The organism is Enterobacter cloacae complex sp. 2024EL-00227 (genome assembly GCF_043945315.1).
In the GTDB taxonomy this organism is placed as follows: Bacteria; Pseudomonadota; Gammaproteobacteria; order Enterobacterales; family Enterobacteriaceae; genus Enterobacter; species Enterobacter roggenkampii.
Map to the genome: position 1 here is coordinate 1 of NZ_JBIMQP010000001.1, position 115343 is coordinate 115343.

At 56.5% G+C, this 115343-nt stretch carries 99 protein-coding genes, 6 tRNA genes, 1 other RNA gene and 2 pseudogenes (1 of these 108 running past the window's edge); 63 read left to right on the top strand and 45 right to left on the bottom strand.

The annotated features are described in order from the left end of the window. Window positions 1–129 precede the first annotated feature (129 nt). A complete protein-coding gene (locus tag ACHH0Z_RS00005; protein WP_395149481.1) occupies window positions 130–1749 on the top strand; it encodes a VPA1262 family protein in 1620 nt (539 codons plus the stop codon). 168 nt (window positions 1750–1917) lie between these two features. On the opposite strand, the gene ACHH0Z_RS00010 is transcribed toward ACHH0Z_RS00005, so the two are convergent. Further along, a complete protein-coding gene (locus ACHH0Z_RS00010) occupies window positions 1918–2748 on the bottom strand; it encodes a MurR/RpiR family transcriptional regulator (RefSeq protein WP_008502123.1) in 831 nt (276 codons plus the stop codon). A 291-nt stretch (window positions 2749–3039) separates the two neighbouring features. Between ACHH0Z_RS00010 and ACHH0Z_RS00015 the strand changes: the two genes are divergently transcribed. From ACHH0Z_RS00015 to iolB, 10 genes are all read left to right on the top strand, one after another. Beyond that, window positions 3040–4545: a CoA-acylating methylmalonate-semialdehyde dehydrogenase gene (locus ACHH0Z_RS00015; protein ID WP_395149482.1), complete on the top strand. Its 1506-nt coding sequence runs from the start codon at window positions 3040–3042 to the stop codon at window positions 4543–4545. Window positions 4546–4556: 11 nt separating this feature from the next. Next, entirely contained in the window at window positions 4557–6482 is a 1926-nt protein-coding gene (gene iolD, locus ACHH0Z_RS00020) for a 3D-(3,5/4)-trihydroxycyclohexane-1,2-dione acylhydrolase (decyclizing) (RefSeq protein ID WP_045406074.1), read from the top strand. Window positions 6483–6786: 304 nt separating this feature from the next. Beyond that, on the top strand, window positions 6787–7773 hold the full coding sequence (gene iolG / locus ACHH0Z_RS00025; protein ID WP_023294280.1) for an inositol 2-dehydrogenase: 987 nt from the start codon (window positions 6787–6789) through the stop codon (window positions 7771–7773). A 31-nt stretch (window positions 7774–7804) separates the two neighbouring features. Continuing rightward, window positions 7805–8734, top strand: coding sequence for a sugar ABC transporter substrate-binding protein (locus tag ACHH0Z_RS00030; protein WP_008502118.1), 930 nt, complete (start codon window positions 7805–7807; stop codon window positions 8732–8734). Between the two features lie 54 nt (window positions 8735–8788). Then, the gene (locus tag ACHH0Z_RS00035; protein WP_021241823.1) at window positions 8789–10336 is read left to right on the top strand and encodes a sugar ABC transporter ATP-binding protein; all 1548 of its coding nucleotides are present in this window, start codon (window positions 8789–8791) and stop codon (window positions 10334–10336) included. Window positions 10337–10347: 11 nt separating this feature from the next. Continuing rightward, entirely contained in the window at window positions 10348–11376 is a 1029-nt protein-coding gene (locus ACHH0Z_RS00040; RefSeq protein ID WP_008502116.1) for an ABC transporter permease, read from the top strand. 8 nt (window positions 11377–11384) lie between these two features. Next, on the top strand, window positions 11385–12518 hold the full coding sequence (locus ACHH0Z_RS00045; protein WP_025912799.1) for a Gfo/Idh/MocA family protein: 1134 nt from the start codon (window positions 11385–11387) through the stop codon (window positions 12516–12518). Between the two features lie 12 nt (window positions 12519–12530). Continuing rightward, the gene (gene iolC, locus ACHH0Z_RS00050; protein ID WP_045406077.1) at window positions 12531–14435 is read left to right on the top strand and encodes a 5-dehydro-2-deoxygluconokinase; all 1905 of its coding nucleotides are present in this window, start codon (window positions 12531–12533) and stop codon (window positions 14433–14435) included. Window positions 14436–14446: 11 nt separating this feature from the next. After that, a complete protein-coding gene (gene iolE, locus ACHH0Z_RS00055; protein ID WP_023325854.1) occupies window positions 14447–15337 on the top strand; it encodes a myo-inosose-2 dehydratase in 891 nt (296 codons plus the stop codon). A 9-nt stretch (window positions 15338–15346) separates the two neighbouring features. Then, the gene (gene iolB / locus ACHH0Z_RS00060) at window positions 15347–16171 is read left to right on the top strand and encodes a 5-deoxy-glucuronate isomerase (RefSeq protein WP_044597829.1); all 825 of its coding nucleotides are present in this window, start codon (window positions 15347–15349) and stop codon (window positions 16169–16171) included. 55 nt (window positions 16172–16226) lie between these two features. Here iolB and ACHH0Z_RS00065 read toward each other — a convergent pair whose 3' ends face one another. The 3 genes from ACHH0Z_RS00065 to ACHH0Z_RS00075 are packed head-to-tail and all read right to left on the bottom strand — an operon-like array spanning window position 16227 to window position 18728. Further along, entirely contained in the window at window positions 16227–16970 is a 744-nt protein-coding gene (locus ACHH0Z_RS00065) for an alpha/beta fold hydrolase (RefSeq protein WP_045406079.1), read from the bottom strand. An 11-nt stretch (window positions 16971–16981) separates the two neighbouring features. Further along, window positions 16982–17449: a DUF6130 family protein gene (locus ACHH0Z_RS00070; RefSeq protein WP_045406081.1), complete on the bottom strand. Its 468-nt coding sequence runs from the start codon at window positions 17447–17449 to the stop codon at window positions 16982–16984. Window positions 17450–17498: 49 nt separating this feature from the next. Further along, complete coding sequence (locus ACHH0Z_RS00075) at window positions 17499–18728, bottom strand: MFS transporter (protein ID WP_045406083.1); 1230 nt, start codon at window positions 18726–18728, stop codon at window positions 17499–17501. A 97-nt stretch (window positions 18729–18825) separates the two neighbouring features. Between ACHH0Z_RS00075 and ACHH0Z_RS00080 the strand changes: the two genes are divergently transcribed. Further along, window positions 18826–19716 (top strand): LysR family transcriptional regulator, encoded by an 891-nt coding sequence (locus ACHH0Z_RS00080; protein ID WP_045406085.1) that lies wholly within the window; start codon window positions 18826–18828, stop codon window positions 19714–19716. On the opposite strand, the gene ACHH0Z_RS00085 is transcribed toward ACHH0Z_RS00080, so the two are convergent. After that, window positions 19713–19901 (bottom strand): YfgG family protein, encoded by a 189-nt coding sequence (locus tag ACHH0Z_RS00085; RefSeq protein ID WP_021241815.1) that lies wholly within the window; start codon window positions 19899–19901, stop codon window positions 19713–19715. The two genes, ACHH0Z_RS00080 and ACHH0Z_RS00085, sit on opposite strands and share 4 nt — an antisense overlap. A gap of 352 nt (window positions 19902–20253) precedes the next feature. Here ACHH0Z_RS00085 and ACHH0Z_RS00090 point away from each other — a divergent pair, with 352 nt between their 5' ends. Next, a complete protein-coding gene (locus tag ACHH0Z_RS00090) occupies window positions 20254–22494 on the top strand; it encodes an EAL domain-containing protein (RefSeq protein ID WP_031275105.1) in 2241 nt (746 codons plus the stop codon). 4 nt (window positions 22495–22498) lie between these two features. Here the strand turns inward: ACHH0Z_RS00090 and ppx are convergent, their stop codons facing one another. The 4 genes from ppx to purM all read right to left on the bottom strand — a co-directional run bounded on the left by ppx (window position 22499) and on the right by purM (window position 27981). Next, a complete protein-coding gene (gene ppx, locus ACHH0Z_RS00095; protein WP_008501646.1) occupies window positions 22499–24037 on the bottom strand; it encodes an exopolyphosphatase in 1539 nt (512 codons plus the stop codon). Between the two features lie 3 nt (window positions 24038–24040). After that, window positions 24041–26101: a polyphosphate kinase 1 gene (gene ppk1 / locus ACHH0Z_RS00100; RefSeq protein ID WP_008501645.1), complete on the bottom strand. Its 2061-nt coding sequence runs from the start codon at window positions 26099–26101 to the stop codon at window positions 24041–24043. A gap of 204 nt (window positions 26102–26305) precedes the next feature. After that, complete coding sequence (purN, locus tag ACHH0Z_RS00105) at window positions 26306–26947, bottom strand: phosphoribosylglycinamide formyltransferase (protein ID WP_045351567.1); 642 nt, start codon at window positions 26945–26947, stop codon at window positions 26306–26308. Next, on the bottom strand, window positions 26944–27981 hold the full coding sequence (purM, locus tag ACHH0Z_RS00110) for a phosphoribosylformylglycinamidine cyclo-ligase (protein WP_045406087.1): 1038 nt from the start codon (window positions 27979–27981) through the stop codon (window positions 26944–26946). The genes purN and purM overlap by 4 nt, the downstream gene beginning before the upstream one ends. A 266-nt stretch (window positions 27982–28247) precedes the next feature. On the opposite strand from purM, the gene ACHH0Z_RS00115 reads away from it, so the two are divergent. From ACHH0Z_RS00115 to ACHH0Z_RS00130, 4 genes are all read left to right on the top strand, one after another. Beyond that, window positions 28248–29678: a 6-phospho-beta-glucosidase gene (locus tag ACHH0Z_RS00115; protein WP_008501642.1), complete on the top strand. Its 1431-nt coding sequence runs from the start codon at window positions 28248–28250 to the stop codon at window positions 29676–29678. Between the two features lie 224 nt (window positions 29679–29902). After that, the gene (gene upp / locus ACHH0Z_RS00120) at window positions 29903–30529 is read left to right on the top strand and encodes a uracil phosphoribosyltransferase (protein WP_008501641.1); all 627 of its coding nucleotides are present in this window, start codon (window positions 29903–29905) and stop codon (window positions 30527–30529) included. Between the two features lie 86 nt (window positions 30530–30615). Then, window positions 30616–31905 carry a uracil permease gene (gene uraA / locus ACHH0Z_RS00125; protein ID WP_023294266.1) on the top strand — a complete coding sequence of 430 codons (1290 nt, stop codon included), beginning with the start codon at window positions 30616–30618 and terminating at the stop codon, window positions 31903–31905. Between the two features lie 95 nt (window positions 31906–32000). Continuing rightward, entirely contained in the window at window positions 32001–32702 is a 702-nt protein-coding gene (locus ACHH0Z_RS00130; protein WP_213014348.1) for a DnaA inactivator Hda, read from the top strand. Window positions 32703–32786: 84 nt separating this feature from the next. On the opposite strand, the gene arsC is transcribed toward ACHH0Z_RS00130, so the two are convergent. Together arsC and bepA are read right to left on the bottom strand one after the other, a co-directional pair. Further along, the gene (gene arsC, locus ACHH0Z_RS00135) at window positions 32787–33143 is read right to left on the bottom strand and encodes an arsenate reductase (glutaredoxin) (protein WP_008501638.1); all 357 of its coding nucleotides are present in this window, start codon (window positions 33141–33143) and stop codon (window positions 32787–32789) included. Between the two features lie 18 nt (window positions 33144–33161). Next, entirely contained in the window at window positions 33162–34625 is a 1464-nt protein-coding gene (bepA, locus tag ACHH0Z_RS00140) for a beta-barrel assembly-enhancing protease (protein WP_021241809.1), read from the bottom strand. 221 nt (window positions 34626–34846) lie between these two features. Here bepA and ACHH0Z_RS00145 point away from each other — a divergent pair, with 221 nt between their 5' ends. Further along, entirely contained in the window at window positions 34847–35911 is a 1065-nt protein-coding gene (locus ACHH0Z_RS00145) for an AI-2E family transporter (protein WP_008501636.1), read from the top strand. Window positions 35912–35994: 83 nt separating this feature from the next. On the opposite strand, the gene bcp is transcribed toward ACHH0Z_RS00145, so the two are convergent. After that, the gene (gene bcp / locus ACHH0Z_RS00150) at window positions 35995–36465 is read right to left on the bottom strand and encodes a thioredoxin-dependent thiol peroxidase (RefSeq protein ID WP_008501635.1); all 471 of its coding nucleotides are present in this window, start codon (window positions 36463–36465) and stop codon (window positions 35995–35997) included. Beyond that, window positions 36465–37034: a glycine cleavage system transcriptional repressor gene (locus ACHH0Z_RS00155; protein WP_023325845.1), complete on the bottom strand. Its 570-nt coding sequence runs from the start codon at window positions 37032–37034 to the stop codon at window positions 36465–36467. The genes bcp and ACHH0Z_RS00155 overlap by 1 nt, the downstream gene beginning before the upstream one ends. A 145-nt stretch (window positions 37035–37179) precedes the next feature. Here ACHH0Z_RS00155 and dapA point away from each other — a divergent pair, with 145 nt between their 5' ends. The 6 genes from dapA to ypfH all read left to right on the top strand — a co-directional run bounded on the left by dapA (window position 37180) and on the right by ypfH (window position 43637). Next, complete coding sequence (gene dapA / locus ACHH0Z_RS00160; RefSeq protein ID WP_008501633.1) at window positions 37180–38058, top strand: 4-hydroxy-tetrahydrodipicolinate synthase; 879 nt, start codon at window positions 37180–37182, stop codon at window positions 38056–38058. Window positions 38059–38074: 16 nt separating this feature from the next. Continuing rightward, window positions 38075–39109, top strand: coding sequence for an outer membrane protein assembly factor BamC (gene bamC / locus ACHH0Z_RS00165; protein WP_008501632.1), 1035 nt, complete (start codon window positions 38075–38077; stop codon window positions 39107–39109). Window positions 39110–39218: 109 nt separating this feature from the next. Then, window positions 39219–39932: a phosphoribosylaminoimidazolesuccinocarboxamide synthase gene (gene purC / locus ACHH0Z_RS00170; protein WP_008501631.1), complete on the top strand. Its 714-nt coding sequence runs from the start codon at window positions 39219–39221 to the stop codon at window positions 39930–39932. A gap of 120 nt (window positions 39933–40052) precedes the next feature. Next, complete coding sequence (locus ACHH0Z_RS00175) at window positions 40053–40922, top strand: neutral zinc metallopeptidase (RefSeq protein ID WP_008501630.1); 870 nt, start codon at window positions 40053–40055, stop codon at window positions 40920–40922. Continuing rightward, window positions 40922–42868, top strand: a complete 1947-nt coding sequence (locus ACHH0Z_RS00180) for a tRNA(Met) cytidine acetyltransferase TmcA (RefSeq protein ID WP_045406090.1) — start codon at window positions 40922–40924, stop codon at window positions 42866–42868. The genes ACHH0Z_RS00175 and ACHH0Z_RS00180 overlap by 1 nt, the downstream gene beginning before the upstream one ends. Before the next feature lie 73 nt (window positions 42869–42941). Next, window positions 42942–43637, top strand: a complete 696-nt coding sequence (ypfH, locus tag ACHH0Z_RS00185; protein WP_045406092.1) for an esterase — start codon at window positions 42942–42944, stop codon at window positions 43635–43637. Between the two features lie 39 nt (window positions 43638–43676). On the opposite strand, the gene ACHH0Z_RS00190 is transcribed toward ypfH, so the two are convergent. The 3 genes from ACHH0Z_RS00190 to ACHH0Z_RS00200 are packed head-to-tail and all read right to left on the bottom strand — an operon-like array spanning window position 43677 to window position 45387. Next, window positions 43677–43874, bottom strand: a complete 198-nt coding sequence (locus ACHH0Z_RS00190; RefSeq protein ID WP_008501627.1) for a YpfN family protein — start codon at window positions 43872–43874, stop codon at window positions 43677–43679. A 24-nt stretch (window positions 43875–43898) separates the two neighbouring features. Then, on the bottom strand, window positions 43899–45026 hold the full coding sequence (gene dapE, locus ACHH0Z_RS00195; protein WP_008501626.1) for a succinyl-diaminopimelate desuccinylase: 1128 nt from the start codon (window positions 45024–45026) through the stop codon (window positions 43899–43901). A gap of 10 nt (window positions 45027–45036) precedes the next feature. Further along, complete coding sequence (locus ACHH0Z_RS00200; RefSeq protein WP_032663096.1) at window positions 45037–45387, bottom strand: ArsC family reductase; 351 nt, start codon at window positions 45385–45387, stop codon at window positions 45037–45039. 387 nt (window positions 45388–45774) lie between these two features. Here ACHH0Z_RS00200 and ypfM point away from each other — a divergent pair, with 387 nt between their 5' ends. Beyond that, the gene (ypfM, locus tag ACHH0Z_RS00205; protein ID WP_015572204.1) at window positions 45775–45834 is read left to right on the top strand and encodes a protein YpfM; all 60 of its coding nucleotides are present in this window, start codon (window positions 45775–45777) and stop codon (window positions 45832–45834) included. 109 nt (window positions 45835–45943) lie between these two features. On the opposite strand, the gene acrD is transcribed toward ypfM, so the two are convergent. Together acrD and narQ are read right to left on the bottom strand one after the other, a co-directional pair. Further along, a complete protein-coding gene (acrD, locus tag ACHH0Z_RS00210) occupies window positions 45944–49057 on the bottom strand; it encodes a multidrug efflux RND transporter permease AcrD (protein WP_045406095.1) in 3114 nt (1037 codons plus the stop codon). 142 nt (window positions 49058–49199) lie between these two features. Continuing rightward, window positions 49200–50894, bottom strand: coding sequence for a nitrate/nitrite two-component system sensor histidine kinase NarQ (gene narQ, locus ACHH0Z_RS00215; RefSeq protein ID WP_045406136.1), 1695 nt, complete (start codon window positions 50892–50894; stop codon window positions 49200–49202). A gap of 152 nt (window positions 50895–51046) precedes the next feature. On the opposite strand from narQ, the gene aegA reads away from it, so the two are divergent. The 3 genes from aegA (at window position 51047) to ACHH0Z_RS00230 (ending at window position 54831) form a co-directional block, all read left to right on the top strand. Further along, window positions 51047–53026: a formate-dependent uric acid utilization protein AegA gene (aegA, locus tag ACHH0Z_RS00220; RefSeq protein ID WP_045406097.1), complete on the top strand. Its 1980-nt coding sequence runs from the start codon at window positions 51047–51049 to the stop codon at window positions 53024–53026. A 66-nt stretch (window positions 53027–53092) separates the two neighbouring features. Beyond that, a complete protein-coding gene (nudK, locus tag ACHH0Z_RS00225; protein WP_045406100.1) occupies window positions 53093–53686 on the top strand; it encodes a GDP-mannose pyrophosphatase NudK in 594 nt (197 codons plus the stop codon). Between the two features lie 101 nt (window positions 53687–53787). Beyond that, window positions 53788–54831: a DUF1176 domain-containing protein gene (locus ACHH0Z_RS00230; RefSeq protein ID WP_045335351.1), complete on the top strand. Its 1044-nt coding sequence runs from the start codon at window positions 53788–53790 to the stop codon at window positions 54829–54831. A 96-nt stretch (window positions 54832–54927) separates the two neighbouring features. Here the strand turns inward: ACHH0Z_RS00230 and tkt are convergent, their stop codons facing one another. Together tkt and tal are read right to left on the bottom strand one after the other, a co-directional pair. Continuing rightward, the gene (gene tkt / locus ACHH0Z_RS00235; protein ID WP_008501619.1) at window positions 54928–56916 is read right to left on the bottom strand and encodes a transketolase; all 1989 of its coding nucleotides are present in this window, start codon (window positions 56914–56916) and stop codon (window positions 54928–54930) included. Between the two features lie 19 nt (window positions 56917–56935). After that, entirely contained in the window at window positions 56936–57886 is a 951-nt protein-coding gene (gene tal, locus ACHH0Z_RS00240; protein WP_008501618.1) for a transaldolase, read from the bottom strand. A 289-nt stretch (window positions 57887–58175) separates the two neighbouring features. On the opposite strand from tal, the gene maeB reads away from it, so the two are divergent. Next, entirely contained in the window at window positions 58176–60455 is a 2280-nt protein-coding gene (maeB, locus tag ACHH0Z_RS00245) for an NADP-dependent oxaloacetate-decarboxylating malate dehydrogenase (RefSeq protein WP_045406103.1), read from the top strand. 79 nt (window positions 60456–60534) lie between these two features. Here the strand turns inward: maeB and hemF are convergent, their stop codons facing one another. Then, window positions 60535–61434 carry an oxygen-dependent coproporphyrinogen oxidase gene (gene hemF, locus ACHH0Z_RS00250; protein WP_023344644.1) on the bottom strand — a complete coding sequence of 300 codons (900 nt, stop codon included), beginning with the start codon at window positions 61432–61434 and terminating at the stop codon, window positions 60535–60537. Further along, window positions 61434–62309, bottom strand: a complete 876-nt coding sequence (gene amiA, locus ACHH0Z_RS00255) for an N-acetylmuramoyl-L-alanine amidase AmiA (protein WP_008501615.1) — start codon at window positions 62307–62309, stop codon at window positions 61434–61436. Before amiA ends, hemF begins: the two co-directional genes overlap by 1 nt. A 212-nt stretch (window positions 62310–62521) precedes the next feature. On the opposite strand from amiA, the gene ACHH0Z_RS00260 reads away from it, so the two are divergent. The 10 genes from ACHH0Z_RS00260 to pdxK all read left to right on the top strand — a co-directional run bounded on the left by ACHH0Z_RS00260 (window position 62522) and on the right by pdxK (window position 70866). After that, window positions 62522–62947: a GNAT family acetyltransferase gene (locus tag ACHH0Z_RS00260; protein WP_008501614.1), complete on the top strand. Its 426-nt coding sequence runs from the start codon at window positions 62522–62524 to the stop codon at window positions 62945–62947. Continuing rightward, window positions 62934–63383, top strand: coding sequence for a DUF2919 domain-containing protein (locus tag ACHH0Z_RS00265; RefSeq protein ID WP_025912779.1), 450 nt, complete (start codon window positions 62934–62936; stop codon window positions 63381–63383). Before ACHH0Z_RS00260 ends, ACHH0Z_RS00265 begins: the two co-directional genes overlap by 14 nt. Before the next feature lie 63 nt (window positions 63384–63446). Next, window positions 63447–64022: an RpoE-regulated lipoprotein gene (locus ACHH0Z_RS00270; protein WP_045406106.1), complete on the top strand. Its 576-nt coding sequence runs from the start codon at window positions 63447–63449 to the stop codon at window positions 64020–64022. Window positions 64023–64114: 92 nt separating this feature from the next. Beyond that, the gene (locus ACHH0Z_RS00275; RefSeq protein WP_008501611.1) at window positions 64115–65014 is read left to right on the top strand and encodes a Dyp-type peroxidase; all 900 of its coding nucleotides are present in this window, start codon (window positions 64115–64117) and stop codon (window positions 65012–65014) included. A gap of 174 nt (window positions 65015–65188) precedes the next feature. Beyond that, window positions 65189–66202 carry a sulfate ABC transporter substrate-binding protein gene (locus tag ACHH0Z_RS00280; protein ID WP_045406108.1) on the top strand — a complete coding sequence of 338 codons (1014 nt, stop codon included), beginning with the start codon at window positions 65189–65191 and terminating at the stop codon, window positions 66200–66202. Next, entirely contained in the window at window positions 66202–67035 is an 834-nt protein-coding gene (cysT, locus tag ACHH0Z_RS00285; RefSeq protein ID WP_045351592.1) for a sulfate/thiosulfate ABC transporter permease CysT, read from the top strand. Before ACHH0Z_RS00280 ends, cysT begins: the two co-directional genes overlap by 1 nt. Beyond that, window positions 67035–67910: a sulfate/thiosulfate ABC transporter permease CysW gene (gene cysW, locus ACHH0Z_RS00290; protein WP_008501608.1), complete on the top strand. Its 876-nt coding sequence runs from the start codon at window positions 67035–67037 to the stop codon at window positions 67908–67910. The genes cysT and cysW overlap by 1 nt, the downstream gene beginning before the upstream one ends. Next, complete coding sequence (cysA, locus tag ACHH0Z_RS00295; RefSeq protein WP_008501607.1) at window positions 67900–68994, top strand: sulfate/thiosulfate ABC transporter ATP-binding protein CysA; 1095 nt, start codon at window positions 67900–67902, stop codon at window positions 68992–68994. The genes cysW and cysA overlap by 11 nt, the downstream gene beginning before the upstream one ends. A 118-nt stretch (window positions 68995–69112) precedes the next feature. Beyond that, window positions 69113–70024, top strand: coding sequence for a cysteine synthase CysM (gene cysM, locus ACHH0Z_RS00300; protein ID WP_032675291.1), 912 nt, complete (start codon window positions 69113–69115; stop codon window positions 70022–70024). A gap of 5 nt (window positions 70025–70029) precedes the next feature. After that, window positions 70030–70866 (top strand): pyridoxine/pyridoxal/pyridoxamine kinase, encoded by an 837-nt coding sequence (pdxK, locus tag ACHH0Z_RS00305; protein WP_008501605.1) that lies wholly within the window; start codon window positions 70030–70032, stop codon window positions 70864–70866. A gap of 44 nt (window positions 70867–70910) precedes the next feature. On the opposite strand, the gene crr is transcribed toward pdxK, so the two are convergent. The 5 genes from crr to cysZ form a co-directional block, all read right to left on the bottom strand. Continuing rightward, entirely contained in the window at window positions 70911–71420 is a 510-nt protein-coding gene (crr, locus tag ACHH0Z_RS00310; protein WP_003861316.1) for a PTS glucose transporter subunit IIA, read from the bottom strand. A 40-nt stretch (window positions 71421–71460) separates the two neighbouring features. After that, complete coding sequence (gene ptsI, locus ACHH0Z_RS00315) at window positions 71461–73188, bottom strand: phosphoenolpyruvate-protein phosphotransferase PtsI (RefSeq protein ID WP_008501604.1); 1728 nt, start codon at window positions 73186–73188, stop codon at window positions 71461–71463. 44 nt (window positions 73189–73232) lie between these two features. Beyond that, window positions 73233–73490 carry a phosphocarrier protein Hpr gene (gene ptsH, locus ACHH0Z_RS00320; RefSeq protein ID WP_000487600.1) on the bottom strand — a complete coding sequence of 86 codons (258 nt, stop codon included), beginning with the start codon at window positions 73488–73490 and terminating at the stop codon, window positions 73233–73235. A gap of 317 nt (window positions 73491–73807) precedes the next feature. Beyond that, a complete protein-coding gene (gene cysK / locus ACHH0Z_RS00325) occupies window positions 73808–74779 on the bottom strand; it encodes a cysteine synthase A (RefSeq protein ID WP_008501603.1) in 972 nt (323 codons plus the stop codon). Window positions 74780–74942: 163 nt separating this feature from the next. After that, window positions 74943–75704 (bottom strand): sulfate transporter CysZ, encoded by a 762-nt coding sequence (cysZ, locus tag ACHH0Z_RS00330; protein ID WP_008501602.1) that lies wholly within the window; start codon window positions 75702–75704, stop codon window positions 74943–74945. Window positions 75705–75934: 230 nt separating this feature from the next. Here cysZ and zipA point away from each other — a divergent pair, with 230 nt between their 5' ends. The 3 genes from zipA to ACHH0Z_RS00345 all read left to right on the top strand — a co-directional run bounded on the left by zipA (window position 75935) and on the right by ACHH0Z_RS00345 (window position 79220). Next, on the top strand, window positions 75935–76918 hold the full coding sequence (gene zipA, locus ACHH0Z_RS00335; RefSeq protein ID WP_395149483.1) for a cell division protein ZipA: 984 nt from the start codon (window positions 75935–75937) through the stop codon (window positions 76916–76918). A 69-nt stretch (window positions 76919–76987) separates the two neighbouring features. After that, entirely contained in the window at window positions 76988–79003 is a 2016-nt protein-coding gene (ligA, locus tag ACHH0Z_RS00340) for an NAD-dependent DNA ligase LigA (RefSeq protein ID WP_045406110.1), read from the top strand. 1 nt (window position 79004) lies between these two features. Further along, entirely contained in the window at window positions 79005–79220 is a 216-nt protein-coding gene (locus ACHH0Z_RS00345) for a DUF3820 family protein (RefSeq protein ID WP_003861328.1), read from the top strand. Here the strand turns inward: ACHH0Z_RS00345 and ACHH0Z_RS00350 are convergent. Continuing rightward, a complete protein-coding gene (locus tag ACHH0Z_RS00350) occupies window positions 79217–80212 on the bottom strand; it encodes a bile acid:sodium symporter family protein (RefSeq protein WP_045406113.1) in 996 nt (331 codons plus the stop codon). The two genes, ACHH0Z_RS00345 and ACHH0Z_RS00350, sit on opposite strands and share 4 nt — an antisense overlap. 89 nt (window positions 80213–80301) lie before the next feature. Here ACHH0Z_RS00350 and ACHH0Z_RS00355 point away from each other — a divergent pair, with 89 nt between their 5' ends. Next, the gene (locus ACHH0Z_RS00355; protein ID WP_045406116.1) at window positions 80302–81237 is read left to right on the top strand and encodes a LysR family transcriptional regulator; all 936 of its coding nucleotides are present in this window, start codon (window positions 80302–80304) and stop codon (window positions 81235–81237) included. Here the strand turns inward: ACHH0Z_RS00355 and ACHH0Z_RS00360 are convergent. Continuing rightward, window positions 81234–81572 carry a FlxA-like family protein gene (locus tag ACHH0Z_RS00360; RefSeq protein WP_045406118.1) on the bottom strand — a complete coding sequence of 113 codons (339 nt, stop codon included), beginning with the start codon at window positions 81570–81572 and terminating at the stop codon, window positions 81234–81236. The two genes, ACHH0Z_RS00355 and ACHH0Z_RS00360, sit on opposite strands and share 4 nt — an antisense overlap. A gap of 87 nt (window positions 81573–81659) precedes the next feature. Between ACHH0Z_RS00360 and ACHH0Z_RS00365 the strand changes: the two are divergent. From ACHH0Z_RS00365 to ACHH0Z_RS00385, 5 genes and pseudogenes are all read left to right on the top strand, one after another. After that, window positions 81660–81875, top strand: a pseudogene (locus tag ACHH0Z_RS00365) (hypothetical protein); the annotation flags it as partial. Between the two features lie 37 nt (window positions 81876–81912). Next, a pseudogene (locus ACHH0Z_RS00370) lies at window positions 81913–82669 on the top strand (LysR family transcriptional regulator). A gap of 194 nt (window positions 82670–82863) precedes the next feature. After that, window positions 82864–84291 (top strand): pyruvate kinase, encoded by a 1428-nt coding sequence (gene pyk / locus ACHH0Z_RS00375; protein ID WP_045406122.1) that lies wholly within the window; start codon window positions 82864–82866, stop codon window positions 84289–84291. Continuing rightward, window positions 84292–85026, top strand: coding sequence for a TSUP family transporter (locus ACHH0Z_RS00380; RefSeq protein ID WP_045406124.1), 735 nt, complete (start codon window positions 84292–84294; stop codon window positions 85024–85026). 5 nt (window positions 85027–85031) lie between these two features. Then, window positions 85032–85958 (top strand): AEC family transporter, encoded by a 927-nt coding sequence (locus ACHH0Z_RS00385; protein ID WP_045406126.1) that lies wholly within the window; start codon window positions 85032–85034, stop codon window positions 85956–85958. Here ACHH0Z_RS00385 and ACHH0Z_RS00390 read toward each other — a convergent pair. The 6 genes from ACHH0Z_RS00390 to ACHH0Z_RS00415 form a co-directional block, all read right to left on the bottom strand. Then, window positions 85882–86544 (bottom strand): HD domain-containing protein, encoded by a 663-nt coding sequence (locus tag ACHH0Z_RS00390; RefSeq protein ID WP_047959174.1) that lies wholly within the window; start codon window positions 86542–86544, stop codon window positions 85882–85884. The two genes, ACHH0Z_RS00385 and ACHH0Z_RS00390, sit on opposite strands and share 77 nt — an antisense overlap. Before the next feature lie 267 nt (window positions 86545–86811). Continuing rightward, a non-coding RNA gene (locus ACHH0Z_RS00395) (RtT sRNA) lies at window positions 86812–86939 on the bottom strand. Between the two features lie 29 nt (window positions 86940–86968). Continuing rightward, a tRNA-Lys gene (locus tag ACHH0Z_RS00400) sits at window positions 86969–87044 on the bottom strand. A gap of 4 nt (window positions 87045–87048) precedes the next feature. After that, a tRNA-Val gene (locus ACHH0Z_RS00405) sits at window positions 87049–87124 on the bottom strand. A gap of 29 nt (window positions 87125–87153) precedes the next feature. Next, a tRNA-Val gene (locus ACHH0Z_RS00410) sits at window positions 87154–87229 on the bottom strand. Between the two features lie 41 nt (window positions 87230–87270). Then, window positions 87271–87346: transfer RNA gene (locus ACHH0Z_RS00415), tRNA-Val, on the bottom strand. Window positions 87347–87604: 258 nt separating this feature from the next. Here ACHH0Z_RS00415 and gltX point away from each other — a divergent pair. Next, window positions 87605–89020 carry a glutamate--tRNA ligase gene (gltX, locus tag ACHH0Z_RS00420; protein WP_023294239.1) on the top strand — a complete coding sequence of 472 codons (1416 nt, stop codon included), beginning with the start codon at window positions 87605–87607 and terminating at the stop codon, window positions 89018–89020. A gap of 44 nt (window positions 89021–89064) precedes the next feature. On the opposite strand, the gene ACHH0Z_RS00425 is transcribed toward gltX, so the two are convergent. Beyond that, window positions 89065–89457, bottom strand: coding sequence for a YfeC-like transcriptional regulator (locus tag ACHH0Z_RS00425; protein WP_032663116.1), 393 nt, complete (start codon window positions 89455–89457; stop codon window positions 89065–89067). 1 nt (window position 89458) lies between these two features. Beyond that, window positions 89459–89821, bottom strand: a complete 363-nt coding sequence (locus tag ACHH0Z_RS00430; RefSeq protein ID WP_008501593.1) for a YfeC-like transcriptional regulator — start codon at window positions 89819–89821, stop codon at window positions 89459–89461. A 217-nt stretch (window positions 89822–90038) separates the two neighbouring features. Between ACHH0Z_RS00430 and ACHH0Z_RS00435 the strand changes: the two genes are divergently transcribed. From ACHH0Z_RS00435 to ACHH0Z_RS00445, 3 genes are all read left to right on the top strand, one after another. Beyond that, window positions 90039–90114, top strand: a tRNA-Ala gene (locus ACHH0Z_RS00435). A 41-nt stretch (window positions 90115–90155) separates the two neighbouring features. After that, window positions 90156–90231: transfer RNA gene (locus ACHH0Z_RS00440), tRNA-Ala, on the top strand. Between the two features lie 215 nt (window positions 90232–90446). Continuing rightward, complete coding sequence (locus ACHH0Z_RS00445) at window positions 90447–92636, top strand: EAL domain-containing protein (protein WP_045409294.1); 2190 nt, start codon at window positions 90447–90449, stop codon at window positions 92634–92636. A gap of 44 nt (window positions 92637–92680) precedes the next feature. Here ACHH0Z_RS00445 and ACHH0Z_RS00450 read toward each other — a convergent pair whose 3' ends face one another. Beyond that, a complete protein-coding gene (locus tag ACHH0Z_RS00450; RefSeq protein WP_008501591.1) occupies window positions 92681–93868 on the bottom strand; it encodes a NupC/NupG family nucleoside CNT transporter in 1188 nt (395 codons plus the stop codon). A 348-nt stretch (window positions 93869–94216) separates the two neighbouring features. Here ACHH0Z_RS00450 and ACHH0Z_RS00455 point away from each other — a divergent pair, with 348 nt between their 5' ends. Next, window positions 94217–95455: an Nramp family divalent metal transporter gene (locus ACHH0Z_RS00455; RefSeq protein ID WP_045409291.1), complete on the top strand. Its 1239-nt coding sequence runs from the start codon at window positions 94217–94219 to the stop codon at window positions 95453–95455. Between the two features lie 39 nt (window positions 95456–95494). Here ACHH0Z_RS00455 and ACHH0Z_RS00460 read toward each other — a convergent pair whose 3' ends face one another. Further along, window positions 95495–95836: a DUF2502 domain-containing protein gene (locus ACHH0Z_RS00460; protein ID WP_008501589.1), complete on the bottom strand. Its 342-nt coding sequence runs from the start codon at window positions 95834–95836 to the stop codon at window positions 95495–95497. Window positions 95837–95963: 127 nt separating this feature from the next. Beyond that, complete coding sequence (mgrA, locus tag ACHH0Z_RS00465; protein ID WP_045409289.1) at window positions 95964–96962, bottom strand: L-glyceraldehyde 3-phosphate reductase; 999 nt, start codon at window positions 96960–96962, stop codon at window positions 95964–95966. A 185-nt stretch (window positions 96963–97147) separates the two neighbouring features. Here mgrA and ipdC point away from each other — a divergent pair, with 185 nt between their 5' ends. Beyond that, window positions 97148–98806: an indolepyruvate decarboxylase gene (ipdC, locus tag ACHH0Z_RS00470; protein WP_045409285.1), complete on the top strand. Its 1659-nt coding sequence runs from the start codon at window positions 97148–97150 to the stop codon at window positions 98804–98806. Here ipdC and ACHH0Z_RS00475 read toward each other — a convergent pair whose 3' ends face one another. Continuing rightward, window positions 98807–100042 (bottom strand): ion channel protein, encoded by a 1236-nt coding sequence (locus ACHH0Z_RS00475; protein ID WP_045409282.1) that lies wholly within the window; start codon window positions 100040–100042, stop codon window positions 98807–98809. Between the two features lie 205 nt (window positions 100043–100247). Between ACHH0Z_RS00475 and glk the strand changes: the two genes are divergently transcribed. After that, window positions 100248–101213, top strand: coding sequence for a glucokinase (glk, locus tag ACHH0Z_RS00480; protein WP_008501585.1), 966 nt, complete (start codon window positions 100248–100250; stop codon window positions 101211–101213). 35 nt (window positions 101214–101248) lie between these two features. Here the strand turns inward: glk and ACHH0Z_RS00485 are convergent, their stop codons facing one another. Next, window positions 101249–101980 (bottom strand): LytTR family DNA-binding domain-containing protein, encoded by a 732-nt coding sequence (locus ACHH0Z_RS00485; RefSeq protein ID WP_021241782.1) that lies wholly within the window; start codon window positions 101978–101980, stop codon window positions 101249–101251. Window positions 101981–101983: 3 nt separating this feature from the next. Further along, window positions 101984–103690 carry a sensor histidine kinase gene (locus tag ACHH0Z_RS00490; RefSeq protein ID WP_021241781.1) on the bottom strand — a complete coding sequence of 569 codons (1707 nt, stop codon included), beginning with the start codon at window positions 103688–103690 and terminating at the stop codon, window positions 101984–101986. 386 nt (window positions 103691–104076) lie between these two features. Between ACHH0Z_RS00490 and alaC the strand changes: the two genes are divergently transcribed. Beyond that, window positions 104077–105315 (top strand): alanine transaminase, encoded by a 1239-nt coding sequence (alaC, locus tag ACHH0Z_RS00495; protein ID WP_008501582.1) that lies wholly within the window; start codon window positions 104077–104079, stop codon window positions 105313–105315. A 52-nt stretch (window positions 105316–105367) separates the two neighbouring features. Here alaC and ypdK read toward each other — a convergent pair whose 3' ends face one another. Together ypdK and lpxP are read right to left on the bottom strand one after the other, a co-directional pair. Then, window positions 105368–105439, bottom strand: a complete 72-nt coding sequence (gene ypdK, locus ACHH0Z_RS00500; RefSeq protein ID WP_099458937.1) for a membrane protein YpdK — start codon at window positions 105437–105439, stop codon at window positions 105368–105370. 357 nt (window positions 105440–105796) lie between these two features. After that, complete coding sequence (gene lpxP, locus ACHH0Z_RS00505) at window positions 105797–106717, bottom strand: kdo(2)-lipid IV(A) palmitoleoyltransferase (protein WP_031275099.1); 921 nt, start codon at window positions 106715–106717, stop codon at window positions 105797–105799. Between the two features lie 789 nt (window positions 106718–107506). On the opposite strand from lpxP, the gene tssB reads away from it, so the two are divergent. The 7 genes from tssB to tssH form a co-directional block, all read left to right on the top strand. After that, complete coding sequence (gene tssB, locus ACHH0Z_RS00510) at window positions 107507–108004, top strand: type VI secretion system contractile sheath small subunit (protein ID WP_008501580.1); 498 nt, start codon at window positions 107507–107509, stop codon at window positions 108002–108004. Window positions 108005–108036: 32 nt separating this feature from the next. Continuing rightward, complete coding sequence (tssC, locus tag ACHH0Z_RS00515) at window positions 108037–109581, top strand: type VI secretion system contractile sheath large subunit (RefSeq protein ID WP_032635313.1); 1545 nt, start codon at window positions 108037–108039, stop codon at window positions 109579–109581. Between the two features lie 17 nt (window positions 109582–109598). Continuing rightward, window positions 109599–110939 carry a type VI secretion system baseplate subunit TssK gene (tssK, locus tag ACHH0Z_RS00520; protein ID WP_025912766.1) on the top strand — a complete coding sequence of 447 codons (1341 nt, stop codon included), beginning with the start codon at window positions 109599–109601 and terminating at the stop codon, window positions 110937–110939. Then, a complete protein-coding gene (gene tssL / locus ACHH0Z_RS00525) occupies window positions 110936–111625 on the top strand; it encodes a type VI secretion system protein TssL, short form (protein ID WP_039024784.1) in 690 nt (229 codons plus the stop codon). The genes tssK and tssL overlap by 4 nt, the downstream gene beginning before the upstream one ends. Continuing rightward, window positions 111622–113328, top strand: coding sequence for an OmpA family protein (locus tag ACHH0Z_RS00530; RefSeq protein WP_045409279.1), 1707 nt, complete (start codon window positions 111622–111624; stop codon window positions 113326–113328). Before tssL ends, ACHH0Z_RS00530 begins: the two co-directional genes overlap by 4 nt. Before the next feature lie 5 nt (window positions 113329–113333). Then, a complete protein-coding gene (gene hcp / locus ACHH0Z_RS00535; protein WP_023325816.1) occupies window positions 113334–113825 on the top strand; it encodes a type VI secretion system effector Hcp in 492 nt (163 codons plus the stop codon). 158 nt (window positions 113826–113983) lie between these two features. Beyond that, window positions 113984–115343: the 5' portion of a type VI secretion system ATPase TssH gene (gene tssH / locus ACHH0Z_RS00540; RefSeq protein WP_045409277.1), read on the top strand. Its footprint extends 1295 nt past the window's final position; the window shows 1360 of its 2655 coding nt (coding positions 1–1360); it begins with the start codon at window positions 113984–113986; the stop codon falls past the right edge of the window.

Consider the following 115343-nt stretch of genomic DNA (forward strand, 5'->3'; position numbering starts at 1 on the left):
GCCCGCACTCCACGCTGAATTATCAGACACCGTCTGAATTTGCAGCGGGCTGGAGAAAGGGTCATTCTGAGAATGAAGATTCCGACGTTACTAACTGAGTGTTGTATCTAATCGTGGGGGCAGGTCAGTATGGTTACTAAGTTTGGAAATGAAGTTGAGAATCCCATGATGCAACTGATTTTCGATTCTAGCAAGACGTCAGTTGTACCACGACGTTATGAGTCTCTAAACTTTCTCGAAAGGTCTGGAGTGGGCAGAGTACTCAGTGTATGGTTCGGCGAAATGTCATTGCAGGGCTTAAGTGGTAATCAGTTAAGAGCGCAGATGATGGCGTTAGGCTTATTAAATGATAACTCGCTTATTTTGCACGATGGGTTACATAATTTCATCAATAACAAACAAGTTATTAACTCTAAGGACTTTAATGTGACTTGGGGTGTGCTGGGAGAAGTGCTAGCACATTCTCCCGCTGGGGACTTAGAATGTGACGTTATTGAATCAAAAAGCGATTTTCTTAAGTTATTGAGTCAATTTGTTGTGGAATCGTTCGATCGCCTACATGAAAATACAGATAAGGAGCTGGCTGTAGTTGACGTATGGTTCTTTCGAAAAACTGTAGAAGCCTTACTGCACAGCCCTTATCGCACGGAACAGCTATTCCATTCGACAAAATACGCAGCCCTCACTTGGCCAGAGTACTTTGCCATCAAAATCTTATGGTGTCATGCTCCGGATTGCTTGTTGACGATCGCCGAAGCGCAGATCTCTAGATTGCAAATTGAGCACGAAGAGTCGGAGATCATGCGGTTGTCTCTGTTGAGCCAGATAGTTAGCGAAGTTTCCCTATCGATACAGTTCAAAATCAGCAACATTCAACGAGATAGCCTTATCCATCGCAACCAAGGATTACTAAAATGGCTGGGGTTTAATGCAATAGAAAGACAGTTAGATATACCCGCAGGACTCACGTCAGTATTGTCGTGTCTGGAAACCCTTACTCATCAGGAACGAGTGCTCGCCTTAGGTTGGATGATTAACCATGCAGCCAAGGATTCCAATAAAGAGAAAATTTATAAAGATTTGGTAGAAGCGCTGCATGAGGAACTACCAGAGAAAATATCTATGGAGGAATTGCGGTACTTGGTCGATTCCATGCGAGGACATATGAAGCAATTAGCATGGGCTGAGCCTTGGTTGTCTCAAGATGTAATTTTACCGTTATTGCAGAATGCCCGTGCCTCCACTGAGGATGCATGTGATATATGGATACAGGAGTTGGTGAGCATGCTTGGGCCGCGACTGAACAATCAGTCTCGCTTGTTTGAACGAACCCGTGAAGGGCAGATGACTAACATTGCTTCGTTTCTTTTCGCCAACAGTAACACCTCTCAGCGAGAGTTAAGCCTGACGATGATGAATAAAATCTTAAACCGACAGCGACAAATCATACAACAACCACTCGCCAGCACGTCTAACTGGAGCCAATGGGACGATGCGCTGAGAGTGTCATTATGGATACTTGCTTTTGCTAAATGGAGTGAGTTTTATCTAAGTGCGCTAGGTACGTTCGATCAAAACTTAGAACGGTTATCAGGTGATGCACAAAGGCTTGCCATGGTTAGAATGAAAGAAGAATGGCAATCCGAAGATGTTGGTATACAGAGCGAACTCATTGAGTTCCTAGAGCAGGGCGAGAGACTATTAAGTGAAGGCGGTAGGCTGAAAAACGATTTTCATAAGCTAGATTAAAGTGCGAAAGATTATTTAAATGGTATTTTTTATGGTATTCAACCTATACATATCAGTATCTATTTGTTAATAATTGCTTTTTTTTCTGATGTTTATAATTGAGTGGGAATAACTCCCCTCTGAATTAACACCAAAACCCTCTGCCTGTGCAGGGGGTTTTTTATTTTCCTATTTCCCTTCACCCAACCGATACGCCAGCGCCACCACCAGCGACTGCACCAGGCACAGCGTTGCCGACTGAGACCGAAACGCATCCACCTGCGCCTCTTTCACCACAAAGCAGAGGTCGCTGAACGTCGCCAGGGGGCTGATCTGGCTGTCCGTAATCACAATCTGCCGCGCGCCGACGCTGGCGGCGGTTTCGCTGACCATCACCGTCTCTTCCGCGTACGGCGAGAAGCTGATCGACACCACGATGTCGCGCGCCTTAATGCGGCTGATCTGCTCGCGCAGCATCCCGCCCATGCCGTCGAGCAGGATAGGACGGCACTCCAGATGGCTCAGAGCATAGGTGAGGTACGCGGCGACGCTAAAGGAGCGGCGCAGTCCGGCGATGTAGATGGTGTCGGCGTCGGCCAGCAGCTGTACCGCGCGCTCCAGCATCTCCGGCTCGGCGCGGGCGGCCAGCTGCTGTAGCGCCTGGGCGTTTGAACGGGCGAACTCCTGCAGGATATCGAGGGGCGTTTCCGGCACGGCCTCGCTCTCCATCTCGCGAAATAGCCGCGCGCGGTCGCTGTAGCTGGCGGTCTCCTCCACCAGGTTCATGCGAAACAGCTGTTTCATTTCGTTGAAGCCGGTGAAGTCAAAGGCGTTGGCAAAGCGGATCAGCGTCGAGGGCGGCACGTCGGCGCGCTCGGCAATAACGGCAACCGTATCAAAGGCCACGCTGTTGGTGTTATCCAGCACGTAGCGGGAGACCTGCTGTAGCCTCTTGCTCAGGCTATCGTAGCGATCGCGGATTTGCTGCTGCAGTTCGTTCAGGCTGGTTGCTGTCGTCATCTTTTCCCCCAAATACAGTCATATGATTCTAAACGCAAAACCGCGTCTTTTAAATGTCGGCCATCCATCTGGCAGCAAAAATGAAACAGAAGATTCAGTCATTTCCTCGCCCGAGAACCCTTAATAGCGCACGCGGCGTCAGTGGTGCTGGCTGTTAACATAAAAATCCATCCTTGATCACAATAATCATCATTTATTTTATTTCAACTTAAAATGGAATATTTGTTTCATATATAGTGTTCAGTACACAGTGTTCAGGTCAAGTCACGTATCAACAGCGAGAGGTTAAGGATGGAGACGGTAGCGAATTTTATTCACGGCGAATGTGTCACCGGTTCAGGCCAGCGCGTTCAGGCGATCTTCAACCCGGCCACCGGCGAGCAGATCCGCCAGGTGGTGATGAGTACGGCACAGGAAACGGAGCAGGCGATCGCCGCCGCGCAGCAGGCGTTTCCGGCGTGGGCGCGTCATGCTCCGCTTAAGCGCGCGCGCGTGATGTTCCGCTTCAAAGCGCTGCTGGAAGAGAACATGGATCGCCTGGCCCGCCTCATCAGCGAAGAGCACGGCAAGGTCTTCTCCGACGCGGTGGGCGAGCTGACCCGCGGCCTGGAAGTGGTGGAGTTTGCCTGTGGTATTCCGCATCTGCAAAAGGGCGAACACTCGGCGAACGTCGGGACCGGCGTCGACAGCCACTCGCTGATGCAGCCACTCGGCGTCTGCGCCGGGATCACGCCGTTTAACTTCCCGGCGATGGTGCCGATGTGGATGTTCCCGATTGCGCTGGCGACCGGGAATACCTTCGTGCTGAAACCGTCGGAAAAAGACCCTTCTCTGGCGCTCGCGCTGGCGCAGCTGCTGAAAGAGGCCGGCCTGCCGGACGGCGTCTTCAACGTGGTGCAGGGTGATAAAGAGTCCGTTGACGTGCTCCTGACCGACCCGCGCGTGCAGGCGGTGAGCTTTGTCGGCTCCACGCCGATTGCGGAATACATTTACCAGACCGCGTCCGCCCACGGTAAGCGCTGCCAGGCGCTGGGCGGTGCGAAAAACCACTGCATTTTAATGCCGGATGCCGACATGGAGATGGCGACCAACGCCACCGGGGCGGCGCCCGCGGGGGGGGCGGGCGGGCGCGGCTGGGCGCTCTGGGTGGTGGTGGGGGTGGGCGAAAACCCCGCCGATGGCCTCTGCACCCGGCTGGAAAAACAGATTGCCGCGCTGCGCGTCGGGCCGGGGCTGGACCAGACGCCGGAAAACGAAATGGGGCCGCTCATCTCCTCCGCGCACCGCAGCAAGGTGCTGGGCTACATCGACAGCGGAGAAGCGCAGGGGGCGACGCTTCGCGTGGACGGTCGCGGCTTCAGCGTGAAGGGCCACGAGCAGGGCTACTTCGTCGGGCCGACGCTGTTCGATAACGTCACCCCGGAGATGACCATCTATAAAGAAGAAATTTTCGGCCCGGTGCTTTCTGTGGTGCGCGTAGCAGATTACGCCAGCGCGGTGGACCTGATTAACCGCCATGAATATGGTAATGGCTCGGCAATCTTCACCCGCGACGGCGGCTGCGCGCGCCGCTTCTGCGAAGAGGTGCAGGCAGGTATGGTGGGCGTCAACGTGCCGATCCCGGTGCCGATGGCGTTCCACAGCTTCGGCGGCTGGAAGCGTTCCATCTTCGGCGCGCTCAACGTCCACGGCAACGACGGCGTGCGCTTCTACACCCGAATGAAAACCATCACCGCGCGCTGGCCGGAAATGCAGCAGGAGACAGGCGCTGCGTTCTCCATGCCGACGCTGGGCTGACAGGAGATTTTATGCAAACCGAACGTATGACCATGGCCCAGGCGCTGGTCCGGTTCCTGAATCAACAGTACGTCAGCGTGGATGGCGATGAAACGCCCTTCGTGGAGGGCGTCGCCACCATCTTTGGACACGGCAACGTGCTGGGTATCGGCCAGGCGCTGGAGCAGGATCCGGGCCATCTGCAGGTGATGCAGGGCTGCAACGAGCAGGGCATTGCCCATATGGCGACGGGATTTGCCAAACAGCACCGCCGTCAGCGCATCTTTGCCGTCACCTCCTCCGTCGGGCCGGGTGCCGCCAATATGGTTACGGCGGCGGCAACCGCCACGGCGAACCGCATCCCGCTGCTGCTGCTTCCGGGCGATATCTACGCCAGCCGCCAGCCGGACCCGGTGCTGCAGCAGATCGAGCAGTATCACGATCTGAGCATCAGCACCAACGACTGCTTCCGTCCGGTCTCCCGCTACTGGGACCGCATTAACCGCCCGGAGCAACTCATGAGCGCGATGCTCAGCGCGATGCGAACGCTTACTGACCCGGCAGATACCGGTGCGGTGACGATTTGCCTCCCGCAGGACGTGCAGGGGGAAGCTTGGGATTACCCGCTGAGCTTCTTCGCGCGTCGCGTGCACCACATCGAGCGTCGTCCGCCCGATCCGCAGCGTCTGGCGCAGGCGCGGGCGCTGATCGCCCGCAAGCGTCGCCCGCTGGTGGTGTGCGGCGGCGGCGTGCGCTATTCCGGCGCGCATGAGGCGTTTCGCGACTTTGTCGAGACGCTGCAGCTGCCGTTTGCCGAAACCCAGGCCGGAAAGGGGGCGCTGGTAAGTGACCACCCACTTAACCTCGGTGGCGTAGGGGTGACGGGCGGGATGGCGGCCAACCAGCTCGCGCCGCAGGCCGACCTGGTGATCGGCATCGGCACGCGCCTGACCGACTTTACCACTGGCTCCAAGGCGCTCTTTTCCCATCCGGACGTGGAATTCCTGCTGCTGAACGTGGCCGAGTTTGACGCCCTGAAGCTGGACGCCACGGCGCTGATTGCCGACGCTCAAACCGGGCTCGAGGCATTGACCCACGCGCTTGGTGATTACCGCAGCGGCTGGGGAGAGGCGATCGCTGAGGCGAAATCTGCCTGGCGCGACGAGTGCCGTCGCCTGTGGGATCGCCAGTGGCGTCCTGACGACGCGCCCGAAGTGGCGGGGCACCTGGACGCGCGGCTGGCGGAATACGGCGAGGCGCTCAACACCCGCCTGACCCAGACGCGGGTGCTGGGGCTGATCAACCAGCATGTGGAAGATAACGCCATCGTGGTGGGCGCGGCCGGTTCGCTGCCGGGCGATTTACAGCGCCTCTGGCAGGTCAAAACGCCGGACAGCTATCACCTGGAGTACGGCTACTCCTGCATGGGCTACGAGATTGCGGCAGCCATCGGCGCGAAGCTTGCCCGACCCGAGCAGCCGGTGTACGCCATGGTGGGGGATGGCTCCTACATGATGCTCCACTCCGAGCTGCAAACCGCCGTTCAGGAGGGCATTAAGGTCACCGTTCTGTTGTTTGATAACGCCAGCTTCGGCTGCATTAACAACCTGCAGATGGGGCACGGCATGGGCAGCTTTGGCACGGAAAACCGCCATCGCAACCCGGAAAGCGGGCGGCTTGACGGGCCGCTGGTGAAGGTCGATTTTGCGCAAAATGCGGAAAGCTACGGCTGCCGCGCGTGGCGGGTAAACGATGAGCAAAGCCTGCTGGCGGCGCTGGAGGCGGCCCGCGTCCATCCTGGCCCGACGCTGCTGGACATCAAGGTGCTGCCGAAGACCATGACCCACGACTACGCCTCCTGGTGGCGAACCGGCGATGCGCAGGTGGCGAAGTCGTCTGCCGTGCGTGAGGCCGCGGAGCAAACGCAGTCGCAGGTGAAAAAAGCCCGTCAGTATTGAGTTTTCCCGAAGTAACGAAATTTTCATTTCATTTTTGTTTTCCCCTCATCCTAACCCTCTCCCTCAGGGAGAGGGGACGGCTCGGTGTGGTTTTTTACTCCCTCTCCCTGAGGGAGAGGGCCGGGGTGAGGGGAGTTGCCGCACGTTCACCTGTGTTGTGAGATTGATAACAAAATTTATCTCATTCATCTCAAAAGTGTTAACCCGCACTCAAAAACATAATTTTCACTAATTATAAAAATGAAATAAATGTTTTATTTATAGAGTCGTTAGTTCACAGCATTCACCAACACCGGGAGCCGTTATGTTTAACATTGCTTTACTGGGCGCTGGCCGAATTGGCCAGGTACATGCAGCTAACATCGCCAGCCACGGCGCGACCACGCTCTGGTCCGTGGTTGATCCGAATCAGGAATTTGCCACCCGCCTCGCCACGCAGTATCAGGCCCGCCAGCAGAGCCTGGATGAAGCGATGACCGACCCTAACGTTCACGCCGTGCTGATTGCCTCCGCCACCGATACCCACGCGGACCTGATTGAAATGGCCGCCCGCCACGGCAAGGCCATCTTCTGTGAAAAGCCGGTACACCTCGACCTCGCCCGCGTGCGCGACTGTCTGAAGGTGGTCAAAGAGTACGACGTGCCGCTGTTTATCGGCTTTAACCGCCGCTTTGACCCGCAGTTCCGCCGCGTGAAAACCGACGCGCAGGCCGGGCGCATCGGCAAGCCGGAATCGCTGCTCATCATCTCCCGCGATCCGTCTCCGCCGCCCGCGGAGTACGTGCGCGTCTCCGGCGGCATGTTCCGCGATATGACCATTCATGACTTTGACATGGCGCGCTTCATCATGGGCGAAGAGCCGGTGTCGGTGTATGCCCAGGGCAGCAACCTGGTCGATCCGGCGATTGGCGAGGCGGGGGACATCGATACCGCGTTTATCGTCCTGAAATACGCTTCCGGCGCGATGGCGACCATCGTTAACAGCCGCCGTTCATCTTACGGCTACGACCAGCGCCTGGAACTGCACGGCTCCGAAGGGCTGCTTTGCGCGGGCAACATTCTGGAAAACCAGGTGCAGCACTACGGCAAACAGGGCTGCACCAGCGCGCTGCCGGAACACTTCTTCCTGCAGCGCTACAAATCCGCTTACGCCGCGGAATGGGAACACTTTGTTGCGGTCCTGCGCGGCGAAGCGGTGCCTGACTGCAGCGGCGATGATGGTGAACGTGCGCTGTACCTCGCGGATAAAGCGCTGGAGTCGCTGCGCAGCCAGCGCGAGATCGTCCTCTAAACACCACAACCCTACACAGAGAGACATAATAATGAAAAAACTGATCGTAGCCGCCCTCATCGCCATGACGTCCGGGGCCGCCCTCGCCGAAAACGAGCAAATTGTTTTCAGTACGCCAAACCTGGCCATGCCGTTTGAAGTTCACATGCAGCGCACGGCGGTAAAAGCCGCAAAAGAGATGGGCGTGAAGCTTCAGGTGCTGGACGGGCAGGGCAGTTCACCGAAGCAGGTGGCTGACCTGGAAAACGCCATCACCCGCGGGGCGCAGGGCTTTATCGTCTCCCCGAACGACGTGAACGCGGTCTCCAGCGCGGTGGATGAAATTCAGGATGCGAAGCTGCCGGTGGTCACCCTTGACCGCTCCGTCGACAGCCAGAAAAAAGTGCCGCACTTTGGCGCCAACAACTACAAGGGCGGCCAAGCGATTGGCGATTTTGTGAAAACCAAATTCCCCGACGGGGCGGAAATCATTCTGCTGACCGGCCAGCCGGGCTCCTCCTCCAACATCGAACGCACCAAAGGGATCCGCGACAGCCTGAAGGCGGGTGGCGATAAGTACAAGATCGTCGCCGATCAGACCGGCAACTGGATGCGTTCTGAAGGGATGCGCATCGTGGAAAGCGTGCTGCCCTCGCTGCCGAAACGCCCGCAGGTGATCCTCTCCGCCAACGACGACATGGCGCTGGGGGCGATCGAAGCCCTGCAGAGCCAGGGCGTGAAGCCGGGCGAAATTCTGGTCACCGGCTTTGATGCGGTACCGGAAGCGCTGGCCCGCGTGCGCGACGGCTGGCTGGCGGTGACGGCGGATCAGCGTCCGGGCTTTGCGGTGCAGACGGCGATGAGCCAGCTGGTGGCCAACGTGCGCGAGAAAAAAGCCATCACCGGGGCCGACTACCCGCCGACGCTGATCACCAAAGAGAACCTGCAGCAGGCTGAGCGTATCGGTGAGGCCGGTAACTGATTTATCCGCAGCCGTCGCTGGCGCGGCGGCTCACTCTAAAGGAGGAGCAGACCGATGTCGCAACCCTTACTGAAAGTGACCGACCTGGCAAAAAGCTTTTCCGGCGTCTGGGCGCTAAGCAGCGCCCAACTGACCGTCGGCGCGGGCGAGATCCACGCTCTGCTGGGGGAAAACGGGGCGGGTAAATCCACGCTGCTGAAGGCGCTCGCGGGGGCGCAACCGCAAACCCGCGGGGAGATCTGGTTCAACGGCGAAACGCTGCCGGTGGACGACTCCCCGGTGGAACGGCAGAACAAGGGCATTATCACCATCTATCAGGAATTCAACCTGCTGCCCAACATGACCGTCGCGGAAAACATGTTTCTCGGGCGCGAGCCGCGTAAACGTAACCTGATCGTCGACGAAAAGGCGGTCAATCAGGAGGCGCAGGTCATTCTCGACTATCTGCAGCTGAACGTTGCACCGACCACCCCGGTCGCCCGCCTGAGCGTTGCCCAGCAGCAGATGGTGGAGATCGCCCGGGCGCTGACCCTCAACGCCCGGCTAATCATTATGGACGAACCGTCCGCCGCGCTGAGCGACAGCGAGGTGGAAAGCCTGCACCGCGTGGTGCGCGAGCTTAAAAACCGCGGCGTGAGCATTATCTATGTCACCCACCGCCTGCACGAGGTTTTCCAGCTCTGCGACCGCTTCACCGTTTTCCAGGACGGCCGCTTCACCGGCACCGGCGCGGTGGCGGAGACCAACGTCGAACAGCTGATCCGCCTGATGGTCGGGCGCGACGTGGCCTTTAATCGCCGTCCCGCCAGCGAAACGCATCATGAGGACAAACCCGTCCGCCTGGCGGTGAAGGGGCTGAGCCGCGAAAAGCCGCCGCTGGATCCGCACGGCATCGCCCTGCACGACATCAGCTTCCACGTCCACGCCGGGGAGGTCTTAGGCATTGCCGGACTGGTGGGCGCCGGGCGCACCGAGGTGGCCCGCTGCCTCTTTGGCGCGGACGCGTTTACCTCGGGCAGCTTTGAGCTGGACGGCGTGCCCTACCAGCCGCGCGACCCGCTCTATGCCCTTGACCAGGGCGTGGCGCTGGTGCCGGAAGACCGCAAAAAAGAGGGGGCGGTGCTGGGGTTGTCGATTCGCGACAACCTGTCGCTCTCGTGCCTCTCCTCGCTGCTGCAGTGGCGCTGGTTCGTGAACACCCGCAAAGAGGACGACCTGATCGAGTCCTACCGCAAGGCGCTGCAGATCAAAATGGTCAACAGCGCGCAGGAGGTGCGCAAGCTCTCCGGCGGTAACCAGCAAAAAGTGATCCTCGCGCGCTGCATGGCGCTCAACCCGCGGGTGCTGATCGTCGACGAGCCGACGCGCGGCATCGACGTGGGGACCAAATCAGAAGTGCACCAGGTGCTGTTTGACATGGCGAAAAAGGGCGTGGCGGTGATCGTGATCTCCTCCGATCTGCCTGAAGTGATGGCGGTGTCAGACCGGATCATTACCCTGAGCGAAGGGCGAGTGACCGGCGAGATCCACGGTGACGACGCTAACGAAGAACGGCTGATGACGATGATGGCCATCAACCACAACGCCCTGAACGCGGCATAACGGAGTTTCTCATGACGCAGATGATTTCTAAAACGCAGGCCCCGGTTAAACGCGCCGGACGCATCGATCCCATCGCCTTCTTTGAGCGCTTCGGGGTGCTGATTTTCATGATCCTGCTGCTGATCTTCTTCCAGTCGCAGAACAGCAACTTTTTCTCTGAACGCAATATTTTCAACATCCTGACCGAAGTCTCCATCTACGGGATCATGGCCGTGGGGATGACCTTCGTCATCCTGACCGCCGGGATTGATCTCTCCGTGGGCTCCATTCTGGCGGTGTGCGCCATGACCGCGGCGTACGTGATTAAGGGCGACAACTTCACCACCGTCGACCCGAACGCCTGGGGCGGCATGAGCTGGCTGATTGGGCTCGGGATTTGTCTGGCGATGGGCACGGCGATTGGCTTCCTGCACGGTCTGGGCGTGACCCGCCTGCGCCTGCCGCCGTTCATCGTCACCCTCGGCGGGATGACCATCTGGCGCGGCCTGACGCTGGTGATCAACGACGGCGCGCCGATCGCCGGGTTCGATCAGGGCTACCGCTGGTGGGGGCGCGGGGAGCTGCTCGGCATCTCCATTCCGATCTGGATCTTCGCCATCGTCGCCCTCGGCGGCTATCTGGCGCTGCATAAAACCCGCTGGGGCCGCTTCGTCTACGCCATCGGCGGTAACCCGGAGGCGGCGCGCCTGGCGGGGGTGAACGTCAAGCGCGTGCTGGTCAGCGTCTACGTGCTGATTGGGTGCCTGGCGGGGCTGGCGGGCTTCATTCTGAGCGCGCGTCTGGGGAGCGCCGAGGCGGTGGCCGGGATCTCCTTTGAGCTGCGCGTCATCGCCTCGGTGGTGATTGGCGGCACCTCGCTGATGGGCGGCTACGGGCGCATCGGCGGCACCATTATCGGCTCCATCATCATGGGGATTCTGATTAACGGCCTGGTGCTGATGAACGTCTCGGCCTACTACCAGCAGATTATCACCGGGTTAATTATCGTTCTGGCGGTGGCGTTCGACACCTACGCCAAGAGCCGTCGCGGCGCACTGTGAGGATCACGATGAAAGAGGTTCGTATTGGATTGATTGGCACCGGGTATATCGGCAAGGCGCACGCTATCGCCTATGCCCAGGCTCCGACGGTGTTCAACCTGCGGGGCAGGCTGGTGCGCGAGATGGTGGCGGAAGTCACGCCGGAGCTGGCGGCAGCGCGCGCGCAGGCGTTTGGCTTCAACCGCTCCACCGGCGACTGGCGGGCGCTGGTGGCCGACCCGGCGATTGACGTGGTGGATATTTGCTCACCCAACCACCTGCATAAAGAGATGGCGCTGGAGGCGATCCGCCACGGCAAGCACGTCTACTCGGAGAAGCCGCTGGCGCTGAACGCCCATGACGCGCGCGAGATGGTCGACGCCGCGAAGCGGGCCGGGGTGAAAACGCTGGTGGGGTTCAACTACATGAAGAATCCGACGGCGCAGCTGGCGAAGGAGATTATTGCCCGCGGCGAGATTGGCGAAGTGATCCACTTCTACGGCACCCACAACGAAGACTATATGGCCGACCCGCTCTCGCCCATTCACTGGCACTGCTTCAAAGAGACCGCCGGGCTGGGGGCGCTGGGTGACCTCGCGGCGCATATCGTCAACATGGCCCAGTACCTGGTCGGGGAGATTGAGCAGGTCTGCGGCGACCTGAAGATTGTGGTCCCGGCACGTCCGGCAAAGGCCGGATCGTCAGACATGATTGCCGTCGAAAACGAGGACCAGGCCCACGCGATGGTGCGCTTCGCGGGCGGGGCGCAGGGCGTGATTGAAACCTCCCGCGTCGCCTGCGGCCGCAAGATGGGGCTGTCGTACGTCATCACCGGGACGAAAGGCGCCATCAGCTTTACCCAGGAGCGCATGGCGGAGCTGAAGCTCTATCTGCATGACGATCCGGTAAACCGTCAGGGGTTTCGCACCCTGCTCGTCGGCCCGGCACACCCGGACTACGCCGCGTTCTGCATGGGTGCAGGCCATGGGATTGGCTTTAACGATCAAAAAACGGTGGAGGTGCGCGACCTGGTGGACGGGATTGCCGCCGACGCGCCGATGTGGCCGGACTTCGAAGAGGGCTGGAAGGTGTCGCGCGTGCTGGACGCGATCGCGCTCTCGCACCGGGAAGGCCGCTGGCTGAACGTGAATGACATTGTCTGATGAGGTATCAACGTGGAAAAGCAGTTTGATGTGATATGCATGGGCCGCGTGGCGGTAGACCTCTACAGTCAGCAGATTGGTGCCCGTCTGGAGGATGTGTCGAGCTTTGCCAAATACCTCGGCGGCTCGTCCGGCAACGTGGCGTACGGCACCGCGCGCCAGGGGCTGCGCTCGTCGATGCTGGCGCGCGTGGGTGATGAACATATGGGCCGCTTCCTGCGCGAAGAGCTAAATCAGGTGGGCTGCGATACCAGCCATCTGATTACCGATAAAGACCGCCTCACGGCGCTGGTGCTACTCGGCATTAAAGACCGGGACACCTTTCCTCTGATTTTTTATCGCGATAACTGCGCGGATATGGCCATTACGGCCAGCGATGTGGACGAAAGCTACATTGCCTCCGCACGGTGTCTTGCCATCACCGGGACTCACCTTTCTCATCCTCAGACCCGCGAGGCGGTGCTGACGGCGCTGGGCTATGCCCGCCGTCACGGCGTGCGCACGGTGCTGGACATCGACTACCGTCCGGTGCTGTGGGGGCTGACCTCCTTAGGCGACGGCGAAACGCGTTTTATCGCCGCGGATAAGGTCACCCGCGAGCTGCAGGAGGTGCTGCACCTCTTCGACGTCATTGTCGGCACCGAGGAGGAGTTTCACATTGCGGGCGGCAGCACGGAGACCCTGCAGGCGCTGGGGCAGGTGCGTGCCGTGAGTGACGCAACGCTGGTCTGCAAGCGCGGCGCCCTCGGCTGCTCGGTCTATACCGACGCCATTCCACCCCGGCTTGACGACGGCCTGACGGTGACCGGCGTGCGCGTGGAGGTGCTGAACGTTCTCGGCGCGGGGGACGCGTTTATGTCCGGCCTGCTGCGCGGCTACCTGAACGACGAGGGCTGGGAGCAGGCGTGTCGCTATGCCAACGCCTGCGGCGCGCTGGTGGTCTCGCGCCACGGCTGCGCCCCGGCGATGCCGAGCAAAATCGAGCTGGATGACTATCTCTCCCGCGCTGCGGATGTGCCGCGTCCGGATCTCGACCCGCGTCTGAATCATCTGCACCGGGTCACTACCCGCCGCCGCGAATGGCCGGAGCTGTGCGTGATGGCCTTCGATCACCGCAGCCAGCTTGAGGATATGGCGCTGCAGTGCGGGGCGTCGCTTAAGCGCATTCCGGCGCTCAAGCAGCTGATCCTGCAGGCCAGCCGCGAGGCGGCGAGTCGCGTCGGGCTGGAGGGCAAAGCGGGCCTGCTGTGCGACGGTACGTTTGGTCAGGACGCGCTCAACGCCATTACCGGCGAGGGGTGGTGGATTGGTCGCCCCATTGAGCTGCCTGGCTCGCGTCCGCTGGAGATGGAGCACGGCAACATCGGCACCCAGCTCATCAGCTGGCCGCAGGAGCACGTGGTGAAGTGCCTGGTCTTTTTCCACCCGGAAGATGCTCACGGCCTGCGCCTGGAGCAGGAGCAGAAAATCGCCGAGGTGTACCACGCCTGCTGCCAGTCCGGGCACGAGCTGCTGCTGGAGGTGATCCTGCCTGCGACCATGCCGCGCAGCGACGAGCTCTACCTGCGCGCCATCTCCCGCTTCTACAACCTCGGCATTTACCCGGACTGGTGGAAGCTGCCGCCGCTTTCCGCCGAGGGCTGGACGGCACTGAGCGAGATTATCGAACGCCGGGACCCGCACTGCCGCGGGGTGGTGATCCTCGGCCTGGACGCCCCGGCAGAACAGCTGCGCGCCGACTTCAGGGCCGCAGCGGGGCAGCCGCTGGTTAAAGGCTTCGCCGTAGGGCGCACGCTGTTCGGCGATGCCTCCCGCGCGTGGCTGAAGCACGATATTGACGATGCGCAGCTGGTGGCGCGCATCCGGGACAACTACCTGCAGCTTATCGCCTGGTGGCGCGAGCGCGGACACGCATAATGGAGACGACAATGAGTGTACAACTGGGCATTAACCCGCTGACGTGGACTAACGACGATCTGCCTTCTCTGGGCGCAGAGACGCCGCTGGAGACCTGCCTGAGCGAAGGTAAAGAGGCCGGTTTTGCAGGGTTCGAACTGGGCAATAAATTCCCGCGCGAAGCGCGGCTGCTTGGCCCCATCCTGCAGCGCCATGACCTGCAGCTGGTCTCCGGCTGGTACTCAGGCCGACTGCTGGAGCGCAGCGTGGAGGCGGAGATCGCCGCCGTGCAGTCCCACCTGACGCTGCTGCGCGAGCTGGGGGCGAAGGTGCTGGTGTTTGCGGAAGTGAGCGGCTGCATTCACGGCGAGCAGCAGACGCCGGTGCATCTGCGTCCGCGTTTCCCACAGGCACGCTGGAAGGAGTATGGCGAGAAGCTCACGGAATTTGCCCGCTACACCCAGCAGCAGGGGGTGCAGATTGCCTATCACCACCATATGGGGACGGTGATTGAGTCCGCTGACGACGTGGACAACCTGATGACCCACACCGGGGAAGAGGTTGGACTGCTGCTGGACACCGGTCACCTGACTTTTGCCGGGGCCGATCCGCTGGCGGTGGCGCAGCGCTGGGCGTCGCGTATCAACCACGTTCACTGCAAAGACGTGCGTGCCGACGTGCTGGCGGACGTGAAAAACCGTAAAACCAGCTTCCTTGATGCGGTACTGAGCGGCGTGTTTACCGTGCCGGGCGACGGCTGCGTCGATTACCCGCCGATCATGCGGCTGCTGAAGGCGCAGGACTATCATGGCTGGCTGGTGGTGGAGGCGGAGCAGGACCCGGCGGTTGCCCATCCGCTGACCTACGCCCGTCTGGGGTATAACAACCTGAGCCGTCTGGCGCGCGACGCCGGACTGATTTGAGGAGGTGACATGTCACGTCTGTTATCACGCTGGCAACAGCCGAACGCGGAGGGGCGGACCCAGTCCGTCACGCCGGAACGCGCAGGGTGGGGATACGTCGGCTTTGAGGCGTATGAGCTGCAGGAGGGGCAGCAGCTGACGCTGCCCGCCGTCAGCGAAGAGCGTTGCCTGGTGCTGGTCGCCGGGCGCGCCTCCATCAGCACGCCTTCCGCGCAGTTTAACGACATCGGCGAGCGGATGAGCCCGTTCGAGCGCATCAAGCCGTGGGCGGTGTACGTTACCCCGCAGGAGACGGTGCAGGTGAAGGCGCTGACGAGGCTCGAGCTGGCGGTCTGCGCTGCCCCCGGCAAGGGCACGTATCCGACGCGGCTGATTGCGCCGCAGGATATCGACGCTGAAGCGCGCGGCAAGGGCCATAACCAGCGCTACGTGCACAACATTCTGCCGGAAGATAAGCCCGCCGACAGCCTGCTGGTGGTGGAGGTCTGGACCAACGAGGGCTGCACCAGCTCGTACCCGAGCCACAAGCACGACACGGATAACCCGCCCCGGGAGACTTACCTGGAGGAGACCTACTACCATCGCCTCAACCCGGAGCAGGGGTTCTGTATGCAGCGGGTTTACACCGACGACAGAGCGCTGGATGAGTGCATGGCGGTCTACAACCGTGACGTGGTCATGGTGCCGAAGGGCTACCACCCGGTGGCGACGATGGCCGGGTATGACAGCTATTATCTCAACGTGATGGCCGGGCCGGTGCGCAAATGGATGTTCACGTGGGAAGAGGACCACGCGTGGATTAATCGGGATTATCCCGCGGATGGCGGGCACTGAGGCTATTTTTTTGCCGGGTGGCGCTGCGCTTACCCGGCCTACAATTTACAAAATACTATTTTGCTTCAATCGCCTGCTCAATCGTCCGGGCGATAGCCTCCGGCTGGCTCACCATCGACACGTGGCTCGCGGAGACCTCGGTGGTTTTCGCATGGATCGTCTTCGCCATCGCACGTTCAAGATCGGGGTTGATCATTCGGTCATTTTTGCTGACCACAAACCAGCTCGGCTTATCATGCCACGCCGCGTGGGTCACCTTTTCACCAAACGCATCGGCCTTAATTGGCCCCTGCGTGGCCTCGATTGCAGTTTGTTCCTCGGGCTTCACGTCCGGCGCGAAATCCTTCCTGACGGCGTCCGTTGGCAGATATAAATAGCCGTCCGCCGTTTTGGTGATGCCCGCGCTGCCCGGCGGCGGCGGGTAGCTTCCCGCAAGGTCCGCCGTCGACTGGCCGGCATCCGGCGCGAACGCCGCCACATACACCAGCGATTTCACCCGCGCATCGTTGCCCGCTTCGCTAATCACGGTGCCGCCCCAGGAGTGACCCACCAGCACGACATCCCCCTGGGCGCGGGCGATGGCCCGCTTTGTGGCCGCAACGTCATCGTTAAGCGACGTAAGCGGCAGCTGGACGGCAATGACCTCTGCGTGCTGTTTCTGCAACAGGGTAATCACCTTATTCCAGCTGCTGCCGTCGGCAAACGCGCCGTGCACCAGCACGACGCTGGTTTTGCTCTGCGCAAAGGCACTGGCGGAAAGCGCCAGCAGGCCTGCCGTCAGTACAGTCAGTGCTTTCATCTTCAGACTCCTTAAAAATGGTGGACCGCCGCATGAGGCGGAACGGTGAATTCAATGGTTTTGTGGTCGAGCGGCTTGTGCGTCGGGTCGGCCAAAATAATCGTCACCTTGTGTTTTCCGGCGGGGAGTCCCACCAGAATCACCGGCTCTCCGCTGGCGTCAGCCCAGTGCCACGGCGCGCCGTCCACCACCACGTGAATGTGCCCGATGCGCGGGGTGACCTTGAGCGCTTCAGGTCCGAATACCGGCTCGATGCGCAGGTTTTCGGCACGGTACTGGATAAACACCGCGCCTTTACTCAGCGGCCCGGCAAGCGGCGGATCGACGATCAGTTTTGCCGGCGGTTGCGGCTGCGCCAGCGGGGCAACGGCGGCGGGGCCGTTAACGTCCGCGGCGCTCAGGTTGTCCAGCGGCGTGGCCTGGGCATGTGTTACAGAGGCCAGGACGAGCAGGGGTAAAATTGCGTAACGACGAATCATGGTTCTCTCCTCATCGGTTCTGAATGACGACAGGGAAAGAAAACCATTTTTATGTATCGGAGATATTTGCCGGAGGGGGCGTTTTGTACCCGTTTGTCAGCGCGTCGCGCGGGATACAGTGCGATACAGTTTGCCTCCCGGGACGGCGCACGATCGCTATCGCCAGCCCGGCAATCACCAGCGTTAACCCCGTCGACACTCCCATTGCACCCGCGATCCCCAGCGTTTTGTTCAGCCACGCATAGGCAAACGGTGCGGCTGCGGCCATCAGCTGGCCCGGGATAAGCAGCATGCCCGTGCGGCGGGCATAGCTTTCCGCGCTAAACAGCTCCAGTGGCAGCGTGGCTTTTACTATGGTGACCAGCCCGTTGATGGCGCCGTAGCCCAGCACAAACCCGGCCGCGCACCAGACAAACAGGACGCTGCTTATTCCCACAAGAAAACACAGCGGCATGGCAAGAGCGGTAAAGAGCGTAAGTTTGAAGGGGGTTAAGCGGCCACCTGCCAGCACCTCCAGCGAGCGCGCGCCCGTCTGGCCGATCCCCCACAGCATGCCGATGGCGACCGGCAGGCCAAAGTGGGCAATAAACTCCGGCAGATGGGTGGAGGTGCCGTTAGAGACAAAGGTGATAAGGGCGATGAAGGCCGCATAAAGCCAGGCGTTACGTCGCTCGTTGCGCAGGGGCGGCGCAATGGCCTTCGTGTTTTCCGTCAGCCGCTGCCGGGGAAGCGTGCGGATCAGCACTGCGCTCAGCAGGCCAAGCAGGGCATAAATGCGTAACGCGTCCTGCCAGCTCATGATGTGAAGCAGGCCATCGCCCAGCGGCCAGAAGACGGCGGAGGCCAGCCCGCCCGCCAGCGTGACGCGTGAGATCGTTCTTCGCGCCTGCTGCCCGTAGAGGTTGACCAGCGCGGCGAACAGCGCATCGTACAGCGACAGGCGCATCCCAGTGCCGGCGACAATCCAGGCGCTGTACCAGCCATAAAGCGTCCGGGTATACGCCATTTCTGCGCAGCTTGCGGCGATCAGCAGCGTTCCAACCATCACCACTTTTTGACCGCCAAAGCGTGCCAGCAGGCGGGCGACAAAAGGAGATACCGCCGCCATCACCAGCATCGCCAGCGTCAGGCCGAGGTAAATCTGCGGTGACGACCATCCCCGGTCGGCTGAAATGGCCCGCGCAAAGGTGCCGGGCATATAAAATGAAATCCCCCAGTTGATGAGTTGATTACACCCGGCGGTGAGGGCGAGGCGACGAGGAAGGGCAGAGGTTTCCATGAGTTTTCATTCCGTTATGCAGTTGTCCTGAGCATAACGGGCGCGGTATTGTGCTGGCAGGGCTGCAACCTTATGCACGGTATAAGAGAAACTTTGAATGACGACGCTTAATCTGGGCTATCTCGCCACCTTCCGCCTGGTTCACCAGCGCGGCAGCTTTTCAGCGGCAGCGGACGTTCTGGGCCTCTCCCAGCCCGCCGTCAGCCTGCAAATACGCCAGCTGGAGCAGTTTCTGCAAACGCGGCTGGTGGAGCGTACCGGGCGAGGGATTAAGGCGACGGCTGCCGGAGAAACCTTGCTGGCGCACGGGGAGCGTATTCAGCAGGTGGTGGATGACGCCATCCGGGCCGTGAATGCGTTTAGCCACGACGTGAGCGGCACCATTACCCTTGGCACGGGGGCGACGGCCTGCATTCATCTTCTGCCGCCGCTGCTGGAGCAGCTACGCCGCGACTATCCGCTCCTGAGCGTGGGAGTCACGACGGGCAACACCCTCGACATCGTCAGGGCCATTGAAGAGAACCGTCTCGATATGGGGCTGGTGACGCTGCCGGTGAGCGGCAGAGCGCTGGACGTCATGCCGGTGATGGACGAAGAGTTTGTCTTTATCGCCTCAAGGGAGCAGCAGGACGCTTTCAGGGAGTTAACCCCGGAGGCGCTCCATGCCCAGCCGCTGATCGCCTTTGAGACAGGCAGCGGGACCCGGGCGCTGATCGATGGCTGGTTTGCCGCCCATGGGGTAGCGATGGCGCCGGTGATGCAGCTTGGCAGCATCGAGGCGATCAAACGCATGGTTCGCGCGGAGCTGGGCTACAGCATCGTGCCGCGAATGGCGGTAGAACAGGATGCCGATCGCGAGGGGCTGTGCGTGATGTCGCTGACGCCCATGCTGCAGCGGCAGCTGGCGGTGGTGATGCGGCAGGATAAAATCCTCAGCAAAGGGATCGCGGCCCTTATTCGGCTCGTACAACATCCTTCGGGGGGTTAGCGGTCAGCGGTGTCGACGGTCAGGCTGGATTGCTGTGACTGGGTTTTGTCCTGATGGTGGTACCAGGCGCCAATCGAAGAGTAAACGAAGCGGCCAAAGAAAAACAGGAAACTGATAAGCAGTATGATGCGGGTCATTCGGGTGTTAAATCGATGTCGTTTGCGCATACGCGTGACCTGACTCACTCTGTTTTTCCTGGATAAGCCCTCCCGGGCGATGAGGATATTAAGGCACAGCGGGAAGATGGGGTCAATTCTGTGATGTGTAAATAACCGTCAACGTTTGCATTAACTATTGTTATTGAAATTAATAATTGCATTTACCATATTGATAATATGAAGAAAATTATTTCACAAAATTCTTCTGCAAGGCTTATTTGCGTGAAATAGTTTGATTTAAGTCAACGGATTCCCGGCTCTGATATTTAAAATCCCTCCTCCACACTGTTCACTCTGCACGTCGCGGGGTGGCGCCAGGTCAGGTTGGATGCCTGTCTTTATCTTCCCTTTGGAGAAAAAGGGGTTTAACCGGGCATCTATGAAGATTTTCGCTTTTCTGAAAAACAATAAATACCGTTGGTGGGCATTGCCGCTACTATTACCGGTGGTTTTGCTTCCCGTGCTGAGCGTGGCAAATACGTTCACGCAGCTGGGGGACGGTATCGCGGCGCTTTATTATTTACCGCTCTCCTTTTTGCTCTCGCTGATGATGTTCTTTGGCCTGGAAGCCCTTCCCGGGATCGTGTTGTCGCTGTTTATCCGCTATTACCCGTCGGTCGGGATGTTCGAAACGGTTGCCGGGGTGCTCCATTTTATTGTCCCTTTAGTCCTCAGCTGGGGCGGCTACCGGGTGTTTGCGCCCAGACGCAATATGACGGCGTACGGCGACATCCGGCTGATGGCGCAGCGCATCTTCTGGCAGGTCATCTGCCCCGCGACGCTGTTTCTGGTGCTGTTTCAGTTTGCGGTGTATCTGGGCGTGTATGAGAGTCGCCAGAGCCTCGCGGGGTTGAACCCTCTTAACATTCGTACGCTCATTAACTACCAGGCGCTGCTGGTCAGCGGGCTGACGGGCGTGCCGTTGAGCTATCTGCTGATCCGCCTGATCCGTCATCCGCGCTATATCAAAAGTCTTCTCTCGCAGATCCGTTTCCAGATAGATAAAAAGGTGACGGCCGCGGAGTTTTTGCTGTGGGCGATTGCGCTTGGCGGGCTGCTGTCGCTGCTGCTGCTCCCGATAAATGAAAACAGCTCCATCTTCACCACTAACTATACCCTGTCGCTGCTGATGCCGGTGATGCTCTGGGGCGCGATGCGTTTTGGCTATAAGCTGATTTCGCTGATCTGGACCCCGATACTGCTGGTGTCCATTCACTATTTTTACCGCTATATCCCAGTGAACGCGGGGTACGATATTCAGCTGGCGATCACCTCTTCCAGTTACCTGGTCTTTTCGTTTGTGGTGATTTATATGTCGATGCTGGCGACCCGGCAGCGCGCCGTGAACAAACACGCCCGCAGGCTGGCACTGCTCGATCCGGTTGTCCATATGCCTAACCTGCGGGCGCTGTCGCGCGATCTGGCGAAGAATCCGTGGTCGGCGCTCTGCCTGCTGCGCATTCCGGAGCTGGAAATTCTGGGCCGAAATTACGGCGTGCAGCTGCGTATTCAGTACAAACAGCAGCTGGCGCAGTGGGTTAACGCTACGCTCCAGCCCAATGAGCAGGTGTATCACCTCACCGGATATGACATGGCGGTGCGGCTCAACGCGGAATCGCACCAGCAGCGGATTGACGCCCTGGACGAGCATATCAAGCAGTTCCGCTTTGTCTGGGACGGCATGCCGCTGCAGCCGCAGGTTGGCGTAAGCTACTGCTATGTCCGGTCCCCGGTTAACCATCTTTATCTGGTGCTGGGGGAGCTGGCGGTGGTGGCCGATCTGTCACTCTCCTCTAATCACCCGGAAAATCTTCAGCAGCGCGGTGCCGTCCATTTGCAGCGCAGCCTGAAGGATAAAGTCGCGATGATGAGCCGCCTGCAGAAGGCGCTCGACAACGACGAATTCATCCTGCTGGTTCAACCCGTTCGCGGCCTGCGTGGCGATTGCTATCACGAAGTCCTGCTGCGGATGCCGGACACCAATGGGATACTGATCTCCCCCGATCAGTTCCTGCCTGTCGCGCAGGAGTTTGGTTTGTCCTCTCGGGTGGATCTGTGGGTGCTTGAGCATACGCTGCGCTTCCTGGCCGCGCATCGGGAAAGACTGCCCGGCCAGCGCTTTGCTATTAATCTGGCGCCTTCAACAGTGTGCCGGGTGCAGTTCCCGCTTGAGGTGAGCCGCGTGCTGGCGAAATACGCTATTGAGCCGTGGCAGCTGATCTTTGAAGTGACGGAGTGCAGCAACTTCTGCAACGCGGAGCAGGCGCTGCATATCCTCAGTCAGCTGCAGAAAATGGGGGTACGCATTGCGATTGATGATTTTGGTACCGGCTATGCAAGCTACGCGCGGCTAAAAAGCGTGGACGCAGATATTCTTAAAATCGACGGCGACTTCATCCGCAATATCGTCAACAACAGCCTGGATTATCAGATTGTGGCGTCTATCTGCCATCTGGCGCGCATGAAGAAGATGCTGGTGGTGGCGGAATATGTCGAGACCGAAGAGATACGTAGCGCGGTTCACGCGCTAGGTATCGATTATGTGCAGGGCTATCTGATTGGCAGACCGGCACCGCTTGAGTCACTGCTGGAAACAGAGGCGTCCTGCGCGGACGCCTGAACCGTTATGCGGCGACGTCGGCGCTCTCTTCCTCGATTTTGAGCAGCCAGCCGGTGACCGCTTCCCAGTACTGCTGCTCCTTTTCCAGGTCCAGCAGGACCAGCGCGTTCTGGCTGAACCAGTCGTGCGGGAAGCTCAGCGTCCAGTGATGGTCGTCGGTTTTCAGCTTCAGCGTGGGCGGCGTGGTGGTCGCCTGACGCTGGTTATTGAGCAGCACGCCCAGACGCAGGAGCTGAATCAGCGGCAGGAACTGCTTTTTCTTAAACAGCGTGAAGCGCGGCAGGTCGTCGAGCTTGATGGCTTTGCGGTGATAGCGCACCAGGGTCGCCATCATGGTTTGCTGCTCCTGGTTGAAGCCAGGCAGATCGCTGTTTTGCAAAATATAGGCCGAATGGCGGTGCATCCCGCTATGGTTGATATTCAGACCCACCTCATGGAGCATCGCGGCCCATTTTAACAGCGCGGCAAGCTGCGGGTGCGCGAGCTTCGGATTCTGCTCTTCCCACTGTTCATACATCTGCACCGTGGTGTCCAGCACGCGCTTCGCCTGCTCGCGGTCGATGTTGTACTGGTTGGCCAGGCTTTGCGCGGTGCGGCTGCGAATATCCTGATGGCGGAAGCGGCCTTCCATTTCGTACAGCACGCCTTCGCGCAGCGCGCCGTCGGAAAGGCGCAGCTCTTTAATGGCCAGCGCATCAAACACGCCGCAGAGAATGGCCAGCCCCGGCACGAAGACCGCCTTACGCTCGTCGGAAAGCCCCGGCAGGCTTAAGGCGTCAAAACTTTTATGCTTCAGCACTTCGTCGGTCAGTAGCGTCAGGCGTTCGGGCGTGATGAACCCATCTTTTTCACCCATTGCCAGCAGCACTTCATGCGCCGCCTTGATGGTGCCCGACGCGCCCAGCGCGACGTTCCAGCCCTGAATGCGGTACTGCCAGGCCAGGTTTTCCAGCTTCTGGACTGCCGCCATACGCGCACGCTGGAAGTTCTCGCGGGTGATGGTGCCGCCCGGGAAATACATCTGCGCGAAGCTGACGCAGCCCATACGGCGGCTTTCCACCAGGCGAGGCTCAAAGTCTTCGCCGATCACAAGCTCCGTAGAACCGCCGCCGATGTCGATCACCAGCTTGCGCCCTTTTTCCGGCTGGGTGTGCTCGACGCCCATGAAAATCAGACGCGCTTCCTCGTTACCGGAGATGATCTCAATCGGGTAGGGGATCACCTTTTCGGCCCGCTTGAGAAACTCTGGCGCGTTCAGCGCCTGGCGCAGGGTGTGGGTGCCCACGATGCATACGCTGGAGGGCGAGAAGCCCTGCAGGCGTTCAGCAAACAGCGACAGGCAGTTTAACCCGCGCTCCATCGCCTCTTCGCTGAGCATGCTGCGTTCATCAAGGCCATCCGCCAGGTGTACGCGCTGCTTCAGACGACCGATGATCTGCAGCGCGCCATCCACCTCACGGGCGATGACCATGTGGAAACTGTTAGAGCCAAGATCGACCGCGGCGAATTCCTGCGGGCGTGGGGTCTTATCATTTATCGGCATAGGTTAATCGGGTTGCTCGAGTGATTTGATATAGTCGTAAATCGCCAGTTGCGACCGCACTTTACGGCGGTTGCCGCGCGGTACATAGCGGTTACTGAGTTCTTTGTCGATATAGCGCGCCTTCACCGTATCGCTGAACAGGATCTCGATAATGTCGAGAATACGCTGTTTCAGACGCGGATCCAGCAGCGGGGTTGCGACTTCAATTCGGTAGTCAATATTGCGCGTCATCCAGTCTGCCGAAGAGAGATAGACCTGTTTGTCGCCTGCATTATCGAAAATATAGACCCGATCGTGTTCCAGGTAACGGTCAACAATGCTGATCACCCGAATATTATCGCTGATGCCTTCCAGTTCCGGGATCAGCGAGCACATGCCGCGGATCAGCAGGTTAACCGGTACGCCAGAGCTGGACGCGGCGTACAGCCTGTCCACCAGTCCTTTGTCGACCAGATTGTTAAGCTTCAGGGTGATGCCGGACGACAGTCCTTTCTGGGCATTGGCAATCTCTTTATCAATCATATCGTACAGCAGACGGCGCGAGTTCTGCGGCGAGACCAGCAGATAGTCGAAGCTGACAGGGCGGTACGGGTTCTCAATGAAGTTAAAGACCCGGCGTACCTCGTTGGTGATGCGCGCATCGGCGGTCAGCAGCGAGTAGTCGGTATAAATTCGCGCCGTTTTCTCGTTAAAGTTCCCGGTACCGATGTGGGCATAGCGCACCACGTCGTCGCCCTCTTTACGGGAGATCAGGAACAGCTTGGCGTGAATTTTCAGACCCGGCGCGGAGAAGATCACGTGCACGCCCGCTTCCGTCAGACGGCGCGCCCAGTGAATGTTCGCCTCTTCGTCGAATCGCGCCTGCAGCTCAACCACCACGGTCACTTTTTTGCCGTTGTGCGCGGCGTGGATCATCGCATCGATGATCCGGGAATCTTTTGCCACGCGGTAGATGTTGATTTTGATCGCCAGCACGCTCGGGTCGAACGAGGCCTGTCGCAGCAGCTCCAGCACGTGTTCAAACGTGTGATACGGATAGTAGAGCAGAACATCGCGCTCGCGAATGGCGTCGAACCCGTTGCGGAATTTATCAAACCACAGATGGCGCAGGCGCGGCAGCGGCTTGTTCACCAGATTGGCCTTGCCGACGTTCGGGAAGCCAATGAAGTCTTTAAAGTTGTGGTAACGGCCGCCCGGCACGATGGAGTCATAGCGCGAAATGGTCAGCTTCTCGCGCAGCATTTCTACCATGGCGTCCGGCATATCGCGCTGATAAACAAAGCGCACCGGCTCGGCCGTCAGGCGTTGTTTCAGGCTGGAGGACATCAGCTCCATCAGGCTGGCCTCCATCTCGTGCACCAGGTCATATTCGGCGTCACGGGTCATCTTCATCGAGTAGGCGTTTAACGCATCGTAATCGAAGAAGCCTTTGAAAATGTCGTCGAGACAGTAGCGCAGGATGTTGTCCAGCAGTATCATCGGCTTGCGTCTGCGCGGGGTTTCAGGCGGCAGGTTCACGAAGCGCGGGACCTTGTCGGACGGGATCTCCAGCAGCGCGTAGCGAATGGATTCACCGCGAATAATTTCTACGGCCAGATAGGTGTAGTCATCTTTCAGGAACTGCACCAGATCGGTTTCGCGGTTGATGAGAATCGGGGTAATGTGCTGGCGCAGGTACTGTTTAAAATAGTGGCGCAGCCAGTTTTGTTGGTTAACGGAAAGCTGACGTTCGTTAATCAGGAAGATTTGATTGCGCGCCATCTCCAGCAGCAGTTCGTTATACAGGCCGTCAAATTCCTGATCGGCTTTCAACACGCGGGACTGGATTTTGCCCAGCAGATGCCGCGAGTGAGAGTTTAAGCCCTGTTCTTCACTGATGATGATCCGTCTTTTCAGCTCGGCAAAGCGAACCTTGTAGAACTCATCCAGGTTGTTGGAATAGATGCCCAAAAAACGCATGCGTTCGATCAGCGGGTTACTTTTGTCAGCCGCTTCCTGGAGTACACGTTCGTTAAATGCTAACCAGCTTAGCTCTTTCTCGATATATAACTTTTCCTGACCCATTACAGCTCACACTCCAGTTCAATCACAGGACGTGGTAAATCCGTCTCGTCCTTATTATGGCGAGCATTTCCACGATATGTCCAACAGTGCCAGAAAAGTATGACAGTTATTTTTTTTGTTGGGGAATTTAGAAGGTTGGAGAAGGGAATATCGGGTAATGCAAGGTAGATGTCGGGTAAGCGCGGCGCCACCCGACATAACAAACTACTCTTCCGCCGCATGGCCCTGCGGGGGTAACTTCACGCCATCCAGCCAGGCAGCGCCGTCGCGCATTTCGAGACGCCCGTCGACAAACCAGCTTACCACCAGCGGGTAAATGGCGTGTTCCTGGGTCTGCACGCGTTCGGTCACGTCTTCTTCGCTGTCGCCGTTAAAGACCGGGACTTTGGCCTGCAGGATCACCGGACCGCCGTCCAGCTCGTCGGTAACGAAATGCACGGAGGTGCCGTGCTCCTCATCGCCGTTTTCCAGAACCTGACGATGGGTGTGCAGGCCGGGATATTTCGGCAGAAGAGAAGGGTGAATATTCAGCAGACGTCCGGCGTAGTGCGCAACAAAAGCCGGGCTCAGAATGCGCATATAGCCCGCCAGCACCACGACGTCCGGTGCGTAGGCATCAATCTCCTGAACCAGCTCGCGGTCAAAGGCTTCACGCCCGGCGAACTGACTGGCTTCCAGCGCGTGCGCGGGAATGTTCGCTTCCCGCGCGCGCTCAAGGCCGAACGCGTCGGCCTTGTTGCTGAATACTGCCCGAATGGTGCCGTTGATTTTCTTCTGTTTGCAGGCGTCAATGATGGCCTGCAAATTGCTTCCGTTGCCGGAAATGAGCACCACGATGTTTTTCATTCAATGACCACACGCTGTTTGGAATCGGAGGCTTTAATCGTACCGATTTTCCACGCGTTTTCACCTTTTTCGGTCAGCAGTTTAACCGCTTTATCCGCTTCGCTTGCCGGCAGGGCGATAACCATGCCCACGCCGCAGTTAAAGGTGCGGTACATTTCGTGAGAGCTCACGTTGCCTGCGGTCTGCAGCCAGTTAAACACGGCTGGCCACTGCCATGAGGATTCGTCGATTACGGCCTGGGTGTTGTCCGGCAGCACGCGCGGGATGTTTTCCCAGAAGCCGCCGCCGGTCAGGTGGGCGATAGCGTGCACGTCAACGTTCTCAATCAGTTCCAGCACGTTTTTCACGTAGATGCGGGTTGGCGCCAGCAGGTGGTCTGCCAGCGGTTTACCGTCAAGCTCGGTGGTCAGCGGGTCGCAGCCGCTCACTTCGAGAATTTTACGCACCAGAGAGTAGCCGTTGGAGTGCGGGCCGCTGGAGGCCAGCGCGATCAGCACGTCACCATCCGCCACTTTGCTGCCGTCGATAATTTCTGATTTTTCTACTACGCCGACGCAGAAGCCCGCGACGTCATAATCTTCGCCGTGATACATACCCGGCATTTCAGCGGTTTCGCCGCCGACCAGCGCACAGCCGGACTGCAGACAGCCTTCGGCGATACCGTTAATGACGCTGGCCGCGGTATCCACGTCCAGTTTGCCGGTCGCGTAGTAATCGAGGAAGAACAGCGGCTCTGCGCCCTGAACCACAAGGTCATTCACACACATCGCGACCAGATCGATACCGATCGTGTCGTGACGTTTTAAATCCATCGCCAGGCGCAGCTTGGTGCCTACACCGTCAGTACCCGAGACCAGAACAGGTTCACGATATTTTTGCGGCAGCGCGCACAGTGCGCCGAATCCACCCAGACCACCCATCACTTCCGGGCGGCGGGTTTTTTTCACCACACCTTTGATTCGGTCAACCAGCGCATTACCTGCGTCAATATCAACACCGGCATCTTTGTAGCTGAGAGAAGTTTTGTTGGTCACGGCTCAAGTCCCCACGCGATTGCATAGCTAGTAAGAAAAATCGGCGCAATTCTAACAGTCCAGGCAAACGTTTGCGAGCCTATTCTCGGTGCGGGGATCTTTTTTTCTCTCTGGCTTATGCAGGGCGACAAACTTGACTCTGTTCACGAAAATGAAACCGGTTTCGGCGTTCTGCTTGCAACGGCTATCCCCTTTGCACATCATCAAACTGAAACCGGTTTCTGTAATTGTTTTTGCAGAAAATAACGCAGAATGAGGGAAAGCAAATGTCAGGATTTAAAGCAGATTTTCTGTGGGGTGGTGCCGTTGCGGCGCATCAGCTTGAGGGCGGCTGGAAAGAGGGCGGCAAGGGCGTTAGCGTTGCCGATGTGATGACGGCGGGCGCGCACGGCGTACCGCGCGAAATCACCAACGGCGTGCTTGAGGGGAAAAATTACCCTAACCATGAAGCCATCGATTTCTACCACCGCTATAAAGAAGACATCAAACTCTTTGCTGAGATGGGGTTCAAATGCTTCCGTACCTCCATCGCCTGGACGCGTATCTTCCCGAAAGGTGACGAGCTTGAGCCGAACGAGGCCGGTCTGAAATTCTATGACGATCTGTTCGACGAGTGCCTGAAGTACGGCATCGAACCGGTGATTACGCTTTCCCACTTCGAGATGCCTTTCCACCTGGTCACGGAATACGGCGGCTGGCGCAACCGTAAGCTGATCGACTTCTTTGTGCGTTTTGCAAAAGTGGTTTTCCAGCGCTATCAGCATAAAGTGAAGTACTGGATGACCTTTAACGAGATCAACAACCAGGCCAACTTCCATGAAGACTTTGCGCCGTTTACCAACTCCGGGCTGAAGTACGCGCCGGGTGAAGATCGTGAGCCGGTGATGTTCCAGGCCGCGCACTATGAACTGGTGGCCAGCGCCCTGGCGGTGAAGGCGGGGCGCGAGATTAACCCGTCCCTGCAGATCGGCTGCATGATTGCCATGTGCCCCATCTACCCGCTAACCTGCGCGCCGGACGATATGATGATGGCGATGAACGCCATGCACCGCCGCTACTGGTTCACCGACGTGCACGTGCGCGGCAAGTACCCGCAGCATCTGCTCAACTACTTTGAACGTCGCGGCTTCGCGCTGGATATCACCGAAGAGGATAAAGTCGCGCTGACGCAGGGCTGCGTGGATTACATCGGGTTTAGCTATTATATGTCCTTCGCCACCAAGGCGACGGCGGACAACCCGCAGCTGGACTATGACGAGAGCAAGAGCCTGGTCTCTAACCCGTACGTGCAGAAATCTGACTGGGGCTGGCAGATTGACCCGGTGGGGCTGCGCTACTCCCTCAACTGGTTCTGGGATCACTACCAGCTGCCGCTGTTTATCGTTGAAAACGGCTTTGGCGCAATCGACGTGCAGGAGAGCGACGGCACGGTGAACGACCAGTACCGTATTGACTACCTGGCCGCCCACATCCGCGAGATGAAAAAAGCGGTGGTGGAAGATGGCGTAGACCTGATGGGTTACACCCCGTGGGGCTGTATCGACCTCGTATCTGCCGGTACCGGTGAAATGAAAAAACGCTACGGCTTTATCTTTGTCGATAAAGACAATGAAGGCAACGGCACGCTGAACCGCAGCAAGAAAAAGTCGTTCGACTGGTATAAGCAGGTGATTGCGAGCAACGGCGAGCAGCTATAATTGCCCGGTGGCGCTGCGCTTACCGGGCCTACGGGACGTGTAGGCCGGGTAAGCGTTAGCGCCACCCGGCAGAACCCGCACCCAAGCCGGAGTCTCGCCTCCGGTTTTTTTGTCTCTAAATCACTTTGCTTGATATACGTCAAGCAACATGGGTATGGCGCAATCCGAAAAAAGCGGTATAATCCCGCGATTTTTTTGCGGATGCCATTCAGAGGAGAAAGAGAATGAAGATTGTGGAAGTGAAACACCCACTCGTTAAACACAAGTTGGGCCTGATGCGTGAGCATGACATCAGCACGAAGCGTTTTCGCGAACTGGCCTCTGAAGTCGGCAGCCTGCTGACTTACGAAGCGACCTCCGATCTGGAGACAGAAAAAGTCACCATCGAAGGCTGGAACGGCCCGGTGCAGGTTGAGCAGATCAAAGGTAAGAAAATTACCGTTGTGCCAATCCTGCGTGCCGGTCTCGGCATGATGGAAGGCGTGCTGGAGCATGTGCCAAGCGCGCGCATCAGCGTGGTGGGGATCTACCGTAACGAAGAAACCCTCGAGCCGGTTCCTTACTTCCAGAAGCTGGTGTCCAACATCGACGAGCGTATGGCGCTGGTGGTTGACCCGATGCTGGCAACCGGCGGTTCAATGATTGCCACTATCGACCTGCTGAAAAAAGCGGGCTGCAGCAGCATTAAAGTGCTGGTGCTGGTTGCGGCACCGGAAGGGATCGCGGCACTGGAAAAAGCGCACCCGGACGTTGAGCTGTATACCGCCTCTATCGACCAGGGCCTGAACGAGCACGGGTACATCATCCCGGGGCTCGGCGATGCCGGCGATAAGATCTTTGGTACGAAATAATCGAATAACGATAAATAAGCCGACTTTGATAGTCGGCTTTTTTTTGAATAAAACACCAACAACGATACTACTCAGAGGAAAACACTATGACGCGCCGTGCTATCGGGGTGAGTGAAAGACCGCCGCTTTTACAGACTATCCCGCTTAGTTTGCAGCACCTGTTCGCCATGTTTGGCGCAACCGTGCTGGTGCCAATCCTGTTCCACATTAACCCGGCTACCGTACTGCTGTTCAACGGCATCGGTACGCTGCTGTATCTCTTTATCTGTAAAGGCAAAATCCCGGCGTATCTCGGGTCGAGCTTCGCCTTTATCTCTCCGGTGTTATTGTTGCTGCCGCTGGGTTATGAGGTCGCGCTGGGCGGCTTTATCATGTGTGGCGTGCTGTTCTGCCTGGTCTCCTTCATCGTGAAGAAAGCCGGTACCGGCTGGCTGGACGTGATGTTCCCCCCTGCGGCGATGGGCGCCATCGTGGCCGTCATCGGTCTTGAGCTGGCGGGCGTGGCGGCGAACATGGCCGGCCTGCTGCCAGCAGACGGCCAGTCGCCGGATTCCAAAACCATTATCATCTCGCTGGTGACCCTGGGCGTAACGGTCTTTGGTTCCGTGCTGTTCCGCGGCTTTATGGCGATTATCCCGATCCTGATCGGCGTGCTGGCGGGCTATGCGCTCTCCTTTATGATGGGCGTGGTGGATACCACCCCGATCGCGCAGGCGCACTGGTTCGCGCTGCCTACCTTCTATACGCCGCGCTTCGAATGGTTTGCGATTTTCACCATTCTGCCTGCGGCGCTGGTGGTGATTGCAGAGCACGTCGGCCACCTGGTGGTGACGGCAAACATTGTCAAACGTGACCTGATCCGCGACCCGGGCCTGCACCGTTCCATGTTTGCGAACGGTTTCTCCACCATCATTTCCGGTTTCTTTGGGTCTACGCCAAACACCACCTACGGTGAAAATATCGGCGTGATGGCGATTACCCGCGTCTACAGTACCTGGGTTATCGGCGGCGCGGCGATCATCGCCATTCTGCTCTCCTGCGTCGGCAAGCTGGCGGCAGCGATTCAGATCATCCCGGTGCCGGTGATGGGCGGCGTGTCTCTGCTGCTGTACGGGGTCATCGGTGCCTCCGGTATTCGCGTGCTGATTGAATCCAAAGTGGATTACAGCAAAGCGCAGAACCTGATCCTGACGTCGGTGATCCTGATTATCGGCGTGAGCGGCGCGAAGGTGCACATCGGGGCGGCCGAGCTGAAAGGCATGGCGCTGGCGACCATCGTCGGCGTGGGCCTGAGCCTCATTTTCAAGCTGATCTCCGTGATCCGCCCGGAAGAGGTGGTGCTGGACGCTGACGAAAGCGAAAAAGCGTCACAGTGATCCTTTAACCGGGCGGACGATCCGCCCGGTTCTCTCCTTGCAGGTTCCGTGTTAAACTCCATGCCGATTTTATGTCAGATCTGGTTGAGGTACTTCTGAACGGACCGGCACAGCTCTCTCTGCCACTCTATCTCCCTGACGACGAAACGTTTGCAAGTTTCTGGCCGGGTGATAACCCCTCTTTACTGGCTGCACTGCAAAACGTGCTGCGTCAGGAACACAGCGGATACATCTATATCTGGTCACGCGAAGGTGCGGGGCGCAGCCATCTGCTGCATGCCGCCTGTGCGGAGCTTTCGGCGCGCGGTGATGCGGTAGGCTACGTGCCGCTGGATAAACGAACCTGGTTTGTCCCTGACGTGCTGGAGGGGATGGAACATCTCTCCCTGGTCTGCATCGATAACATCGAATGCGTGGCGGGGGATGAGCCGTGGGAAATGGCGATCTTTAACCTCTACAACCGCATTCTGGAATCGGGCAAAACCCGGCTGCTGATCACCGGCGATCGCCCGCCTCGGCAGCTGAATCTGGGCCTGCCGGATCTGGCGTCTCGCCTGGACTGGGGACAAATCTACAAGCTCCAGCCGCTGTCGGATGAAGATAAGCTTCAGGCGCTACAGCTGCGTGCAAAGCAGCGTGGGTTTGAGCTGCCGGAAGACGTGGGCCGTTTCCTGCTGAAGCGGCTGGACCGCGAAATGCGCACGCTGTTCGACACGCTGGATCAGCTCGATCGCGCCTCGATTACCGCCCAGCGCAAGCTGACCATTCCGTTTGTGAAAGATATTCTGAAGCTATAGTTGTGCCGGGTGCCGGCTGCGCCTTACCCGGCCTACATATGGTACCCGTAGGCCCGGTAAGCGCAGCGCCACCGGGCGAAACCATCAGAGGATCTCGAGCACGTCTTCCGGCGGGCGTCCAATGCGCGCCTGGCCGTTCGCCACCACAATCGGGCGCTCAATCAGCTTTGGATTTTCAACCATCGCCTGTATCAGCCGATCCTCGGAGAGACGGTCGTCATTCAGGTTAAGCGACGTATACAGATCTTCTTTCTTGCGCATCAGATCCCGTGCACTGCCCATGCCCAGCATATGCAGCAGCTGGCGGAGGGTTTGCGCGTCCGGTGGGGTGTCGAGGTACAGCACCACCTCCGGCTCCACGCCGTTAGACTTCAACAGGCTCAGGGTATCGCGGCTCTTGGAGCAGCGCGGGTTGTGATAAATTTTTACGGCGTCGGTCATGACGTGAATTCTCCTTGATTACATCTTCTCGTACGGCTTGAAGCGCTGCTGCAGGCCGCGAAGCTGATCGATACGCGCGTCGTATCGGGCCTGCTGGAGGCTGCCGAGTTTGACCTGCGAGCTGGCGCTGCTGAGCGCGGAAATGGCCTGATCGAGGCGGCCCACCAGGGCAAAGCCTTCGGCACGCGCCGCGAGCTCCTGGTCGCGGTTGCCAAGCTGGGCTTCCGCCTGAGCGAGCAGATCCCAGCCGTTTTGATCGTCTTTATTGTTAAAGGTGTAACGGTTCAGGATGGTCGCCGCTTCACCCGGCTGGCCGCCCTGCAGGTAAGCGTTCGCCAGGTTAAGCTGCAGCACCGGGTTGGTGCGGACGTCTTTCGCCCCTTTCAGGCGGTTAATCGCATCGGCAGGCTTCTTCTGTCCCAGATCGATATCCGTCGACAGATCGAGATACCACGGGTTGTTCGGGTCGGCAGCCAGAAGCGGTTGCAGCGCTTTACGCGCCTCGTCGTATTTGCTGGCTTCCATCGCCTGGAGCGCCTGACCATACTGCGCGGCGTTTTTCTCACGCACGTTGCCTTTCGCCAGGGCATCCAGCAGGTCGCTGGTGAGCTGGTTACGCCCGGAATTGTACATCCCCAGCGTTCTCACTTTCGCCATGTAGAAATCCTGCGAAGACTGGACCACGACCGGGCGCATCTGGTTGGCACGGTTACGCGCGTCCGACAGACGGCTCTCAGGCAGCGGGTGCGTGAGCAAAATTTCCGGTGGACGGGAAGAATAACGCGCCTGATCGAGCAGTTTTTCGAGGAAGCTCGGCATGGCCTGCGGGTCAAAGCCTGAGCGCTGTAACACCTGGATGCCGATACGGTCCGCTTCCTGCTCGTTTTGTTGGGTAAAGCTGATCATCCCCTGGCGCGTCCCGGCCAGCGTACCGGTCAGCGCCGCCATCCCGGCCTGCGGGCTGGCCATCGCCAGCAGAATGGAACCCAGTGCGCCCACCCAGGTGAGGGGAGCGTTACGTTTCTGGTCTTCCATCGCACGCGCCAGGTGCCGCTGGGTGACGTGCGAAATTTCGTGCGCCATGACCGAGGCCAGCTGGCTTTCGTTGTCCGAATAACGGAATAACGCCGAATGCAGCACCACGTTACCGCCAAAGAAGGCGAAGGCGTTGATTTCGTCATTATTGATTAAATAGAAATGGAAGGGGGTTTTTACCGAGTCGGCGTGCGCCACCAGGCGCATTCCCAGCCCGTTTATGTACTGTACCAGCAAAGGGTCGTTAATCAGCGGGGCGCTGCCGCGCAGCTGGCGGACATAGTAGTCGCCCATTTGCATCTCTTGCCCAATAGAGAGCGTGCTTCCTGCCGTGGTGCCCATGTCCGGCAATGTATCGGACGAGTCAGCAAAAGCGGGCAACACCTGACCGACCGTCACCGCGGCAATCAGTGTTGCAACCAGTGTTTTTCTCAACTGCCTGAACATAACCACTGTCCTGTATGTTAGATGTGCTAGTTTGACCGATGAACCGGCATATCGTTCATCTCTGCTGCCCTGCGAGTGTAGCCGTGTTGTAGCATGAAGAAAATCCCATTCATCAGGCTTTTGCGGATTGCGATCGGGATACAAAAAGCGAAAGTCTTTTTTGTGACAGTTAGATACAATTCACCCTCTCACTCCCGCCATTCGATTCAGGGAAGGGTTGTATGCTCGAAATGTTAATGCAGTGGTACCGGCGTCGGTTCAGCGACCCGGAAGCCATTGCTTTGTTGGTTATTCTGGTCGCCGGGTTCGGTATCCTGTTCTTCTTCAGCGGCCTGCTCGCCCCTTTGCTGGTAGCAATTGTGCTGGCGTACCTGCTGGAGTGGCCAACGGCGCGCCTGGAGAATATTGGGTGTTCCCGCCGCTGGGCGACCAGCATCGTGCTGGTGCTGTTTGTCGGCATCCTGCTGCTGATGGCCTTTGTGGTGATGCCGGTTGCCTGGCAACAGGGAATTAACCTGATCCGCGATATGCCCGGCATGCTGAATAAGCTTTCTGATTTCGCCGCCACGCTGCCGCGCCGTTATCCTGCGCTGATGGATGCCGGGATTATCGACGCGATGGCCGAAAACATGCGCGCCCGCATCATGACGATGGGCGATTCGGTGGTGAAGTACTCTCTGGCGTCCCTGGTCGGACTGCTGACGCTGGCGGTCTACCTCGTGCTGGTGCCGCTGATGGTCTTCTTCCTGGTGAAAGATAAAGACCAGATGCTTAACGCCGTGCGCCGTATTCTGCCGCGCAACCGCGGGCTGGCGGGGCAGGTCTGGGAAGAGATGAACCAGCAGATCACCAACTACATTCGCGGCAAGGTGCTGGAGATGATTGTGGTGGGGGTCGCCACCTGGATTGGCTTCCTGATTTTCGGCCTGAACTACTCGCTGCTGCTGGCCGTGCTGGTCGGATTTTCGGTTTTGATCCCCTACATCGGCGCGTTTGTGGTGACCATTCCGGTGGTTGGCGTGGCGTTGTTCCAGTTTGGGCTGGGTACCGAGTTCTGGAGCTGCTTCGCGGTGTATCTGATTATTCAGGGGCTGGACGGTAACCTGCTTGTACCGGTGCTGTTCTCCGAAGCGGTGAACCTGCATCCGCTGGTGATTATCTTATCGGTGGTGATTTTCGGCGGGCTGTGGGGATTCTGGGGCGTGTTCTTCGCCATTCCGCTGGCGACGCTGATTAAAGCGGTCGTCCACGCGTGGCCGGATGTGCCGGCGGTAGAAGAGCAGTAAGTTTTGCCGGGTGGCGCTGCGCTTACCCGGCCTATTTATCCTTGTAGGTCGGGTAAGGCGAAGCCGCCACCCGACACTCACTTTCAGGCACTTTCTTTCAGCCAGTTCAACACCACGTCGTGGTGGTTGCTGGTTTTGAAGTCGTCAAACACGTGTTCAACTTTACCGTCGGCGTCAATCAGGAAGCTGATGCGGTGAATACCGTCGTAGGTTTTACCCATAAACGTCTTCTCGCCCCAGACGCCGAACTGCTCGCATACCTGATGATCTTCGTCAGAAAGCAGCGTGAAGTTCAGCAGCTCTTTTTCAGCAAATCGTGACAGCTTTTCTGGTTTATCGGTGCTGATACCCAGCACTTCCACGCCGACTTTTTTCAACTCATCCATGTTATCGCGTAAGCCGCAGGCCTGTACGGTGCAGCCGGGGGTCATGGCTTTCGGGTAGAAATAGACCAGAACACGCTGTCCCTGGAAGTCGGTCAAATTTACTTGCTCGCCGTCTTGATCCGGTAAGCTAAATTTCGGTGCGATGTCACCGGCTTTCAGTGGATTCATTACTCAACTCCATCCTGTTCGTGCTGCGAATAATTGACGACGCTTATACTGCCCTGCGCGTTTAATTCTGTACAGAGGGCTTTGAACGCTTGCTCGATATTTGACGCATCCTGTGACGCAGGACTGTGCGCGGTAATTTGAATAAAGAGCGTGGGAACCGTGCTTGCGTCGCCCGGCTGTGTGCGGGAAACGAGCTCGGCGATGTTCATCTGATGGCTGTCAAACAGCGCGGTGAAGCGCTCTATCAGATGTGGAGAATCAGGCACTTCAACCTGCACCCAGACGGTAGAAGGCATGGCCGGGCGAGGGCGCGCGGTGGTGCGCTTCATGACGATCAGCAAATCCAGCTCGGCACCTTTCAGCGGCAGGGTCGATTCAATCAACGTGATGGCGTTCCATGTCCCTGAAAGCAACATAATGAATGTGAACTCTTCGCCGAGCATGGCCAGACGGCTGTCTTCAATATTACAGCCGCAACTGCTTACGTGGCGGGTGATGGTGTTCACGATACCCGGCCTGTCGGCACCCAGCGCAGTGATAACCAGGTAATGTTGTGATGAGGTTGTCAAACCTGTTCTTCCTTTGCATGGTTAAGTCTTCCTAAGGAAAGCATAAAAAAAACATGCATACAACCGCCTGAGGGCCTCAGGTCGCTTGCTTTTATTACAGTTCCAAACGTACCATTGAGACTCTTGTTCGCACAGAGGATGGCTCATGTTCACGGGAAGTATTGTCGCGCTTGTAACACCGATGGATGAAAAAGGTAACGTCTGCCGGTCTAGCATGAAGAAGCTGATTGATTACCATGTCGCCAATGGAACCTCGGCGATCGTTTCGGTAGGGACTACCGGTGAATCTGCAACGCTGAGCCACGACGAGCACGGCGATGTGGTTATGCTGACCCTGGAACTGGCTGACGGACGTATTCCGGTCATCGCGGGCACAGGCGCGAATGCCACCGCAGAAGCGATCAGCCTGACTAAACGTTTTAACGACAGCGGCATTGTCGGCTGTCTGACGGTGACCCCTTACTATAACCGTCCTACTCAGGAAGGTTTGTTCCAGCACTTCAAAGCCATCGCTGAACATACTGACTTGCCACAAATTCTGTATAATGTGCCGTCCCGTACCGGTTGCGATATGCTGCCGGAAACCGTTGGTCGTCTCTCGGAAGTCAAAAATATTATCGGTATTAAAGAGGCGACAGGGAACTTAAGCCGCGTTCATCAGATCAAAGAGCTGGTTTCAGACGACTTTATCCTGTTGAGCGGTGATGATGCGACCGCGCTGGACTTTATGCAGCTCGGTGGTCATGGCGTGATCTCCGTAACGGCAAACGTTGCGGCGCGCGACATGGCTGAAATGTGCAAACTGGCCGCGGCCGGTCACTTTGATGAAGCGCGTGTCATAAATCAGCGTCTGATGCCGCTGCACAATAAATTATTTGTCGAACCCAATCCGATCCCAGTGAAATGGGCATGTAAGGAGTTGGGGCTTGTAGCAACCGACACGCTGCGTCTGCCAATGACACCGATTACCGACCACGGTCGTGATATCGTCAGGGCAGCGCTGAAGCATGCCGGTTTGCTGTAAAGTTTAGGGAGATTTGATGGCTTATTCAGTACAGAAGTCGCGCCTGGCGAAGGTTGCGAGTGTTTCGCTTGTTATGCTGCTCGCTGCCTGTAGTTCAGACTCGCGCTACAAGCGCCAGGTGAGCGGTGATGAATCCTATCTGGATGCGACCCCGCTTGCTGAACTTCACGCACCGGCTGGTATGATCCTGCCGATTCAGAACGGCGATTATAATATTCCCGTGACCAACGGCAGCGGCCTGGTCGGTAAAGCGCTTGATATTCGTCCACCAGCACAGCCTCTGGCGCTGGTGAGCGGGGCGCGTACCCAGTTCACCGGTGATACGGCGTCTCTGATGGTTGAGAGCGCGCGCGGTAGCACCCTGTGGCCGCAGGTTGTCAGCGTCATTCAGGCGAAGAACTACACCATCGATAAACGCGATGATGCCAGCCAGACGTTAACCACCGACTGGATCGAATGGAACCGTCTGGATGAAGACCAGCAGTACCGCGGTCGTTATCAAGTCTCCGTTAAACCGCAGGGTTATCAACAGGCGGTTAACGTTAAGCTGTTGAACCTGGAGCAGGCGGGTAAACCGGTTGCGGATGCCGCATCCCTGCAGCGTTACAGCACCGAAATGCTGAACGTGATTGCCGCAGGCCTGGATAAAAACGCGACCGATGCTGCCAACGCCGCGCAGAGCCGCAACGGTGTGACCTTCGATGTCCAGAGCGGCGCGGATGATACCGGCCTGCCAATGCTGGTGGTGCGTGCACCGTTTAACCAGACCTGGCAGCGTCTGCCAGCGACGCTGGAAAAAGTGGGCATGAAAGTGACCGACAGCACCCGCTCAACCGGCAGCATGACGGCAACCTATAAGCCGCTCTCCGACAGCGCGTGGCAGGAACTGGGCGCGAAAGATCCTCAGCTTGCCTCCGGTGACTACAAGATTCAGGTCGGTGACCTTGATAACCGCAGTAGCCTGCAGTTTATCGATCCAAAAGGTCACACGCTGACCCAGTCGCAGAACGATGCGCTGGTCGCTGTTTTCCAGGCAGCATTCAGCAAATAAATACGAGGGCTGGTGAATCCAGCCCTTTTTATTTTCGTGCTACGCAAACGTGTGCGTGGCATAATATCCCCAGTTTTGAACACAAATCATCACACCAGGAGTAATGAAGATGCAGAAGCAAGCTGAGTTGTATCGTGGCAAAGCGAAGACCGTATACAGCACGGAAAACCCGGATCTGTTGGTGCTCGAGTTCCGCAATGATACGTCAGCAGGGGATGGCGCGCGCATTGAGCAGTTCGATCGTAAAGGCATGGTGAACAACAAGTTCAACCACTTCATTATGACCAAACTGGCCGAAGCGGGTATCCCGACTCAGATGGAAGCGTTGCTGTCCGATACGGAATGTCTGGTGAAAAAACTGGATATGGTTCCGGTTGAGTGCGTTATTCGTAACCGTGCGGCGGGCTCCCTGGTGAAGCGTCTGGGCATTGAAGAAGGTATCGAACTGAATCCACCGCTGTTCGATCTGTTCCTGAAAAACGATGCCATGCACGACCCGATGGTCAATGATTCCTATTGCGAAACCTTCGGCTGGGTGAACAAAGAGAACCTGGCGCGCATGAAAGAGCTGACCTACAAAGCCAACGACGTGCTGAAAAAATTGTTTGATGACGCGGGCCTGATCCTCGTTGACTTCAAGCTGGAGTTTGGTCTGTTCAAAGGCGAAGTGGTGCTGGGCGATGAGTTCTCACCGGACGGTAGCCGCCTGTGGGACAAAGAAACCCTGGATAAAATGGACAAAGACCGCTTCCGTCAGAGCCTGGGTGGCCTGATTGAAGCGTACGAAGCGGTTGCTCACCGTTTAGGCGTTAAGCTCGACTAACTCCCTCACTTGCCAAAGGATGTTCGCATCCTTTGGCGTCTTACCTTTGTTTCCTATGGTAATCTTGCCGTTAACCGCCTACGATCATAGCTATTATAAATGGAATAGTTAGAGGTGGTTATGCGCTGGCAAGGGCGTCGTGAAAGTGACAATGTAGAAGACAGACGCAGTGATGGCGGTGGCGGTCCTTCCATGGGCGGACCGGGCTTCCGCTTACCCAGCGGCAAGGGCGGTATCATTCTGCTGATTGTGGTGCTGGTCGCGGGCTATTACGGCGTCGATCTCACCGGGTTAATGACCGGTCAGCCGCTGCAACAGCAGCAGCATTCTCAGCGCTCCATCAGCCCGAATGAAGATGAAGCGGCCAAATTTACCTCCGTGATCCTCGCCACAACGGAAGACACCTGGGGTCAGCTGTTTGAGAAGATGGGGCGTACCTACCAGCAGCCGAAGCTGGTGATGTACCGGGGCGCAACCCGCACCGGATGCGGCACCGGGCAGTCCGTGATGGGGCCGTTCTACTGCCCGGCGGACGGCACCGTCTATATCGATCTCTCTTTTTACGATGACATGAAACGCAAGCTTGGCGCTGACGGTGATTTTGCCCAGGGTTACGTTATCGCGCATGAAGTCGGCCATCACGTGCAAAAGCTGCTGGGAATTGAGCCAAAAGTGCGCCAGCTGCAGCAAAATGCGTCGCAGGCTGACGTGAACCGCCTGTCCGTTAAAATGGAGCTGCAGGCGGACTGCTTCGCGGGCGTCTGGGGCCACAGCATGCAGCAGCAGGGCGTGCTGGAATCCGGCGATCTTGAAGAGGCGCTGAATGCCGCTCAGGCGATCGGTGACGACCGTCTTCAGCAGCAGAGCCAGGGGCGCGTCGTGCCGGACAGCTTCACTCACGGTACCTCGCAGCAGCGCTACAGCTGGTTTAAACGCGGTTTCGACAGCGGCGACCCGGCGCAGTGTAATACCTTCGGCAAAGCGATGTAATGCTGGCGTTTGAACAGCTGATACGCGAGCTTGAGCGCACCGGCCATCGTCGGCTGGTGGTGCTCAGCGGTGAGACGCAGTGGACGTTGAGTCAGGCGACTGACCTGCGTAATACCCTGCCGGGAGACTGGCTGTGGCTGGATGACAATCCCTCTAAAACCCTCAGCGGACTGCTGGGACGCGAATACCTTCACGCCGTTTTTGACGCGCGCGCCGGGTTTGACGTCTCAGCCTTCGCCGCGCTCAGCGGGACGCTACGCGCCGGAAGCCTCCTGGTGCTGCTGGTGCCTCCGCTTGCTGACTGGGCCGACAGGCCAGACAGCGATTCTTTGCGCTGGAGCGACAGCGCGGAGCCGATCGCCACTCCACACTTTGTGCACCACTTCTGCCGGACGCTTGCCGCCGATTCGGATGCGATTGTCTGGCAGCAGCATCGTCCCTTGTCCGTTCCCGTTGCGCCGGATTTACCCGACTGGCAGCCTGCCAGCGGCGCACCGCAGCGCGAGCAGGCGGAGATCCTCGACGCGCTTCTGACCATGCCTGCGGGCATCGCTGCCGTAACGGCACCGCGCGGGCGCGGAAAGTCAGCGCTGGCGGGGATGCTGCTCAATAGCATTCAGGGGAGTGCGGTGGTCACGGCACCAGCTAAAGGGGCAACGGATGTCATTGCGCGCTTTGCGGGCGAGCATTTCCACTTTATGGCCCCGGATGCGCTGCTGGCCTCCACGCTGCAGGCCGACTGGCTGATTGTCGATGAAGCGGCTGCCATCCCGGGCCCGCTGCTGGAGAAGCTGGTGACGCGCTTCACGCGCGTATTATTAACCACCACGGTGCAGGGCTATGAAGGGACGGGCAGGGGATTCCTGCTGAAGTTCTGCGCCCGTTTCAGCGAACTGCGGCATTATGCCTTATCGACCCCCATTCGCTGGGCCGCCGGATGTCCGCTTGAGCGGTTCGTGGCAAATGCTCTGTTATTTGATGATGCGCTTATCGATCGCAAACCGGAAGGTGAGGTTCGTATAACGCCGCTGGCGCCGCGGATGTGGGAGAGCGACCCGGCACGCGCGGCAAGCGTATATGAACTGCTGTGTGCTGCACACTACCGCACGTCACCGCTCGATTTACGCCGGATGATGGACGCGCCCGGCCAGCACTTTGCTGTTGCAGAGACGGGGGCTGATATTGCAGGCGCGCTCTGGCTGGTGGAAGAGGGCGGGTTGTCACCGGAGCTTAGCCGCGCCGTGTGGGCGGGATACCGGCGTCCACGCGGGAATCTCGTGGCGCAGTCGCTGGCGGCGCACGGCGGCTCTCCGCTCGCGGCGACGCTGAAAGGGCGACGGGTTAGCCGCATTGCGATTCACCCCCTGCGCCAGCGGGAAGGCATCGGGCAACGGCTTATCCGTAGCGCCAGCGGGGAAGATTATCTGTCGGTGAGTTTTGGTTATACCGACGAGCTGTGGCGTTTCTGGCAGCGGTGCGGGTTTGTGCTGGTGCGGATGGGGAGCCATCGGGAAGCCAGCAGCGGCTGCTACACGGCGATGGCGCTGCTGCCGCTGAGCGAGGCCGGGCGTCGGCTGTGCGCGCAGGAACATCACCGTTTATGCCGGGATATGCGCGTCCTGTCGGCCTGGAACGGTGAAAAGATCCCGGTGGACGACGGCTGGGAAGCTACCCTTAATAGTGATGACTGGCGGGAGCTGGCGGGGTTTGCTTTTGCCCATCGCGCGTTTTCAACCTCGGTTGCCGCGCTGACGCGGTTGTTGCTCACCGTTGATATGCCGCTTCCGGCCCTGCGGGGGAAACTAGCAGGGAAAACGGATGAGCTCGGGCGAAAAGCGTTGCTGGCAAAGCTGCGCTCTGAAACCGCGCAAGCGCTTGAAACCATTGATTATCCGCGCTGCCAGCAGTTGAAGGAAGCCATTTTGCAATGGCAATTTTTTCAATGACTTCTTCAGTAAAGTGGCATGGTCATTCCCGCCGGGAGGCGTAGAATCCAGGTCATCTATTAAGGAGACCACCATGAAACATGACCATTTTGTTGTTCAAAGCCCTGACAAACCGGCTAAACAGTTACTGCTTCTGTTTCATGGGGTTGGCGATAATGCCGTCAATATGGGGCAGATTGGCAGCTGGTTTGCGCCCGTTTTCCCGGAAGCGCTGATTGTCAGCATCGGCGGCGTAGAGCCATGCGGCCCGAACGGGCGCCAGTGGTTCTCGGTTCAGGGCGTGACGGAAGAGAACCGTCAGGCGCGTATCGACGCCATCATGCCGGCCTTTATCGACGTCATCCGTTACTGGCAGCAGCAGAGCGGCGTAGGAGCCGAAGCGACCGCGCTGATTGGCTTCTCGCAGGGGTCAATCATGTCGCTGGAAAGCGTAAAGGCGCAGCCGGGTCTGGTGTCACGGGTGATCGCCTTTAACGGCCGTTTTGCGACGTTACCGACAAGCGCAACCACGCAAACCACGATCCACTTAATCCACGGCGGTGAAGACCGGGTGATTGAGCTCTCGCATGCGGTTGCTGCCCAGGAAGCGCTGATGCGTGAGGGTGGGGATGTGACGCTGGATATCGTTGACGATCTGGGCCACGCCATTGACGACCGCAGCATGCAGTTTGCGCTTGACCATCTGCGCTATACCGTACCGAAGCACTACTTTGATGAAGCGCTCAGCGGCGGTAAGCCGGATGACGATGATGTTGTTGAGTTTATGTGATTCTTCCCCCTCTCCCATGGAGAGGGGGAATCGGATCGATTACTTCTTCTGATCCTTCTTCGGCCAGTCGTCGTCATCGTCCCACTTGTCGTTGAAATCACGGTGCGGGGGAAGATCCGGCTTGTTGGCGAGAAATTTTTTATGGTCCACGCGCTTAAGGTCTTTAATCACGTTCAGCAATACGCCGACCAGAAAAACCAACACCAGAACCCACCAGTACTTTGAAAGCCAATCCATTCGCTATTCCTCTCAGAGCGTTCGTCAGGCGACGATTTGCTCCATAATACGTTGATACATACGGGCCAGCAGTTGTAAATCTGCCGCATTGACACACTCATTTATTTTATGAATGGTTGCGTTCACTGGCCCCAGTTCGACAACCTGAGCACCCATACGGGCGATAAAGCGTCCGTCTGAGGTACCACCCGTTGTCAGCAGCTGTGGCTTAATTTCATTATAGTGCTCGATGGCGTTCACCACCGCATCCACCAGTTTGCCGCGCTGCGTCAGGAACGGCTGGCCGGAAAGCCACCACTCCACGGTGTAGCGCAGCTGATATTTTTCCAGCAGGGCGATAACGCGCGCCTTGATCATCTCATCGGTCAGTTCCGTGCTGAAGCGGAAGTTGAACTGGACGACGTAATCCCCCGGGATCACGTTATTGCTGCCGGTACCGGCCTTGACGTTTGCTATCTGCATGCTGGTCGGCGGGAAGAACTCGTTGCCCTTATCCCACTCAATAGCCACCAGCTCGCTCAGCATTGGCGCGGCGCGGTGAACCGGGTTATCGGCCAGATGCGGATACGCAACGTGGCCCTGAACGCCGTGAATGGTCAGGTTACAGGTCAGCGAGCCACGGCGTCCGTTTTTGACGACGTCACCCACCACTTCGGTACTGGACGGCTCACCGACCAGGCAGTAGTCGAGACGCTCGTTGCGGGCCATCAGCGCTTCGACGACCTTCACGGTGCCGTTGTGCGCGCTGGCTTCTTCGTCGGAGGTGATCAAAAACGCGAGACGGTTTTTGTGATTCGGATGCTGCGCCACAAAGCGCTCTGCCGCCACGACCATCGCCGCCAGAGAGCCTTTCATGTCTGCCGCGCCGCGACCAAACAGCATGCCATCGCGAATGGTCGGCTCAAACGGCGGGTTAATCCAGCGATCCGCGTCGCCGGCGGGAACGACGTCAGTATGCCCGGCGAAGGCCAGCGTTTCGCCCTGTCCGCGCCATGCCCAGAAGTTCTGGGTATCGCCAAAGTCCATGCGTTCAACGGTAAAACCGATGGCACGCAGGCGTTCAATCATAAGAGCCTGACAACCTGCGTCGTCCGGGCTAAGGGAAGGACGGCGAATAAGCTGCTGAGTCAGCTCAATGACCGGGCATGACATAAACTACACCTCAACGAAAAAAGTCGGAATAAAGGGTTTCACTGAAACCCAGCAGCATAGGCTGCCCTGGCGCGCAGAGCAATGGGCGTTTGATAATTGCCGGCATTTCGAGCATCAGTTTTGCCGCGCTGTTGGCATCGGTGATGCTGGCGCGCAGAGAGTCGTCCAGTTTACGCCAGGTGGTGCCGCGGGTGTTCAGCAGGGCTTCCCAACCCAGTTCGCGAATAGCGCTATGCAGAAATTCTGCATCGAGCCCGTCGGCACGGTAATCGTGGAAGCGGTACTCCACGCTGTTAGCGTCCAGCCAGCGGCGGGCTTTTTTGATGGTGTCGCAATTTTTAATGCCGTACATCACAACCATGGTGAATCCTTTTGATGTTCTGATAATTAAATGTTCAGTAAATTCGAAGATATATCCTTAAGTGGAATATAACACATTCAGGAATTGTCTGGATTAATACGTCTTCTTAATTCGACTCACAACTGTACGCTGAATATTCTTTCATCATTTAAGCATAGATGTCCATTAACTTTAAAAATCCAATAAACTCAGCAAATAAAATAAAACTCACCCGTTCGTAGGGTTATTTCAAAATATTGCTGGCCGTCACAAAAAATTGAGGGCTCTCCGTTCATATTTATCATAAATCCCCGCAGGACGTAGGGTACAATCACAGCAATTGGTTAAATAGTCTTCACAATGATGGTACGTTTTTGTAGAATGCGCATAATAATAAGAGAGGTTGTTATGATTGAACGTGAACTGGGGAACTGGAAAGATTTTATCGAAGGCATGCTTCGTAAATGACATTCAGTAAGAATTGCAAGAGCACTAAAATAAGTAAAATAACCATAGTGTGAATTAATCACACAGTAAAAAGGCGGCCGATAAAGCCGCCTTTTTTTATTTCAACCACTTACTCAGGACGTTCCTTTAGCGGGAAGCGGCGACGCACCAGCACAAAGAACAGCGGAACGAAGTAAATGGCCAGGATGGTGGCCGAAATCATGCCGCCCATCACCCCCGTGCCGACGGCATGCTGGCTGCTGGAGCCTGCACCGGTGCTGGTCGCCATCGGCAGTACACCAAAAATAAACGCCAGCGAGGTCATCAGGATCGGACGCAGGCGCTGACGGCAGGCGTGCAGCGTGGCGGCCATCAGCTCGTGGCCTTTGGCATTCATCTCGTTAGCAAACTCAACGATCAGAATGGCGTTTTTCGCCGATAGCCCAATGACGGTGAGCAGGCCCACCTGGAAGTAGACATCGTTCTCCAGGCCGCGCATCCACGTTGCGAGCAGCGCACCGATAACCCCAAGGGGCACGACCAGCATGACCGAGAACGGGACCGACCAGCTCTCATACAGTGCGGCAAGGCAGAGGAAGACCACCAGCAGCGAGAGCGCGTAAAGGGCGGGGGCCTGCGCCCCTGAGAGACGCTCCTGGTAAGACATGGCCGTCCACTCGAGACCAAAACCGGCGGGCAGCTGTTGCACCAGTTTTTCCATGGTGTCCATGGCGGTACCGGTGCTGACGCCCGGCGCGGCTTCCCCGACGATTTCAACCGCAGAGTAGCCGTTATAGCGTTCCAGGCGTGGCGATCCGCTCTCCCAGTGCGAACTGGCAAAGGCGGAGAACGGCACCATGCCGCCAGCATTATTTCTGACAAACCAGCGGTTAATATCATCCGGCAGCATGCGGAACGGCGCGGCGGACTGGACATACACTTTTTTCACGCGGCCGCGATCCATAAAGTCATTCACATAGCTCGACCCCCACGCCGTTTGCAGGGTGTCGTTGATATCGTTGATCGAGACGCCCAGCGCCTGCGCCTTACGCTGATCGATATCCACCTGAAGCTGCGGGCTGTCGTCGAGGCCGTTATGGCGAACGCGGGTCAGGCCGGGATCGTTGCCTGCCAGCGCTAACAGCTTATCGCGTGCGGCCATCAGCGCCGTGTGGCCCGCCCCGGCGTGATCCTGCAGCTCCATATCAAACCCGGCTGAACTGCCCAGGCCGCTTATCGCCGGTGGGCTGCTGGCAAAGACGCGCGCTTCTTTGATGTGCGCAAAGGCTTTTGTCGCACGTTCAATGATGGCAAACGAGGTGCCCGTTCGGGCATCGCGCTCGTCCCAGTCCTTCAGGCGGACAAACATGCGGGCAACGTTCTGCCCGTTTCCGCCCGGGCCGGAACCGACGGTGGAGAAGACCGAGACAACGTTATCTTTCTCTTTGGTGAAGAAGTACTGCTCCACTTTCTGCACCACTTTCAGCGTCTGCTGCTGCGTTGCGCCGCTCGGAAGCTGCACCGAGGTGGTGAACATCCCCCGGTCTTCCATCGGCAGGAACGAGGTGGGCAGGTGCAGGAACAGCCACACCATCCCGCCCAGCAGCACAACGTAAATCATCATCCAGCGCAGGCTGCGGTGCAGTACGCGACCAACGGCAGATTCATAGCGCGCGGCGTTGCGGTTGAACATCCGGTTAAACCAGCCGAAGAACCCTTTCTGCCCGTGATGCTCCCCTTTGTGCAGCGGTTTCAGAATGGTGGCGCACAGCGCGGGGGTGAGGATCAGCGCGACCAGCACGGAGAGCACCATCGCCGAGACGATGGTGATCGAGAACTGGCGATAAATCGCCCCGGTGGTGCCGCCAAAGAAGGCCATCGGGATAAAGACGGCCGACAGCACCATCGCAATCCCGACCAGCGCCCCCTGAATTTGCCCCATGGACTTGCGCGTCGCCTGGCGCGGAGAGAGCCCTTCTTCGCTCATGATGCGCTCGACGTTTTCAACCACCACGATGGCATCATCCACCAGAAGGCCGATCGCCAGCACCATCGCAAACATCGTCAGGGTATTAATGCTGTACCCGAAGGCGTAGAGCACCGCAAAGGTCCCCAGCAGCACGACGGGGACGGCAATGGTGGGGATCAGCGTCGCGCGGAAATTTTGCAGGAACAGGTACATGACCAGGAACACCAGCGCGATGGCTTCCAGCAGGGTTTTCACCACGTCCTCAATCGACGCTTTAACGAAGGAGGTGGTTTCATAGGCGACTTTGTACTCCAGCCCGTGCGGGAAATACTGCGACAGCTCGTCCAGACGGTCTAACACCAGTTTCGCCGTCGCCATTTCGTTCGCGCCGGAGGCCAGCTTAATCCCCAGACCGGAGGCCTGATTGCCGTTAAAGCGGCTCAGGTAGTCGTATTTCTCCGCCCCCATTTCCACCGTGGCGACATCGCCCAGACGCACTTCCGACCCGTCCTGATTCACGCGCAGGGTGATATTGCGGAACTGGTCCGGCGTCTGCAGCAGGGATTGCGAATTAATGGTGGCGTTCAGGGCTTGCTTATCAACGGAAGGCGTTCCCCCCAGTTGCCCCACGGCAATCTGGGCGTTCTGGGCTTTAATGGCATCCGTCACGTCGGTTGCCGTCATCTGGTAGCTGTTCAGCTTGTTGGGATCGAGCCAGATACGCATGGAGTACTGTGAGCCGTAGGCGTCGATATCCCCGACGCCGTTGATACGGCTGATGGGATCCTGAATATTACTGGCGACGTAGTCCGCGATGTCCTGTTTATCCATCGAGCCATCTGTCGAGACAAAGGCGATGGTCAATATGTTGGTATCGCCGGTTTTGCGCACGGTCACGCCCTGGTTTTGCACCGCCTGGGGCAGCTTGCGCATGGCCGACTGCAGCTGGTTTTGGACCTGCTGCACCGCTTCGTCCGGGTCGGTGCCCGCCTTAAAGCTCAGGGTCACCGTCGCCTGTCCCGTGGCGCTGCTTTGCGAGGACATGTACATCAGGTTATCCAGACCCGTCATGTTCTGCTCGATAACCTGCGTCACGGTATTTTCCAGCGTCTGAGCGGACGCGCCGGGGTAGTTTGCGGTGACGCGCACGTTCGGCGGTGCCAGGTCGGGGTATTGCTCAACGGGAAGTGAAGTAATCGCCAGGACACCTGTCAGACACAACAGGATGGCAAGCACCCAGGCAAAAATGGGGCGATCGATGAAAAAATTCGCCATGAAAGTGTGACCTCGTTTTGCTGCACGTCATTATTGTTTATTGCCCGCATAACTTTAGCGGTAAGGCCCAGGTCAAACGTGGAGAAATAAAGGAGATAGTGTAAATTATCATGCGCTTTTCCCTGCGCTTCCCTCTTTACCGTTATTTACCCGTTAACGGCGTGGGCGCCGGAAACGTCACGCTGACCAGCGTGCCGCCGTTTTGCGGCTGCGAGAAGTGCAGCATGCCTCCAAGCCGTTGCGCGCGTTCGCGCATAATGTTCAGACCGTAATGTCCCGGCGGCTCGCTGGCCTCGCCAATCCCGATGCCGTTGTCGCGAATGCTGACGCTGTGCGTACCGTCCGCTGCGGTCACGCAGCTCACGGTGATCTCGCTGGCCTGCGCGTGCTTAATGGCATTCAACACCGCCTCACGCACGATCTGTAACAGATGCACCTGCTTTTGCGCGTCGAGCGCCAGCGAGGAGAGGCGGCAGTCGAGATGCAGTTTCGCCTGCGTCTGGCTCTGCAGGGCATCGAGTGACTCCTGCAGCGCCGCGGGTAAATTCGCGTGGTTCAGCGTCAGGCGGAAGGTGGTCAGCAGCTCGCGCAGCTGCTGCCAGGCGTTGTTCAGCTCGCGGGAGAAGTCGGTGATAATGGCCTGCGCTTGGGTATTTTCTTCCGGCACGGCGCGTTTGAGCAGCGCAAGCTGAATGCGCAGATACGACAGCACCTGCGCCAGCGAATCGTGCAGCTCTCGGGCAATGGTGGCGCGCTCTTCCATCAGCAGTAGCTGCTGGTAATGCTTTTGCGCCTGGTTAAAGTACAGCCCGCGCCCGAGCATGGTCGCCACGCTTCTCATCAGCGGAAGGGGGACGCTGTCCGCCTCGCTTTGCCAGCGCAGCTCGCCGTAGAGCGTGTCCTGCATCAGTACCGTCAGGTTTTGCAGAGGGATACCCTCAGCCTCCGTCCCTTCGCACAGCCGCCAGTCGTCGCTGGTGCGCAGTTCCAGATAATTCATCTGCGTATAGTCATGGACAATCTGCAGGATATGCCGGAAACAGTGGCTGTCAATCTGGCCGGTATTGAGCGCCTGCGAGCACTTGAACAGCATGTCGAGCTGCTGGTGGGCTTCGTGCAGGTGCCGCGTCTTTTCCGCAACCGAGGCTTCGAGCGAACGGTAGAGCGTATCAAGCTCGGCTGACATGTGGTTAAAGGCGCGCGAAAGCTGGCCCAGCTCGTTCGGCAGGGCGCTATCCGGCGCAGGGGTGGCAAACTCGCCGCGCTCAATGCGTTCGCTGGCCGCCACCAGGTTGTTCAGCGGCAGCACCACCTGGCGACGGATGCGTCGCAGGGTAAACAGCGTCAGCAGCAGGATCCCGATTGCGCCAGCCAGCGAGAGCAGGGTGACCGTTTGAATTTTATGTTCGGTGTAGTGCTGGAGGGCGAGCACAAAGGCATCAATGCGGCCGACAAAATCCTCAATATTGCGTTGGTACCACGCGCTGTCGCCGCGGGCGATATGCGCATCCATCTCCTGCCAGGCCACATGCAGCTGCTGATAGCGTGCTTTCACATTGTCCGGGACGTACCAGCGGTCCAGCTTCTGCAGGGCAGGCGCGCCGAGCGTCTGTTGCCAGCTCTCGCGATGTGCCGCAAGGGAAGGGCTGTTGCGCTGCATCTCGTAGCCCAGACGATAGCTCTGCATGCGCAGTGAGCCAGCGATGTTGATGGCTTCGGCATCGCGCTGGCTGCTGGCCAGCGTCAGCAACGCGACGGTGCTGCTGAGCACGGATAGGGCAATGATCGAAAAGAAAGCCCAGGCAAGGCTTCCGGAAACGGGTCGTTTAACGGTCACAGAACGGCTCTCTGAATAAAATTGATCTGCCACAGGTTCACTGGAAATAATTGGGCGCTTCAGGCATTTGAACATTGCCCGAACGCACCGTGATGCGTAAATACCATACTCTTATAAAGAGAAAGGTTATTGAACCAAAAACAGGTGTGGTTATGAATCGTTTTATTATGGCTAACAGCCAGCAGTGCATTGGGTGTCGCGCCTGCGAAGTCGCCTGCGTGATGGCGCACAACGGTGAGCAGCATGCCCTGAGCGAGCGCCATTTTCATCCCCGTATCACGGTCCTGAGATCCGGCGAGAAGAGCCACCCCGTGACCTGTCATCATTGCGAAAATGCACCCTGCGCGCAAAGCTGCCCGAACGGCGCCATCAGCAAATGCGATGACAGCGTACAGGTGAATCAACAAAAATGCATCGGCTGTAAGGCCTGCGTGGTGGCCTGCCCGTTTGGCACGATGGAGATTATCGTCACTCCGCTCGACAATAGCAGCGTGAAGGCCTCGGCGAATAAATGCGATCTCTGTCTGACGCGTCCACACGGCCCGGCCTGTATCGAAAATTGCCCGGCGGATGCCCTCTCCCTGGCGACGCCCGCCGCGCTGGAAAACCTGGCGAAATCGCGCCGACAGCGCACGGCCTGCCTGGAGGCGCAGCCCTGGCATGGTGCCGAGGCCGTCAGCGTGGACGCGCCGCGTACTAAACTGCAGCAGATGCAAACGACCCCGCCCCGCGGCGAGCCCGACAAGCTGGCTGGCGCAGAGCGCGTGGGCCATTTTAACGAAATTTACCTGCCGTTCCGGGCCGAACAGGCCGCCCGCGAGGTGTCGCGCTGCCTGAAGTGCGGAGAGCACAGCATTTGCGAATGGACCTGCCCGCTGCACAACCACATCCCGCAGTGGATTGAGCGCCTCAACGCGGGGGATATCACCGGCGCGGCCGAGCTTTCTCATCAGACCAACTGTTTACCTGAAATTACCGGTCGCGTCTGCCCGCAGGACCGGTTATGCGAGGGAGCCTGCACGCTTCGTGACGCGGCGGGGGCCGTGACGATCGGCAACATCGAGCGCTACATCTCCGATCGGGCGCTGGCGATGGGCTGGCGGCCGGATATGTCCGCCGTCACGCCGTCAGGTAAACGTGTCGCGATTGTCGGCGCGGGGCCCGCCGGGCTGGCGTGCGCCGACGTGCTGGCGCGCCGCGGCGTGAGCGTGACGGTCTATGACCGGCATCCGGAGATCGGCGGTTTGCTGACCTTTGGCATCCCGGCATTTAAGCTCGATAAATCGCTGCTCGCGCGGCGCAGAGAGATCTTTACCGCGATGGGGATCCGCTTCGAGCTGAACTGCGAGGTGGGCCAGGACGTGTCGATGTCGCAGCTCAAGAGCGATTACGACGCCCTGTTTATTGGCGTGGGTACCTATCGTTCGATGAAGGCGGGTATTCCGAACGAGGATGCGCCAGGGGTCTACGACGCGCTGCCTTTCCTGGTGGGCAACACGCGGCATGTTATGGGGCTGGAGGCGACGGCCAGCGAGCCGTTCATCGACACCCGTGGCCTGAACGTGGTGGTGCTGGGTGGAGGCGATACCGCGATGGACTGCGTCCGCACGGCGTTACGTCACGGCGCGGCGACGGTCACCTGCGCCTATCGTCGGGATGAGGCCAACATGCCGGGCTCGAAGAAAGAGGTGCAGAACGCCAGAGAAGAGGGGGCGTCATTTGAGTTTAACGTCCAGCCGGTTGAGCTGACGCTGGATCCGAACGGTAAGGTCAACGGTATCCGGATGCTGCGTACCGCGCTCGGTGAGCCGGATGCGCAGGGGCGTCGTCGGCCCGTTCCGGTGGCGGGCAGCGAGTTTGTGATGGCCGCGGATGCAGTCATCATGGCGTTTGGCTTTAATCCGCACGCGATGCCGTGGCTGCAGGCGCAGGGTGTCGAAACGGATGACTGGGGGCGGATCGTGGCCTCGGTCGAGAGCCGCTACCGCTATCAGACAACCAACCCGCAGATCTTCGCCGGGGGCGATGCGGTTCGCGGCGCGGATCTGGTGGTGACCGCGATGGCGGAAGGGCGTCATGCCGCGCAGGGGATACTCGACTGGCTGGGAGTGGATGTACCACAACATCATTAATCCGGCGGACGACAAAGCGGGATTCACGGCGTAGTATAGGACGACTCATTGTGCCGTGGAGCCCGTATGACCCTGAAAATTGACGTTATCAAAGACAAAATTCTCTCTGAAAACTACTTTGTCCTGCGTAACATCACCTATGATCTTACACGTAACAACGGTGAAGTGATCCGCCACAAGCGCGAGGTCTATGACCGTGGTAACGGAGCAACCATCCTGCTCTATAACCGTGAAAAGCAGAGCGTGGTGCTGATCCGTCAGTTCAGGGTGGCAACATGGGTCAATGGCAATCCTGACGGACGTCTGATTGAAACCTGCGCGGGCCTGCTCGATGACGATGAGCCGGAAGTCTGCATCCGCAAAGAGGCCGTCGAAGAGACCGGCTTTGAAGTGGGCGAGGTCAAAAAGGTCTTCGAGCTGTACATGTCCCCGGGCGGCGTGACGGAAATTGTCCATTTCTTCATTGCTGAATACAGCGACGCACAGCGCACGCACCGGGGCGGTGGCGTAGAGGATGAAGATATCGACGTGCTGGAGCTTCCTTTTGCCCGAGCGCTGGAGATGTTGCGTTCAGGCGAAATCAGGGATGGTAAAGCGGTGATATTGCTGCAGTATTTACAGACAACCGGGCTGATGAACACCCCTTTCGAACGGATATAGCCTGTTTTTCAGGTATATCTGATAAATCCGATTGAGCAACCCCGGCGGGAACACGAAGATACTGCCCTGTTATGCGTTTTCGTTCCGGGATTGTGTCATTCATGCGCTACAGCGTCTTTTTATTTTCCCTGTTTTGTGTGCTCCTCGCGCCGCAGGTGCGGGCTGCACCCGCGCAGCAAGCCTTCTCTGACTGGCAGGTGACCTGCAATAACCAGAACTTCTGCCTTGCCCGCAACACGGGCGAACACCGCGGTCTGGTCATGACGCTCACCCGGAGCGCCGGGGCGAAAACGGATGCCACGCTGCGTATCGATCTCGGCGGTCTTGATACCCCCTCCGTGAAAGAGCCGGATATTGCCCCGCGGCTGCTGCTGGATAATGTTCCCCTGAAGCTCGACAAACAGCGCTGGCAGCTCACCCCCTGGCATCTGAAAACGGACGATGCGGCCACCATCACCGCCTTTCTGAAAAACATCCAGGAAGGAAAAGCCCTGACTCTGCGAGGCGGTAAGCAGGTGATTTCACTGGCCGGTCTGAAAGCCGCGCTGCTGTTCATTGATGCCCAGCAAAAGCGCGTTGGCAGCGAAACCGCGTGGATCAAGAAAGGTGACGATCCGCCGTTAAGCGTGCCGCCCGCACCTGCCCTGAAAAAGGTGGCGATCGTTAATCCTACCCCAACACCGCTTTCCCATGCCGAACTGAACGATCTGCTGGATTATGGTACCGGCAGGATGAACAGCAGCCAGTGCTCGCTGGATCCTAACCGTCGCGAAGTGCGCGTCACCGCGTTAACCGATGACAAAGCGCTGCTGATCGTCAGCTGCGAGGCGGGGGCCTATAACACGGTCGATCTGGCGTGGCTGGTGTCACGTAAAAAACCGTTCTCTGCCCGCAGCGTGAGGCTGCGTCTGCCGTTTACGCCGTCAGGCGACAGCAGCGAAATCGAGTTGATGAACGCCAGCTTTGATGAAAAGACGCGCGAGCTGACCACGCTCTCGCTGGGGCGCGGTATGGGGGATTGTGGGATCCAGACGCGCTGGCGGTTTGACGGCCAGCGTTTCCGCCTGGTGCGCTATGCCGAGGAACCCAGCTGTGATAACTGGAATGGGCCAGACGCCTGGCCCACGCTGTGGATCACGCGGTAGCTTTTTGCCGGGTGGCGCTGTCGCTTACCCGGCCTACGGTTTGGTGGTTTTGTAGGCCGGGTAAGGCGTAGCCGCCACCCGGCAACGCAGACCGCACTAAATCACGCTCAGCGCCTTCTCTACCACGTTCTCAACGGTAAAGCCAAAGTACGGGAACAGCTTGTCGGCAGGGGCGGACTCACCGTAGCCCCGCATCCCAACAATCGCCCCTTTGAGCCCGACATACTTGTACCAGTAGTCGGCAATACCGGCCTCCACCGCCACGCGCGCCGCGACGTTAGAGGGCAGCACCGATTCCCGGTACGCCTCGTCCTGGGCGTCAAAGATATCCGTGGAAGGCAGGGAGACGACCCGCACCGCGTGGCCTTCGGCGGTCAGTTTTTCCGCCGCTTTCACCGTGATTTCCACCTCGGAACCGGTCGCAATCAGGATCACGTCCGGCTTGCCGCCGCTGTCTTTCAGGATGTAGCCGCCGCGGGCAATGTTTTTCACCTGCTCCGGCGTGCGCTCAATCTGCGTCAGGTTCTGGCGTGACAGGATCAGCGCCGTCGGGCCGTTATGGCGTTCTACCGCCAGCTTCCAGCCCACTGCCGCTTCGACCTGATCGCACGGGCGCCAGGTGCTGAAGTTGGGCGTTAAACGCAGGCTCGCCAGCTGTTCCACCGCCTGGTGGGTGGGGCCGTCTTCTCCCAGACCAATAGAGTCGTGGGTATAGACCATAATCTGCCGCGCCTTCATCAGCGCTGCCATGCGCGCCGCGTTACGGGCGTACTCGACGAACATCAGGAAGGTGGCGGTGTAGGGCACGAAGCCGCCGTGGTGGGCGATGCCGTTGGCGATCGCGGTCATCCCGAACTCGCGCACGCCGTAGTGGATATAGTTCCCGGCAATATCCTCCTTCAGCGATTTCGAGCCCGACCAGATGGTCAGGTTACTCGGTGCCAGGTCCGCCGAGCCGCCCAGCAGTTCAGGAAGGAGAGGGCCAATCGCATTCAGGGTGTTTTGCGACGCCTTACGGGTGGCGATTTTTGCCGGGTTGGACTGCAGGTTTTCAATCAGCGCCTGGGTTTTATCGTCCCAGTCCTCCGGCAGACCGCCGCTCATGCGCCGGGAAAACTCGGCGGCCAGCTCCGGGTACGCTTTTTTGTAGGCGGCGAATTTCTCGTTCCAGGCCTGCTGGGCTTTCTCACCGTCTTCACGGGCATCCCACGCCCGGTAGATCTCTTTCGGGATTTCAAATGGCGGGTATTTCCAGCCCAGCTTCTGCCGGGTCAGCGCCACTTCTTCGTCACCCAGCGCCGCGCCGTGCGCCTCTTCTTTGCCCGCCTTGTTCGGCGAGCCGAAGCCGATAACCGTGCGGCAGATAATCAGGGACGGTTTGTCCTTCACGCTCTGCGCTTCCTGAATCGCTTTTTTCACCGCCTCAGGATCGTGGCCGTCGATCTCGTGCACCACGTGCCAGTGGTAGGCCTCGAAGCGTTTTGCCGTGTCGTCGGTGAACCAGCCCTCGGTTTCCCCGTCGATGGAGATGCCGTTGTGATCGTAGAAGCCAATCAGCTTGCCGAGCCCCAGGGTGCCCGCCAGGGAGCAGACCTCATGGGAAATCCCCTCCATCAGGCAGCCGTCACCCATAAACACGTAGGTGTAGTGATCGACAATCTCGTGGTCCGGCTGGTTGAACTGTGCCGCCAGCGTACGCTCGGCAATCGCCAGCCCGACCGCATTTGCCAGCCCCTGACCGAGCGGCCCGGTGGTGGTCTCCACGCCCGGCGTATAGCCGATCTCCGGGTGACCCGGGGTTTTAGAGTGCAGCTGGCGGAAGTTTTTCAGCTCCTCAAGCGGCAGATCGTAACCGGACAGGTGCAGCAGGCTGTAGAGCAGCATCGAGGCGTGGCCGTTGGAGAGAATAAAGCGGTCACGGTCGTACCAGGTGGGATCGTTAGGGTTGTGCTTCAGGAAGTCGTTCCACAGGACTTCGGCAATATCGGCCATGCCCATCGGTGCGCCGGGATGGCCAGAATTGGCTTTCTGCACGGCATCCATGCTGAGGGCGCGGATGGCATTGGCGAGCTCTTTACGGGACATAGTTCACTCCGTGGCAAGGTTAAAGTTTGGCAGCGAGAAGATCTTCAAGTTTGCGCTGGTCGACGGCGAACAGGCGGATACCTTCCGCCAGTTTTTCCACGGCCATGGCGTCCTGATTGTGCTCCCAGCGGAATTCGGCTTCGGTCATGGCTTTCGGTTTTGGCAGAACGGTAGAGGTGGGGATCAGCTTGCGGATGACCGTCTCTTCTTTGTCCTGTAGCTCCTGGAGCAGGTTAGGGGAGATGGTCAGGCGGTCGCAGCCCGCCAGGGCGAGGATCTGCTCGGTACGGCGGAAGCTGGCCCCCATCACGATGGTTTCGTAGCGATGCTGTTTGTAGTAGTCGTAGATATTGCGCACCGATTTCACGCCCGGGTCCTCATCCACCACGTACGGATCCATCGGCTGTTTCGCCTGGTACCAGTCGTAGATGCGGCCAACAAACGGTGACACCAGGAACACGCCCGCTTCGGCACAGGCGCGCGCCTGGGCAAAGGAGAACAGCAGCGTCAGGTTGCAGTGAATTCCCTCTTTTTCCAGCACCTCTGCCGCGCGGATGCCTTCCCACGTCGACGCCAGCTTGATCAGAATGCGTGATTTATCGATCCCCTGCTCCTGGTAGAGTTCCACCAGGCGGCGAGCCTTGTTGATGCTCTTTTCTTTATCGAACGAAAGGCGGGCGTCAACTTCGGTCGAGACGCGCCCCGGAATGCTTTTAAGAATTTCCGCACCAAAATTAACTGCCAGCTTGTCGCTGGCTTCGGCGACCTGCTGTTCCTGCGTCTTCCCGCGCTGTTTTCCGTAGGCAATGGCGTCATCAATCAGATGACTAAAATGGGTAAGCCCGGCTGCCTTGAGCAGTAGCGAAGGGTTGGTGGTCGCATCCTCCGGCTGATAGTGGCGAATCGACTCGATATCGCCGCTGTCTGCCACCACCGTGGTGAATTGTTTGATGCCGTCTAGCTGGTTCATAAATGATTACTCCTTGGAAATAAAAGCGTTAGCTGAGTGCGTTAGTTCACACTTCTGAGAAAATCATGATGGACTTAACAAAAAAGCATAGCAGACGGGGGAGGCATTGCTTTTGAGACGGGTAACATGGCTGTTATAAATTGATAACAATTTTTAATGTGTGATGGTGAGAGTTTGGCAGCCTTCAAAGTTTAGGAGGCGGCCTGAGGCGATACTAGGCGGCACACCAGGGTGTGCAACCGGATCGTTTTCGTCACCCTTTTGACCGATACGTGAAAGGAAAAATAAGATGGATGAGCAGTTGAAACAGAGTGCCCTCGATTTTCACGAGTTCCCTGTCCCGGGCAAAATTCAGGTCTCCCCAACCAAGCCGCTGGCGACACAGCGCGATCTGGCGCTGGCCTACTCGCCGGGCGTGGCGGCCCCGTGTCTGGAGATCGAAAAAGATCCGCTAGCGGCCTATAAATACACCGCGCGCGGCAACCTTGTTGCCGTGATCTCTAACGGCACGGCGGTACTGGGGCTCGGTAACATCGGCGCGCTGGCCGGTAAGCCGGTGATGGAAGGCAAGGGGGTGCTGTTCAAGAAATTCGCCGGTATCGACGTGTTTGATATCGAGGTGGACGAGCTCGATCCTGACAAATTCATCAACGTGGTGGCCGCGCTGGAGCCGACCTTCGGCGGGATCAACCTGGAAGACATCAAAGCGCCGGAATGTTTCTATATTGAGCAGAAGCTGCGCGAGCGTATGAACATTCCCGTGTTCCATGACGACCAGCACGGAACGGCCATTATCAGCACCGCCGCCATTCTCAACGGCCTGCGCGTGGTAGAGAAAAATCTCTCCGACGTGCGCATGGTGGTCTCCGGCGCTGGCGCCGCGGCCATCGCCTGTATGAACCTGCTGGTGGCGCTGGGTATGCAGAAACACAACATTGTGGTCTGCGACTCCAAGGGCGTGATTTACAAAGATCGCGAGCCGAACATGGCGGAAACCAAAGCGGCGTATGCGGTAGAAGACGACGGCAAGCGCACGCTTGAGGACGTGATTGACGGCGCGGATATCTTCCTCGGCTGCTCGGGTCCGAAAGTGCTGACCCAGGAGATGGTGAAGAAGATGGCGCGCGCGCCGATGATCCTGGCCCTGGCGAACCCTGAGCCGGAAATTCTGCCGCCGCTGGCGAAAGCGGTGCGTGAAGACGCCATTATCTGCACCGGGCGTTCCGACTACCCGAACCAGGTGAACAACGTGCTCTGCTTCCCGTTCATCTTCCGCGGCGCGCTGGACGTCGGCGCGACGGCGATCAACGAAGAGATGAAGCTGGCCGCGGTGCACGCCATTGCGGAGCTGGCCCACGCCGAGCAGAGTGAAGTGGTTGCCTCAGCCTATGGCGATCAGGATCTGAGCTTTGGCCCGGACTACATCATTCCAAAACCGTTCGACCCGCGCCTTATTGTCAAAATTGCCCCTGCGGTGGCAAAAGCGGCGATGGATTCCGGCGTGGCGACGCGTCCGATTGAAGACTTCGACGCTTACGTCGATAAGCTCACCGAGTTTGTCTATAAAACCAACCTGTTCATGAAGCCGATCTTCTCTCAGGCGCGCGCCGACGCGAAGCGCGTGGTGCTGGCGGAAGGGGAAGAGGCGCGCGTGCTGCACGCCACCCAGGAGCTGATCACCTTAGGCCTGGCGAAACCGATCCTGATTGGTCGTCCGAGCGTGATTGAAATGCGTATCCAGAAGCTGGGCCTGCAGATTAAGCCGGGCGTCGACTTCGAGATCGTCAACAACGAATCCGATCCGCGCTTCAAAGAGTACTGGAGCGAATACTACGCGATCATGAAGCGCCGGGGGATCACCCAGGAGCAGGCGCAGAAAGCCGTCATCAGCAACACGACGGTGATCGGCGCGATCATGGTCCATCGCGGCGAGGCGGATGCGCTGATCTGCGGCACCATCGGCGACTACCACGAGCACTTTAGCGTGGTGCAGGAGATCTTCGGCTATCGCGACGGCGTCCATACCGCCGGGGCGATGAACGCCCTGCTGCTGCCGAGCGGGAACACCTTTATCGCTGACACCTACGTTAACGACGATCCGACCCCGGACGAGCTGGCGGAGATCACCGTGATGGCCGCAGAGACCGTGCGCCGCTTTGGTATCGAGCCGAAGGTGGCGCTGCTGTCGCACTCTAACTTCGGTTCGTCCAAATCAGCGGCGGCGTGCAAAATGCGTGAGACGCTGGCGCTGGTGCGCGAGCGCGCGCCGGAGCTGATGATTGACGGGGAAATGCACGGTGATGCGGCGCTGGTGGAGAGCATCCGCAACGAACGTATGCCGGACAGCCCGCTGAAGGGATCGGCGAACATCCTGATTATGCCGAACGTGGAGGCGGCGCGTATCAGCTACAACCTGCTGCGCGTCTCCAGCTCTGAAGGGGTGACCGTAGGACCGGTGCTGATGGGCGTGGCGAAGCCGGTGCATGTGTTAACGCCGATTGCCTCCGTGCGCCGTATCGTGAATATGGTGGCGCTGGCGGTGGTTGAGGCGCAGACGCAGCCGCTGTAAGCCTTGTGAGTCGGGTGGCGCGTTCGCTTACCCGACCTACAGGTTGAGCAGGCCGGATAAGCGCAGCGCCATCCGGCAGTTAAACCCAGTCGCGTACTTTAAGGAACTCACTCAAGGCAGCCTCCGGGCTGCCTTCTTTTGGCTCGTAGCAGTACTCCCAGCGAACCAGCGGCGGCATCGACATCAGAATCGACTCCGTGCGCCCGCCGGTCTGCAGGCCAAACAGCGTCCCGCGATCCCATACCAGGTTGAACTCCACGTAGCGCCCGCGACGGTAGAGCTGGAACTCGCGCTCGCGCACGCCATAGCTGGTGTCTTTACGGCGTTCGACGATGGGCAGGTACGCGTCGGTATAGCCTTCGCCCACCGCGCGCATAAAGCTAAATGCGGTATCAAAATCAGGCGTGTTAAGATCGTCAAAGAACAGCCCGCCGATGCCGCGCTGCTCGTCGCGGTGCTTCAGGTAAAAGTAGTCATCGCACCACTTTTTAAATTTCGGGTAAATGTCTTCGCCAAACGGCAGGCAAAGATCCCGCGCGGTGGTGTGCCAGTGCACGGCATCCTCTTCGAAGCCGTAGTAGGGCGTCATGTCGAAACCGCCGCCAAACCACCAGACCGGATCGGCCCCCGCTTTTTCCGCAATGAAAAAGCGCACGTTGGCGTGGCTGGTCGGCACAAACGGATTGTGCGGATGCACCACCAGCGAAACGCCCATCGCTTCGAAGCTGCGGCCCGCAAGCTCGGGACGATGTGCCGTTGCAGACGCGGGCATCGCGTCGCCATGAACGTGGGAAAAATTCACGCCCGCTTGTTCGAAGATGCCGCCGTTACGCAGCACGCGGCTACGCCCGCCGCCGCCGGCTTCGCGCTGCCAGTTGTCTTCCTGAAATTCTCCGCCGTCAGCGGCGGCCAGTTTCTGGCAAATTTCGTCCTGCAGCTGCAGCAGAAAGGTTTTGACCAGTTGAGCATTGGGTTTCATCAGCGTTTCCTGGAGTGCGCTTTTTGGTTATCAAACCAGTTGAAGTAACTGATAATGCCGGAGGCGATGGCGTTGGCGATCTTCTGACGAAACGCCGTGGTGCCGAGAAGTCGCTCCTCTTCCGGGTTGGTAATGAACGAGGTTTCCACTAGCACGGACGGGATAGACGGTGATTTCAACACCACAAACGCCGCCTGTTCGGTGCTCCTGCTGTGCAGGCGATGCACTGGCTTAATCTTCTTCAGGATGTGCGAGCCGAGCGTCAGGCTGTTTTTGATCGTATCCGTCTGCACGAGGTCGAACAGCACCTGCTGTAGCAGGTGGTCTTTGTCGGTGGCTTTTTTCCCGGCGACTTCATCCGCCCGGTTCTCGCGGTCGGAGAGGTATTTTGCCATGGCGCTACTGGCGCCGCGGTTGGACAGCGCAAACACCGAGGCACCGGCGGCAGAGGGGTTGGTAAAGCCGTCCGCGTGAATCGACATAAACAGATCCGCCCCGTGCTGGTGGGCGATCTCTACGCGATCGTACAGCGGAATAAAGGTGTCGCCAGAGCGCGTCAGACGCGCGTCAATGCCGTTGCTGCGTAAAATCGCCCGCACATTTTTTGCAATCGCCAGCACGACGTGTTTTTCTTTCGACCCGTTTTTGCCGATGGCGCCGGTATCAATACCGCCGTGGCCCGGGTCGAGCATCACCAGGCGCTTTGCGCCCGGCTTTTTGGTTTTCGGTTTGCTGTGTCCGTTACTGGTTTTAAGCGTGCTCTCGTCTTTTGCCTGAGCCTGCTTTGCGATGCCCGTTAACGTTAAGGCCGCCAGCCCCGCTTTGAGAACCTGACGACGCGATGTGAGTGCTTTTAATGGTTTGAATGTGCTCATGCGGCCTGAATACTAAAAAATGGGGTCCTGGTGTTATATCGTATCGCGTTTAGCGTTACGACAGTCCTTATTGAGAATTGTTTTACTTTTCATTTCAATACGTGACAAAGTGACATTATGCCAAATTTTGGCGAGATTTTCCCCGGTTATTGGCTAAAGGCGTGGTTCGCGCCATAATCACTGTTTTTAAACCCGAAAAGGCGGTTAATACCATGGAGATACGCGTTTTTCGCCAGGAAGATTTCGAAGAGGTGATCACCCTTTGGGAGCGCTGCGATCTGCTGCGTCCGTGGAACGATCCGGAAATGGATATCGAACGTAAGGTGAATCACGACGTCAGTCTGTTTCTGGTTGCGGAAGTCAATGGCGAGGTTGTGGGGACGGTGATGGGCGGTTATGACGGCCATCGCGGCTCGGCCTATTATCTGGGCGTCCATCCGGAATACCGTGGTCGCGGTATTGCCAATGCGCTGCTCAACCGGCTCGAGAAGAAGCTGATCGCCCGCGGCTGTCCGAAAATCCAGATCATGGTGCGGGAAGATAACGACGTGGTGCTGGGCATGTATGAACGCCTGGGCTACGTACACGCTGACGTGCTGAATTTAGGAAAGCGTCTCATCGAAGATGAAGAGTACTGAGATCCATCCGGCAGATTATGACGCGCAGGGTCGCGTCAGGCTGCCCTTTTTATTCTGGTGCGTTCTGCTGCTTCAGGCCCGCACCTGGGTGCTGTTTGTAATGGCCGCTGCGTCGCGCGGGCAGGGCGACACGCTGCTGACGCTCTTCTATCCCGATCACGATGCCTTCTGGCTCGGCTTGCTGCCGGGCGTACCAGCGGTGGTGGCTTTCTTGTGCAGCGGTCGGCGGCACGTAATCCCGCGCTTGTGGCGCGCCCTTCGCGGGCTGCTGATCCTTGCCCAAATTGCGCTGCTCTTCTGGCAGCCGGTACTCTGGTGGTACGGTGAACCGCTGACGGGCATCGGCGTTGCGCTGGTGGTTGCTGATATCGTGGCGCTGATGTGGCTGCTGACCAACCCGCGCCTTCGCGCCTGTTTTGTGCCTCAGGATGATTAATCCGGCACTTTTTGCCGATGTCGCACTCCAACAAGCGTTGATTTAACACGTAAGGACGTTTCAATGAAATCGCTGCGTTTAGTTTTATGCGCTCTTCCGCTGGCATTGACCGGCTGTTCGACGCTCTCCTCCATTAACTGGTCTGCTGCGTATCCGTGGAACTGGTTTGGCTCATCAACGGAAGTGACCGAGCAGGGCGTGGGGAAAATTACCGCCGCGACGGCGCTGGATCAGAATGCTATTCAGGATGCGCTCAGCAGTGACTACCGCCTGCGCAGCGGCATGAAAACAGAGAATGGCAATATTGTTCGCTATTACGAGGCGCTGAAGGGCGACAAGCTGGCGCTGGTGATCAACGGTGACAAAGGCACGGTAAACCGGATCGCGGTGATGGATGAAGATATTCCGACCGCCAGCGGCGTGAAGGTCGGGACGCCGTTTAGCGATCTTTATAAGCAGGCCTTTGGCAACTGCACCAGCGTGCCATCCGACGATGAAGTGGCGGTGGAGTGTAAGGCGGAAGGCAGCCAGCACATCAGCTATGTTTTTACCGGCACCTGGAGCGGCCCGGAAGGGTTGATGCCGTCTGACGACACCCTGAAGAGCTGGAAGGTGAGCAAAATAGTCTGGAAGCAGTAATTTGCGTCTGAACAAACCGCCTCGCTGAAATCCGGGTATAATACCCGCCATCAATGCCACGCTGACGTGGCATCTTTATTTCAGGAGGAGCGATGTCTCAGGTTCAGAGTGGCATTTTGCCAGAACATTGCCGCGCGGCGATTTGGATTGAAGCCAATGTCAAAGGGGACGTGGATGCCCTGCGTGCGGCCAGCAAAGCGTTTATTGATAAACTGGCGACCTTCCAGGCCAAATTCCCGGAAGCCCACCTCGGCGCCGTTGTTGCGTTTGGCAATAACGTCTGGCGTCAGCTGAGCGGCGGTGAAGGGGCAGAAGAGCTGAAGGACTTCATTCCTTACGGCAAAGGCCTTGCACCTGCGACCCAGTACGACGTGCTGATCCACATCCTTTCTCTGCGTCACGACGTGAACTTCTCGGTTGCGCAGGCGGCGGTGGCGGCCTTTGGCGACAGCATCGAGGTGCAGGAAGAAGTTCACGGTTTCCGCTGGGTCGAAGAGCGCGATCTGAGCGGCTTTGTCGACGGAACCGAAAACCCGGCGGGTGAAGAGACGCGTCGTGAAGTCGCGGTAATCAAAGACGGCGTGGACGCGGGCGGAAGCTACGTGTTCGTGCAGCGCTGGGAGCATAACCTCAAGCAGCTTAACCGCATGAGCGTGCATGACCAGGAAATGATGATTGGCCGCACCAAAGAAGCTAACGAAGAGATCGACGGCGATGACCGTCCGGTCACCTCGCACCTGAGCCGCGTTGACCTCAAAGAAGACGGCAAAGGGCTGAAGATTGTCCGCCAGAGCCTGCCGTACGGTACCGCAAGCGGCACGCACGGCCTCTACTTCTGCGCCTACTGCGCGCGCCTGCATAACATTGAACAGCAGCTGCTGAGCATGTTCGGCGATACCGACGGCAAGCGCGACGCCATGCTGCGCTTCACCAAACCGGTGACCGGCGGCTACTACTTCGCGCCGTCCGTCGAGCGTCTGCTGGCGCTGTAAACCGCTTTCCATAGGTAGGCCGGGTAAGCGTTAGCGCCACCCGGCAATTTTCCCCGCTCCTTATTCCCTTTTCTGCTTCTAAATCACCAAACGGTATATAAAACCGTTACTGCTTTCATCACCGTTATAAATATTATGACTATAAGATAGTCATCACATTTATAAGGGTGCGCAATGGCCGTTACTGTACTGAAAAAAGGAACTCTGGCGCTGGCAGGTTTACTGCTGGTGTCACAGGCGCAGGCGACTGAACTGTTGAACAGTTCGTATGACGTCTCCCGCGAGCTGTTTGCCGCCCTTAATCCCCCGTTCGAACAGCAGTGGGCGAAAGACAATAACGGCGACAGGCTGACCATCAAGCAGTCCCACGCCGGGTCGTCCAAGCAGGCGCTGGCCATCCTCCAGGGCCTGAAAGCGGACGTCGTGACCTACAACCAGGTGACTGACGTGCAGATCCTGCACGACAAAGGCAAGCTGATCCCGGCGGACTGGCAGAGCCGTCTGCCGAACAACAGCTCGCCGTTCTACTCCACCATGGGTTTCCTGGTGCGTAAGGGCAATCCGAAGAATATCCACGACTGGAGCGATCTGGTGCGTTCCGACGTGAAGCTGATCTTCCCGAACCCAAAAACCTCCGGTAACGCGCGTTACACCTATTTAGCGGCATGGGGCGCGGCAGACAAGGCTGACGGTAACGATAAAGCCAAAACCGAGCAGTTCATGACCCAGTTCCTGAAAAACGTCGAAGTGTTTGATACCGGCGGCCGCGGGGCGACCACGACCTTCGCAGAGCGCGGCCTGGGCGATGTGCTGATCAGCTTTGAGTCGGAAGTGAACAACATCCGCAAGCAGTATGAAGCGCAGGGCTTTGAGGTGGTTATCCCGAAAACCAACATTCTGGCCGAGTTCCCGGTCGCATGGGTGGATAAAAACGTGCAGGCGAATGGTACCGAAAAAGCGGCAAAAGCCTATCTCAACTACCTGTACAGCCCTCAGGCGCAGACCATCATTACCGATTACTACTACCGCGTAAACAACCCGGACGTGATGAACAAGCTGAAAGATAAGTTCCCGCAGACCGCGCTGTTCCGCGTGGAAGACCATTTCGGCTCCTGGCCAGACGTGATGAAAACGCATTTTGCCAGCGGCGGTGAGTTAGACAAACTGCTGGCGGCGGGGCATAAGTAATGTTTGCAGTCTCGACCAAACGCGTGCTGCCGGGCTTTACCTTAAGCCTCGGGACCAGCCTGCTGTTCGTCTGCCTGATTCTGCTGTTGCCGCTCAGCGCGCTGGTGATGCAGCTTGCGCAGATGAGCTGGGCGCAGTACTGGGACGTGATCACCAACCCGCAGGTGGTGGCGGCCTATAAGGTGACGCTGCTGTCGGCGTTTGTCGCCTCCATTTTTAACGGCGTGTTCGGCCTGCTGATGGCGTGGATCCTGACCCGCTATCGCTTCCCGGGCCGCACGCTGCTTGACGCCCTGATGGATCTGCCGTTTGCGCTGCCGACGGCGGTCGCGGGCTTAACCCTCGCGTCGCTCTTCTCCGTGAACGGGCTGTACGGCGAGTGGCTGGCGAAATTTGACATCAAGGTGACCTACACCTGGCTTGGTATCGCGGTGGCGATGGCCTTTACCAGCATCCCGTTTGTGGTGCGTACCGTGCAGCCGGTGCTGGAAGAGTTAGGTCCGGAATACGAAGAAGCGGCGGAAACGCTGGGCGCCACGCGCTGGCAGAGCTTCCGCAAAGTGGTGCTGCCGGAGCTGTCTCCGGCGCTGATGGCGGGGATCGCGCTGTCGTTTACCCGCAGCCTCGGCGAGTTCGGCGCGGTGATTTTTATCGCCGGGAACATCGCCTGGAAAACGGAAGTGACCTCGCTGATGATTTTCATTCGCCTGCAGGAGTTTGATTATCCGGCGGCGAGCGCGATCGCTTCGGTGATCCTCGCGGCATCGCTGCTGCTGCTGTACTCGATTAACACTCTGCAAAGTCGCTTTGGTCGACGTGTGGTAGGTCACTGATGGCGGAAGTTACGCAATTGAAGCGATACGATGCGCCCCGCATCAACTGGGGTAAATGGTTTCTGATTGGGGCGGGCGTGCTGGTTTCCGCCCTCATTCTCGTCGTGCCGACGATTTATATCTTCGTTCAGGCGTTCAGCAAGGGCCTGATGCCCGCGCTGGAAAACCTGGCGAACCCGGACATGCTGCACGCCATCTGGCTGACCGTGCTGATTGCCCTGATTACCGTTCCGGTGAACCTGGTGTTCGGTACCCTGCTGGCGTGGCTGGTGACGCGCTTTAACTTCCCGGGACGTCAGCTGCTGCTGACCCTGCTGGATATTCCGTTTGCCGTGTCGCCGGTGGTGGCGGGCCTGGTGTATCTGCTCTTCTACGGCTCTAACGGACCGCTGGGCGGCTGGCTGGATGCGCATAACCTGCAGATCATGTTCGCCTGGCCGGGCATGGTGCTGGTCACCATCTTCGTGACCTGCCCGTTTGTGGTGCGCGAGCTGGTGCCGGTGATGTTAAGCCAGGGGAGCAACGAAGACGAAGCGGCGGTGCTGCTGGGTGCGTCGGGCTGGCAGATGTTCCGCCGCGTGACGCTGCCGAACATCCGCTGGGCGCTGCTTTATGGCGTGGTGCTGACCAACGCCCGCGCGATTGGTGAATTCGGTGCCGTTTCCGTCGTCTCTGGCTCCATTCGGGGTGAAACCCTGTCGCTGCCGCTGCAGATTGAACTCCTGCAGCAGGACTACAACACCATCGGCGCCTTTACTGCCGCAGCGTTGCTGACGCTGATGGCGATTTTGACCCTGTTTTTGAAGAGTGTGGTGCAGTGGCGTTTAGAAAATCAGGAAAAACGTCAGCATCAGGAGGGAAATCATGAGCATTGAGATTGCCAATATTAAGAAGTCTTTTGGTCGCACCCAGGTGCTGAATGATATCTCGCTGGATATCCCTTCCGGACAAATGGTGGCGCTGCTGGGGCCGTCTGGCTCGGGCAAAACCACGCTGCTGCGTATTATCGCCGGGCTTGAGCACCAGACCAGCGGGCACATCCGCTTCCACGGCACCGACGTGAGCCGCCTGCACGCCCGCGATCGTAAGGTGGGCTTTGTGTTCCAGCACTACGCGCTGTTCCGCCACATGACCGTGTTTGACAACATCGCCTTTGGCCTGACCGTGCTGCCGCGTCGTGAGCGTCCGGATGCGGCGACCATTAAGGCGAAGGTCACTAAACTGCTTGAGATGGTGCAGCTGGCCCATCTGGCGGACCGTTTCCCGGCCCAGCTGTCCGGCGGGCAGAAACAGCGCGTTGCGCTGGCGCGCGCGCTGGCCGTTGAGCCGCAAATTCTGCTGCTGGACGAACCCTTCGGCGCGCTGGATGCACAGGTGCGTAAAGAGCTGCGCCGCTGGCTGCGTCAGCTGCATGAAGAGCTGAAATTCACCAGCGTCTTCGTGACCCACGACCAGGAAGAGGCGATGGAAGTTGCGGATCGCGTGGTGGTGATGAGCCAGGGCAACATTGAGCAGGTTGACGAGCCGGAGCAGCTCTGGCGTGAACCGGCGACCCGCTTCGTGCTGGAGTTTATGGGCGAGGTGAACCGTCTGCAGGGCACTATTCGCGGTGGGCAGTTCCACGTCGGCGCGCACCGCTGGCCGCTGGGCTATACCTCCGCCCACCAGGGTCCGGTCGATCTGTTCCTGCGTCCGTGGGAAGTGGATGTGAGCCGTCGAACCAGCCTGGATTCACCGCTGCCGGTACAGGTGCTGGAAGCGAGCCCTAAAGGGCATTACACCCAACTGGTGGTTCAGCCGCTGGGCTGGTACACCGAGCCGCTGACCGTGGTCATGCGCGACGACGTCCCGCCGCATCGGGGAGAGCGCCTGTTTGTCGGTCTTCAGCATGCCCGTATTTATCACGGCAAGGAACGCATCGAGACGCGCGAGGATATTGCTCTGGCGGAGTCAGCCTGATAGGTTATTAGGATGTTTATCGCCCGGTGGCGCTGCGCTGACCGGGCCTACAGCTAAAACTGCGTCTTGTAGGCCGGGATCGCTGCGCGCAACCCGGCTTTTTTATTGAGTAAAAATCGTGAAAACACTCGAACACACCATCGGCAATACCCCTCTGGTCAAACTTCAGCGCATGGGGCCGGATAACGGCAGCGAAATCTGGGTCAAACTCGAAGGCAATAACCCGGCGGGGTCGGTGAAAGACCGTGCCGCACTGTCGATGATCGTCCAGGCCGAAAAGCGCGGCGAGATTAAGCCGGGCGACGTGCTGATTGAAGCCACCAGCGGCAACACCGGTATCGCCCTGGCCATGATTGCGGCGCTGAAAGGCTACCGCATGAAGCTGCTGATGCCGGATAACATGAGCCAGGAGCGCCGCGCCGCGATGCGTGCCTACGGAGCCGAGCTGATTCTGGTGACCAAAGAGCAGGGGATGGAAGGCGCGCGCGACCTGGCGTTAGAAATGGCCGAGCGCGGCGAAGGTAAACTGCTCGATCAGTTTAACAACCCGGACAACCCTTACGCGCACTACACCACCACCGGCCCGGAAATCTGGCAGCAAACCGACGGGCGCATTACCCATTTTGTCTCCAGCATGGGCACCACGGGCACCATTACCGGCGTATCCCGTTTTCTGCGCGAGCAGGCGAAAACCGTCACCATCGTTGGCCTGCAGCCGGAAGAGGGGAGCAGCATTCCGGGCATTCGCCGCTGGCCAGCGGAGTATATGCCCGGCATTTTTAATGCGCAGCTTGTGGACCAGGTGCTGGATCTTCACCAGCGCGAGGCGGAAAATACCATGCGTGAGCTGGCCGTGCGCGAAGGTATCTTCTGCGGCGTCAGCTCGGGCGGCGCGGTAGCGGGTGCGATTCGGGTGGCGCAGGCAAACCCGGGGGCGGTAGTGGTGGCGATTATTTGCGATCGCGGCGATCGCTATCTGTCTACCGGCGTCTTTGGTGAAGAGAGTTATTCGCAGGGGGCGGGGATTTAAGCGTCATGGAGATGATTCTATTCCGGGATAATACCCGGGCGCAGCAAACCGATATTGTCGCCGTGCAGTCGCAGGTGGTGTACGGCAGCGTGGGGAACAGCATTGCGGTACCGAATATTCGTACCCACAGGCTGAACGTTACCGCCGTGCCGACGGTACTGTTCAGCAACACGCCGCACTATGACACCTTCTACGGCGGCGTGATCCCCGACGAGTGGTTCAGCGGCTACCTGAAGGCGCTGGAAGAGCGCGAGATCCTGCGCGAGCTTAAGGCGGTCACCACCGGCTATATGGGCAGTGCCAGCCAGATCGTCCTACTGGCGCAGTGGTTGAAGGCGGTCAAAGCGCAGCATCCTGACCTGCTGGTGCTGGTCGATCCGGTTATCGGCGATATCGACAGCGGGATGTACGTGAAGCCTGAGATCCCCGAAGCGTATCGGGAGCACCTGCTGCCGCTGGCGCAGGGGATCACGCCCAATGTCTACGAGCTGGAAGTGTTAAGCGGCAAGCCGTGCCGCACGCCGGAAAGCGCCATCGCGGCGGCGCAAGGACTGCTCTCAGACAGCCTGAAATGGGTGGCGATCACCAGTGCGCCGGTTGCCGACGATCCGCAAAACATCCACGTGGTGCTGGTCTCACGCGAGGGCGTCACCGTCAGCGCGCATCCGCGCGTAGAGACCGATCTGAAGGGAACGGGCGATCTGTTCTGTTCAGAGCTGGTGAGCGGCATTGTTGAGGGGAAAACCGTTGCCGATGCCATTCGCATGGCCGGCGATCGGGTGACTGACGTCATGCTGTATACCCAGTCGAAAGGCTACGACGAGCTTATCCTCCCGGCATAAACAAAAATGGCGCCCGAAGGCGCCATTTTTCTGTGCGGCAAGAATTACTTCTTGATGCGGATAACCGGGGTTTCACCCACGGTGACGCTGCCAGACAGTTTGATCAGTTCTTTGATTTCGTCCATGTTGGAGATAACAACCGGCGTCAGGGTAGACTTGGCTTTTTCTTCCAGCAGTGGCAGATCGAATTCAATCACCGGGTCGCCAACTTTCACACGCTGGCCTTCTTCCGCGATACGTTTGAAGCCTTCGCCTTTCAGTTCAACGGTGTCGATACCGAAGTGAACGAACAGTTCGATACCGCTATCAGATTCGATAGAGAACGCATGGTTGGTTTCAAAAATTTTACCGATGGTGCCGTCAACTGGAGCAACCATTTTGTTGCCAGTTGGTTTGATAGCAATGCCATCACCAACGATTTTCTCAGCAAACACTACATCCGGCACGTCTTCGATGTTGACGATCTCGCCGGAGAGCGGAGCAACAATCTCAATAGTTCCGGAGTCTTTCTTATCATCAGAAACCAGAGATTTCAGTTTATCGAACAAACCCATGATCTTCTCCTAAGCAGTAATTTGGGCCGCATCTCGTGGATTAGCAGATTGTTTTTTCTTCAATGAACTTGTTAACCAGCGTCATTAACTCGTCCGTTGTCGGTTGAGCAAGAGCCTGCTCTGCTAACACCTTCGCATCTTCGAAGTTCGTGTTACGGATAATCTTCTTAATGCGCGGGATGGAAATGGCGCTCATAGAGAATTCGTCCAGACCCATACCCAGCAACAGAAGTGTAGCACGTTCGTCGCCTGCAAGCTCACCACACATGCCAGTCCATTTACCTTCTGCATGAGAAGCATCAATAACTTGCTTGATCAAGTTCAGTACGGACGGTGACATTGGCTGGTAGAGATGTGAAATCATATCATTACCACGGTCAACTGCCAGGGTGTACTGCGTTAAATCATTGGTGCCGATACTAAAGAAATCAACTTCTTTGGCTAAATGACGCGCAATGGTCGCCGCCGCAGGTGTTTCCACCATCACGCCGATCTCGATTGACTCGTCAAATGCTTTACCTTCGTCGCGCAGTTCCTGCTTGTAGATTTCGATCTCTTTCTTCAGTGCACGCACTTCTTCAACAGAGATGATCATTGGGAACATGATGCGCAGCTTACCGAACGCAGAGGCACGCAGGATTGCGCGAACCTGGTCACGCAGGATCTCTTTACGATCCATCGCAATACGCACGGCACGCCAGCCCAGGAACGGGTTCTCTTCTTTCGGGAAGTTCATGTACGGCAGCTCTTTGTCGCCACCGATGTCCATGGTACGGACGATAACCGCCTGAGAGCCACAGGCTTCAGCAACGGCTTTATACGCAGCAAACTGCTCTTCTTCCGTTGGCAGCGCGTCGCGGTCCATGAACAGGAATTCTGTACGATAGAGACCAACACCTTCCGCACCGTTGCGCTCAGCGCCATCAACGTCGCGGACGGTACCGATGTTTGCGCACACTTCAACCTGATGGCCGTCCAGGGTGATGGCTGGCAGGTCTTTCAGCTTAGCGAGTTCCGCTTTTTCAGTCGCAACCTGCTCCTGAACCGCGCGCAGTTTTTCGATCTCTTCGTTAGTTGGGTTGACGTAAACCAGATTGTTTACGGCATCCAGAATCAGATAATCGCCGTTTTTCACCTGAGAGGTGACGCTACCGGTACCCACGATGGCAGGCAGTTCCAGAGAACGCGCCATGATAGAGGTGTGGGAGGTACGGCCGCCCGCATCGGTGATGAAACCGAGGACCTTTTTCAGGTTCAGCTGTGCGGTTTCAGACGGGGTGAGGTCAGCGGCAACCAGGATCACTTCATCCTGAATGGCGCTCAGGTCGATAATGGCCAGACCCAGGATGTTGCGCAGCAGGCGCTTACCGATGTCACGTACGTCAGCCGCACGCTCTTTCAGGTATTCATCATCCAGTTCTTCCAGGGCAGTTGCCTGACCTTCGATAACTTCATGCGCAGCCGCGTCGGCCGTCATGCCTTTATCTTTAATCAGGGCTATGATTTCCTGCTCCAGCTCCTCATCTTCGAGCAGCATGATGTGCCCTTCGAAGATGGCTTCTTTTTCTTCACCGAAAGTTTCGCCAGCTTTAGTTTTGATTGCTTCCAGTTGCGCAGATGCCTTGGCACGACCGCTCAGAAAACGTTCAACTTCCTGATCAACCTTGTCGGCAGAAATTTTTTTCCGGTCGATGACGATCTCGTCTTCTTTCAGCAGCAGTGCTTTGCCGAAAGCGATACCCGGGGATGCTAAAATGCCTGAAATCATAACCCTACCTTACTTGTGACTGATATTTAAAAGAACCCGGAAACTTACTCGAGCTCAGCCATCAGTTTTACCAGATGCTCAACTGCTTTCTGCTCGTCTTCACCTTCCGCAGAGATGGTGACTACGGTGCCCTGAGTCAGGCCCAGAGTCTGCAGTTTGAACAGGCTTTTTGCGCTGGCGCTTTTGCCGTTGGAAGTCACAGTGATTTCAGAAGTGAAGCCTTTCGCTTCTTTAACAAACTGAGCAGCAGGGCGGGTGTGCAGACCGTTCGGAGCGGTAATGGTAACTTCTTGCTGGAACATTGTATTTCCCCAACTTATAGGTTTAGTGTTGTGGAACTAAAGTCTAGCCTGGCGACTGAACTTTAGCCTGTATTGTTAGCGCTGACGTTTCGATCGTCATTAAACATTATGCAGCGAAAGCAAGACTTGAACCAAATCATAAAATCGATTCAGCAAGGCTATTTCGTTCGCTGATTAATTTCACGCATCAAAATAATTGCTGGTTTAAATACCAGACCCAACGGGGTGAAGCAATGCCAGGAGGGGCAAAAGTTTGAAGCAGGCCACAAAAAAGCACCTGAAAAGGTGCTTTTTTACGCGTTATTAACATAGTGGCACTACTGTTGCAGCTCTTTTTCAGTGAACAGATCGGCAAACAGTGCGGTGCTCAAGTAACGCTCACCCGAGGAAGGAAGGATAACCACAATATTCTTATTGGTAAAGGCCTCATCTTCCTGAAGTTTAAGCGCTGCCGCAACGGCCGCACCGGAAGATATACCTGCCAGAATGCCTTCTTCATCCATCAGGCGACGCGCGGTAGAGATGGCTTCTTCGTTCGTGATAGTGACTACTTTATCAATCAGCTTCAGATCCAGGTTGCCCGGAATGAAGCCTGCGCCAATCCCCTGAATTTTGTGCGGGCCGGGTTTGAGCTCTTCCCCCGCCAGGGCCTGGGTGATAACCGGTGAATCAGTCGGCTCAACGGCAACGGTGATCAGCTCTTTTTTACCTTTGGTGCCTTTAATATAGCGTGACACGCCGGTAAGCGTGCCGCCGGTACCTACGCCGGAGATAAAGACGTCAACCTGGCCGTCGGTATCTTCCCAGATTTCCGGGCCGGTAGTCTTCTCGTGAATTTCCGGGTTAGCCGGGTTGCTGAACTGCTGCAGCAGCAGGTATTTCGCCGGATCGCTGGCCACAATCTCTTCGGCTTTCTGAATGGCACCCTTCATGCCCTTCGCGCCTTCGGTCAGCACCAGGTTCGCGCCCAGCGCTTTAAGCAGCTTACGACGCTCGATGCTCATGGTTTCAGGCATGGTCAGCGTCAGCTTGTAGCCGCGCGCGGCAGCAACATAGGCCAGAGCGATCCCGGTATTGCCGCTGGTCGGTTCCACCAGCTCAACGCCCGGCTTCAGTACGCCACGTTTTTCAGCATCCCAAATCATGTTTGCACCGATACGGCATTTTACGCTGAAGCTCGGGTTACGTGATTCGACCTTCGCCAGAATGCGTCCATTACCGATACGGTTCAGTCGAACCAGGGGCGTATGACCGATAGTCAGCGAGTTGTCTTCATAAATCTTACTCATGGCCTGTCCTTAACTGTATGAAATTGGGATACCGACCCAGCATACCTGCTAAGCAGGTAGGGGGAAGTAAGGAATTCGCATATCTATATACTGCAAGGAAATAATGGGGATCAGTATGGAATAAGGGGCGGCATAAGCCACCCCTGCTTTACACATTTTTGCATTATTTCCATAACGCGTGCTTAGCACGGTAGCAGTCGACCCACATGGCGGTCGCGCCGCAAACGGCAACCGGCATGATGAACAGATTCAGGAACGGAATCATGGTGAACAGGCTGGTCAGCGCGCCAAACTGCATATTGGCGATCTTCTGGCTGCGCAGGGCAGTGCGCATCTCTTTAAACGGCACCTTGTGGTTATCGAACGGATAGTCGCAGTACTGGATGGCCAGCATCCAGGCGCTGAACAGGAACCACAGCACCGGTGCCACCGTCTGGCCAATGCCGGGCACAAAATAGAGGATAAGCAGCACAACCGCGCGGGGCAGGTACCAGGCAAACTTCTGCCATTCACGCTTCATAATGCGAGGGAGGTCTTTCATGATCCCCAGGATGCCCGTGTCCGGCGGTGTTGCGCCGGTAAGGCGCGCTTCCAGCTGTTCCGCCAGCAAACCGTTAAACGGCGCGGCTATCCAGTTGGCAATCGTCGAGAAGAAGTAGCCAAATACCAGCAAAACGGAGATCACCGCCACCGGCCAGAGCAGGTAGTTAAGCCACTGCAGCCAGTCCGGCACGTAGCTCATCAGCGATGGGATCCAGCTTTCCAGTTTTGTGAACAGCCACCAGAACGCGCCGCCCATCAGAATAATGTTGATCAACAGCGGCAGAATGACGAAGCGTCGAATACCCGGCAGAGAGACCAGTTTCCAGCCCTGAGAAAAATACCAGACGCCGCTGCGCGGGGGAGAAGAAGATGTTGAAACCATAGCCAGGCTGTACTCCTTTTTACACAACCAGTGGAATTGCCCGCCTATATTATCCACTTACGGACCAATGACCAGTTCGGAAATGTTCGAAAAACCAGCAAAAAGCACGATTTCCTTCATCTTTATGCTGTGAATGCTCTGCACACACTTGCACTTGACGTAAACGGCAAATACTCTTAGTGAGTAAATGTTTGCCGTGGTGGCAAGGTGTTAGAACAACAGAGAATATAATGATGCAGGATTTGCGTCTGATATTAATCATTGTTGGCGCGATCGCCATAATCGCTTTACTGGTACATGGTTTCTGGACCAGCCGTAAAGAGCGTTCCTCGATGTTTCGCGATCGCCCACTGAAGCGCATGAAGTCCAGTCGTGACGACGATGACAGTGAAGATGACATCGATGGAAGCGACGATGACGGCGTGGGTGAAGTTCGTGTTCATCGGGTCAATACTGCGCCCGGCGTAGGCCATGGGGAGCATGAAGCACCTCGTCCTTCGCAGCACCAGTATCAACCGCCGTATGCTTCTGCACAGCCGCGCCAGCCAGCGCCACAGCCTGTGGAAGAACCGGTGCGCCAGCCGCCGCAACAGCCTGTCTATCAGCAGCCTGCGGCGCCACAGCCGGTTCAACAACAACCCGTGCAGCAGCCTGTGCAACAGCAGCCTGCGCAACCGGTACATCAACCGCAGCAGCCTGTTCATGTTCAACCTGCGCCGCAGCCCGCTCCGGCCCCGCACGTTGAGCCTGAGCCCGTTGTAGAGCCAGAGCCGGTTGTTGAAAAACCGCAGCGTAAAGAAGCGGTGATCATCATGAACGTGGCCGCCCATCACGGCAGCCATCTGAACGGTGACGTACTGCTGAACAGTATTCAACAGGCCGGCTTCAAGTTTGGTGATATGAATATCTTCCATCGTCACCTGAGCCCGGACGGTAGCGACCCGGCGCTATTTAGCCTGGCCAATATGGTTAACCCTGGCACATTCGACCCAGAAATGACGGGCGATTTCGTGACGCCGGGTGTCACTATCTTTATGCAGGTGCCGTCCTACGGCGACGAACTGCAGAACTTTAAGCTGATGCTGCAATCCGCTCAGCACATCGCTGACGAAGTGGGTGGTGTGGTGCTCGACGATCAGCGTCGCATGATGACCCCGCAGAAGCTGCGTGAGTATCAGGACCGCATCCGCGAAGTTAAGGAAGCCAACGCGTAACCGACGCGTTATCTTCAACTCCTCCTCAACCCCCGCATGTCGGGGGTTTTTTCTCATTGATGGTGTGATATGGACTCAATCGAACAACAACTCACTGAACTGCGAACCACGCTTCGCCATCATGAATATCTCTATCATGTTATGGACGCGCCGGAAGTCCCGGATGCGGAGTATGACCGCCTGATGCGCGAGCTGCGCGAATTAGAGGCGCAGCATCCTGAACTCATTACACCGGATTCCCCCACCCAGCGCGTCGGCGCTGAGCCGCTGGGCGCTTTCAGCCAGGTGCGTCATGAAGTACCGATGCTGTCGCTGGATAACGTCTTCGATGAAGAGAGCTTTCTCGCGTTTAACAAGCGCGTGCAGGATCGCCTGAAAAGCAGCGACGCTCTCACCTGGTGCTGCGAACTGAAGCTGGATGGCCTGGCGGTCAGTCTTCTCTATGAAAACGGCGTGCTGGTGCGTGCCGCGACGCGTGGCGACGGTACGACGGGCGAAGACATCACCACCAACGTGCGTACCATCCGCGCGATCCCGCTGAAGCTGCAGGGTGACAATATTCCTGCACGTCTGGAAGTGCGCGGCGAGGTGTTTCTGCCCCAGGCGGGCTTCGAGAAAATTAACGAAGAGGCACGTCGCACCGGCGGTAAGGTGTTTGCTAACCCGCGTAACGCGGCGGCGGGCTCGCTGCGCCAGCTTGATCCGCGCATCACCGCGAAGCGACCGCTTACGTTCTTCTGCTACGGCGTCGGTATTCTGGAGGGCGGCGAGCTGCCGGATACCCATCTCGGGCGTCTGCTGCAGTTTAAGGCGTGGGGCCTGCCGGTGAGCAACCGCGTTCAGCTCTGCGACTCGCCGGAAGCGGTGCTGGCGTTCTACCACAAGGTGGAAGCGGACCGTCCGACGCTCGGCTTTGATATTGATGGCGTGGTCATCAAGGTGAACTCGCTGGCGCTGCAGGAGCGGCTGGGCTTTGTGGCGCGCGCGCCGCGCTGGGCGGTGGCGTTTAAGTTCCCGGCTCAGGAGCAGATGACCTTCGTCCGCGACGTGGAGTTCCTGGTGGGACGTACGGGGGCCATTACCCCGGTCGCTCGTCTGGAGCCCGTGCAGGTGGCGGGTGTGTTGGTGAGTAATGCCACGCTGCATAACGCCGATGAAATCGACCGCCTGGGTCTGCGTATCGGTGACAAAGTGGTGATCCGCCGTGCGGGTGATGTGATCCCACAGGTGGTTAACGTCGTGGAGTCAGAACGTCCTGACGATACGCGCGAGGTTGTCTTCCCGACCCATTGTCCGGTGTGCGGCTCGGACGTTGAGCGCGTAGAAGGTGAAGCAGTGGCCCGCTGTACGGGCGGCTTAATCTGTGGCGCGCAGCGTAAAGAGTCACTGAAGCACTTTGTCTCCCGTCGCGCAATGGACGTTGACGGCATGGGCGACAAGATTATCGATCAGCTGGTTGAGAAAGAGTACGTCCACACGCCAGCGGATCTCTTCAGGCTGACCGCAGGTAAACTAACCGGTCTGGATCGCATGGGGCCAAAGTCAGCCCAGAACGTGGTTAACGCGCTGGAAGCGGCAAAAGAGACCACCTTCGCCCGTTTCCTTTATGCGCTGGGCATTCGTGAAGTGGGTGAAGCGACGGCAGCAGGGCTGGCGGCGTACTTTGGTACGCTGGAGGCGCTGGAAAAGGCAAGCATCGAGGAGCTACAGAAAGTCCCGGATGTCGGCATCGTCGTCGCCACGCATGTCTTTAACTTCTTTGCTGAAGAGAGCAACCGCGAGGTCATCGGCCAACTGCTGGCAGAGGGCATCAAATGGCCTGCGCCGGTCGTCGTCAACGCCGAAGAGATCGACAGCCCGTTCGCCGGTAAAACGGTGGTGCTGACCGGCAGCCTGAGCCAGCTATCCCGTGATGATGCAAAGGCACGTCTGGTGGCGCTGGGAGCCAAAGTGGCGGGCAGCGTGTCGAAGAAAACCGATCTGGTCATTGCCGGGGAGGCTGCCGGTTCGAAGCTGGCGAAAGCCCAGGAGCTCGGCATTGAGGTTATCGACGAAGCAGAAATGATGCGTCTGTTAGGAGAGTAACGTGGAGAAAGAGCAGCTCGTTGAGATCGCCAATACGGAGATGCCGTTCGGTAAATACAAGGGCCGCAGGCTGATTGATTTGCCGGAGGAGTATCTGCTGTGGTTTGCCCGTAAGGATGAATTCCCGGCAGGGCGACTGGGCGAGCTGATGGCTATCACGTTACTGATCAAAACCGAGGGGCTGACCCAGCTGGTGCAGCCCCTGAAACGTCCTTAAGCCTTCGCGGCGCGGGTCCCTTCCTGCGTCAGTTTTTCCGTCTGGCGCTTGTAGCGACGCGCCAGCACCGCGCAGACCATCAGCTGGATCTGATGGAAAATCATTAGCGGCAGTACCATCATTCCAATCACCGAGGTCGGGAACAGAATGTTGGCCATCGGGATACCGTTTGCCAGACTCTTCTTCGAACCGCAGAACACAATCGTAATTTCATCCGCTTTGTTGAAGCCGCACTTGCGTGCCACAAAGACGTTTACTGCAATGACAATTGCCAGCAGGATGAGGCTGACCACCACGATAAAGAGCAGCGAACCGGCACCCACCTTATGCCAGATCCCGTTCACGACCGCTTCGCTGAAGGCGGAATAGACCACCAGCAGGATCGACGACTGGTCGGTTTTTGAAATCCATTTCTTGTGCTTTGCCACAAATGCGCCCGTCCACGGACGCGAGAGATGCCCCAGCACAAACGGCAGCAGCAGCTGCAAACAGATTTTGCCGACCTGCTCAAGGTTACCTTCCGCGCCGTGCATGTTCATCAGCAGGCCCACCAGCAGCGGGGAGACGAAAATCCCCAGCAGGCTGGATGCCGATGCCGAGCAGACGGCGGCCGCAACGTTCCCTCCCGCCAGAGAGGTAAAGGCAATGGCGGATTGCACGGTAGCCGGCAGAATACAGAGATACAGAAAACCGGTATAGAGCGCCGGGTCGACGTTAACCGGTGCCCACCAGGCAAACAGCACGCCGAGGATCGGGAAGAGAATGAACGTGCTGCACATTACCCAGAGATGCAGCCGCCAGTGGCTCCCCCCTGCGATAATCGCTTCACGGGACAGCTTCGCACCGTGCATAAAAAACAGCAGTGCGATGGCGGCCGTCGTCAGCCCTTCAAAGAACGGGACGAACCCGCCGCGAGCGGGAAAGAACGAGGCCAGTAAAACGGTAACGACCAGGGTGAGCGTAAACGGATCAACAATACGAAATAGTTTCATAATGACTCCTGAAAACAGATGTCGCTATTGTGCTTTTTTCCATTTGAGAAATAAAATTGATTTATTGCATCCATTCATGAATTAAACAGATGAATTTTTCCTTACGCCAGCTCCGCATTTTCGTTACCGTCGCCAATGCCCGCAGCTTTAGCCGGGCAGGGGAGATGATTGGCCTGAGCCAGTCGGCGGTCAGCCACAGCGTGAAAGAACTGGAAAATCAGACCGGCGTCCGGTTGCTTGACCGCACCACGCGCGAAGTGGTGTTGACCGAAGCTGGGCAGCAGCTTGCTCTGCGCCTTGAACGGCTGCTGGATGAGCTGAACAGCACGCTCAGAGACGTGGGTAGGCTGGGGCAGCAGCTTTCGGGTACCGTGCGGGTCGCGGCTAGCCAGACGATATCTGCACACCTTATCCCGCAGTGTATTGCCGAGGGGAACCATCGCTACCCGGACATTGACTTTGTCCTGCATGACCGGCCACAGCAGTGGGTACTGGAGAGCATCCGCCAGGGGGATGTCGATTTTGGTATTGTTATCGATCCCGGCCAGGTGAGCGATCTGGAGTGCGAAAGCGTACTTTCGGAGCCCTTTTTGCTGCTCTGCCGTGACGACGATCCGCTGGCCGCGTTGCCTGACGTCAGGTGGAAGTCACTGCAGGGCGCAAACCTGGTTTTACAAGATTATGCCTCGGGCAGCCGCCCGCTGATTGATTCCGCGCTGATGAATCAGGGGGTAAAGGCAGCGATCGTGCAGGAGATTGGCCACCCGGCAACGCTGTTTCCCATGGTGGAAGCCGGGATCGGCATCAGCGTGTTGCCCGCCCTGGCGCTTCCCCTGCCTCAGGGAAGTCGACTTGCCGTGAAGCGGTTGACGCCCGTTGTCGAACGAAAGCTAATGCTGGTGCGGCGAAAAAATCGTTCACTCTCGGGGGCGGCGCAGGCTATCTGGGAAGTGGTGCGTATCCAGGCACAGCGATTGACCGAGGCCCGCATACGCGACCCACTGTTTAACGCATCAGAAGATTAGATGTAGATATCGATCTGATGCGTGTCTGACGGGCTGTTAACACCTTCCACTTTGCCGAGCTTTTGATCCTGCTTCTTCTGCGCCTCTTCCGCCTGCTGGCGCTGCAGCGCGGCGAGCTGCGCCTGCAGCACTTTGATCTGGGTCTGAATCAGTTCCTGCTGCTTTTTCTTCTCATCCGCGCTGCCGGGGCTGTTCGCCAGCTCTTTTAACTGCTGAGTCAGCTTTTTGATCTTATCGAGAATGCGGCTGATTTGCGCGGCGATATCGTTACTGCTGGAAGTACCGCTCCCGCCGCTGGTCTGAATAGGTTGGGTTGAAGCCTGAATGGTCGTCATACTTTTTCCTCGCGTTATAAAACAGAGGTATCGGCACCGACGGGATTAGCTTGAGGAAAACTGCCATATCTGGCAGGGAGTTACGTTGCGTATGTCGGTTCGGTATTGAGCGGTATAACCGTAGATTATTTCTCGGTGGACGGGGTGAAAGAGAGGCAGACGATCTGGCTGGTGTTTGCAACCTACGCGCTGGCGCTCGCGGTGGTGTTTTATTTCAGTTTTAACTATCGCCATACCTGTAAAAATAGCGAGATGCGTACAGTTGCGCACTCAATTTCCCCTGTGGAGGGTGAAAGGCCTTAAGGCAGGCGCATCAATGTTATCGCCAGGATATGTTTTGATGGAACGCGTCTATCGTACCGATCTCAAGTTGCTGCGCTACTTTCTGGCCGTGGCGGAGGAACTACATTTTGGACGGGCTGCTGCCCGTCTCAATATGTCTCAGCCGCCGCTCAGCTTGCATATTAAAGAACTGGAAAGCCAGCTGGGCACGTTACTGTTCATTCGCCACTCGCGAAGTGTCGCCCTGACACATGCCGGTAAAGTGCTGATGGAAGAGTCGCGCCGGTTGCTCGCCAGCGCAAACCTGGCGTTGGCTCGCGTCGAGCAAATAGGCCGGGGGGAGGCTGGGCGCATTGATCGGCACTGCGATGTGGAGCGAGGTGCGCACGGTAATACACGCTTTTTTAAAAGCGCATCCGAATGTAGATGTCGTGTTTCGTGAAAAATCCCCGGTCATGCAGATGGCGCTGCTTGAGCGGCGGGAGCTGGACGTGGGCATCGGGCGAATGGCAACCGAACCCACCGCGGGGTTAACCAGCGTGCGGTTGTATGACGCCGCTTTTCTGGTGGCGATGCCGGAAGATCACCGTCTGGTGAGCGAATCAGCAATTGCGCTCTCAGCATTGCAGGACGAGTATTTTGTCACGATGCCTTCCGCGCATTCTGATTGGGCATTTTTACATCGCGTCTGCCAGCAGTCCGGGTTTTCGCCGCTGATGAAGGAGCGTATACCGGCCGATTTGTATGTGGTGTATGACGAGAAGCAGGCGACGCCTGCGGTGAAGACGTTGATTGCGACGTTGACGGCTGGCTGAGGGGATAAAACGCTTTTTATCTTCTTATTGAAAATATGTATAAGAAATCCCTGATTATGGAAATGTTGAAATTACAGGTTCGGATCATCATAAAATTGCTGTAATAATTATTAGGTATATTAAATAGTTTAATATCATTAACTGAATTGTCATAAAACTGTCATAAAGAGCTTTTCTTATACAAGGAGTGATTTATGACAGGTTCACGCGTTATCGCTACTATCGGCCCGGCTTCAGACAATACTGACACGTTACTCAAATTACGCAAAGCAGGCATGTCCGTTGCTCGATTAAATGGTTCTCATAATACCCCCGAATGGCATGCAGAAACGGTTAAGCTTCTGCGTAAAACCGTTCCTGATGTTCCTGTACTGCTGGATATTCCTGGAAGGAAAATTCGGACACTCCAGTTGGCTCATGAACCTTCGTTCAAAAGTGGCGATACAATAATACTGACAACAGATACCCGCCATGACGGTACAGAAAAAGTTCCCGTCGGATTTGATCGGCTTCATGAGAAATTATCCGTCGGCGACGGCGTTTTCGCAGATGACGGAACGCTTTCATTTGTTGTTGACAACATTCAGGGAAGAGATATTTATTTGCGGGCTAATATGGATGGCAAATTAAGGAGTCGTAAGGGAATAAATGTACCTGGTATCGACCTTGGGCAGTCTTTGGTAACAGATAAAGATCGAGCAATGATTGAATTTGCTAAATCAATCGGTGTTGATTATATCGGAATCAGTTTTGTTGAAAGCCGGGAGCATATTGAAGCCATTCGTGATCTGATTGCTGCACCCGTTCCGCGTATCGTGGCAAAAGTAGAAAACCGTGGGGGGATTACTCATCTTGCTGAAATTGTAGATTCGGCGGATGTGATTATGATTGACCGTGGCGATCTTGCCGTTGAAACATCCATTGATCATGTGGCCCTTTATCAGAAAAAAATCCTCCGTGAAGCGGCTCGCGCAGGTAAGCCCACCATTGTTGCGACTGAAATGCTCCACAGCATGATTGAAAATCCTTTACCAACAAAAGCGGAAGTCAGCGATATCACTAATGCTATATTGGATGGCGCTTCAGCTGTTATGCTTTCCGGTGAAACGGCTGTGGGTCGCTATCCGGTTGAGGCTGTTGATCGGATCAGTCGTATTGCGACACTCGCGGCTACGGGGCGCCACTCACCTTATCATACCGTCAAAGAGCCAACAGACAGCGATCTCAGACATACCATTCGTGCGCTTGCAAAGGCTTTACCGCTGACTCGCCTGGTCGTCCTTTCCCGTACGGGTTACGCCGTGCGCATTGCTGCTATGTCTGATGCCGGATTGCCTGTATTAGCCATAGGAACACATCCAGAATTGACACGTAGCTGGAATCTACTTCCGAATGTGACCAGCGTGTATATTAAAAACGAGGATGAAATATCACTACAGGGCGAAGATCAACTTTTGAGAAAATTAACCCATAGTGGATATCTTCTTGAAGATGATTATGTCGTGATTATCTCTGCTCAACAGGACAGTAATAGCCTTAATGGAAATGTAATTCACACACTTAATGTAAAAGCCTGGCTTCAGCATCAGTTGATAAAACGCAATGAAGCAGAGGTGGCATAAATGGAACACGAATATCTCTTCTTGCCTGTTATTATGCTGTTTTCAGTGATTCAATCTATCTTTGGCATGGGTATTCTGGTCTTTGGGACACCAGCACTTCTCCTGCTAGGGTATGATTTTTCGTCTGTCCTGGGCCTGCTTTTGCCTTCATCGGTCCTGATTTCATTGACTCAGTTATATACTGGTCGTGGATGGCGTGTAGACAGGAAAGAAATTTTCAATATGGCCTTGTGTGCGGCTGCTGTGATTATCTTTCTGAGTGTCATTATTATTTCAGGTGGAAGGTTTAATTTTGACTTCATTATTGGTTTGGTACTAATATTTTCTGCAGTAGTGAGATTGAGTACAAATTTTAGACAGTTTATCAGTGCCAGGCTTATTAAATATCAGCGCCTTTATGTGCTAGTGATGGGGGCTTTGCATGGGGTAACAAATATGGGTGGGGCATTATTGGCTCTCTATGCCTCAACCATTCAAAACGAAAAGACAGCCATACGCGCAGAAGTCTCACGCTATTATCTGATGTTTGGCATAATACAATTGCTTACGCTTACTATCCTGAAACCACATTCTCTGAGTCTCTCCGGCTTTATGGCCGCACCATTTGCACTATTTGTTTACTGGGGAGTAGGGAACGTACTTTTCCGTCGCGCTAGCCCATCCGTATATGAAGGTCTGCTGACAGCCTTTATTGCGGTATATGGCATTCTGGTGCTAACGAAGGGATATATCTGACGACCATGATTACGACTCTGCTCGCTCTTATTCCTGTCATGTTTCTGATTGCCCTGGGCTATATGCTACGCTCGCGCAATTTTATTGATATGCAATTTTGGTTGCCCTGTGAGAAGCTCAATTACTTTTGGCTGTTCCCTGCGCTAATGTTCTCCCAGGTTGCCTCGGCTGACCTGGGGGAATTTCCGGTCAAGCCTATCGCATGGTCTATCCTTGGGGCAGTGCTGCTGGCAGCACTGTCTCTTTGGATCTGGCGGGGATTAAGCAGACAGTCAGGTCCTGTATTTTCCTCTGTCATTCAGGGAGCATTACGGCCGAATACCTATATTGGGGTGGCGGCAGCGGCAGCAACCTATGGCACTACCGGGTTGGCAGTCACGTCGATTAGTATCGCTGTAGCGATTCCTCTTTTGAATGTGGCATCCATTATTGTACTGATGTATTACGGTCAGGGTTCGAAACCCGCGCAGGCACAAATCATCAGGGCGCTGGTACGTAACCCTGTCATAATTTCGGTGCTTGCTGGGCTGCTTTTTAATGTCGCGAGTTTGCATTTACCGCAGATTGTATCCGACATTTTGCATATTCTGGGAGGTGCTTCTCTGCCTCTGGGGCTACTGGCTGTAGGTGCCGGGCTGGATCTGAAAGCGGCCCGTGCTTCTCACGGTGCCGTGTTGCAGTCGACAATCGTTAAGCTTCTTTTTGTTCCTCTGGTGACACTACTCATTGGTATATGGTCAGGAATAAGTGGTCCTGTACTGGCAACTGTCGTACTCTTCAACGCTCTTCCTTGTACTCCCTCTGCCTACATCATGTCCAAACTGCTTGGTGGAGATTACCGCCTCTCAGCAGGCATTATTTCTGTTCAGACGGTACTGGCTGCGGTAACGATTCCGGCAATTCTTTTTCTGACCACGTTGTCACCGAGCTGAGTGGCGTGTGCTGTTCATACTGCGCCCAGCTCTCTACGAACCATGCATCGCTTCCCTGCTGCTGACACAGCAGGGCAAGTCCTTCATCGCATAGCGCGCGGGCTTGTGCATACAGGATTTGATCTCCGGCTGTGAGGACACTGAGCAACCTTTTCATCTCTAAAATATATTCGCAGGCAAAAATCGGGTCGCGCGCCACAACATCTCTTGCATTATCTATAAGATCGCATAACTTTATCGTTTGTGCTCCGGCATTTGCCCGCGCGCTGTGAATGAGATTGGCATTCTTGCGGTCAATACGAGAGCCTCCCGTTCGCCGGGTCCTGACATCCGTCAGCATTTCAACATATTGTCCGACCTCCGCGCCGAACAACGAATCGATGGTTTCCAGTGTAACTCCCGTATCCTCAACGACATCATGGAGCCATGCCGCTGCGATCATTTCTTCGGTTGGATTTATGCTTTGTAGTAATTTGACGACGGATGCAGGGTGGACAATATAAGGTTCGCCTGTGAACTTACGTTTTTGACCGGCTTTACGATGAGCCTGGGTTGCAAAGCGTCTGGCACGTTCGCTGAGTTTCATTGTTTTTTCACCTAAATCGTTATTTTATATTGCCTTTTTTGCGTCTTTTCCAGACCGAAATGTTATATCTTATCCTTCATTTAATTAAGACGTCTGCCAGACGAGAAAAACGCATAATTTTTAAAGGAATACGGTTTTCCGCTCGCCCTTCGGGCCGTCGCCGAAAACGGCTCCTGTGCCTCACTACGTTCGGCTCGAACCTGCAACAGGTTCGAATCGTATATATCGCAGAAAGCAAAAAAGCGCCTTTAGGGCGCTTTTTTACATTGGTGGGTCGTGCAGGATGACTCGGCTTCGCCTCGCCCTTCGGGCCGTCGCCGAAAACGGCTCCTGTGCCTCACTACGTTCGGCTCGAACCTGCAACAGGTTCGAATCATATATATCGCAGAAAGCAAAAAAGCGCCTTTAGGGCGCTTTTTTACATTGGTGGGTCGTGCAGGATTCGAACCTGCGACCAATTGATTAAAAGTCAACTGCTCTACCAACTGAGCTAACGACCCGAAATGGTGGGCGATGACGGGCTCGAACCGCCGACCCCCTCCGTGTAAAGGAGATGCTCTACCAACTGAGCTAATCGCCCATTTCGGAACTGCTGCGATAAGATGAGAATGGTGGGCGATGACGGGCTCGAACCGCCGACCCCCTCCGTGTAAAGGAGATGCTCTACCAACTGAGCTAATCGCCCAATCTCAATCTTTATCTACACTGCGAGTCTACCGAAGTAGATGGTGGGTGATGACGGGCTCGAACCGCCGACCCCCTCCGTGTAAAGGAGATGCTCTACCAACTGAGCTAATCACCCCCGCTGTGTGGAGTCGCATTATAGGGAGAGTTGAAAATGAGTCAACGCATTTTCTAAAGTTTTTATTCGTTCGTCGTAAAATTAAGCAAAACGATCGCGAAACGGGCAGTGGCGCATGATTTCTAAACAAAAATCGCAAACTCGGGCCCGATTCAGGGAACAACATTGAGGAATCGCCGCACAGTGATAGAATATTGCCCATTGTTTTTTCCCCAGGATTTGCCGATTACCGGCATCTTTATAACGTAAGGCCATTTCATGAAAATCAAAACTCGCTTCGCGCCGAGCCCGACAGGCTATCTGCACGTCGGTGGTGCACGTACCGCTCTCTATTCCTGGCTTTTCGCACGCCACAACAAAGGTGAGTTCGTGCTGCGTATTGAAGACACCGATCTTGAGCGCTCCACGCCAGAAGCAATTGAAGCCATTATGGATGGGATGAACTGGCTGAACCTGGAATGGGATGAAGGTCCCTACTTCCAGACCAAACGCTTCGACCGCTATAACGCCGTCATTGATGAGATGCTGGTCGCGGGCACGGCGTATAAGTGCTACTGCTCCAAAGAGCGTCTGGATGCGCTGCGTGAAGAGCAGATGGCGAACGGTGAAAAGCCGCGTTATGACGGCCGCTGCCGCCACGACCACAGCGAGCATGCTGCAGATGAGCCTTGCGTTGTGCGTTTTGCTAACCCGCAAGAGGGGTCTGTGATCTTTGACGATCAGATCCGTGGCCCGATCGAATTCAGCAACCAGGAGCTCGATGATCTGATCATCCGTCGTACCGATGGTTCTCCAACCTACAACTTCTGCGTGGTGGTGGACGACTGGGATATGGAAATTACCCACGTTGTGCGCGGTGAAGACCATATCAACAACACGCCACGTCAGATCAACATCCTGAAGGCGCTGAACGCCCCTGTGCCTGTCTATGCCCATGTCTCCATGATCAACGGCGACGACGGGAAAAAGCTGTCTAAACGTCACGGTGCGGTGAGCGTGATGCAGTATCGCGACGACGGCTATCTGCCAGAAGCGCTGCTGAACTATCTTGTGCGTCTGGGCTGGGCTCACGGTGACCAGGAGATCTTCAGCCGCGAAGAGATGATCGAACTGTTCTCTCTGAGCTCTGTCAGCAAATCCGCCAGCGCGTTCAACACCGACAAGCTCCTGTGGCTGAACCATCACTACATCAATACCATGCCGCCAGAATATGTGGCGACGTATCTGCAGTGGCACATTGAGCAGGCAAATATTGATACCCGCACAGGCCCTGAGCTGGCGGATCTGGTGAAACTGCTCGGCGAGCGCTGCAAAACGCTGAAAGAGATTGCTGAAAGCTGCCGCTACTTCTATGAAGAGTTTGATGCGTTTGATGCGGACGCCGCGAAGAAACACCTTCGCCCGGTTGCGCGTCAGCCGCTGGAAGTGGTGCGTGACAAGCTGGCTGCCATTACCGAGTGGACCGCAGAGAATGTGCATCACGCCATTCAGGCGACGGCGGACGAGCTGGAAGTCGGCATGGGTAAAGTCGGTATGCCACTGCGCGTTGCGGTGACCGGTGCGGGTCAGTCTCCGGCGCTGGACGTAACGGTTCATGCTATCGGCAAATCACGCAGCGTAGCGCGCATTAACAAGGCTCTGGACTTTATCGCTGAACGAGAAAATCAGCAGTAATAACGTCTCAGATAAAACAAACGGCAGGGGAACCTGCCGTTTTTTTATGCTTCTTCTTCTGCAATACCCAGACGCTTAAGAAAGCCGTGAATGCCTTCGCGCTTCAGGAAGGTGTCCAGACGCTTCTGCTCTGCTGCAGTCATATTCTCCAGCGTCTCAATTATGCCCGGAAACAGGTTTGCAGAGGGGGCATTGTAGGCGGAGGTGGCCTCCGCGAGATGGTAAACCGCCTGACGGTTGCGAATCGCCGGGAGACTCATAATGTGTTCCTTCACGCGCGCATCGATATGAATGAGCCGCGCGCGGCCGCCTTTCACGCCGTTGAGTCCTTCTGTTTTCCAGCCCTGCTGGCGAATCCAGCGATTAACCGTTTGCCTGGCAACGCCCAAACTCTCCGCCAGCTCTTCCGTGGTCATTTTGCTCCGTAATTTTTTCATATCAGTCCCGATCGCGAATCCCTAAACGTTGCAACAATCCGGTGATCCCTTCCCGCAGTAACAGCGATGTCATCTGTTTCTGCTCTTCCGGTGTCATTTCATCAGCCAGCGTCAGGAGTAGGGTGTGAAGCGAACTGTTATGGCTGGTACCTTCTGCCATATCGGACGTTTCGCTTGCCCGACGTGCGCTGCGGATAAAGTCGCGGACTTTTTCGTTCACATGTACCAGTCGCGCTTTCCCGCCCTGAACGCCAGGTTTTGGTGACGTAATCCAACCCTCTTTGCGTACCCATTTATTGATGGTCTGTCGGCTATAGCCAGTGAGCAGGGCTAACTCTTCTGGCGTCATTCGTTCCTTGATCATGCAATTTCCTGAATATCAGTGGGGTTAATTAACGGCTCATTTTATAGCACCGTTTTACATGAAAACGTGACAGGCTTAACTCCTGATTACGAGCACGCTCGCAAAGTGATTCATTTGCATGATTTTTCGGCGATCGAACGGCGGTCATTGATTTTGCCGTTGACACTCCGCAGCGGAATTCATATTATGCCGCCCGTCAACATGACAGCTTTACGATGGGGCTATAGCTCAGCTGGGAGAGCGCTTGCATGGCATGCAAGAGGTCAGCGGTTCGATCCCGCTTAGCTCCACCAAACTCTGAACCCAACAGAGTGCGGTCAGTAAAGTCACATGTGGGGCTATAGCTCAGCTGGGAGAGCGCTTGCATGGCATGCAAGAGGTCAGCGGTTCGATCCCGCTTAGCTCCACCAAAATTGTAAACCCTCGTCAAATGACGAGGTTTTTTTTTATCTGTTTGTAACGCCCGCCACTGGTTTTTGTTATCAAAAATAAGGTATTCCCATACCTCACCTCAATCGAAATCAATAAACGTGTCTATAAATAGACTTGAACTTGATTCGTGCAATTAATAAACCTATTATCCATCCGGTCAATGATTCAGACGGATAATATACTCATCAGCTTAATGAATAGAAAAACGTACAATAATGTAAAGATATTTATAATTGCCCTGACACTTTGTCTGATTGCGGTACCTGTCTCCCGTTATCTCTCTCCACGCGCAATTGTTAATGGTCATGACGTTTATTTAGCATGGCTGCCGCTCAGCGTGATGCTGGCGGTAATTCTGCTATTTGGGCGCAGGGCTATTCTTCCCATTTTGTTAGGTTTTACTGTCACTAATTTATTCTATATTAATTTAGCACCGCTACAATATTCAGTTTTGCTGTTCTGTCAGACCTTTGCGTTGTTCGCGGCCTGCGGCCTGCTACGCCTCATGCTGGGCAAGCGCTGGCGCCACTCCATCCCTAACAAGCACATCGGGCTACGTATATTCTGGCTCGGTTTTATTGTGCCATTTGGTATTAAGCTGTCGATGTATATGGCAGGCTATTTGTTTGATTTTCCGGTGACTATCTCAACCTATTTCGGCGAAGGAACGGTAATTTATAATGTTGTGGATATTCAAAGCCTGATATGCGCGGGGCTGATTTTTACCATGATGTTCTATTACCCATTAAGAATGATAATTAATCCTCGTTATGCCGTCACCTTCTGGCGGCGAAGCGTGAAGCCCGTGTTTTATCACAAGAATCCATTATATATTTTTGTCTGGCTGATGCTTTTAGGCGCCATTCTCATCATTTTATGTGGTCCTTTTGAATCACCGGTCATTGCGGGCTATTTGATGCCGCTGATTTTTATTCTTTTTACCCTGGCAATAAGCCGCCTGACCTATGCGTTGATTTCTCTGCTGTGGGCCACCTCAGCGCTCCTGCTGTTGACCTACAACTACAACTTCCTGAACGGGGTCGAATCGGGCCATTCACTCTCCTTTATCCTCTCCGTGCTGATTTCTTTCGCTATCTGCTTGCTTTACATGTCGCGCATTTACCAGCGCAGCGAGTGGCTGAAGCGGGGCTGGCAGGGCAGGGCGCTTACCGATCCCCTTACCGGTTTGCCCAATATTCGTGCGCTGGAAGATTATCTTGAGATTCACCCGGATGCCAAAGTGTGCATTCTGCGCATGGATAACCTGGAGTTTTTGAGCCGCCACTACGGGATTATCATGCGGGTCCACTGCAAACGTACGATCGCCACGTCGCTACAGCCACTTTTGCAGAAAGATGAGACGCTCTTCCAGCTTCCGGGAAGCGAACTGGTGCTGGTATTACTGGGGCCGGGAACCGCCGAGCGGCTCCAGCATATGGTCGATCGGCTGAACAGCCGTAAGATTTTCTGGAACAACACCGGGCTGGATATTGAATTTGGCGCATCCTGGGGAATGGTCGAAAACGGCGAAAAGCTGCATCACACGCTGGGACAGCTGAGCTGGCTGGCAGAGCAGGCCTGCGGAGAGCAAAACGTTCTCGCGCTCACGAATAGCCTTGAGGCGGCATCAGGACAAACGACAGAGCGTGTCCTGATGCTGGCGCGGATTAAGCATGCCCTTGAGGTGGGGCAGTTCCATTTATACGCGCAACCGATCCAGAAGGCGGACGGGAGCGGGTATTACGAAATCCTGGCGCGTATGGAGAGCGAGGACGAGATCTTCACCCCTGACCGCTTTATTCCGCTGATTGCCCAGTTCAACCTCAGCCATCGGTTTGATATGTGCATTATGGAGAAATTACTGCTGTGGCTGCGCGATCACCCTTCAACACAGGCTGGCACCCGTTTCTCCGTCAATCTGATGCCGCTCACGCTGATGCAAAAAGAGGTGGCGACTGAGATTTGCGCGCTGTTTGAACGGTACGGCGTGGCACCTCAGGCCGTCGTGATTGAGATCACCGAGGAGCAGGCTTTTTCAAATTCAGGCACAAGTATCAACAATATTCAGCAGCTGCGGGATTACGGTTTCCGAATTGCCATAGATGATTTTGGTACTGGCTACGCCAACTACGAGCGCCTCAGACGCCTGCAGGCGGACATCATTAAAATTGACGGCTGCTTTGTGAAAGACATTTGTACAGACGACATGGATGCAATGATCGTCCAGTCGATGTGTAATCTGGCGAAGGCGAAATCGCTGTGCGTCGTCGCGGAATACGTCGAAACGCCGGCCCAGCGGGAGATGCTGCTTCGCTTTGGTGTGGATTACCTGCAGGGATACCTGATAGGCAAACCCAAACCGCTGGAAGAATTGCGGGCATAAAAAAACCGGGAGCCAGGCTCCCGGTTTTTGTTTAACGGTAAACGTTACAGAACCAGTGCCGCGATAGATGCGGACAGGACGCTCACCAGCGTAGAGCCGTAAACCAGCTTCAGGCCAAAGCGAGAAACCACGTTACCCTGCTCTTCGTTCAGACCCTTAATCGCACCGGCGATGATACCGATAGACGAGAAGTTCGCGAAGGAGACCAGGAACACGGACAGAATACCTTCCGCGCGTGGAGAAAGCGTGCTGGCAATTTTCTGCAGATCCATCATCGCAACGAATTCGTTAGAAACCAGTTTGGTTGCCATGATACTGCCCACCTGCAGCGCTTCGTGAGCCGGAACACCCATCACCCATGCAACTGGGTAGAAGATGTAGCCCAGAATGCCCTGGAAGGAGATACCCAGCACCGCGGCGAACAGGGCGTTCAGTGCAGAAATCAGCGCAATGAAGCCGATCAGCATGGCGGCAACGATAATCGCGACTTTGAAACCGGCCAGGATGTATTCACCCAGCATTTCGAAGAAGCTCTGGCCTTCGTGCAGGTTAGACATCTGGATGTTCTCTTCGCTGGCGTCAACGCGGTACGGGTTGATCAGCGACAGAACGATAAAGGTGCTGAACATGTTCAGTACCAGCGCAGCCACCACGTATTTTGGTTCCAGCATGGTCATATACGCGCCCACGATAGACATGGAAACGGTAGACATTGCGGTTGCCGCCATGGTGTACATGCGGTTGCGGGACATCTTGCCGAGAATATCTTTATACGCGATGAAGTTCTCAGACTGACCGAGGATCAGGGAACTGACGGCGTTGAAGGATTCCAGCTTACCCATGCCGTTCACTTTGGATAACAGGAAACCAATTCCACGAATCACGAACGGCAGAACGCGGATGTGCTGCAGAATACCGATCAGCGCGGAGATGAAGACGATAGGGCAGAGAACCTTCAGGAAGAAGAACGCCAGACCTTCGTCGTTCATTTTACCGAAGACAAAGTTGGTCCCTTCATTGGCGAATCCGAGCAGTTTTTCGAACATTTCGGAGAAGCCTTTCACGAAGCCGAGGCCTACGTTGGAGTTCAGGAAGAACCACGCAAGTAAAACTTCAATGACCAGCAGTTGGACAACATAACGAATACGAATTTTTTTGCGGTCTGTGCTGACCAGCAATGCGAGTGCAGTAACGACAACAAGTGCCAGGACAAAATGAAGGACGCGGTCCATATTTGCTCCAAATATGAGGCAGGTTTAATTTTCGTGCACATTCTATGTAACAAGCGAAAAGAAAACGAGATCGAGGACACACTATAGTTACATCCTGTGACGAGTCTCAAAAATAGTGATCCACAATACATTTTTGTTATGTTAGGTAAATGAGTGAAAAGTTAAGTTTGTGTGCTAGTCTTCACAAAAGCATGCGCGATTTCAGTTTCAGTTAGATCGCCCCACTTACCCGCCCGTCTATCGTTCAAAGCTATCAGAGAAATCACTGCAAACTTCATAAATGATCTTGATAATCATTCTCATTTTGATAGCATTAAACATAGCAAAGGCTATATTTCAGAGGCAGAAATGACAAACAGTCGCGTAGAGGGTAGCAGTGGCAGAGCAGCGCGCAAGTTGCGGTTCGCATTAATGGGACCTGCGTTCATCGCTGCCATTGGTTATATCGATCCAGGTAACTTTGCGACCAACATTCAGGCCGGGGCCAGCTTCGGTTATAAGCTGCTCTGGGTGGTCGTCTGGGCAAACCTGATGGCAATGCTGATCCAGATGCTCTCCGCAAAGCTGGGGATTGCGACGGGCAAAAACCTGGCGGAGCAAATTCGCGACCATTATCCGCGTCCCGCGGTCTGGCTCTACTGGGTTCAGGCTGAAATCATCGCCATGGCCACTGACCTTGCTGAATTTATTGGCGCAGCGATCGGCTTTAAGCTGATTCTGGGTGTGTCGCTGTTGCAGGGGGCGGTCCTCACCGGGATTGCCACGTTCCTGATCCTGATGCTGCAGCGTCGGGGTCAAAAGCCGCTGGAGAAGGTCATTGGCGGTCTGCTGCTGTTTGTAGCGGCGGCCTATATCGTTGAGCTAATCTTCTCACAGCCGAATCTGGCGCAGCTCGGTAAAGGGATGGCGATCCCAAGCCTGCCGACCTCCGAAGCGGTGTTCCTGGCCGCCGGGGTGCTGGGGGCGACCATCATGCCGCACGTGATCTATCTGCACTCCTCGCTGACTCAGCATCTCCACGGTGGCACGCGTAAAGAGCGTTACTCCGCCACCAAGTGGGACGTGGCGATCGCCATGACCATCGCGGGGTTTGTCAATCTGGCGATGATGGCTACTGCAGCCGCAGCTTTCCACTTTAACGGTCATACCGGTATTGCCGATCTCGACCAGGCGTATCTCACGCTGGAGCCGTTGCTGAGCCATGCTGCCGCCACGATATTTGGCCTTAGCCTGGTGGCTGCTGGTCTCTCTTCTACGGTGGTGGGTACGCTGGCAGGCCAGGTGGTGATGCAGGGGTTTGTCCGGTTCCATATTCCGCTGTGGGTTCGTCGTTCCGTCACCATGCTGCCGTCATTTGTGGTGATTCTGATGGGACTCGACCCAACGCGAATTCTGGTCATGAGCCAGGTGCTGCTGAGTTTTGGTATTGCGCTGGCGCTGGTGCCGCTGCTGATCTTTACCAGCAACAAAACTCTGATGGGCGAGCTGGTCAACTCAACGCTGGTGAAACGAACCGGGTGGGCCATCGTGGTGGTGGTCGTGGTGCTGAACCTGTGGTTGTTAGTGGGAACCGCGCTGGGTCTTTAACAAAAAAAGGAGCCGTGGAGGCTCCTTTTTGATTTTTGATTAGTGATGATGGCCGTGACCATGACCTTTGCCGCGACCCCAGCCGCCGCGACGGTCGTCACGATCGTTCCAGCCTTCACGGTAACCGCGCTCATAGGCGCTGTCTTTATACCAGCCGCGGTGTCTGCCGTTATCATGTTTCCACCAGCGATCGCCGCGCCACTCATAGTGACGATGCCAGTAATCACGGTCGCGCCAGTAGCCGCCGTCCCAGTATCTGCCGTAGTCGTCACGATCGCCAATTTGTAATTTTACTGATGGCAACAGGGTGATTTCGCCCGCAGTGGCGATCAGCGGCGCCGAAGCCAGTAATACCGCTGCAAGAATCAGTGACCTGAACATACTCTTTCTCCTTCACGATCGGGGCCTTTGTTGGGCCTGTTAACGCAATTTTACGAGTTGGTAAAGCGTCGTATCATCGCCTCAACTCCGAATTCCTGGGTTAGAGCACTTTTTGCTAAAAGTGATGTTATATTGAACTGCTCAGGATCGCGTCTATACGGGCCAACTCTTCTGAAGAGAAATGGCGGTTTGCCAGCATCCCCACGGCGTCATCAATCTGAGCCGCTTTACTTGCCCCAATCAGCACCGACGTCACTTCCTCATGGCGTAATACCCAGGCCAGCGCCATCTGGGACAGCTTCTGGCCGCGACTTTCTGCCAGGGCATTCAGCTTCCTGACTTTCTCCAGCTTCTCTTCGGTGAGCTGATCGGGTTTAAGGAACTGACTGCCGCTTGCCGCGCGTGAGTCTGCGGGGATGCCGTTCAGATAGCGATTGGTCAGTTGCCCGCCGGCCAGCGGCGAGAAGGGAATACAGCCGACTCCTTTTTCCTGCAACACGTCCAGCAGCCCCGCTTCCGGCGCACGTTCAAAGAGGGAGTATTTCGGCTGGTGGATCAGGCAGGGCGTCCCGAGGTCATTAAGGATATCAATCGCCTGGCGAGCCAGAACAGACGGGTAGTTGGATAATCCGACATACAAAGCCTTCCCCTGACGCACCACATGGTCAAGCGCTTTCATGGTTTCCTGCAGCGGCGTTTCCGGATCTGGCCGGTGATGATAGAAGATATCCACATACTCCAGCCCCGTGCGCTTCAGGCTTTGATCGAGGCTTGCCAGCAGATATTTACGTGACCCCCAGTCGCCGTAAGGCCCCTCCCACATGGTATAACCCGCTTTGGTGGAGATGATTAGCTCGTCGCGCCAGGGCAGGAAATCCTCCTGCAAAATACGGCCGAAATTACGTTCGGCCGATCCGGGGGGTGGGCCATAGTTGTTGGCAAGGTCGAAATGCGTAATGCCCAGATCGAACGCACGCTGTAAAAGTTGACGGCTGTTTTCGATAAGGGTGGTGTCACCAAAGTTATGCCACAGCCCAAGCGAGATGGCAGGCAACCTGAGCCCGCTTCGCCCGCAGCGGCGATACTCCATTGTCCTGTAACGATTTTTGTCCGGCTGATAACCCATTTTCGTGACCTCTGGCGCTGAAGTGAAAAATCAGTGTATGCGTTTACATTTTCGTGAAAAAAAACAGCATAGCGCAGCCTTTTTTGTAAAGCATTCTTTCCATGCCCTTCTTATCACCAATTCTGGACAGCCATCACGCTTATTTAATACTCAAGGTGAGGTCAACATTAGAAGGATACCTGTTCATGCGTACCCCATACTGCGTCGCCGATTACCTGCTGGACCGTCTTACTGATTGTGGAGCCGATCATCTGTTTGGCGTGCCGGGCGACTATAACCTGCAGTTTCTCGACCATGTGATAGACAGCCCGGATATCTGCTGGGTGGGCTGTGCCAACGAGTTAAACGCTTCTTATGCCGCTGACGGATACGCCCGATGTAAGGGCTTTGCCGCGCTGCTGACGACATTTGGCGTAGGAGAGTTAAGCGCCATGAACGGCATTGCGGGCAGCTTCGCCGAGCACGTTCCGGTCTTGCATATTGTGGGGGCACCGGGTACGGCATCACAGCAAAGAGGGGAGCTGCTGCACCACACGCTTGGCGACGGTGAGTTTCGTCATTTTTATCATATGAGCGAGCCGATCACTGCTGCACAGGCGATCCTGACCGAACAAAACGCCTGTTATGAAATCGACCGGGTGTTAACGACAATGCTCCGGGAGCGTCGCCCCGGCTATCTGATGTTGCCTGCCGACGTGGCAAAAAAGGCCGCCACTCCCCCTGTAAACGCTCTCACGCTCAGGCATCCACATGCCGATAGTGCTTGCCTGAAAGCGTTCCGGGACGCCGCAGAAAACAAGCTTGCCAGGAGCAAGCGTACTGCGCTGCTGGCCGATTTCCTTGTCCTGCGCCACGGCCTGAAGCATGCGCTACAAAAATGGGTCAAAGACGTGCCGATGGCACACGCCACCATGCTAATGGGCAAAGGGATATTTGACGAACGTCACGCCGGATTTTATGGCACCTACAGCGGTTCAGCGAGCGCCGGTGCGGTAAAAGAGGCGATTGAAGGGGCGGATACCGTACTGTGCATCGGCACGCGATTTACCGATACCCTGACCGCCGGCTTCACGCATCAGCTCACCCCGGCACAAACGATAGAAGTTCAGCCTCATGCCTCACGCGTTGGTGATCTCTGGTTTACCGGCATCCCTATGCTTCAGGCAATCGAAACGCTGGTGGAACTGTGCAAACAGCACGTGCACGAGACACCCGCGCAGTCTTCTCAAAGCGCGATGGCCTACCCGCAGCCGGATGGCTCGCTGACGCAGGCGAATTTCTGGCAAACGTTGCAGACATTTATTCGTCCGGGAGACATCATTCTTGCGGATCAGGGCACCTCGGCCTTCGGCGCGATCGACCTTCGTCTGCCGGCTGACGTGAATTTTATCGTCCAGCCGCTGTGGGGATCGATTGGCTATACGCTGGCGGCAGCATTTGGCGCGCAAACGGCCTGCCCGAACCGGCGCGTGATTGTCCTGACGGGGGATGGCGCGGCGCAACTTACTATCCAGGAGCTTGGCTCGATGCTGCGGGATAAACAACACCCCATTATTCTGGTCCTGAACAACGAAGGGTACACGGTGGAAAGAGCGATCCACGGGCCTGAGCAGCGTTACAACGACATTGCGCTATGGAACTGGACGCAAATCCCGCAGGCCCTGAGCCTTGATCCTCAGGCCCAGTGCTGGCGGGTCAGTGAAGCGGAGCAGCTGGCGGACGTCCTTGAGAAAGTGGCACACCACGAGCGGCTTTCGCTGATTGAGGTGATGCTGCCGAGAGCCGATATCCCTCCGCTGCTGGGGGCGATCACCAAAGCGCTGGAAGCGCGCAACAGCGCCTGATTATTTGTCGTTTCGCCAGGCCATCATCATCGGTTTGCCCGCCAGCAGGAGCCAGGCGGGCAACATCACGATGCAAAGTAACGGGATGAGGGTGGTATCCGGTACCACCACGGCGGCCATGAAGAGGCTCAGCCAGGCATCGCGCGTGACCACCAGCACCAGCCCCAGAATCGAGCAGGAAACGGTAATCGCAGCCGGAACGGCATCGACATGCTCGTGCAGCATCAGCCCCAGCGCGACGCCGACAAAGACCGCCGGGAAGATGCGTCCACCACGGAAACCGCAGGCGGCCGCCACCACCAGCGCTGCCAGCTTGATCACGGCAAACAGCAGATAGTCGGAGACGCTAAACACCTGGCTGAAGGCCAGCTGCTGCATCTCGTCCAGTCCTTTAAACAGCGTCACCGGCCCGCCGATCGTACCTAAAATACCCAGAATCAAACCGCCAGCCCCCAGAATCAGCACCGGGTGTTTGAGTCTGTGCATCAGCCGGTGAAGGCGTGGAAGACACCATACTGCCACCATGCCCAGCGCAATGGCGATGGCGGCGACGATGGCACCGCTGAAAATATCGGCGATTTGCATCTGGCCGTAGTGGGGGAGGGAGAGTGAAAAATGGGGATGGAAAAACAGGCTGGTCGTCAACGCTCCGGCGGCGGCGGCCATCAGTGGGGCAAAGAGCTTGTCCCAGAGCGGGACATCGTTGTTACTGCTGAGCGTCTGCGAAAAGATCAGTGCGGCAGCGACGGGCGTGCCGAAGAGTGCCCCGATGGTGCCTGCGGAGGCGAGAATGGTCCAGTCCAGCGCGCCAACGCGGGGCAAAATGCGTGAACCAAGAAAAACCGCCAGGCCAATGTTCACGGCCATAATCGGATGCTCAGGTCCCAGACTAACGCCGCCGGCCAGACCGATAATCAGCGCAATAATTAGCCCTGGCAACGCCAAGGGGGCTACCGGGGCACCGATCAACGGTTCCAGTGCCGGATCGGGGCCAGCATGGCCGGGACTGAAACGGATCACCAGGCCCACCGCAATACCGGTTAACGTCAGCATCCCTACGATCCACGCAGGAGAGTCAGCGGTGACGCCCAGCCCTGCAGGAAGCGCGTTCCATAATAGTGTTTGCAGCACCGACGCGACTTTCATCACGACAATAAGGACCAGACTTGAAACCACGCCAATGATGAGCGCCGGAATTGCCAGCAACAGCATGGTTCTGGCTCGCGGGTGAAGCATGATGATTTCCTTGTACAAAACGGTATTACGTTACTTTGCACATTAAGCCTTATGGCAATAGTGCAAAAGGTGCTGAAACGGTAAAGTTATTCTGTGACGAAGATCGATAATCCATGGGCATTCACCTTCCGGTCGTTGTTGTTATCACGCCTTGAATTTACAGTGTCCCAAAGATTTATTCTGACTTTAGCGGAGCAGTAGAAGAATGACAAAGTATGCTTTGGTAGGCGATGTGGGCGGCACGAATGCGCGCCTTGCATTATGCGATGTAAATAGCGGTGAAATTTCCCGGGCGAAAACCTATTCCGGTCTCGATTATCCAAGCCTTGAGGCCGTTGTCCGCGTCTATCTGGAGGAGCATCAGATAAGCGTCGAAGATGGCTGCATCGCCATTGCCTGCCCGATAACCGGCGACTGGGTCGCCATGACCAACCATACCTGGGCATTCTCCATCGCCGAGATGAAAAAAAACCTCGGCTTTGCGCATCTTGAAATCATCAATGACTTTACCGCGGTGTCCATGGCGATCCCGATGCTGAAGCCTGAGCATCTGATCCAGTTTGGCGGCGCTGAACCGGTCGAAGGCAAGCCGATTGCGGTTTACGGGGCCGGTACCGGGCTGGGCGTTTCACATCTGGTGCATGTCGCTCAGCGCTGGGTGAGCCTGCCGGGTGAAGGTGGTCACGTGGACTTTGCGCCAAACAGCGAAGAAGAGGGCATTATCCTCGAAGAATTACGCGCGGAGATCGGCCACGTCTCCGCCGAGCGCGTGCTGTCAGGACCGGGGCTGGTGAACCTGTACCGGGCGATTGTGAAATCGGACGGTCGTCTGCCGGAAAATCTGCAGCCGAAAGACGTCACCGAACGCGCGCTGGCGGACAGCTGCATTGACTGCCGTCGTGCCCTGTCGCTGTTCTGCGTGATCATGGGGCGCTTCGGCGGCAATCTGGCGCTGACGCTGGGTACCTTCGGAGGCGTTTATATCGCGGGTGGTATTGTGCCGCGTTTCCTGGAGTTCTTTAAAGCCTCCGGCTTCCGCGGCGGGTTTGAGGATAAAGGGCGCTTCAGAAGCTACGTGCAGGACATTCCGGTTTATCTGATCGTGCATGATAACCCAGGCCTGCTGGGGTCGGGTGCCCACCTGCGTCAGGTTCTCGGTCAAATCCTCTGACGCATAGCCCTCTCCCGCAGGAGAGGGCTTTTTTGTTACAGGTGCATGAGCTGGCGGAACTCTTTTACCTTGCTGCGGCTCACCGGCACCTGAAAATCCAGATCCTTCAGGCGCAAGATATAGGTGTTGTTAAACCACGGTTCGATCTCGCGGATCTTGTTTAAATTGACGCAGAACGAGCGGTGGCAGCGGAAAAAGTGCGACGCAGGCAGCTTGCTGCAAAACTCGGTGATGTTCATCGCCATCACGTAAGATTCCCGCCGCGTATAGACAAACGTCATTTTTTCATGGGCTTCGGCATAGTAGATATCATTGACCGGCGTCACGATGATGCGCTCATCTTTGACCAAATTAATGGTGTCGTTTTCCCGTACCGTTGGGCTGGCGTTTGCAGGGGCGGTCTGCTGCTGCCACGCGGCCTCCAGCTTTTGCAGCATGCTGACAATCCGCGACTCCTGGTAAGGCTTAAGGATATAGTCAAACGCCTCCAGCTCGAAGGCCTCTACGGCGTGCTCTTTCCAGGCGGTAACGAAAACAATAAACGGCTTATGGGCAAATTGATTGATGTTTTGCGCCAGCAATACGCCATCCAGCGACGGAATATTGATGTCCAGGAAGATGGCATCGACCCGGTTATGCTGCAGAAACTTCAGCACGTCCAGACCGTCATCAAAGGTACCCACAATTTCCATCTGGCTGTGGGTGTTGATAAGCCAGGTTAGCTCCTGTTGAGCCAGAATTTCATCTTCTACGATGATGACTTTCATGGGTTACTCCACCTGGGGCAACAGTGATGTTGCCGAATGAGCGGGAGAGCGCTCGTTCGGGACGTAAAACGCAATTTCGGTGCCCGGTTCAAGACGCTGAATATGCAGCCCGTCGCCGTAAAGCAGCTTGACCCGGTGGTGCACGTTCAGCAGGCCGATTTTATTTCCAGGCATCTCGTTAGACTCCACCCGCTCAATGACTTTTGGATCAATGCCGTGGCCGGTATCGCGCACGGCAATACGGACGCGGTTGCCGCTTTCGGTGACGCTGATGGTGACGACGCCTTTGCCTTTACACGGCTGAATGCCGTGAACAATCGCGTTTTCGACCAGCGGCTGGATAAGCAGGCTTGGGATCACGCAGTTGACCTCTTCATCAATATCGTAAATGACCGTGAGCTTGTCACCAAAGCGCGCCTGCTCAATCGCGATGTAGTCTTTAATCTGATACAGCTCTTTTTTGATGTCGATCTGCTCGTCATCTTTCAGCTCGATGTTGTAGCGCAGATAGCGCGACAGGTTAAAAATCAGCTGGCGCGCGGTGTCCGGATTAAGACGTATGGACGAGGAGATCGCGTTCAGCGCGTTAAACAGGAAATGGGGATTGATTTTGCTCTGCAGCGCGCGCAGCTCTGCCTTATTTGCCATCTCACGCAGTTGTTCCGCCCGGGATACTTCCAGCTGGGTGGAGATAATCTGTGACAGGCCGATGGCCATCTCCTGCAGCGTGGAGGTGATCTGATGCGCGTGGCAGTAATAAATTTTCAGGGTGCCCGTCACGACGCCTTTCTCCCACAGCGGAATCACCAGCATGGAGTGGATTTCCGGCGTTCGGTGGGCTTCATCATTGTTTTTAATAATGATTTTACCGTAGTTAATCGCCTGTCGGGTGGTTGGGCTGATGGTGTCATCATTATCGCGATAGTTGTGCTCCCCGACGCCAACGTAGGCCAGCACGTGGTCAATATTGGTGATGGCGACAGCGTCAGCGTGGATGTCATGGCGAATGATTTCGCAGACCTGACGCAACGACTCCGCGTTAACGTGGCGGAAGAGCGGCAGCGTTTTGTTGGCGATATCCAGCGCCAGCTTGGCCTGACGGGCGGCGCTGGCCTCTTTTTCCCCTTCAACGCTTTGCACCAGCAGCACGATAAAGCCGATGCACACGCTGCCCAGGATCATCGGAATACCGATTTTCGAGACGATATCCAGCCCAAGTTCGATGGTCGGGGCCCAGACGACGACCAGGATCATGGTCAGCGTTTCGCACACCATGCCCGCCACGATCCCTGCGCGCCAGCGCTGTTTTTTCGGGATTTTGCGGCTGATCCAGCCGGAGAGCACCCCGGCAATAATGCTGGTGATAAAGCAGGGCACCGCCGTGACGCCTCCGATGTCAATCAGGTAGCGATGGGTTCCGGCAATCACGCCGGTGATGACACCCACCCACGGGCCAAACAAAATTCCGCCTGACATCACGGCGATAATGCGCACGTTAACCAGCGAACCCTCTACCGGCACGCCAGACCAGGTGCTGAACAGGGCGAACAGCGAAAAGATGGCGGTAACGGCCAGCAGCTCTTTTGGCGAGTGTGCGGATTTGTGCAATAGCTCGCGAAACAGGCGAATGCGAATGAGGAAAAACAGGCAAATCAGCATTAATGCCGCACGGTCAAAAACCGCCAGCAGCATAGTGAATATTTCGTGCACGAGTAGACCTGGGAAAACGGGAAAGAACCATGATAAAAAACCTGACGCGTGTTGACCAGCTATCCGTCAGGTTTATCAAATGAGGAAAAACCATAATTTCTAAAGGGGATTGTCTGTCGGTAACGGACACGTCCTGATTTTTTATAGCCTGCGTATCGTCAGGTAGCTGTTTTGATACCATCCTGTTAAATAACGGCTATCAGAAAGCCAACCCTGAAACAGGGGCTTCCGCTTTTCGGCACAGCCGGGTTCCGGTTTTCAGGCGATCGCTTTTTTTTCACTTCCCTCTCGACAGCGTGATTTTTTTCAGGTTATTTTCTAAGCACGCCACATCGGTGGCAGCGTCGCTCGGACGGTCCGGGCGCTAACGTTAATCTGAGGAATCTATGGCTGAATTCAGTCCTGAACGCCGTTTTACGCGTATCGATCGTCTCCCCCCTTATGTTTTCAATATCACCGCTGAACTGAAGATGGCTGCGCGTCGGCGCGGCGAAGATATTATTGATTTCAGCATGGGTAACCCTGACGGCCCAACGCCACCGCATATCGTTGAAAAACTCTGCACGGTTGCCCAGCGTCCGGATACGCACGGCTACTCGACCTCCCGCGGTATTCCCAGATTACGTCGCGCGATCTCGCGCTGGTATCAGGATCGCTATCAGGTTGATATCGATCCGGAAAGTGAAGCGATTGTCACCATCGGCTCGAAAGAGGGGCTGGCACACCTAATGCTGGCTACGCTGGATCATGGCGATACGGTGCTGGTACCGAATCCCAGCTACCCAATCCACATCTACGGTGCGGTGATTGCCGGGGCGCAGGTCCGTTCGGTTCCGCTGGTGGAAGGGGTCGATTTCTTTAACGAACTGGAACGTGCGATTCGCGAAAGCTATCCGAAACCGAAGATGATGATCCTCGGTTTCCCATCGAACCCAACGGCCCAGTGCGTGGAGCTCGATTTCTTCGAGAAAGTGGTCGCGCTGGCGAAGCGTTATGACGTGCTGGTGGTTCACGATTTAGCCTATGCCGACATCGTGTATGATGGCTGGAAAGCGCCATCTATTATGCAGGTCCCGGGCGCGCGTGACGTGGCGGTAGAGTTCTTCACCCTGTCGAAAAGCTACAACATGGCGGGCTGGCGTATTGGCTTTATGGTGGGTAACAAAACGCTGGTGAGCGCGCTGGCGCGTATTAAGAGTTACCACGACTACGGCACCTTCACGCCGCTGCAGGTTGCGGCTATCGCTGCTCTTGAGGGTGACCAGCAGTGCGTCCACGAGATTGCCGCTCAGTATAAGCGCCGTCGCGACGTGCTGGTAAAAGGCTTGCATGAAGCGGGCTGGATGGTGGAAATGCCGAAGGCGTCCATGTACGTCTGGGCGAAAATTCCGGAACCGTACGCGGCGATGGGATCGCTGGAGTTTGCCAAAAAGCTGCTGCAGGATGCGAAGGTGTGCGTATCACCGGGCATTGGCTTTGGTGATTATGGCGACACCCATGTGCGGTTTGCCCTGATTGAAAATAGCGACCGCATTCGTCAGGCGGTGAGGGGCATCAAGAGTATGTTCCGGGCCGACGGGCTTCTCTCCTCGAAGAGCGTGGCTGAAAATCCCGCGTCATCATGACATAAAAAAACAGGAGCCAATGGCTCCTGTTTTTTTGACTGCATGTTCTTCACTAGATCATCAGGGCAAAGGTTCCGGCCCAGACTAAAACAATCACCGAAATGCCCATAAAGAAATATTTCACGTTTCATCGCTCCGCGTATCTTGTGGTACGCATTTAAAAACAGAGTCCACCTGATTATAGAGAACTGAAATCCGGTCAAAGCGGAAATGAGAATTTTCCCGTTTCACCGCTCACTCCAGCTCAGAATTCTGTGCTTTCCTGTTGCCAGACGGCGCTAATGTACGCCTAAAAATGAGGGGTGACAAGAGGGATTTTTTTAAATAATTTCCGTCACTTACGAGTGTCGTGGAACGGCGACAGTTTGATTTCGCATCGCAATAAATTCACTTTGGGCGACGCAATGAAAAACGGTTTCTTAACGGATGACAGGTGATTGAAAAGGTTAGTTTCTTAGCGAAACTAACCTTTCTGAAGAGCTTAAAGATAGAGCGAGGCTTCGCCAATAGGGCGGGTTTTGAAACGACGATGCATCCACAGATACTGCTCTGGCGCACGCATGATTTCAGTTTCGATGACTTTATTGATAAACGCCGCGGCTTCGCACTCGTTTTCAGGATAGTTAGCCATCTCAGGAGAGATGTGCAGACGATAGCCTGATTTATCTGCTTTTCTCACCATCGTCACGGTCAGCATGGAAGCGCCCGACAAACGAGAAATGACAAAGGTGCCGTTGGTCGTCGCAACATCTTTAACCGCAAAGAAAGGCGCAAAGCTGCTGCCTTTACGTCCATAATCCTGATCGGGGGCAAACCAGACGGCTTCACCTTTCTTCAGAGCCCCGACCATACCGCGCAGGTTATTACGGCTGATCATCGCCTTATTCGAACGCATGCGGCCACGCGTTTGTACCCACTCCATCAGCGGACTGTTGTGTGGTCGATAGGTCGCCATCATTGGCTGGCACAGGCCCATCACGCGGCCACCCAGTTCCAGCGACATAAAGTGAACGCCGACGACCATCACGCCGCGTTTTTGCATCTGTGCGCGTTTAAGGTTATCCAGCCCTTCCACGTCAAACCACTTGCGGACGCGCTCATCCGGCCAGAACCAAGCCATGCCGGTTTCAAGCAGCGCCATGCCGATAGACTTGAAGTTTTCAGCGATGAGTTTCTCGCGCTCTTCGGCATTGTAATGCGGAAAGCAAAGCTCAATATTTTTACGCGCGATGGATTCGCGGCGTTTCAGGAAGAAGCGGGAAGCGCTGCCCAGTTTCGACCCCAGCAAACGCAGGACAGGGTACGGAAGTTGAACCAGCAGCCAGAGAACGCCAAGACCAAACCATGTAAACCAGTAACGCGGGTGTAAAAACGCGCGTTGAAATTTGGATTGAGACAAAATAGTAAAACCTATGTGAAGCCTGTAAAGGTAGCGCAGAGTTTGCGATACGACGTGCCGATAAGACCGTTCTTCAAGGTGATGGTTGCAGGCTTTACCGAACTTTACGGCGTTGCCTGGCCACTGCTGATTTGGGCGGGCGGCGTAATGTAGCACCGTTATACGATATGTGCTATTACTCGTTTTTGATTAAAAAAGCGGCAGTTAAGGAGGTGCTTGATTTTACAGATTTTATAGAAAGTCGCATTGAAAGCGTTTTTCCTGACTGAGCGGAGAGCAGAAGCCCTGGCGATCGGATGGAAGACGTAACGAAAAAGAATGGCATTGTTGAGTTACGGCAAATTAATTATTTCTCGTTTATTTCTTCCTTACCTAATAAATAAGAATTTTCTTTGTGAAAAATCTTATTTATTATTCATATCCTCAATGGAATAGTCGTCTTTTATCACCCACTTTTCTCTTCTTTTAATCGTACTGCAATAAAATATTGCAGTTCTTTCTTGTTTTTTGACATAGTGCCGTGATGCAAATCAAAATAAGATGTTTTTATTAATATCTCTCTGGCTGCAATCCCTTCGGCGATACAAATATTCGATTTGTGAGAAAAGAATAGTTTCTTTTTCTGAGTTGATTGAGCAATTTGCGATAATGTCTTAGTGGAAAATTCTTAAGAAAATTCTTGTATCGGATAAATGATCTGTGCATTTGATTTTGTTCCGATCATTATTCTATTATTGCGCATCAAGAACGATACCGTGAAGTTGGCATAGCAAAACAAAGAGGGATGATTAGATGGCTGACAGTTTTCAGAACGAGGTGCCTAAGGCACGTATTAACCTGAAGCTTGACCTGCATACTGGCGGAGCAAGCAAGAAAATGGAATTACCCTTGAAATTGCTTGTTACGGGTGATTTCAGCAACGGGCAGGAATCTGCGACAATATCTGAGCGTGAAAAGATTAACATCACCAAAAATAATTTTGATAGCGTTCTTTCCGAATATTCCCCAAAAGTTAACCTGGCCGTAAAAAATACACTGTCTGACGATGGTGGTGAAGACAACATTCAGCTGACTTTCCAGAGCATGAAAGATTTCACGCCAGAGCAGGTGGCTGCCCAAATTCCGCAGCTGAAGGCGATGCTGGCGATGCGCAACTTGCTTCGCGATCTCAAAGCTAACCTGTTGGATAACCAGACTTTCCGAAAAGAGCTGGAAAAAATCGTTGTTGACCAGTCGCTTAGTGCTGAGTTGCGAAATGAACTGTCCGCACTGGCTTCAAAACAACCTTAACCATCATGCTGTTTTAACGGATTAATCAAGGAATGCTCATGTCTGTACAAAATAATATTGCTGGCGGGGAAAGCGTGGTGCTGGAACGTCCTGCTGTGGGTGGTGTATACGCCTCACTGTTTGAGAAAATCAATCTGAATCCTGTCTCCGAGCTGAGTGCGCTGGACATCTGGCAAGATGCACAGGCGATGTCCGATGCGACCGCTGACGAGCGTCTGACGGCAGGTATGCAGGTCTTTCTGGAATGCCTGACCAAGGCAGGCTCGAAAGTCGAAAAACTGGATAAAAGCCTGATCGATCACCACATCGCTGAGCTCGATTACCAGATAAGCCGCCAGCTTGACGCCGTTATGCACCATGAAGAGTTTCAGGCGGTTGAGAGCCTGTGGCGCGGCGTGAAGTCGCTGGTTGATAAAACGGATTTTCGCCAGAACGTGAAAATTGAGCTTCTGAGCATGTCTAAAGAAGAGCTGCGTCAGGACTTTGAAGACAGCCCGGAAATCATCCAGAGTGGCCTGTATAAACACGCCTATATTGATGAATATGATACCCCAGGCGGCGAGCCGATTGCGGCGCTGATTTCCGCTTATGAGTTCGATGCTTCAGCACAGGATGTCGCTCTGCTGCGCAACATCTCAAAAGTATCCGCAGCTGCACATATGCCGTTTATCGGCTCAGCAGGCCCGAAATTCTTCCTCAAGGAGTCAATGGAAGACGTCGCTGCGATTAAAGATATAGGCAACTATTTTGATCGCGCCGAGTACATCAAGTGGAAATCGTTCCGCGATACGGACGACGCTCGCTACATTGGTCTGGTGATGCCCCGCGTACTGGGACGCCTGCCGTATGGCCCGGATACCGTTCCGGTTCGCAGCTTCAACTATGTCGAAGAAGTCAAAGGTCCGGATCACGACAAATACCTGTGGACGAATGCGTCGTTTGCCTTCGCGTCCAACATGGTGCGTAGTTTTATCAATAATGGCTGGTGTGTACAGATCCGTGGCCCGCAGGCCGGCGGTGCGGTTCAGGACCTGCCTATCCATCTCTATGACCTGGGTACCGGCAATCAGGTAAAAATCCCGAGTGAAGTGATGATCCCTGAAACGCGTGAATTCGAATTCGCGAATCTGGGCTTTATTCCGTTGTCCTACTACAAAAACCGCGACTACGCCTGCTTCTTCTCAGCCAACTCCGCCCAGAAACCGGCGCTGTATGACACCGCTGACGCGACCGCCAACAGCCGCATCAACGCGCGTCTGCCGTACATCTTCCTGCTGTCGCGTATCGCCCACTACCTGAAGCTGATTCAACGCGAGAACATCGGTACCACCAAGGATCGTCGACTGCTGGAACTGGAGCTGAACACCTGGGTCCGCACTCTGGTGACCGAAATGACCGATCCGGGCGACGAGCTTCAGGCATCTCATCCACTGCGTGATGCAAAAGTGGTGGTGGAAGATATTGAAGATAACCCGGGCTTCTTCCGCGTGAAACTGTATGCGATTCCGCACTTCCAGGTGGAAGGGATGGACGTCAACCTGTCGCTGGTTTCCCAGATGCCAAAAGCGAAATCGTAATAACAGGCAGGAAGCCGATGAAAACGGAACAACCGTTATGGGGTAGGGGCATTATGGTCGCTCCCCAGCATTTTCAGCAACAGGTCGCGTATGCGGCCTGGTCTGCCGAGTGTATTGCCCGGCTGGGCCTCTCCTGCCCGTGGGGGGTAATAAATGCTACCTTCGAGCCGGAAGCGCTCAGGCTTGGACGTCTTCAGGCCCGTCATCTGCATGTCCGTTTTCAGGACGGTACGCTGATTGATACAGACAATGCTGATTCGCTGCCACCGGTACTGTCGCTTGAAAGCGAATCGCAGGAGGTGACGGTGGTGCTGGCGCTCCCGCTACTGCGGGCGAACGGCGGCAACTGCCTGAAACCCGATGAGGTGGCCGAGCGTCCGGTGCGATATCGTCAGCGCTGGCGGGATGTACGCAATACCTTCGGGGAAGATACTCGTCAGATTGCCGTGATGCAGCCTGAACTGACGCTGCGTTTTGCCCATCAGAACAACAGCGATTATCTGACTTGTCCGGTCACCCGCCTGCAGCAAGACTCGCAGGGGACATGGCTATTGGATGAAACATTTCTTCCTCCGCTGTTGACCCTCCAGGGCAGCCGTTGGCTGGTTACCCAACTGGAACAACTACTGACACAACTGCGGGCGCGACTGTGCCGTCTGATGGCAATGCGGCGTGAAAGCAATGAGCGCATGGCTGATTTCGCCGTGGCAGATGTATCACTATTCTGGCTGCTCAACGCGCTGAACAGTGCCGAGCCCGTGCTGGGTCAGTTCCAGCGTAATCTTCAAAGCCCACCGGAACGTCTGTATCCGGAACTTTCTCGCCTTGCGGGGAGCCTGCTGACCTTTTCCCTGGAACATCAGGTGAGCGCCATACCGGCCTGGCATCACGAGCAACTCAATGCGGTATTTCCACCGCTGTTTGATTTGCTTGGCGATCTGCTTGAAGCCAGCCTGCCGTCACGCGTGGTGGCCCTGGCACTCGACTATGATCCACGGCTGCACTTCTGGCAGGCTCGCCTGCATGACCCGCGTCTGCGCGAGGGGGCTGATTACTATCTTTCTGTGCGCTCACCGATTCCGGTGGCGCAACTGCAGGAGCAGTTTCCGCGCCAGTGTAAGGTGGGCAGCCCTGACCATGTGCGGGGGATCGTCAACTCTTCCCGCGTGGGCGTGCCGCTGACGCCGCTGCGCCATGTGCCAGCCGCCATTCCACTGCGCCTGGAAAATCAGTATTTCAGTCTCGATCTCTCCCATCCTCTGGCGACTGAAATGCTCCAGAGTGGGACATGTATGTTTTACGTCCCGGGCATGCTCGGCGAGCCTGAACTTGAACTCTTTGCGGTATTGAGAACATGAGTGAACGTAAACACGGCGCTGTCGTGTCTGTTGATATTGACGCACTGCTGCAGGATACCTGGCTTCAGGTCATCAGCCTTCGCTATGGCCCGCAGTTTCAGGAAGGCGAAGGTCGGGTCTTGTGGGAACGCTGTATCGCTGATGTGGAACGCGTTCAGCGTGAACTGAAAGCGAGTGAACTCGATGAAGCCAGCTGTAAGCATATCCTCACTGCACAATGTGCGCTGCTGGATGAAGCGGTCAAAGGTCGCGGTGTGGAAGATGAAGCCTGTGTGCAGTGGTATGACATTCCACTGCAGGGGCACTTCCTCGGCACCATGGATGCCGGCGACACGCTGTGCGATCGGATGCGCGATGTGCTGCGTGAACCGGCTCCAGACCACGCAGTCGTGACCTGCTTCCAGCGGGTAATGATGCTCGGATTCCTGGGAAACTTTCGTGCGCTAAACGATCCGGAACGCCAGAAGCTGGTCAGCGCCCTCAATGAGCGCGTTACACCGTTCAGCTACCCGCAGACCCATCCCGTTCTGGTAGAGAGCCGCAGCGGACGGGGAGCGGGAGGCTGGCTGGCGTCATGGCCCGCGCGTATCGGCCTGAGCGTGATTGTTCTTGCCGCACTCTGGTGGGGACTGGATCGCTGGCTCGATCATATGCTGCTGACCCTGTTGCCGGGAGTCGTAAAATGAGTCCTGTACAACAGCGCGGGCTTGCGCTGTGGGCTGCCCTGCTGAGTGCTGTGGTCTGCCTGGCTTTTCTGCCGTTATCCCGGCTGGCTTCAGTGCTCGTTCTGCTGGCGATGATCGGGGTTATCGTCGCGTTCTGGTATATCGCCAGACCTCGTGCGGAGCATGACGTCAACCTGCGTCTGGATGACCTTCCTGAAACCACTTACCGTCAACCTGTGGTGCTGGTTTGTGGCGATATGCCTTTGACCTGGCCGCAGCAGTCACCAGTACTGATCGTCACGCAGGGATGCTGGATCCGCGTTGAGGACCATCAGGATCTGGAGCAGGTTGCCCGTCAGATTCTGTGGCAGCGCCCGGACTGGGGGCGTCAGCTGTCGGTGATGGTCAGTGTCTGCCCGCAGAAACATGTCGACAGCGAAGCCCTCACCAGTCGCCTGCTGGCTCTGCGCTGGCAAATCAGCCAGTTGCGTAAAGAAACGGGACAGTCTGTGCCACTCATTCTGAATGGTCAGATTGGCAGCGCGATGACGGATGACATGCTCTGGCAGGCCGCTATTCCGGGTGAAGGGTGGACTGTCTGGCGTGAGTCGAATGCGCCTTGTTCGATCGCCGCGTGGGTCACCACTGGCGGTGCGCCTGTAATGCAGCAGCAGGTGCTGATGAACAGCCTGATGAGCTGGTTCCATCAGCATGTCCAGGCGGTATTCATCGATGAGAATCCTGATGTTCCGGTCATTGCACCTGCAGCGCTGCTGTGGGGAATGGGACCGATTCTTGCCGGAAGCCTTGCGTCCTCTGCCTGGACGGCATGGTTATCGCGTCATACTGCCATGCAGCAGGTAGCCGGCTGGCAACCGGTAGGGACGGACAGCACGGTGATATCACCCTTCCCGGATTTCATCCTGCCGCTGCTACCGGAAGGAAGTGGACTTACTCCCCGCGCCCGCACCTGGCGCTGTGCCCTTGGTCTTTTCACCCTGGCGGCCATCGCCGCGCTGCTGAGCAGTGGCTGGAACAATCGCCAGTTGCTGCATCGCGTGAGCTTCGATATAGCCCGTTACGACAGTCTCTCCATGGATGACTACGGCCTGAAGGCTAGCGCCGTTGCGGCCCTTCGTGAGAATGCGGCGCTGCTGGATGACTATGCACGTAACGGTGTACCGATCCGGCTGGGCCTCGGGCTTTATCAGGGGGAACGTCTACGGATACCCCTACTGGAAGCGATCCGCTCGTATATGCCGCCGCCTCCTAAACCGCAGCCAACCCCAAAACCAGTACCGAAAATAGTGAGGCTCGACAGCATGTCGCTGTTCGATTCCGGCAAGTACGTGCTGAAAGCGGGTTCCACCAGGATGCTGGTGAATTCACTGGTTGGCATCAAAGCGAAACCGGGCTGGCTGATTGTCGTGTCTGGGCATACCGATAACACCGGCAATCCGCAACTTAACCAGACGCTGTCTCTGAAACGCGCCGAAGCGGTACGCAACTGGATGCGGGACACGGGCGACGTGCCCGAAAGCTGTTTTGCGGTGCAGGGCTATGGCGAAAGCCGTCCTGTCGCAACCAACGACACCCTGGAAGGGCGTGCGCTCAACCGCCGTGTCGAAATCAGTCTGGTACCGCAGGCGAATGCCTGTCAGATACCCGGCAAACACCCGGCGCCATCGCAGGATGATGGCGTCTCAGAAAATAAAACGGAGTAATTAACATGGCAATTCCTGTTTATCTTTGGCTGAAGGACGACGGCGGCGCGGACATCAAAGGGTCTGTTGACGTTCAGGATCGTGAAGGCAGCATCGAAGTGGTTGCACAGGAGCATAACCTGTACATCCCGACCGACAACAACACCGGCAAGCTGACTGGCACCCGCATCCACACGCCGTTCCTGTTCACGAAGGAAATCGATTCCTCCAGCCCGTACCTGTACAAGGCGGTGACCACCGGTCAGACCCTGAAATCCGCTGAGTTTAAGTGGTACAAAATCAACGACGCGGGCCAGGAAGTGGAGTACTTCAACACCAAACTGGAAAACGTGAAGGTAGTGAAGGTAAATCCTGAAATGTATGACATCAAGGATCCTTCTAAAGAGAAGCACAACCACCTTGAACGCGTTGAACTGCGTTACGAAAAAATCACCTGGACCTACAAAGACGGCAACATCATTCATTCCGATTCCTGGAACGAACGCGCCACGGCGTAATCCTGATGCGGGCAGGTTTTCCTGTCCGCAGTTTTTTGCTGAGTGCCTGAGATGCGGGCACTCAGCAAAGAAAAAACAATCTGCCTGCCTGACCTTATGCGCTTTGGTGAACAGCGAGGGGCGGTAGCGTGTCCAGGAACCGACAAAGAGAGAATCTCATGGAAAATCCAGCCATCCTGTTACGTCGTCTGAACCCTTACTGTGCCCGAGCGATGGAAGGCGCAGCTTCGCTCTGTCAGACCCGTGCCCATGCCGAAATTCTGCCGGAGCACTGGCTGCTGAAGCTGCTGGAGCAAGGGGAAGGTGACCTGACGGTGCTGGCGCGTCGCTATGAATGGGATATGGATGGCATCTGGCAGGATTTACTTGGCTGGCTCGACAGACAACCTCGCTCTGTGCGCCATCGGCCCCAGCTCTCTGATGACATCCAGACTCTGATGCAGCAAGCCTGGCTACTTGCCTCACTCAATGGCGAAGAGCACATTCGCAGCATCCATCTGCTGATGGCCCTGGTGGAAAAACCAAAACTGGCACGTTGTGACGGCCTTTGGCCGTTGTTAACGCTTGCTCAGAGCCAGCTGGAGCGCCTGCGACCGTTGCTGGATGCGCAATCGGATGAACGTCCGGAAATGCAGCGCGAAGCCGAGCTGGCACAGAACCACGGTGGTGAGGTGGAGTTTGTCGGGCGTCCGGCTGGTGTGGAAATGAAAGAAGGGGAACTGAGCCCTGCGCTGCAGAACACGCTGGATAAATTCACCCTCGATGTCACCGCCAAAGCGAAGGAAGGGAAGATCGATCCGGTGTTTGGCCGTGACACAGAAATCCGTCAGATGGTGGATATCCTCTCCCGTCGCCGCAAAAACAACCCGATCCTGGTCGGCGAGCCGGGCGTAGGGAAAACCGCACTGGTTGAAGGTCTGGCATTGCGTATTGCCGAGGGTAATGTGCCTGAATCACTGAAAACGGTCACTCTGCGTACCCTTGACCTGGGCCTGCTGCAGGCCGGTGCAGGCGTGAAAGGCGAGTTCGAACAGCGGCTGAAAAACGTCATTGATGCGGTGCAGCAATCCCCGTCCCCGGTCCTGCTATTTATTGATGAAGCGCATACCATCATCGGCGCGGGCAACCAGGCGGGGGGCGCCGATGCAGCGAACCTGCTGAAACCGGCGCTGGCGCGTGGCGAACTGCGTACCATTGCGGCCACTACCTGGAGCGAGTACAAGCAGTACTTCGAACGCGACGCGGCCCTGGAGCGTCGTTTCCAGATGGTAAAAGTCGATGAACCTGACGATGACTCCGCCTGCCTGATGCTCCGTGGTCTGAAGTCCCGCTACGCCGAGCACCATGACGTGTACATTACCGACGATGCGGTGCGCGCGGCAGTTACGCTTTCCCGCCGCTATCTGACGGGCCGCCAGCTGCCGGACAAGGCGGTTGATCTGCTCGACACCGCTGCAGCGCGCGTCCGCATGAGCCTCGACACGGTGCCGGAACAGCTGACCTGCATTCGCTCGCAGA

What these genes read in the sequence shown, in the direction of transcription:
- ACHH0Z_RS00005 (WP_395149481.1), top strand. Translation starts at nt 130, where the DNA reads ATGGTTACTAAGTTTGGAAATGAAGTTGAGAATCCCATGATGCAACTG.
- ACHH0Z_RS00010 (WP_008502123.1), bottom strand. Translation starts at nt 2,748, where the DNA reads ATGACGACAGCAACCAGCCTGAACGAACTGCAGCAGCAAATCCGCGAT.
- ACHH0Z_RS00015 (WP_395149482.1), top strand. Translation starts at nt 3,040, where the DNA reads ATGGAGACGGTAGCGAATTTTATTCACGGCGAATGTGTCACCGGTTCA.
- iolD (WP_045406074.1), top strand. Translation starts at nt 4,557, where the DNA reads ATGCAAACCGAACGTATGACCATGGCCCAGGCGCTGGTCCGGTTCCTG.
- iolG (WP_023294280.1), top strand. Translation starts at nt 6,787, where the DNA reads ATGTTTAACATTGCTTTACTGGGCGCTGGCCGAATTGGCCAGGTACAT.
- ACHH0Z_RS00030 (WP_008502118.1), top strand. Translation starts at nt 7,805, where the DNA reads ATGAAAAAACTGATCGTAGCCGCCCTCATCGCCATGACGTCCGGGGCC.
- ACHH0Z_RS00035 (WP_021241823.1), top strand. Translation starts at nt 8,789, where the DNA reads ATGTCGCAACCCTTACTGAAAGTGACCGACCTGGCAAAAAGCTTTTCC.
- ACHH0Z_RS00040 (WP_008502116.1), top strand. Translation starts at nt 10,348, where the DNA reads ATGACGCAGATGATTTCTAAAACGCAGGCCCCGGTTAAACGCGCCGGA.
- ACHH0Z_RS00045 (WP_025912799.1), top strand. Translation starts at nt 11,385, where the DNA reads ATGAAAGAGGTTCGTATTGGATTGATTGGCACCGGGTATATCGGCAAG.
- iolE (WP_023325854.1), top strand. Translation starts at nt 14,447, where the DNA reads ATGAGTGTACAACTGGGCATTAACCCGCTGACGTGGACTAACGACGAT.
- iolB (WP_044597829.1), top strand. Translation starts at nt 15,347, where the DNA reads ATGTCACGTCTGTTATCACGCTGGCAACAGCCGAACGCGGAGGGGCGG.
- ACHH0Z_RS00065 (WP_045406079.1), bottom strand. Translation starts at nt 16,970, where the DNA reads ATGAAAGCACTGACTGTACTGACGGCAGGCCTGCTGGCGCTTTCCGCC.
- ACHH0Z_RS00070 (WP_045406081.1), bottom strand. Translation starts at nt 17,449, where the DNA reads ATGATTCGTCGTTACGCAATTTTACCCCTGCTCGTCCTGGCCTCTGTA.
- ACHH0Z_RS00075 (WP_045406083.1), bottom strand. Translation starts at nt 18,728, where the DNA reads ATGGAAACCTCTGCCCTTCCTCGTCGCCTCGCCCTCACCGCCGGGTGT.
- ACHH0Z_RS00080 (WP_045406085.1), top strand. Translation starts at nt 18,826, where the DNA reads ATGACGACGCTTAATCTGGGCTATCTCGCCACCTTCCGCCTGGTTCAC.
- ACHH0Z_RS00090 (WP_031275105.1), top strand. Translation starts at nt 20,254, where the DNA reads ATGAAGATTTTCGCTTTTCTGAAAAACAATAAATACCGTTGGTGGGCA.
- ppx (WP_008501646.1), bottom strand. Translation starts at nt 24,037, where the DNA reads ATGCCGATAAATGATAAGACCCCACGCCCGCAGGAATTCGCCGCGGTC.
- ppk1 (WP_008501645.1), bottom strand. Translation starts at nt 26,101, where the DNA reads ATGGGTCAGGAAAAGTTATATATCGAGAAAGAGCTAAGCTGGTTAGCA.
- purN (WP_045351567.1), bottom strand. Translation starts at nt 26,947, where the DNA reads ATGAAAAACATCGTGGTGCTCATTTCCGGCAACGGAAGCAATTTGCAG.
- ACHH0Z_RS00115 (WP_008501642.1), top strand. Translation starts at nt 28,248, where the DNA reads ATGTCAGGATTTAAAGCAGATTTTCTGTGGGGTGGTGCCGTTGCGGCG.
- upp (WP_008501641.1), top strand. Translation starts at nt 29,903, where the DNA reads ATGAAGATTGTGGAAGTGAAACACCCACTCGTTAAACACAAGTTGGGC.
- uraA (WP_023294266.1), top strand. Translation starts at nt 30,616, where the DNA reads ATGACGCGCCGTGCTATCGGGGTGAGTGAAAGACCGCCGCTTTTACAG.
- arsC (WP_008501638.1), bottom strand. Translation starts at nt 33,143, where the DNA reads ATGACCGACGCCGTAAAAATTTATCACAACCCGCGCTGCTCCAAGAGC.
- bepA (WP_021241809.1), bottom strand. Translation starts at nt 34,625, where the DNA reads ATGTTCAGGCAGTTGAGAAAAACACTGGTTGCAACACTGATTGCCGCG.
- ACHH0Z_RS00145 (WP_008501636.1), top strand. Translation starts at nt 34,847, where the DNA reads ATGCTCGAAATGTTAATGCAGTGGTACCGGCGTCGGTTCAGCGACCCG.
- bcp (WP_008501635.1), bottom strand. Translation starts at nt 36,465, where the DNA reads ATGAATCCACTGAAAGCCGGTGACATCGCACCGAAATTTAGCTTACCG.
- dapA (WP_008501633.1), top strand. Translation starts at nt 37,180, where the DNA reads ATGTTCACGGGAAGTATTGTCGCGCTTGTAACACCGATGGATGAAAAA.
- bamC (WP_008501632.1), top strand. Translation starts at nt 38,075, where the DNA reads ATGGCTTATTCAGTACAGAAGTCGCGCCTGGCGAAGGTTGCGAGTGTT.
- purC (WP_008501631.1), top strand. Translation starts at nt 39,219, where the DNA reads ATGCAGAAGCAAGCTGAGTTGTATCGTGGCAAAGCGAAGACCGTATAC.
- ACHH0Z_RS00175 (WP_008501630.1), top strand. Translation starts at nt 40,053, where the DNA reads ATGCGCTGGCAAGGGCGTCGTGAAAGTGACAATGTAGAAGACAGACGC.
- ACHH0Z_RS00180 (WP_045406090.1), top strand. Translation starts at nt 40,922, where the DNA reads ATGCTGGCGTTTGAACAGCTGATACGCGAGCTTGAGCGCACCGGCCAT.
- ypfH (WP_045406092.1), top strand. Translation starts at nt 42,942, where the DNA reads ATGAAACATGACCATTTTGTTGTTCAAAGCCCTGACAAACCGGCTAAA.
- ACHH0Z_RS00190 (WP_008501627.1), bottom strand. Translation starts at nt 43,874, where the DNA reads ATGGATTGGCTTTCAAAGTACTGGTGGGTTCTGGTGTTGGTTTTTCTG.
- dapE (WP_008501626.1), bottom strand. Translation starts at nt 45,026, where the DNA reads ATGTCATGCCCGGTCATTGAGCTGACTCAGCAGCTTATTCGCCGTCCT.
- ACHH0Z_RS00200 (WP_032663096.1), bottom strand. Translation starts at nt 45,387, where the DNA reads ATGGTTGTGATGTACGGCATTAAAAATTGCGACACCATCAAAAAAGCC.
- acrD (WP_045406095.1), bottom strand. Translation starts at nt 49,057, where the DNA reads ATGGCGAATTTTTTCATCGATCGCCCCATTTTTGCCTGGGTGCTTGCC.
- aegA (WP_045406097.1), top strand. Translation starts at nt 51,047, where the DNA reads ATGAATCGTTTTATTATGGCTAACAGCCAGCAGTGCATTGGGTGTCGC.
- nudK (WP_045406100.1), top strand. Translation starts at nt 53,093, where the DNA reads ATGACCCTGAAAATTGACGTTATCAAAGACAAAATTCTCTCTGAAAAC.
- ACHH0Z_RS00230 (WP_045335351.1), top strand. Translation starts at nt 53,788, where the DNA reads ATGCGCTACAGCGTCTTTTTATTTTCCCTGTTTTGTGTGCTCCTCGCG.
- tkt (WP_008501619.1), bottom strand. Translation starts at nt 56,916, where the DNA reads ATGTCCCGTAAAGAGCTCGCCAATGCCATCCGCGCCCTCAGCATGGAT.
- tal (WP_008501618.1), bottom strand. Translation starts at nt 57,886, where the DNA reads ATGAACCAGCTAGACGGCATCAAACAATTCACCACGGTGGTGGCAGAC.
- maeB (WP_045406103.1), top strand. Translation starts at nt 58,176, where the DNA reads ATGGATGAGCAGTTGAAACAGAGTGCCCTCGATTTTCACGAGTTCCCT.
- hemF (WP_023344644.1), bottom strand. Translation starts at nt 61,434, where the DNA reads ATGAAACCCAATGCTCAACTGGTCAAAACCTTTCTGCTGCAGCTGCAG.
- amiA (WP_008501615.1), bottom strand. Translation starts at nt 62,309, where the DNA reads ATGAGCACATTCAAACCATTAAAAGCACTCACATCGCGTCGTCAGGTT.
- ACHH0Z_RS00260 (WP_008501614.1), top strand. Translation starts at nt 62,522, where the DNA reads ATGGAGATACGCGTTTTTCGCCAGGAAGATTTCGAAGAGGTGATCACC.
- ACHH0Z_RS00265 (WP_025912779.1), top strand. Translation starts at nt 62,934, where the DNA reads ATGAAGAGTACTGAGATCCATCCGGCAGATTATGACGCGCAGGGTCGC.
- ACHH0Z_RS00270 (WP_045406106.1), top strand. Translation starts at nt 63,447, where the DNA reads ATGAAATCGCTGCGTTTAGTTTTATGCGCTCTTCCGCTGGCATTGACC.
- ACHH0Z_RS00275 (WP_008501611.1), top strand. Translation starts at nt 64,115, where the DNA reads ATGTCTCAGGTTCAGAGTGGCATTTTGCCAGAACATTGCCGCGCGGCG.
- ACHH0Z_RS00280 (WP_045406108.1), top strand. Translation starts at nt 65,189, where the DNA reads ATGGCCGTTACTGTACTGAAAAAAGGAACTCTGGCGCTGGCAGGTTTA.
- cysT (WP_045351592.1), top strand. Translation starts at nt 66,202, where the DNA reads ATGTTTGCAGTCTCGACCAAACGCGTGCTGCCGGGCTTTACCTTAAGC.
- cysW (WP_008501608.1), top strand. Translation starts at nt 67,035, where the DNA reads ATGGCGGAAGTTACGCAATTGAAGCGATACGATGCGCCCCGCATCAAC.
- cysA (WP_008501607.1), top strand. Translation starts at nt 67,900, where the DNA reads ATGAGCATTGAGATTGCCAATATTAAGAAGTCTTTTGGTCGCACCCAG.
- pdxK (WP_008501605.1), top strand. Translation starts at nt 70,030, where the DNA reads ATGGAGATGATTCTATTCCGGGATAATACCCGGGCGCAGCAAACCGAT.
- crr (WP_003861316.1), bottom strand. Translation starts at nt 71,420, where the DNA reads ATGGGTTTGTTCGATAAACTGAAATCTCTGGTTTCTGATGATAAGAAA.
- ptsI (WP_008501604.1), bottom strand. Translation starts at nt 73,188, where the DNA reads ATGATTTCAGGCATTTTAGCATCCCCGGGTATCGCTTTCGGCAAAGCA.
- ptsH (WP_000487600.1), bottom strand. Translation starts at nt 73,490, where the DNA reads ATGTTCCAGCAAGAAGTTACCATTACCGCTCCGAACGGTCTGCACACC.
- cysK (WP_008501603.1), bottom strand. Translation starts at nt 74,779, where the DNA reads ATGAGTAAGATTTATGAAGACAACTCGCTGACTATCGGTCATACGCCC.
- cysZ (WP_008501602.1), bottom strand. Translation starts at nt 75,704, where the DNA reads ATGGTTTCAACATCTTCTTCTCCCCCGCGCAGCGGCGTCTGGTATTTT.
- zipA (WP_395149483.1), top strand. Translation starts at nt 75,935, where the DNA reads ATGATGCAGGATTTGCGTCTGATATTAATCATTGTTGGCGCGATCGCC.
- ligA (WP_045406110.1), top strand. Translation starts at nt 76,988, where the DNA reads ATGGACTCAATCGAACAACAACTCACTGAACTGCGAACCACGCTTCGC.
- ACHH0Z_RS00350 (WP_045406113.1), bottom strand. Translation starts at nt 80,212, where the DNA reads ATGAAACTATTTCGTATTGTTGATCCGTTTACGCTCACCCTGGTCGTT.
- ACHH0Z_RS00355 (WP_045406116.1), top strand. Translation starts at nt 80,302, where the DNA reads ATGAATTTTTCCTTACGCCAGCTCCGCATTTTCGTTACCGTCGCCAAT.
- ACHH0Z_RS00360 (WP_045406118.1), bottom strand. Translation starts at nt 81,572, where the DNA reads ATGACGACCATTCAGGCTTCAACCCAACCTATTCAGACCAGCGGCGGG.
- pyk (WP_045406122.1), top strand. Translation starts at nt 82,864, where the DNA reads ATGACAGGTTCACGCGTTATCGCTACTATCGGCCCGGCTTCAGACAAT.
- ACHH0Z_RS00380 (WP_045406124.1), top strand. Translation starts at nt 84,292, where the DNA reads ATGGAACACGAATATCTCTTCTTGCCTGTTATTATGCTGTTTTCAGTG.
- ACHH0Z_RS00385 (WP_045406126.1), top strand. Translation starts at nt 85,032, where the DNA reads ATGATTACGACTCTGCTCGCTCTTATTCCTGTCATGTTTCTGATTGCC.
- ACHH0Z_RS00390 (WP_047959174.1), bottom strand. Translation starts at nt 86,544, where the DNA reads ATGAAACTCAGCGAACGTGCCAGACGCTTTGCAACCCAGGCTCATCGT.
- gltX (WP_023294239.1), top strand. Translation starts at nt 87,605, where the DNA reads ATGAAAATCAAAACTCGCTTCGCGCCGAGCCCGACAGGCTATCTGCAC.
- ACHH0Z_RS00425 (WP_032663116.1), bottom strand. Translation starts at nt 89,457, where the DNA reads ATGAAAAAATTACGGAGCAAAATGACCACGGAAGAGCTGGCGGAGAGT.
- ACHH0Z_RS00430 (WP_008501593.1), bottom strand. Translation starts at nt 89,821, where the DNA reads ATGATCAAGGAACGAATGACGCCAGAAGAGTTAGCCCTGCTCACTGGC.
- ACHH0Z_RS00445 (WP_045409294.1), top strand. Translation starts at nt 90,447, where the DNA reads ATGAATAGAAAAACGTACAATAATGTAAAGATATTTATAATTGCCCTG.
- ACHH0Z_RS00450 (WP_008501591.1), bottom strand. Translation starts at nt 93,868, where the DNA reads ATGGACCGCGTCCTTCATTTTGTCCTGGCACTTGTTGTCGTTACTGCA.
- ACHH0Z_RS00455 (WP_045409291.1), top strand. Translation starts at nt 94,217, where the DNA reads ATGACAAACAGTCGCGTAGAGGGTAGCAGTGGCAGAGCAGCGCGCAAG.
- ACHH0Z_RS00460 (WP_008501589.1), bottom strand. Translation starts at nt 95,836, where the DNA reads ATGTTCAGGTCACTGATTCTTGCAGCGGTATTACTGGCTTCGGCGCCG.
- mgrA (WP_045409289.1), bottom strand. Translation starts at nt 96,962, where the DNA reads ATGGGTTATCAGCCGGACAAAAATCGTTACAGGACAATGGAGTATCGC.
- ipdC (WP_045409285.1), top strand. Translation starts at nt 97,148, where the DNA reads ATGCGTACCCCATACTGCGTCGCCGATTACCTGCTGGACCGTCTTACT.
- ACHH0Z_RS00475 (WP_045409282.1), bottom strand. Translation starts at nt 100,042, where the DNA reads ATGCTTCACCCGCGAGCCAGAACCATGCTGTTGCTGGCAATTCCGGCG.
- glk (WP_008501585.1), top strand. Translation starts at nt 100,248, where the DNA reads ATGACAAAGTATGCTTTGGTAGGCGATGTGGGCGGCACGAATGCGCGC.
- ACHH0Z_RS00485 (WP_021241782.1), bottom strand. Translation starts at nt 101,980, where the DNA reads ATGAAAGTCATCATCGTAGAAGATGAAATTCTGGCTCAACAGGAGCTA.
- alaC (WP_008501582.1), top strand. Translation starts at nt 104,077, where the DNA reads ATGGCTGAATTCAGTCCTGAACGCCGTTTTACGCGTATCGATCGTCTC.
- tssB (WP_008501580.1), top strand. Translation starts at nt 107,507, where the DNA reads ATGGCTGACAGTTTTCAGAACGAGGTGCCTAAGGCACGTATTAACCTG.
- tssC (WP_032635313.1), top strand. Translation starts at nt 108,037, where the DNA reads ATGCTCATGTCTGTACAAAATAATATTGCTGGCGGGGAAAGCGTGGTG.
- tssK (WP_025912766.1), top strand. Translation starts at nt 109,599, where the DNA reads ATGAAAACGGAACAACCGTTATGGGGTAGGGGCATTATGGTCGCTCCC.
- tssL (WP_039024784.1), top strand. Translation starts at nt 110,936, where the DNA reads ATGAGTGAACGTAAACACGGCGCTGTCGTGTCTGTTGATATTGACGCA.
- ACHH0Z_RS00530 (WP_045409279.1), top strand. Translation starts at nt 111,622, where the DNA reads ATGAGTCCTGTACAACAGCGCGGGCTTGCGCTGTGGGCTGCCCTGCTG.
- hcp (WP_023325816.1), top strand. Translation starts at nt 113,334, where the DNA reads ATGGCAATTCCTGTTTATCTTTGGCTGAAGGACGACGGCGGCGCGGAC.